The sequence below is a fragment of the Rhodoferax sp. RT5P35 genome (genome assembly GCF_056521385.1).
Map to the genome: position 1 here is coordinate 223,553 of NZ_JBWMAX010000005.1, position 113,874 is coordinate 337,426.

At 62.8% G+C, this 113,874-nt stretch carries 101 protein-coding genes, 2 tRNA genes and 2 pseudogenes (2 of these 105 only partly in view); 68 read left to right on the top strand and 37 right to left on the bottom strand.

What is annotated here, in order from left to right; genetic code table 11:
* Positions 1–536, bottom strand: partial view of an HD-GYP domain-containing protein gene (locus tag AC097L_RS09660; RefSeq protein ID WP_479586115.1) — the 5' end (the start) only. The gene continues 673 nt to the left of window position 1, outside the view; the window shows 536 of its 1,209 coding nt (coding positions 1–536); it begins with the start codon at positions 534–536; the stop codon falls past the left edge of the window.
* 89 nt (positions 537–625) lie between these two features.
* Between AC097L_RS09660 and AC097L_RS09665 the strand changes: the two genes are divergently transcribed.
* From AC097L_RS09665 to AC097L_RS09695, 7 genes are all read left to right on the top strand, one after another.
* The gene (locus tag AC097L_RS09665) at positions 626–1,927 is read left to right on the top strand and encodes a replication-associated recombination protein A (protein ID WP_479586116.1); all 1,302 of its coding nucleotides are present in this window, start codon (positions 626–628) and stop codon (positions 1,925–1,927) included.
* A 425-nt stretch (positions 1,928–2,352) separates the two neighbouring features.
* Positions 2,353–3,282, top strand: coding sequence for a branched-chain amino acid ABC transporter permease (locus AC097L_RS09670; protein ID WP_479586117.1), 930 nt, complete (start codon positions 2,353–2,355; stop codon positions 3,280–3,282).
* A gap of 13 nt (positions 3,283–3,295) precedes the next feature.
* Positions 3,296–4,369, top strand: a complete 1,074-nt coding sequence (locus AC097L_RS09675; RefSeq protein WP_479586118.1) for a branched-chain amino acid ABC transporter permease — start codon at positions 3,296–3,298, stop codon at positions 4,367–4,369.
* 9 nt (positions 4,370–4,378) lie between these two features.
* A complete protein-coding gene (locus AC097L_RS09680; protein WP_348008154.1) occupies positions 4,379–5,164 on the top strand; it encodes an ABC transporter ATP-binding protein in 786 nt (261 codons plus the stop codon).
* Between the two features lie 25 nt (positions 5,165–5,189).
* Positions 5,190–5,915: an ABC transporter ATP-binding protein gene (locus AC097L_RS09685; protein ID WP_479586119.1), complete on the top strand. Its 726-nt coding sequence runs from the start codon at positions 5,190–5,192 to the stop codon at positions 5,913–5,915.
* A 91-nt stretch (positions 5,916–6,006) separates the two neighbouring features.
* Positions 6,007–7,296, top strand: a complete 1,290-nt coding sequence (locus tag AC097L_RS09690; protein ID WP_479586120.1) for a metallophosphoesterase family protein — start codon at positions 6,007–6,009, stop codon at positions 7,294–7,296.
* Positions 7,293–10,754, top strand: coding sequence for an AAA family ATPase (locus AC097L_RS09695; RefSeq protein WP_479586121.1), 3,462 nt, complete (start codon positions 7,293–7,295; stop codon positions 10,752–10,754). The genes AC097L_RS09690 and AC097L_RS09695 overlap by 4 nt, the downstream gene beginning before the upstream one ends.
* Positions 10,755–10,943: 189 nt before the next feature.
* On the opposite strand, the gene bfr is transcribed toward AC097L_RS09695, so the two are convergent.
* On the bottom strand, positions 10,944–11,420 hold the full coding sequence (gene bfr / locus AC097L_RS09700; RefSeq protein WP_479586122.1) for a bacterioferritin: 477 nt from the start codon (positions 11,418–11,420) through the stop codon (positions 10,944–10,946).
* 215 nt (positions 11,421–11,635) lie between these two features.
* Between bfr and AC097L_RS09705 the strand changes: the two genes are divergently transcribed.
* Both AC097L_RS09705 and AC097L_RS09710 read left to right on the top strand, forming a co-directional pair.
* Entirely contained in the window at positions 11,636–12,145 is a 510-nt protein-coding gene (locus AC097L_RS09705; protein WP_479586123.1) for a 3'-5' exonuclease, read from the top strand.
* A gap of 69 nt (positions 12,146–12,214) precedes the next feature.
* A complete protein-coding gene (locus AC097L_RS09710; RefSeq protein WP_479586124.1) occupies positions 12,215–12,814 on the top strand; it encodes a hypothetical protein in 600 nt (199 codons plus the stop codon).
* Positions 12,815–12,991: 177 nt separating this feature from the next.
* Here the strand turns inward: AC097L_RS09710 and ahpF are convergent, their stop codons facing one another.
* A complete protein-coding gene (gene ahpF / locus AC097L_RS09715; protein ID WP_479586125.1) occupies positions 12,992–14,551 on the bottom strand; it encodes an alkyl hydroperoxide reductase subunit F in 1,560 nt (519 codons plus the stop codon).
* Between the two features lie 64 nt (positions 14,552–14,615).
* A complete protein-coding gene (gene ahpC / locus AC097L_RS09720) occupies positions 14,616–15,179 on the bottom strand; it encodes an alkyl hydroperoxide reductase subunit C (RefSeq protein WP_479586126.1) in 564 nt (187 codons plus the stop codon).
* A 478-nt stretch (positions 15,180–15,657) separates the two neighbouring features.
* Here ahpC and AC097L_RS09725 point away from each other — a divergent pair.
* From AC097L_RS09725 to AC097L_RS09760, 8 genes and pseudogenes are all read left to right on the top strand, one after another.
* A pseudogene (locus AC097L_RS09725) lies at positions 15,658–17,691 on the top strand (TonB-dependent hemoglobin/transferrin/lactoferrin family receptor).
* Positions 17,692–17,842: 151 nt separating this feature from the next.
* Positions 17,843–18,187, top strand: coding sequence for a hypothetical protein (locus AC097L_RS09730; RefSeq protein ID WP_479586127.1), 345 nt, complete (start codon positions 17,843–17,845; stop codon positions 18,185–18,187).
* Complete coding sequence (locus tag AC097L_RS09735; RefSeq protein WP_479586128.1) at positions 18,184–19,281, top strand: hemin-degrading factor; 1,098 nt, start codon at positions 18,184–18,186, stop codon at positions 19,279–19,281. The genes AC097L_RS09730 and AC097L_RS09735 overlap by 4 nt, the downstream gene beginning before the upstream one ends.
* Positions 19,278–20,141, top strand: a complete 864-nt coding sequence (locus AC097L_RS09740; RefSeq protein ID WP_479586129.1) for a heme/hemin ABC transporter substrate-binding protein — start codon at positions 19,278–19,280, stop codon at positions 20,139–20,141. Before AC097L_RS09735 ends, AC097L_RS09740 begins: the two co-directional genes overlap by 4 nt.
* Positions 20,138–21,184, top strand: coding sequence for a FecCD family ABC transporter permease (locus tag AC097L_RS09745; RefSeq protein WP_479586130.1), 1,047 nt, complete (start codon positions 20,138–20,140; stop codon positions 21,182–21,184). The genes AC097L_RS09740 and AC097L_RS09745 overlap by 4 nt, the downstream gene beginning before the upstream one ends.
* A 163-nt stretch (positions 21,185–21,347) precedes the next feature.
* Positions 21,348–22,136 carry a heme ABC transporter ATP-binding protein gene (locus tag AC097L_RS09750; RefSeq protein WP_479586131.1) on the top strand — a complete coding sequence of 263 codons (789 nt, stop codon included), beginning with the start codon at positions 21,348–21,350 and terminating at the stop codon, positions 22,134–22,136.
* A gap of 13 nt (positions 22,137–22,149) precedes the next feature.
* A complete protein-coding gene (locus tag AC097L_RS09755; protein WP_479586132.1) occupies positions 22,150–22,569 on the top strand; it encodes a hypothetical protein in 420 nt (139 codons plus the stop codon).
* Positions 22,570–23,171: 602 nt separating this feature from the next.
* On the top strand, positions 23,172–24,278 hold the full coding sequence (locus tag AC097L_RS09760) for a patatin-like phospholipase family protein (RefSeq protein ID WP_479586133.1): 1,107 nt from the start codon (positions 23,172–23,174) through the stop codon (positions 24,276–24,278).
* 112 nt (positions 24,279–24,390) lie between these two features.
* Here the strand turns inward: AC097L_RS09760 and AC097L_RS09765 are convergent, their stop codons facing one another.
* The 5 genes from AC097L_RS09765 to AC097L_RS09785 all read right to left on the bottom strand — a co-directional run bounded on the left by AC097L_RS09765 (position 24,391) and on the right by AC097L_RS09785 (position 30,283).
* On the bottom strand, positions 24,391–24,942 hold the full coding sequence (locus tag AC097L_RS09765) for a PEP-CTERM sorting domain-containing protein (RefSeq protein ID WP_479586134.1): 552 nt from the start codon (positions 24,940–24,942) through the stop codon (positions 24,391–24,393).
* A 217-nt stretch (positions 24,943–25,159) separates the two neighbouring features.
* On the bottom strand, positions 25,160–27,259 hold the full coding sequence (locus tag AC097L_RS09770; protein ID WP_479586135.1) for a hypothetical protein: 2,100 nt from the start codon (positions 27,257–27,259) through the stop codon (positions 25,160–25,162).
* Positions 27,260–27,394: 135 nt separating this feature from the next.
* Positions 27,395–28,129 (bottom strand): hypothetical protein, encoded by a 735-nt coding sequence (locus tag AC097L_RS09775; protein WP_479586136.1) that lies wholly within the window; start codon positions 28,127–28,129, stop codon positions 27,395–27,397.
* Between the two features lie 148 nt (positions 28,130–28,277).
* Positions 28,278–29,864 carry a gamma-glutamyltransferase family protein gene (locus tag AC097L_RS09780; protein ID WP_479586137.1) on the bottom strand — a complete coding sequence of 529 codons (1,587 nt, stop codon included), beginning with the start codon at positions 29,862–29,864 and terminating at the stop codon, positions 28,278–28,280.
* Positions 29,861–30,283: a nuclear transport factor 2-like protein gene (locus AC097L_RS09785; RefSeq protein WP_479586138.1), complete on the bottom strand. Its 423-nt coding sequence runs from the start codon at positions 30,281–30,283 to the stop codon at positions 29,861–29,863. Before AC097L_RS09785 ends, AC097L_RS09780 begins: the two co-directional genes overlap by 4 nt.
* 198 nt (positions 30,284–30,481) lie before the next feature.
* On the opposite strand from AC097L_RS09785, the gene AC097L_RS09790 reads away from it, so the two are divergent.
* On the top strand, positions 30,482–31,318 hold the full coding sequence (locus tag AC097L_RS09790; protein ID WP_479586139.1) for a Rossmann-like and DUF2520 domain-containing protein: 837 nt from the start codon (positions 30,482–30,484) through the stop codon (positions 31,316–31,318).
* Here AC097L_RS09790 and AC097L_RS09795 read toward each other — a convergent pair.
* Positions 31,315–31,539: a hypothetical protein gene (locus AC097L_RS09795; RefSeq protein WP_479586140.1), complete on the bottom strand. Its 225-nt coding sequence runs from the start codon at positions 31,537–31,539 to the stop codon at positions 31,315–31,317. The two genes, AC097L_RS09790 and AC097L_RS09795, sit on opposite strands and share 4 nt — an antisense overlap.
* 174 nt (positions 31,540–31,713) lie before the next feature.
* On the opposite strand from AC097L_RS09795, the gene AC097L_RS09800 reads away from it, so the two are divergent.
* The 4 genes from AC097L_RS09800 to AC097L_RS09815 all read left to right on the top strand — a co-directional run bounded on the left by AC097L_RS09800 (position 31,714) and on the right by AC097L_RS09815 (position 33,749).
* On the top strand, positions 31,714–32,295 hold the full coding sequence (locus tag AC097L_RS09800; RefSeq protein ID WP_479586141.1) for a hypothetical protein: 582 nt from the start codon (positions 31,714–31,716) through the stop codon (positions 32,293–32,295).
* Positions 32,296–32,426: 131 nt separating this feature from the next.
* A complete protein-coding gene (locus AC097L_RS09805) occupies positions 32,427–32,855 on the top strand; it encodes an HI0074 family nucleotidyltransferase substrate-binding subunit (protein ID WP_479586142.1) in 429 nt (142 codons plus the stop codon).
* 7 nt (positions 32,856–32,862) lie between these two features.
* Entirely contained in the window at positions 32,863–33,198 is a 336-nt protein-coding gene (locus AC097L_RS09810; protein WP_479586143.1) for a nucleotidyltransferase family protein, read from the top strand.
* Positions 33,189–33,749: a YceI family protein gene (locus AC097L_RS09815; protein WP_479586144.1), complete on the top strand. Its 561-nt coding sequence runs from the start codon at positions 33,189–33,191 to the stop codon at positions 33,747–33,749. The genes AC097L_RS09810 and AC097L_RS09815 overlap by 10 nt, the downstream gene beginning before the upstream one ends.
* A 66-nt stretch (positions 33,750–33,815) precedes the next feature.
* Here the strand turns inward: AC097L_RS09815 and AC097L_RS09820 are convergent, their stop codons facing one another.
* Positions 33,816–35,060: a D-arabinono-1,4-lactone oxidase gene (locus AC097L_RS09820; protein WP_479586145.1), complete on the bottom strand. Its 1,245-nt coding sequence runs from the start codon at positions 35,058–35,060 to the stop codon at positions 33,816–33,818.
* Between the two features lie 164 nt (positions 35,061–35,224).
* Here AC097L_RS09820 and urtA point away from each other — a divergent pair, with 164 nt between their 5' ends.
* From urtA to AC097L_RS09850, 6 genes are all read left to right on the top strand, one after another.
* Complete coding sequence (urtA, locus tag AC097L_RS09825; RefSeq protein ID WP_479586146.1) at positions 35,225–36,484, top strand: urea ABC transporter substrate-binding protein; 1,260 nt, start codon at positions 35,225–35,227, stop codon at positions 36,482–36,484.
* Positions 36,485–36,768: 284 nt separating this feature from the next.
* A complete protein-coding gene (urtB, locus tag AC097L_RS09830) occupies positions 36,769–38,343 on the top strand; it encodes an urea ABC transporter permease subunit UrtB (protein WP_479586147.1) in 1,575 nt (524 codons plus the stop codon).
* Positions 38,340–39,443, top strand: a complete 1,104-nt coding sequence (gene urtC, locus AC097L_RS09835) for an urea ABC transporter permease subunit UrtC (protein ID WP_479586148.1) — start codon at positions 38,340–38,342, stop codon at positions 39,441–39,443. Before urtB ends, urtC begins: the two co-directional genes overlap by 4 nt.
* Positions 39,440–40,315 (top strand): urea ABC transporter ATP-binding protein UrtD, encoded by an 876-nt coding sequence (gene urtD, locus AC097L_RS09840; RefSeq protein ID WP_479586149.1) that lies wholly within the window; start codon positions 39,440–39,442, stop codon positions 40,313–40,315. The genes urtC and urtD overlap by 4 nt, the downstream gene beginning before the upstream one ends.
* Before the next feature lie 150 nt (positions 40,316–40,465).
* A complete protein-coding gene (gene urtE / locus AC097L_RS09845; RefSeq protein ID WP_479586150.1) occupies positions 40,466–41,158 on the top strand; it encodes an urea ABC transporter ATP-binding subunit UrtE in 693 nt (230 codons plus the stop codon).
* 234 nt (positions 41,159–41,392) lie between these two features.
* A complete protein-coding gene (locus AC097L_RS09850; RefSeq protein WP_479586151.1) occupies positions 41,393–42,793 on the top strand; it encodes an HDOD domain-containing protein in 1,401 nt (466 codons plus the stop codon).
* A 67-nt stretch (positions 42,794–42,860) separates the two neighbouring features.
* Here AC097L_RS09850 and AC097L_RS09855 read toward each other — a convergent pair whose 3' ends face one another.
* Entirely contained in the window at positions 42,861–43,763 is a 903-nt protein-coding gene (locus AC097L_RS09855) for an EamA family transporter (protein WP_479586152.1), read from the bottom strand.
* A gap of 209 nt (positions 43,764–43,972) precedes the next feature.
* Here AC097L_RS09855 and AC097L_RS09860 point away from each other — a divergent pair, with 209 nt between their 5' ends.
* The 4 genes from AC097L_RS09860 to AC097L_RS09875 all read left to right on the top strand — a co-directional run bounded on the left by AC097L_RS09860 (position 43,973) and on the right by AC097L_RS09875 (position 47,185).
* Positions 43,973–44,179, top strand: a complete 207-nt coding sequence (locus tag AC097L_RS09860; protein ID WP_479586153.1) for a hypothetical protein — start codon at positions 43,973–43,975, stop codon at positions 44,177–44,179.
* 28 nt (positions 44,180–44,207) lie between these two features.
* Positions 44,208–44,582, top strand: coding sequence for a hypothetical protein (locus tag AC097L_RS09865; RefSeq protein ID WP_479586154.1), 375 nt, complete (start codon positions 44,208–44,210; stop codon positions 44,580–44,582).
* Positions 44,583–44,810: 228 nt separating this feature from the next.
* On the top strand, positions 44,811–46,022 hold the full coding sequence (gene alaC, locus AC097L_RS09870; protein WP_479586155.1) for an alanine transaminase: 1,212 nt from the start codon (positions 44,811–44,813) through the stop codon (positions 46,020–46,022).
* 83 nt (positions 46,023–46,105) lie between these two features.
* The gene (locus AC097L_RS09875; protein WP_479586156.1) at positions 46,106–47,185 is read left to right on the top strand and encodes an adenylate/guanylate cyclase domain-containing protein; all 1,080 of its coding nucleotides are present in this window, start codon (positions 46,106–46,108) and stop codon (positions 47,183–47,185) included.
* A gap of 223 nt (positions 47,186–47,408) precedes the next feature.
* Here AC097L_RS09875 and AC097L_RS09880 read toward each other — a convergent pair whose 3' ends face one another.
* The 12 genes from AC097L_RS09880 to AC097L_RS09935 form a co-directional block, all read right to left on the bottom strand.
* The gene (locus AC097L_RS09880) at positions 47,409–48,239 is read right to left on the bottom strand and encodes an urease accessory protein UreD (RefSeq protein WP_479586159.1); all 831 of its coding nucleotides are present in this window, start codon (positions 48,237–48,239) and stop codon (positions 47,409–47,411) included.
* Positions 48,240–48,251: 12 nt separating this feature from the next.
* The gene (locus AC097L_RS09885; protein WP_479586162.1) at positions 48,252–49,982 is read right to left on the bottom strand and encodes a response regulator; all 1,731 of its coding nucleotides are present in this window, start codon (positions 49,980–49,982) and stop codon (positions 48,252–48,254) included.
* 15 nt (positions 49,983–49,997) lie between these two features.
* Positions 49,998–50,318: a flagellar basal body protein gene (locus AC097L_RS09890; protein WP_479586166.1), complete on the bottom strand. Its 321-nt coding sequence runs from the start codon at positions 50,316–50,318 to the stop codon at positions 49,998–50,000.
* Positions 50,319–50,328: 10 nt separating this feature from the next.
* Entirely contained in the window at positions 50,329–50,475 is a 147-nt protein-coding gene (locus AC097L_RS09895; protein WP_479586169.1) for a hypothetical protein, read from the bottom strand.
* A gap of 52 nt (positions 50,476–50,527) precedes the next feature.
* Positions 50,528–50,773 carry a hypothetical protein gene (locus tag AC097L_RS09900; protein WP_479586171.1) on the bottom strand — a complete coding sequence of 82 codons (246 nt, stop codon included), beginning with the start codon at positions 50,771–50,773 and terminating at the stop codon, positions 50,528–50,530.
* Between the two features lie 243 nt (positions 50,774–51,016).
* Positions 51,017–51,343 (bottom strand): hypothetical protein, encoded by a 327-nt coding sequence (locus AC097L_RS09905; RefSeq protein WP_479586173.1) that lies wholly within the window; start codon positions 51,341–51,343, stop codon positions 51,017–51,019.
* Between the two features lie 268 nt (positions 51,344–51,611).
* Positions 51,612–52,646, bottom strand: coding sequence for an NADP-dependent oxidoreductase (locus tag AC097L_RS09910; protein WP_479586175.1), 1,035 nt, complete (start codon positions 52,644–52,646; stop codon positions 51,612–51,614).
* A 21-nt stretch (positions 52,647–52,667) separates the two neighbouring features.
* A complete protein-coding gene (locus AC097L_RS09915) occupies positions 52,668–53,243 on the bottom strand; it encodes an NADPH-dependent FMN reductase (protein WP_479586177.1) in 576 nt (191 codons plus the stop codon).
* A gap of 27 nt (positions 53,244–53,270) precedes the next feature.
* Positions 53,271–53,597 (bottom strand): chaperone modulator CbpM, encoded by a 327-nt coding sequence (locus tag AC097L_RS09920; protein ID WP_479586179.1) that lies wholly within the window; start codon positions 53,595–53,597, stop codon positions 53,271–53,273.
* Positions 53,594–54,523: a DnaJ C-terminal domain-containing protein gene (locus tag AC097L_RS09925; protein WP_479586181.1), complete on the bottom strand. Its 930-nt coding sequence runs from the start codon at positions 54,521–54,523 to the stop codon at positions 53,594–53,596. Before AC097L_RS09925 ends, AC097L_RS09920 begins: the two co-directional genes overlap by 4 nt.
* A gap of 538 nt (positions 54,524–55,061) precedes the next feature.
* Positions 55,062–56,834, bottom strand: a complete 1,773-nt coding sequence (locus tag AC097L_RS09930; RefSeq protein ID WP_479586336.1) for a methyl-accepting chemotaxis protein — start codon at positions 56,832–56,834, stop codon at positions 55,062–55,064.
* A gap of 346 nt (positions 56,835–57,180) precedes the next feature.
* A tRNA-Lys gene (locus AC097L_RS09935) sits at positions 57,181–57,256 on the bottom strand.
* A gap of 305 nt (positions 57,257–57,561) precedes the next feature.
* Here AC097L_RS09935 and AC097L_RS09940 point away from each other — a divergent pair.
* From AC097L_RS09940 to clsB, 4 genes are read left to right on the top strand one after another with little or no spacing between them, the layout of a single operon-like run.
* Positions 57,562–58,509 (top strand): PfkB family carbohydrate kinase, encoded by a 948-nt coding sequence (locus tag AC097L_RS09940; protein WP_479586183.1) that lies wholly within the window; start codon positions 57,562–57,564, stop codon positions 58,507–58,509.
* Complete coding sequence (gene nudB, locus AC097L_RS09945) at positions 58,506–58,952, top strand: dihydroneopterin triphosphate diphosphatase (protein WP_479586185.1); 447 nt, start codon at positions 58,506–58,508, stop codon at positions 58,950–58,952. The genes AC097L_RS09940 and nudB overlap by 4 nt, the downstream gene beginning before the upstream one ends.
* 13 nt (positions 58,953–58,965) lie before the next feature.
* On the top strand, positions 58,966–59,694 hold the full coding sequence (locus AC097L_RS09950; protein ID WP_479586187.1) for an endonuclease/exonuclease/phosphatase family protein: 729 nt from the start codon (positions 58,966–58,968) through the stop codon (positions 59,692–59,694).
* A 5-nt stretch (positions 59,695–59,699) separates the two neighbouring features.
* Positions 59,700–60,938 carry a cardiolipin synthase ClsB gene (gene clsB / locus AC097L_RS09955; protein WP_479586337.1) on the top strand — a complete coding sequence of 413 codons (1,239 nt, stop codon included), beginning with the start codon at positions 59,700–59,702 and terminating at the stop codon, positions 60,936–60,938.
* Here clsB and AC097L_RS09960 read toward each other — a convergent pair.
* A pseudogene (locus AC097L_RS09960) lies at positions 60,935–62,862 on the bottom strand (methyl-accepting chemotaxis protein). The gene clsB and the pseudogene AC097L_RS09960 sit on opposite strands and share 4 nt — an antisense overlap.
* A gap of 241 nt (positions 62,863–63,103) precedes the next feature.
* On the opposite strand from AC097L_RS09960, the gene AC097L_RS09965 reads away from it, so the two are divergent.
* Positions 63,104–64,705, top strand: coding sequence for an alkaline phosphatase D family protein (locus AC097L_RS09965; protein WP_479586190.1), 1,602 nt, complete (start codon positions 63,104–63,106; stop codon positions 64,703–64,705).
* Here the strand turns inward: AC097L_RS09965 and AC097L_RS09970 are convergent.
* Together AC097L_RS09970 and AC097L_RS09975 are read right to left on the bottom strand one after the other, a co-directional pair.
* Positions 64,677–65,591, bottom strand: coding sequence for a DMT family transporter (locus AC097L_RS09970; protein ID WP_479586193.1), 915 nt, complete (start codon positions 65,589–65,591; stop codon positions 64,677–64,679). The two genes, AC097L_RS09965 and AC097L_RS09970, sit on opposite strands and share 29 nt — an antisense overlap.
* A 54-nt stretch (positions 65,592–65,645) precedes the next feature.
* Entirely contained in the window at positions 65,646–66,287 is a 642-nt protein-coding gene (locus AC097L_RS09975) for a helix-turn-helix domain-containing protein (protein ID WP_479586196.1), read from the bottom strand.
* 183 nt (positions 66,288–66,470) lie between these two features.
* On the opposite strand from AC097L_RS09975, the gene AC097L_RS09980 reads away from it, so the two are divergent.
* Positions 66,471–68,633, top strand: a complete 2,163-nt coding sequence (locus AC097L_RS09980) for a sensor domain-containing diguanylate cyclase (protein WP_479586199.1) — start codon at positions 66,471–66,473, stop codon at positions 68,631–68,633.
* 107 nt (positions 68,634–68,740) lie between these two features.
* On the opposite strand, the gene xdhB is transcribed toward AC097L_RS09980, so the two are convergent.
* Both xdhB and xdhA read right to left on the bottom strand, forming a co-directional pair.
* Positions 68,741–71,089 (bottom strand): xanthine dehydrogenase molybdopterin binding subunit, encoded by a 2,349-nt coding sequence (gene xdhB, locus AC097L_RS09985; RefSeq protein ID WP_479586201.1) that lies wholly within the window; start codon positions 71,087–71,089, stop codon positions 68,741–68,743.
* The gene (xdhA, locus tag AC097L_RS09990) at positions 71,086–72,546 is read right to left on the bottom strand and encodes a xanthine dehydrogenase small subunit (protein WP_479586204.1); all 1,461 of its coding nucleotides are present in this window, start codon (positions 72,544–72,546) and stop codon (positions 71,086–71,088) included. Before xdhA ends, xdhB begins: the two co-directional genes overlap by 4 nt.
* A 286-nt stretch (positions 72,547–72,832) precedes the next feature.
* Here xdhA and AC097L_RS09995 point away from each other — a divergent pair, with 286 nt between their 5' ends.
* The 7 genes from AC097L_RS09995 (at position 72,833) to AC097L_RS10025 (ending at position 81,707) form a co-directional block, all read left to right on the top strand.
* On the top strand, positions 72,833–74,389 hold the full coding sequence (locus AC097L_RS09995) for an ABC transporter ATP-binding protein (protein ID WP_479586206.1): 1,557 nt from the start codon (positions 72,833–72,835) through the stop codon (positions 74,387–74,389).
* Positions 74,376–75,446 (top strand): ABC transporter permease, encoded by a 1,071-nt coding sequence (locus tag AC097L_RS10000; RefSeq protein WP_479586209.1) that lies wholly within the window; start codon positions 74,376–74,378, stop codon positions 75,444–75,446. The genes AC097L_RS09995 and AC097L_RS10000 overlap by 14 nt, the downstream gene beginning before the upstream one ends.
* Entirely contained in the window at positions 75,446–76,366 is a 921-nt protein-coding gene (locus AC097L_RS10005; protein WP_479586212.1) for an ABC transporter permease, read from the top strand. Before AC097L_RS10000 ends, AC097L_RS10005 begins: the two co-directional genes overlap by 1 nt.
* 58 nt (positions 76,367–76,424) lie before the next feature.
* Positions 76,425–77,579, top strand: coding sequence for a BMP family ABC transporter substrate-binding protein (locus AC097L_RS10010; RefSeq protein ID WP_479586214.1), 1,155 nt, complete (start codon positions 76,425–76,427; stop codon positions 77,577–77,579).
* A gap of 207 nt (positions 77,580–77,786) precedes the next feature.
* Positions 77,787–78,764 (top strand): aromatic ring-hydroxylating dioxygenase subunit alpha, encoded by a 978-nt coding sequence (locus tag AC097L_RS10015; RefSeq protein WP_479586216.1) that lies wholly within the window; start codon positions 77,787–77,789, stop codon positions 78,762–78,764.
* Positions 78,764–79,825: an adenosine deaminase gene (locus tag AC097L_RS10020; protein WP_479586218.1), complete on the top strand. Its 1,062-nt coding sequence runs from the start codon at positions 78,764–78,766 to the stop codon at positions 79,823–79,825. The genes AC097L_RS10015 and AC097L_RS10020 overlap by 1 nt, the downstream gene beginning before the upstream one ends.
* Before the next feature lie 175 nt (positions 79,826–80,000).
* Positions 80,001–81,707 carry an acid phosphatase gene (locus tag AC097L_RS10025; RefSeq protein WP_479586220.1) on the top strand — a complete coding sequence of 569 codons (1,707 nt, stop codon included), beginning with the start codon at positions 80,001–80,003 and terminating at the stop codon, positions 81,705–81,707.
* A gap of 82 nt (positions 81,708–81,789) precedes the next feature.
* On the opposite strand, the gene AC097L_RS10030 is transcribed toward AC097L_RS10025, so the two are convergent.
* Genes AC097L_RS10030 through AC097L_RS10055 form a run of 6 tightly spaced genes read right to left on the bottom strand, consistent with a single transcriptional unit; the run spans position 81,790 to position 88,420 of the window.
* A complete protein-coding gene (locus AC097L_RS10030; RefSeq protein WP_479586222.1) occupies positions 81,790–82,692 on the bottom strand; it encodes a hydroxymethylglutaryl-CoA lyase in 903 nt (300 codons plus the stop codon).
* Complete coding sequence (locus AC097L_RS10035) at positions 82,689–84,686, bottom strand: acetyl/propionyl/methylcrotonyl-CoA carboxylase subunit alpha (protein ID WP_479586224.1); 1,998 nt, start codon at positions 84,684–84,686, stop codon at positions 82,689–82,691. Before AC097L_RS10035 ends, AC097L_RS10030 begins: the two co-directional genes overlap by 4 nt.
* On the bottom strand, positions 84,679–84,807 hold the full coding sequence (locus tag AC097L_RS10040; protein ID WP_479586226.1) for a hypothetical protein: 129 nt from the start codon (positions 84,805–84,807) through the stop codon (positions 84,679–84,681). The genes AC097L_RS10035 and AC097L_RS10040 overlap by 8 nt, the downstream gene beginning before the upstream one ends.
* Positions 84,800–85,597, bottom strand: a complete 798-nt coding sequence (locus AC097L_RS10045; protein ID WP_479586228.1) for an enoyl-CoA hydratase/isomerase family protein — start codon at positions 85,595–85,597, stop codon at positions 84,800–84,802. The genes AC097L_RS10040 and AC097L_RS10045 overlap by 8 nt, the downstream gene beginning before the upstream one ends.
* 7 nt (positions 85,598–85,604) lie before the next feature.
* A complete protein-coding gene (locus tag AC097L_RS10050; protein WP_479586230.1) occupies positions 85,605–87,212 on the bottom strand; it encodes a carboxyl transferase domain-containing protein in 1,608 nt (535 codons plus the stop codon).
* Between the two features lie 11 nt (positions 87,213–87,223).
* Positions 87,224–88,420: an isovaleryl-CoA dehydrogenase gene (locus AC097L_RS10055; RefSeq protein ID WP_479586232.1), complete on the bottom strand. Its 1,197-nt coding sequence runs from the start codon at positions 88,418–88,420 to the stop codon at positions 87,224–87,226.
* Between the two features lie 94 nt (positions 88,421–88,514).
* Here AC097L_RS10055 and AC097L_RS10060 point away from each other — a divergent pair, with 94 nt between their 5' ends.
* Positions 88,515–89,525 (top strand): AraC family transcriptional regulator, encoded by a 1,011-nt coding sequence (locus AC097L_RS10060; protein WP_479586234.1) that lies wholly within the window; start codon positions 88,515–88,517, stop codon positions 89,523–89,525.
* A 1-nt stretch (position 89,526) separates the two neighbouring features.
* Here AC097L_RS10060 and AC097L_RS10065 read toward each other — a convergent pair whose 3' ends face one another.
* Positions 89,527–90,285: a tetratricopeptide repeat protein gene (locus AC097L_RS10065; protein ID WP_479586236.1), complete on the bottom strand. Its 759-nt coding sequence runs from the start codon at positions 90,283–90,285 to the stop codon at positions 89,527–89,529.
* Positions 90,286–90,334: 49 nt separating this feature from the next.
* On the opposite strand from AC097L_RS10065, the gene guaD reads away from it, so the two are divergent.
* From guaD to AC097L_RS10105, 8 genes are all read left to right on the top strand, one after another.
* On the top strand, positions 90,335–91,618 hold the full coding sequence (gene guaD / locus AC097L_RS10070) for a guanine deaminase (RefSeq protein WP_479586238.1): 1,284 nt from the start codon (positions 90,335–90,337) through the stop codon (positions 91,616–91,618).
* A gap of 97 nt (positions 91,619–91,715) precedes the next feature.
* Positions 91,716–92,282: a dCTP deaminase gene (dcd, locus tag AC097L_RS10075; protein WP_295956959.1), complete on the top strand. Its 567-nt coding sequence runs from the start codon at positions 91,716–91,718 to the stop codon at positions 92,280–92,282.
* 87 nt (positions 92,283–92,369) lie between these two features.
* A complete protein-coding gene (locus tag AC097L_RS10080) occupies positions 92,370–93,242 on the top strand; it encodes a class II glutamine amidotransferase (protein WP_479586239.1) in 873 nt (290 codons plus the stop codon).
* Positions 93,239–95,104, top strand: coding sequence for a dipeptide ABC transporter ATP-binding protein (locus AC097L_RS10085; RefSeq protein ID WP_479586240.1), 1,866 nt, complete (start codon positions 93,239–93,241; stop codon positions 95,102–95,104). Before AC097L_RS10080 ends, AC097L_RS10085 begins: the two co-directional genes overlap by 4 nt.
* A gap of 48 nt (positions 95,105–95,152) precedes the next feature.
* Positions 95,153–96,688, top strand: coding sequence for a glutathione ABC transporter substrate-binding protein GsiB (gsiB, locus tag AC097L_RS10090; RefSeq protein WP_479586241.1), 1,536 nt, complete (start codon positions 95,153–95,155; stop codon positions 96,686–96,688).
* A 159-nt stretch (positions 96,689–96,847) separates the two neighbouring features.
* Positions 96,848–97,768 carry a glutathione ABC transporter permease GsiC gene (gsiC, locus tag AC097L_RS10095; RefSeq protein ID WP_479586242.1) on the top strand — a complete coding sequence of 307 codons (921 nt, stop codon included), beginning with the start codon at positions 96,848–96,850 and terminating at the stop codon, positions 97,766–97,768.
* A 41-nt stretch (positions 97,769–97,809) separates the two neighbouring features.
* Positions 97,810–98,670, top strand: coding sequence for a glutathione ABC transporter permease GsiD (gene gsiD / locus AC097L_RS10100; protein ID WP_479586243.1), 861 nt, complete (start codon positions 97,810–97,812; stop codon positions 98,668–98,670).
* Between the two features lie 253 nt (positions 98,671–98,923).
* Positions 98,924–99,739 carry a M55 family metallopeptidase gene (locus AC097L_RS10105; protein WP_479586244.1) on the top strand — a complete coding sequence of 272 codons (816 nt, stop codon included), beginning with the start codon at positions 98,924–98,926 and terminating at the stop codon, positions 99,737–99,739.
* A 26-nt stretch (positions 99,740–99,765) separates the two neighbouring features.
* Here AC097L_RS10105 and AC097L_RS10110 read toward each other — a convergent pair whose 3' ends face one another.
* Entirely contained in the window at positions 99,766–100,977 is a 1,212-nt protein-coding gene (locus AC097L_RS10110; protein WP_479586245.1) for an adenylate/guanylate cyclase domain-containing protein, read from the bottom strand.
* Between the two features lie 127 nt (positions 100,978–101,104).
* On the opposite strand from AC097L_RS10110, the gene ypfJ reads away from it, so the two are divergent.
* The 14 genes from ypfJ to nuoG form a co-directional block, all read left to right on the top strand.
* Positions 101,105–101,989, top strand: a complete 885-nt coding sequence (gene ypfJ / locus AC097L_RS10115; protein ID WP_479586246.1) for a KPN_02809 family neutral zinc metallopeptidase — start codon at positions 101,105–101,107, stop codon at positions 101,987–101,989.
* A gap of 105 nt (positions 101,990–102,094) precedes the next feature.
* Complete coding sequence (gene rpsO, locus AC097L_RS10120; RefSeq protein ID WP_295956943.1) at positions 102,095–102,361, top strand: 30S ribosomal protein S15; 267 nt, start codon at positions 102,095–102,097, stop codon at positions 102,359–102,361.
* 218 nt (positions 102,362–102,579) lie between these two features.
* Positions 102,580–104,700 (top strand): polyribonucleotide nucleotidyltransferase, encoded by a 2,121-nt coding sequence (pnp, locus tag AC097L_RS10125; RefSeq protein WP_479586247.1) that lies wholly within the window; start codon positions 102,580–102,582, stop codon positions 104,698–104,700.
* Positions 104,701–104,756: 56 nt separating this feature from the next.
* On the top strand, positions 104,757–105,749 hold the full coding sequence (locus AC097L_RS10130) for an NAD(P)H-quinone oxidoreductase (RefSeq protein ID WP_479586248.1): 993 nt from the start codon (positions 104,757–104,759) through the stop codon (positions 105,747–105,749).
* A 4-nt stretch (positions 105,750–105,753) separates the two neighbouring features.
* Positions 105,754–106,497: a triose-phosphate isomerase gene (tpiA, locus tag AC097L_RS10135; RefSeq protein WP_479586249.1), complete on the top strand. Its 744-nt coding sequence runs from the start codon at positions 105,754–105,756 to the stop codon at positions 106,495–106,497.
* 51 nt (positions 106,498–106,548) lie between these two features.
* Positions 106,549–106,947 (top strand): preprotein translocase subunit SecG, encoded by a 399-nt coding sequence (gene secG / locus AC097L_RS10140; RefSeq protein WP_479586250.1) that lies wholly within the window; start codon positions 106,549–106,551, stop codon positions 106,945–106,947.
* A gap of 115 nt (positions 106,948–107,062) precedes the next feature.
* A tRNA-Leu gene (locus AC097L_RS10145) sits at positions 107,063–107,147 on the top strand.
* 59 nt (positions 107,148–107,206) lie between these two features.
* A complete protein-coding gene (locus tag AC097L_RS10150; RefSeq protein WP_479586251.1) occupies positions 107,207–107,566 on the top strand; it encodes an NADH-quinone oxidoreductase subunit A in 360 nt (119 codons plus the stop codon).
* A 4-nt stretch (positions 107,567–107,570) separates the two neighbouring features.
* Positions 107,571–108,047 carry a NuoB/complex I 20 kDa subunit family protein gene (locus AC097L_RS10155; RefSeq protein ID WP_295956930.1) on the top strand — a complete coding sequence of 159 codons (477 nt, stop codon included), beginning with the start codon at positions 107,571–107,573 and terminating at the stop codon, positions 108,045–108,047.
* Between the two features lies 1 nt (position 108,048).
* Complete coding sequence (locus tag AC097L_RS10160) at positions 108,049–108,657, top strand: NADH-quinone oxidoreductase subunit C (RefSeq protein WP_479586252.1); 609 nt, start codon at positions 108,049–108,051, stop codon at positions 108,655–108,657.
* Positions 108,658–108,671: 14 nt separating this feature from the next.
* Positions 108,672–109,925 carry an NADH-quinone oxidoreductase subunit D gene (locus tag AC097L_RS10165; protein WP_479586253.1) on the top strand — a complete coding sequence of 418 codons (1,254 nt, stop codon included), beginning with the start codon at positions 108,672–108,674 and terminating at the stop codon, positions 109,923–109,925.
* A 7-nt stretch (positions 109,926–109,932) separates the two neighbouring features.
* On the top strand, positions 109,933–110,436 hold the full coding sequence (gene nuoE / locus AC097L_RS10170; RefSeq protein WP_479586254.1) for an NADH-quinone oxidoreductase subunit NuoE: 504 nt from the start codon (positions 109,933–109,935) through the stop codon (positions 110,434–110,436).
* Positions 110,436–111,788: an NADH-quinone oxidoreductase subunit NuoF gene (nuoF, locus tag AC097L_RS10175; protein WP_315243843.1), complete on the top strand. Its 1,353-nt coding sequence runs from the start codon at positions 110,436–110,438 to the stop codon at positions 111,786–111,788. Before nuoE ends, nuoF begins: the two co-directional genes overlap by 1 nt.
* A gap of 15 nt (positions 111,789–111,803) precedes the next feature.
* Positions 111,804–113,874 carry the 5' portion of an NADH-quinone oxidoreductase subunit NuoG gene (nuoG, locus tag AC097L_RS10180; RefSeq protein ID WP_479586255.1) on the top strand. 77 nt of this gene lie beyond the right edge of the window, so only the first 2,071 of its 2,148 coding nucleotides appear in the window; the start codon lies at positions 111,804–111,806; its stop codon lies beyond the right edge, outside the window.

The window sequence follows — 113,874 nt, forward strand, 5'->3', positions numbered from 1 at the left end:
CGGGCCGTCAGCTCGCACACCACGGCGCACAGCAGCGCATGGGTGGCGCAGTAGCCCAGGGTTTTGTCGGCCAGCGCCTGGAACAGGCTGAACAGGCTGTCGTCCGGGTCTTTTTCCAGCAGTTCCATGGCGCGTTTTTGCACGCCGTCTAGTCGACCCAGCGGGTTTTTGGCGGCAGCACCAGTTTGCAGTACGGTGCCCCAGACGGCTTGCACATCGGTCCAGCCGCCGGTGATGTCTTCGCCCACCGTGTAGTCCAGCTCCAGGATGTCTTGCGGCATGGTGGCCTTGGCAATTTCCTGGATGCTGGCCCCATCGCGCAGCAGGGCGTAGATCAGCCGGTCGTAGCTGCTGACCCAGGCCTTGTAGTCGGGTTGGGTAGCGCAGGCGCCGTGGGCTTCCAGGTGTTCGCGGTGGTGCTCCGACAAAATCGACTGCCCTTTGCGCAGCAGCAGGTTGCCTTTGGCATCCCACACATTGATGGGCAGGGGGCGCAGGATCTCGATACGGGAAACGGGAACGGGAACATAAATCATGGTGCGCAGAGGATAAGGGATCGCCAGGCTATTGTTGGGTGCTGCCAGGGGCGCGTGGGAGAATCAGGTTTCACTTTGGCAAACCCTCCATGACCCGTACCGCCTTGTCTACCGATGCCCCTTTGGCTGAGCGCTTGCGCCCCAAAAACCTGGGCGAAGTGATTGGCCAGCAGCATCTGCTGGGCGAGGGCATGGCGTTGCGCATCGCGTTTGAGTCGGGCCAGCCGCACAGCTGCATCCTGTGGGGCCCGCCGGGCACTGGCAAGACCACCATCGCCCGGCTGATGGCCGATGCGTTTGACGCGCGCTTCATCACCATCAGCGCCGTGCTGGGTGGCGTGAAGGACATCCGCGACGCGGTCGAGCAGGCGCTGATTTCCCAGGCCCAGGGCCGCCGCACGATTGTGTTTGTGGACGAGGTGCACCGCTTCAACAAAAGCCAGCAAGACGCGTTTTTGCCGCATGTGGAAAGCGGGCTGTTCACCTTTGTGGGTGCCACTACCGAGAACCCGTCGTTCGAAGTCAATTCAGCGCTGCTGTCGCGTGCGGCGGTGTATGTGCTGCAGCCGCTCACCCCCGTAGATTTAGAGCAAATAGTGCTCCACGCACAGGCGATACATGCGGTTCCAGCTATTGAAAAAATAGCGGTTGATCGTTTGGTGGCCTACGCCGATGGCGATGCCCGGCGGCTGCTGAATACGCTGGAAACCCTGGCCGTGGCCGCCACGCAGGAGAAGCAGGCCGAGATCAGCGACGCCTGGCTGCTCAAGGTGCTGGGCGAACGCATGCGCCGCTACGACAAAGGCGGCGAGCAGTTCTACGACACCATCAGCGCGCTGCACAAATCGGTGCGCGGCTCCGACCCGGACGCGGCGCTGTACTGGTTTGTGCGCATGCTCGACGGCGGGGCCGACCCGCGCTACATGGCCCGCCGCCTGGTCCGCATGGCCAGCGAAGATATCGGCCTGGCCGACCCCCGGGCCTTGCGCCTGGCGTTGGACGCGGCCGATGTGTACGAACGCCTGGGCTCCCCCGAGGGCGAGCTGGCGCTGGCCGAATGCGTGGTCTACCTGGCCGTGGCGGCCAAATCCAACGCCGTCTACAAGGCCTTCAACGAGGTCAAAGCCTTCATCAAAAAAGACGGCACCCGCCCGGTGCCCATGCATTTGCGCAATGCCCCCACCAAGCTGATGAAAGAGCTGGACTATGGTAAGGACTACCGCTACGCCCATGACGAGGAGGGCGGTTTTGCCGCGGGCGAACAGTACCTGCCCGACGGCATGGCCGCCGCCAGCTTCTACCGGCCGGTGGAGCGGGGCCTGGAGATCCGCATTGCGGAAAAGCTGCGCACGCTCAAGCGGCTGAACGATGCCGAAGGCAAAACGCCCTGACCAGCCTGGTACGGGTTGCACACAGCCCGCTGCTACCGGATGCGGCGCAGAACAATGCCTGAATCGCTGCACTTGGCAAGCCGGTATGTCCGATAAGTTGGGCGCGTTGATGTATTTGCATAATCAGATTGGCTAATAGTTTTGCAAACCCGCTAATCCATGCACCTTCAAGGGTAAACACGCCCTAAACCCATTGTTTTGGCCCGTTTCGTGCTGGATACAATTCGCCACAGAACCCGCACCAAGTTGGACACGACTTGCGCGGCAACCGGGAGCCAGGCTTTAGGCCAGCTCTGTGGGTGCTGCACAAGTCCATCAAACTTGCCGGGTTTTTTGTTAAGTTGCGGGGCCCACAAGGCCGCCAGCCATCCTGGATGGTTGGCACCAGCAGCCTGTGGATGCACAACACACACGGAGAATTATTTATGGATATCTTGCTACAGCAGATCATCAACGGTCTGGTGCTGGGCAGCATGTATGCCTTGGTAGCCCTGGGCTACACGATGGTGTACGGCATCATTAACTTGATCAACTTTGCGCACGGCGAGGTGCTGATGGTCGGCGCGCTGACCAGTTGGACCATCATCGGACTCATGCAAGACTCCATGCCCGGCATTCCCGGCTGGCTGATGTTGCTGATTTCGCTGGTGATTGCTTGCATCGTCTCGGCCACACTCAACTTCGTGATTGAAAAAGTCGCTTACCGGCCGCTGCGCAACAGCCCCAAACTGGCCCCCTTGATCACCGCCATCGGCATGTCCATCCTGCTGCAAACCCTGGCCATGATCATCTGGAAGCCCAACTACAAACCCTATCCCACGCTGTTGCCCGCCACGCCGTACAACATCGGCGGTGCGGTGATTACCCCCACGCAGATCCTGATCCTAGGCCTGACCGCCGTGTCCCTGGCCGTGCTGATGTGGCTGGTCAACTACACCAAGCTGGGTCGCGCCATGCGCGCCACGGCAGAAAACCCCCGCGTTGCTGCCCTGATGGGCGTCAAGCCCGACATGGTGATTTCGGCGACCTTCGTCATCGGCGCGGTGCTGGCCGCCATTGCCGGTGTGATGTACGCATCCAACTACGGCACGGTACAGCACACCATGGGCTTCCTGCCCGGCCTGAAAGCCTTTACGGCGGCGGTGTTTGGCGGAATTGGCAACCTGGCCGGTGCGGTGGTCGGCGGCATTTTGCTGGGGCTGATCGAATCCATCGGCGCGGGCTACATCGGCGCGCTGACCGGTGGCGTGTTGGGTAGCAACTACTCCGACATCTTCGCCTTCATCGTGCTGATCGTTGTGCTCACGCTGCGTCCTTCGGGCCTGCTGGGTGAACGTGTGGCCGACCGGGCTTGATGGGAGCACCACTATGAAACTGAACAAAACAACTTTGATCGTCGGTGCCATCGCTGCACTGGTCCTGCCGCTGATTCTGCAAAACTTTGGCAACGCCTGGGTGCGGATTGCCGACATGGCGCTGATCTACGTGATGCTGGCCCTGGGCCTGAACGTGGTGGTCGGCTTTGCCGGCCTGCTCGATCTGGGCTACGTGGCCTTCTTTGCGGTGGGTGCTTATACCTATGGCCTGCTGGCTTCGCCCCAGTTGACCGACGCGTTCCCGGCCATTGCCGCCATGTTCCCAGAGGGCCTGCACATGCCGCTGTGGATGATTCTGCCGGTCGGGGCGGCCATTGCGGGCTTCTTCGGCATGCTGCTGGGCGCGCCCACGCTGAAGCTGCGCGGTGACTATCTGGCCATCGTGACCCTGGGTTTTGGAGAAATCATCCGGGTGTTTTTGAACAACCTGGACCACCCCATCAACATTACCAACGGCCCCAAAGGCCTGAACCAGATCGACTCGCTGAAGTTCTTCGGCATCGACCTAGGCAAGTCCCTGCACATCGGCAGCTACGAGATTCCCTCGGTCAGCCTGTACTACTACCTGTTTCTGGTGCTGGTGGTGATCAGCGTGGTGATCTGCCACCGCATGGAACTGTCGCGCGTGGGCCGCGCCTGGATGGCCATCCGCGAAGACGAGATCGCCGCCAAGGCCATGGGCATCAACACCCGCAATATGAAGCTGCTGGCCTTCGGCACCGGTGCCACGTTTGGCGGTGTGTCTGGCACGCTGTTCGCCGCGTTCCAGGGCTTTGTGTCGCCCGAATCCTTCAGCCTGATGGAGTCGGTGATGATTGTTGCCATGGTGGTGCTGGGCGGTATCGGTCACTTGCCAGGCGTGATTCTGGGTGCGGTGCTGCTGTCGGCCCTGCCCGAAGTGCTGCGCTACCTGGCAGGCCCATTGCAGGCCATGACCGGCGGACGGCTGGACTCGGCCATCCTGCGCCAGTTGCTGATTGCCCTGGCCATGATCGCCATCATGCTGTCGCGTCCGCGGGGTCTGTGGCCCTCGCCCGACCACGGAAAATCGCTCAAGGCCAAGTAAGGAACACCCATGACAGACAGCAAAAAATCCGAAGTGATCCTGCAGGTTGCGGGTATTTCCAAGCGTTTCGGCGGCCTGCAAGCCTTGAGCGACGTGGGCATCACCATCCAGCGTGGCCAGGTCTATGGCCTGATCGGCCCCAACGGTGCCGGTAAAACCACGTTCTTCAACGTGATCACCGGCCTGTACACCCCCGACAGCGGCACCTTCCAACTGGCAGGCAAGCCGTACTCGCCCACTGCGGTCCACGAAGTGGCCAAGGCCGGCATTGCGCGCACCTTCCAGAACATCCGCTTGTTCGCCGAAATGACCGCGCTGGAGAACGTCATGGTCGGCCGCCACATCCGCACCCATACCGGGCTGCTGGGCGCGATCTTCCGTACCAAGGGCTTTAAAACCGAAGAGCTGGCGATTGCCAAGCGCGCCCAGGAGTTGCTGGACTACGTCGGTATCGGCCAACTGGCCGACTACAAGGCCCGCACCCTGAGCTACGGTGACCAGCGCCGCCTGGAAATCGCCCGCGCCCTGGCCACCGATCCGCAACTCATTGCGCTGGACGAGCCCGCTGCGGGCATGAACATGACCGAAAAAGTCATGCTGCGCGAGCTGATCAACAAGATCCGCAACGACAACCGCACCATTTTGCTCATCGAGCACGACGTGAAGCTGATGATGGGCCTGTGCGACCGCCTTACCGTCCTCGACTACGGCAAGCAAATTGCCGAAGGCACCCCTGCCGAAGTGCAGAAAAATGAAAAAGTGATCGAGGCTTATCTCGGCACGGGAGGACATTGAGATGGCCAATACTGCGACTACCCCTATGAAACAACCCGGCGAAGTGCTGCTCAAAGTAAGCGGCCTGAAGGTCTCTTACGGTGGCATCCAGGCCGTCAAGGGCGTGGACTTTGAAGTCCGCGAAGGCGAACTGGTCAGCCTGATCGGCTCCAACGGTGCGGGCAAAACCACCACCATGAAGGCCATCACCGGCACGCTGCCATTCGTGGGTGGCGACATCCACTACCTGGGCAAAAGCATCAAGGGCCAGGGCGCGTGGGACTTGGTCAAGGCTGGCCTGGCCATGGTGCCCGAAGGCCGTGGCGTGTTCACCCGCATGACCATCACCGAAAACCTGCAAATGGGCGCGTACATCCGCGACGACAAGGCGGGCATTTTGGAAGACATCGAAAAGATGTTCACCATCTTCCCGCGCCTGCGCGAACGCAAGGACCAACTGGCCGGCACCATGTCGGGTGGTGAGCAGCAAATGCTGGCCATGGGCCGTGCGCTGATGAGCCGCCCCAAGGTGCTGCTGCTCGACGAGCCCTCCATGGGCCTGTCGCCCATCATGGTGGACAAGATCTTTGAAGTGGTGAAAGACGTGTACGCCCAGGGCGTGACCGTGCTGCTGGTCGAGCAAAACGCCAGCCGCGCACTCGGTATTGCCGACCGCGGCTACGTGATGGAGTCCGGCATCGTCACCATGAGCGGCGATGCCAAGCAGATGCTGAAGGATCCGAAAGTGCGCGCCGCGTACCTCGGCGAGTAAGCCATAAGACACCTTCTCCTGCGGCGCGGGAGAAGGTGTTAGATTTATAGAAAATCAGCCTCCGCCGCACATTCCACCTACACTAGGTGCTATGGATACTGTAGTACTTTCCGCCGTCGACATCCCCGGTACTTTCCGCTTCCTCCACGCCGCCGACCTGCACATCGACAGCCCCTTGCGCGGCCTGAGTCGCTATGCCGGTGCACCAGTGGAGCGGCTGCGCAACGCCACCCGCCGCGCCTTGGAAAACCTGGTCGATCTGGCCTTGGCTGAGCGCGTCCACTTCGTCTTGCTGGCAGGCGACCTATACGACCGCGACTGGCCTGACTTTCACACCGGTTTGTTCTTCCGCGCCCAAATGGTGCGCCTGGGCCGTGCCCACATCCAGGTTTTCTTCGTCCAGGGCAACCACGACGCGCAGGGCACCATCACCCGCGAGCTGGTGCTGCCGGATAACGTTAAAAAATTCTCTAGCCGCAGCGCCGAGACGGTGCACCTGCCCGCCCTGGGCGTGGCCATCCACGGCCAGAGCTTTCCCCAGCGCGAGGTGCCCGAAGACCTGGTGCCGCACTATCCCGTTGCGCTGCCCGGCCAGTTCAACGTCGGCCTGCTGCACACCAGCTTGACGGCGGGTGGCGGTATCCACGAAACCTACGCCCCCACCACCGTGGCCACGCTCAAAACCAAGGGCTACGACTACTGGGCGCTGGGCCATCTGCACACCCGCGCGGTGGTGTGCGAGTCGCCCCGCGTGGTTTTCCCCGGCAACCTGCAGGGCCGCCATGCCAATGAAACCGGGGCCAAGGGCTGCGAACTCGTTACCGTGACCGGCGGGCAGATGGAGACGCGGTTTATATCGCTCGACGTGGTGCGCTGGCACCAGCTCAGCGTGGCGCTGGACGGCGTGGACAACCTGGCCCAGGCCAGCCAGGCCATCACCGCGGCGTTGGAACAAGCCACCCTCGGCGCGGGCGACCGCCTGCACGCCCTGCGCGTCCACCTCACGGGCGGTACCGCCCTGCACACCACCGAGGCCGAGCAGCCCGGCACCCTGGAAGCCGCAGTGCACGCTAGCGCGCAAGACGTGGCCGGGGCCGAGCTGTGGATCGAGCAGGTGCAGTTGCAACTCAGCTCCCCCGTCAACCGCGCTGATCTGGCCCAGGGCGAGGATGCCGTGGCCGAGCTGCTGCGCCTGGTGGACGAGCTGGCTGCCGACCCCGCCGCGCTGGCCGCTTTGAGCACCAAAGCCTGTGGCGACGTGCTGCACAAACTGCCCGCCGAGGCCAAGGGCGACGGAAATTGGCTCGAGCCCGACACCCTGAAGGCCTTGCTGATGGATGCCGAATCGACCCTGCTGGCCCGGCTAGGAAGCGCAGCATGAAGCTGCAAAAACTCTACCTGTCGGCTTTCGGCCCGTTCACCGACAAGCTGTTGGATTTCACGGCCAGCCCAGCCCGCATCCACCTGGTCTTCGGCCCGAACGAAGCCGGTAAATCCTCCGCCCTGCGCGCCATGGCCGACCTGCGTTTTGGCATCCCGCCGCGCAGTGCAGACAACTTCGTGCACGACAGCCCCAAGCTACTGCTCACCGCGGTGCTGGAGGATGCCAGCGGCCAGCCGGTCGCCGTGGCCCGCCGCAAAAAGACCAAAGACCCGCTCACCGCCGCCGACCCCGCCACCGGCTTGCCGCTGGCCACGCCAGTGTCTGCCGCCGTGGCCCAGGCCCTCACCGGTGGCATGGACCGCGCCGCGTTCGAGCGCAGCTTCGGCCTGGACCACGCGCGCCTGCGCAAAGGCGGCGAAGAGCTGCTCAAAGGCGAGGGCGAACTCGGTGCCGCCCTGTTCGAGGCCAGTGCCGGACTGCAAGGCATCAAGGCCCTGCAGGCCAGCTTGCAGGACGATGCCCGCAAATTCCTGTTGCCCAGCGCGCAGGCCGTCATCCCCGAATCCAAGCGGCTGATCGACGAGTACAAATCCCTGTCCAAAGCCGCGCTGACCCGCCCCGCCGAATGGAAAGACCGCCAGCGCGCTGTGGATGCCGCCACCGACCACCTTTCGGCCCTGCAAGACCAATTGAAAGTCCAGCGCAAGCGCATCCACACCCTGACCGAGCTGCGCGCCGTGCTACCCTTATTGCAGCAGCTCGTGCAGGTGGAACATGCGCTAGAGGCACAAAACACTATAAATTTACTGCCCATTGATGCGCGCGAGCACCGCCTGGCCGCGCAGCACAACCTGCTTGCCGCCACCGAGCAGTTGGAAGCCGCCCAGGCCGAGCAAGCCGCCTGCGCCCAGGCCCGGCAGGCCCTGTTGCTAGAGCCTACGCTGGTCGCCCACGCCCCGGCCATCGAGCGCGTGGTGCAGGCCTGCGCACTGGCCCGCCAACAGCGCGGCGAGCAGCTGCAATTGCAAACCCAGGCGGGGCAGGGCGCTGCCGCACTGGCCGACATGGCCCGGCGCATCCACCCCGGTGCGGGCCTGGACACCGTGCTGGCCGCCGTGCCCGGCCCGGCCGACCGCGTGGCGCTGGACGAGCTGCTGGACACCGTGGCCCGCCACACCCAGGCGCTGGCCCAGCAACAGGAGCGCTTGGCCCAGCTGGACGCACAACGGGATCAGACCCCGGAAGACCGCAGCCCGGTGCCCCCGGCCTTGCTGGCCACCGTCGAGTCCGCCCTGCAACAGGCCCTGGCCCTGGGCGACACACCCCAGCGCCAGGCCGAGGCCCAGCGCGAGATCGATATCCTGGACCAGCGCATCCAGCATGCCTTGGCCGACCTGCGCTTGCCCAGCACCACCGTCCTGCAAGCCGCCCGACCGCTGCTGCTGGCCGACATCGCCCAGACCGAAAAGGCCCAACTGGATGCGGCCTTGCAAATCGAAGCCCTGCGCAGGGAAGATGCCGACCTGCAGCGCGAACGCAGCACCCAGCAGCGCCGCCAGCAGCAGCTCGCGGCCGTGGGCGAAATCGTCACCGCCCAGAGCCTGCAAGCCGCCCGCCAGCAGCGCGATGCCCGCTGGCTGGACGTGAAGCAAGCGTACGGGCACGACACCGCTTCGCCCGCCACCCTGGCCGCCTTCGAGCCCACCCAAACCGAGGCCGACCGCCAGGCCGACCTGCTGCGCGAAGGCGCAGCGCGCGCCACCCAGGCCGCAGAATGCGCGTTGCGTATCCATGAGGCCGATACCCGCCGCCACGCCATCGCCCAGCAGCTGGCCGATGGTGCTACGCAAGCGGCCCAACAACAACGCGATTGGCTCCAGACCCTGGACAACGCGAACCTACCCCCGCACCCGCCCGCCGCCTTGCGCGAATGGCAGGCCCAGCGTGCCACGGCTATCGAACTGTGCGAGCGCCAGCAACAGCTCCAGCGCGAGCAGGCCGATGCCGCCCAGGCCGTCCACACCCGTACCGAGGCACTGGTCCAGGCCCTGCAAGCCGCCGGATGTCCAGCTGCCGGGACCGGTTTGGTCACCCAGGCCAGCGCCTGGCTGCGCGCTGCCCAGGATGCCGGTGCCCAGGCCCGCGCCGAAGCCCTTCAGCGCGAGACCTTGCGCGCCGAGCACGCCACCGTCCAGCGCCACATCGCGGAACACCAAACCACCCTGGCTACCGCCCGGACCGCACAAACCGCCTGGACCACCCGCCTGTTCCTACCCGCCTCCAGCAGCTCCGCCGCAACCAAAGCCCGCCTAGCCGAACTGGCCGCGCTAGAAGCCGCCCACGCCGCCCAGACCCGCTGCATCCAGGCCATTGCCCAGCACCAGGCCCGCGCCGACGATATACAGGCCCAGGCCCAGGCCCAGGTGCTGGCGGCGCTGTTGGGCGAGCCGCCCGTGGCGCAGATGGACGACTTCGCCGACCGCCTCAGCGCCCGCCTGGCCCGCGCCCAGGCCCACGCCCTGCAAGCCAATGAGCTGGCCCGCCGTCTGGCGACGGCCCAGCAACAGCACGCCGCAGCCCAGCAGCGCATCACGGCCAGCCAGTCCAGCCTGCAAGCCTTGTGCACGGCAGCAGGCGTGGACAGCCCGGCCGCATTGCCCGAAGCCGAAGACCGCTCTGCCGCCCAGCGCGCCCTGCAGGGCAAACAGCGCGACCTCGACGCGCAACTGCGCCAGGCCACCGCCCGCCCGCTGGCAGATCTACACACCGAACTCGCCGGGCGCGATGCGGTGGACCTGGATGCAGAACGCGCCGCTCTGGACACCCAGGTGACGCAGCTGGAGGCCGATATTGCCACCGCCAGCGCCACCGTCCACACCACCCGCCAGGCGCTGGAGGCCATCGACACTTCTGCCGCCGCCGCCGAGGCCCGCGAACAGATGGAATCCGCCGTGGCCCGCCTGCGCGCCGCCGTGCCGCCCTGGATGCAACTGCGCCTGGCCGACAGCCTGCTGGAAGAAGCGTTGAGGCGCTTTCGCGAACGCGCCCAGGCCCCCATGGTGCGGCTGGCTTCCGAGTATTTTGGTTTGATAACCGGGGGCCGCTATCCCAAGCTGGTGGTGGACACCTCCGCCGAGCGCCCCGTGCTGCAGGCCGAAGGCACAGATGGTCGCCTGATCGGCATCGAAGCCATGAGCGAAGGCACGGCCGACCAGCTTTATCTGGCCTTGCGCTTGGCCGCACTGGAGCTGCAACGTGGTGATGGCCCGGCCATGCCTTTGGTGCTGGACGACGTGCTCATGACCAGCGACGACACCCGTGCCACCCACATCTTCCAGGCCCTGGCCCGCTTTGCCGAAGGCGGCCAGGTGCTGCTGTTCACCCACCACCAGCATCTGGTGCAAGTGGGGCAGGCCGCGTTGCCAAGTGGGGCACTGGTGGTGCACTATTTATAGAAAAAAGACTGTTTGCGCAGGTCCTACCTGCGCTGGTAGCTACCAAAAAAATAGCGACTGAAGTTGCCTTCAGTCGCTATTTTTTACAACCCAGCTTTCCGCTAGAACTTGCTTAGCCGGGCTGCTGGTGTTGCCCCCTGCAAGAGCGGCGGCGGAAACACGCAGTGTTTAGCCTGGGATGACCCAAAGTTACGCCAACTCGCCCATCTGGCTTTGCAGATAGTTTTGAATGCCGACCTTGCCGAGCAGGTCGATCTGGGTTTCCAGGAAGTCGATGTGCTCTTCGGTGTCGTCCAGGATACCTTGCAGCAGGTCGCGGGAGACGTAGTCGCGCACGGTTTCGCAATGGGCGATGCCGTCCTTGATGGTGGCTTGCGCGCCGTACTCGGCCTTCAGGTCGCAGTTCAGGCACTCTGGCACGTCTTCACCCACCAAAATCTTGGCCAGGTCTTGCAGGTTGGGCAGGCCGTCGAGCATGAAGATGCGGTCCATCAGTTTGTCGGCGTGCTTCATTTCGCCGATGGATTCCTCGTATTCTTTCTTTGCCAGCTTGTCCAGACCCCAGTGCTTGTACATGCGGTAGTGCAGGAAATACTGGTTGATGGCGGTGAGCTCGTTTTTAAGTTGCGCTTGCAGATGCGCGATGACTTGGATGTCGCCCTTCATGGTGGCCGTCCTTTTTTGAATGTGTGGTCGCGAAATACCGTCGTTTTGTATTGTCGGCGACGTAGCGCGGTAAATCAAAAAATCAGAGGCTATGCCCCCAGCTTTTCAGTCTGAGTACGAACACACGTGATAGGCATTCGCAAGGGGATAAAACAGCGCCTGTTTTTGATCCAAAACCATCGTCATTAGGCTCTTCGCCGTGTAAAGTGGATTACATGCTTGTTACCACCTTTGTTCCCGCTGTGCTCGATATCGAGGCCTCGGGCTTTGGCCGTCAGAGCTATCCGATCGAAGTGGGTTGCATCTTGCCGGATGGCAAAACCTTTTGCTCTCTGATCCGCCCTGAGCCCGAGTGGGTGCACTGGGACCCTGAAGCTGAAAAACTGCACCACATCAGCCGTGAACTGACCCAAAAGGTCGGCCGCTCCGCGCTGGATGTGGCCCATTTGCTCAACACCCATTTGCGCGGGCAAACGGTGTATTCCGATGGCTGGGCCAACGACTTCACCTGGATCGGTGCCTTGTTCGAGGCGGTGGACATGAGCCCGTACTTCAAGCTGGAAAACCTGCGCTCCTTACTGAGCGAGGACGAGGCCGCCCGCTGGCACGATGTCAAGAAGCAGGTGGCCGGCGAACTGGGTTTACAGCGCCACCGCGCCAGCAGCGATGCCCGGGTGCTGCAGCGAACTTTGCTGCGCCTCATGGAGCAGAGAGAAGCCCTGTGATTTAGCGGCTTTACAGCGCTTCGATAGACTGGCCGCTCAACTTTACCGAAGCGATTTTTCATGATCTTGATGACACGCCGCACTGCGGCCCTGGCCTTGTTTTTGGCGGCTAACATATGCGCCGCCCAGTCGGCAACTCCCACGCTGCGCTTGCGTGGCACGGTGCAAAGCGTGACCGCCGACACCCTGACCGTGCAGGTCCGCGGTGGCGAGGTAGTGGCGCTGGCACTGCCTGCGAATTTGGTGGTAGCCGAGGTGTATCCGATTGCGCTGGCGGACATCCAGCCCGGCAGCTTCATCGGTACCGCCGCCGTACCCCAGCCCGACGGTAGCGAGCGGGCGATTGCGGTCACCGTATTCCCCGAATCCGCACGCGGCGCAGGCGAAGGCCACCGCCCGTTTGACCTGCAGCCGCAAAGCACCATGACCAATGCCACGGTGGCCGATGTGGTGGCTTCGCCCACGGGCCGCACGCTGCAGCTGAAGTACAAGGACGGTGCGCGGGCCATCGTGGTGCCCACCGACGCGCCCATCGTCACCTTCCGCCCGGCCGACCGCAGCCTGCTGGTGGCCGGGGCCAGCGTGTCGCTGTCGGCCCAGGAGCTGGATGGCAAACCTACCGCCATCCGCATCAACGCCGGTCGCAACGGCTTTCAATTGCCGTATTGATTCCCCCACCGGTGGGACCTACGCCAAGCGTATAACCGCGAGCTGTCTGTTCCAGAAACACCGCGGAACTGGCTTTGCCAGGCCGCTGGTGTTGCCCCCTGCAAGGGGGGTGGCGCTGCTACCTGCGTTCTCGGCTTTGCAAGCCGATTCCGGGGCAGTGAGCAAGCCTGGGGGTGTTCAACCAGCGCTGCGAATCAGGTGATCGAAAGCGCCCAGCGCGGCCTTGGCCCCATCGCCTGCTGCGATGATGATCTGCTTGAACGGCACGGTGGTGGCGTCACCGGCGGCGAACACACCAGGCACCGAGGTTTGGCCGCGGTTGTCGACGATGATTTCGCCATGCTTGCTGAGCTCGATCGTGCCCTTGAGCCATTCGGTGTTGGGCACCAGGCCGATTTGCACGAAGCAGCCTTCCAGCTCCACATGGTGGCTCTGGCTGGTGGTGCGGTCGGTGTAGGTCAAGCCATTGAGCTTGCTGCCGTCGCCGGTCAACTCGGTGGTTTGGGCCGACACATGCACCGTCACGTTAGGCAGGCTGTGCAGCTTTTTGACTAGTACGGCATCGGCCCGCATCGCTTCGCCAAACTCGATCAGGGTCACATGCGCCACCAGCCCTGCCAGGTCGATCGCCGCCTCGACACCCGAGTTGCCGCCACCGATCACTGCCACGCGCTTGCCCTTGAACAGCGGACCATCGCAGTGCGGGCAATAGGCTACGCCCTTGTTTTTGTATTCTTGCTCGCCGGGCACGTTGACGTTGCGCCAGCGCGCGCCAGTGGTCACGATCACGGTTTTAGACTTCAGCGAGCCACCGTTGGCCAGTTGCACTTCGACCAGGCCACCGGGCGTAGCCGCCGGGATCAGCTTGTCGCCGCGTTGCAGGTTCATCACGTCCACACCGTAGGCTTTCACATGCGCGTCCAGGCCCATGGCGAACTTGGGGCCGTCGGTCTCCAGCACGGAGATGAAATTCTCGATGGCCATGGTGTCGTTCACCTGCCCGCCAAAGCGCTCGGCGGCGATGCCGGTGCGGATGCCCTTGCGGGCGGCGTACACCGCAGCGGCTGCGCCTGCGGGGCCACCGCCGACCACCAGCACGTCATACGGGTCTTTGGCCGAGAGCCGGGCGGCATCTTTATCGGCTGCGCCGGTGTCGAGCTTGGTGACGATTTCTTCTACCGTCATGCGGCCTGAGCCGAAATGGCTGCCGTTCAGGTAGATGCTGGGCACGGCCATCACTTCGCGGGCATTAACCTCGTCTTGGTAAAGCGCGCCATCCACAATGACGGTCTTGATCTTGGGATTGAGCACCGACATCAGCGTCAGCGCCTGCACCACGTCCGGGCAGTTGTGGCAGCTCAAGGACATATAGACCTCGAAATTGAACTCGCCATCCAGCGCCTTGATGCTGTCGATCACGCTGGACTCCACCTTGGGTGGGTGGCCGCCCGTCCACAGCAGGGCCAACACCAGCGAGGTAAATTCATGGCCCATGGGGATGGCTGCGAAACGCAGGCTCATGTCGCTGCCGATGCGGTTCAAGCTGAAAGAGGGCTTGCGCGCGTCTGTGCCGTCAGTCTTCAGGGTGATCTTGTCGGACAACGCGATGATGTCCTCGAGCAGGCCGCGCATTTCAACAGCGCCTTTGCTGTCATCCAGCGAAGCTGTGATCTCGAGCGGCTTTGTGACCCGTTCCAGGTAGCTTTTCAGTTGTGCTTTGAGGTTGTCGTCCAACATACTTTTCTTTCAGTCAATATTGCCGCCAGCCTCGTGAGCTAGCGGCGGTTTCAATTACGCAGACTTAGATTTTGCCGACCAGGTCCAAAGATGGGGTCAAGGTGGCAGCGCCTTCGTTCCACTTGGCAGGGCAAACTTCACCTGGGTGGGCGGCGGTGTACTGGGCAGCCTTCAGCTTGCGCACGGTTTCCTTGACATCGCGGGCGATTTCGTTGGAGTGGATTTCGGCCGTCTTGATCACCAGCTCGGGGTTGATGATGAAGGTGCCACGCAGTGCCAGGCCTTCTTCAGGGATGTGCACGCCGAAAGCGTTGGTCAAGGTGTGGGTTGGGTCGCCAACCAGGGGGAACTTGGCTTTGCCCACAGCAGGCGAAGTCTCGTGCCACACCTTGTGCGAGAAATGCGTGTCGGTGGTGACGATGTAGACCTCGGCACCCATCTTCTGGAACTCGCCGTAGTTGTCGGCTGCGTCTTCGATTTCGGTGGGGCAGTTGAAGGTAAAGGCGGCCGGCATAAAAATCAAAACGGACCACTTGCCCTTCAGCGTCTGGTCGCTGACTTCGACGAACTTGCCGTTGTGGAAGGCTTGGGTCTTGAAAGGCTGGACTTGGGTATTGATCAGGGACATGGTGGTTTCCTATAAAACATGAGTGGCTGGATGCGGTATGCATTGGCTACCAAGCTGGATGATAGGCTATTAAATACTGTCGTTTGATAGTTAATTTGTATTATTGCCATAGTTTCAGTAGCCATTGACTGGTGCACAAAGGGTCTAATTTTTTTACAAATGAGAATTATTCGCATATAATAAAAGCCTATTCCAGCTAGCCATTCCGGCCTGTGTAGCGCTTAAACCAGCCGCCTGCGCCCGCCACCAGCCAGCCGTTGACTTTTTTCAACTGTTGTCAGGTTCCACTGTGGCTTTTGCTTCCTCTGCTTCTTGTTCTTTTCCCTTCGCCCTGCGCGAACTCGTTTGGCTGATGGGTATCTCCATAGGCGCAGCCTTGTCGGCGCAAGCCCAATCTACACAGGTGGCAGCGGCCACCACACTGCGTGAGGTGGTGGTCAGCGGCTCGCGCAGCGCGCAAGACCCCGATGGGCTGCCCATGAGTATCGACGTGATCGGCCCGCAAGACCTGGAAAGCCAGCAGATCCACGACATCCGCGACCTGGCCAAAGACCTGCCCAATGTGTCGGTGAAGCGCGCTCCGGCCCGGTTCACCCTGGCCTCGGGCAATACCGGGCGCGATGGCAATGCGGGCTTCAACATCCGCGGGCTGGACGGCAACCGCGTGCTGCTGCTGGAGGACGGCATCCGCATGCCGCGCAGCTACGTGTTCAGTGCCAACGCCTTTGGCCGCGACTACTTCGACATCGGCCTGGTCAAACGGGTGGAGGTGGTGCGTGGCCCGGTGTCGGTGCTCTACGGGTCCGACGGCGTGGCTGGGTTGGTCAACTTCATCACCTACGAGCCATCCGACTTTTTGACCAACGGCAAAACCTTTGGCGGCCGGGCCGCGGTATCGGCCAGCAGCGATGACAACGGCCTGTCCGTCGGCACCACGCTAGCCGGCCGGGCCAGCGACACCGTGGAATGGCTCATCGGTGTCCATGCCAGCCGATCCGATGCGTTGAAGAATATGGGCAGCAACGACGCGGCCAACACCACCCGCACCACGCCCAACCCCGAGACGGACCGCGGCACCTCCTTGCTGGGCAAGCTGGTGGTGCGCCCCAACGCCGACCAAAAGCACGTGCTGACCTTTGAGCATGTGGAAAAAAAGGCCGACTACAACCTGCTGTCTGCCGTGGCCGTGGCCGCCACGGCATCCACCTCCACGCTCGGCTCTACCGCCAACACCACCCTGCAGCGCGACCGCCTGACGTGGGACGCACGCTACCAGCTGGGGGCCGCCTTGGCCGACAGCCTGCAAACGGTGCTCAGCTACCAGTCCGCAGGTTCCCGAGAAATCGCCACCGAGGACCGCAACACCGCCGCAGACCGGGTGCGCAACACCACCTACGACGAAGACACCTGGCAGCTGGGCTTGCAGGCCAACAAAATCTTGCGTCTGGGCGGTGACACCGCGCACAAGCTGACCTACGGCGTGGACACCACCCGCGCCAGTATCCAGACCCTGGGCACCGGGGTGACCCCGCCCGCAGGCGAAACCTTTCCACTCAAGCGCTTCCCCGACACCATCGAATCCAGCGTCGCGCTGTACCTGCAAGACGAAGCCATGCTGGGCGACTGGAGCGTCACCCCCGGCCTGCGGCTGGACCGCTTCAAGATCGACGCCAGCCAGGCGGGCTTTGGTGCGACGGCGGTATCGCTGTCCGATTCGGCGGTATCGCCCAAGCTGGGCGTGTTGTACCGCGCCACGCCGCAGTGGAGCGTGTTTGGCAACGTCGCCTCGGGCTTCAAAGCGCCCAACGCAGGCCAGGTGAATGCATTTTTTGAGAACGTCACCCAGTTCTACAAAACCATTCCCAACCCCAACCTCAAGCCCGAGAAGAGCCAGAACTTCGAAATCGGTGCCCGCGGCCGCCTGGACGCTCTCACGCTGGACCTGGCCGCCTTCACCGGCCGGTTCAAGGACTTGATCTAAGACTCGGTGCAGGTGGGCGGTGCAGGCACGGCGGCCAACCCCACGGTGTTCCAGTCCATCAACGTGGGCAATGCCCGCATCAGCGGCTTCGAGGTCAAGGGCAGTTGGGACTGGGGCCGGGTCGCAGGCGGGCAGCTCACCACGCTGTTCAACTACGGCTATGCGCGCGGCAAAGACAGCGACACCGGCAAGCCGCTGGACTCCATCGACCCCGCCAAGATCCGCGCCGGCCTGCAGTACGCCACTGGCCCCTGGGATCTGCGGCTGGACCTGGCCCACCACGCTGCCAAAAAGCAGAGTGACACCAATGCCGCCCTGTTCGTCACCCCGGCCACCACCACGCTGGACGTGGGCGGCCAGTGGCGCATCCGCAAAGACCTGCGCCTGAACGTCACCGTGGCCAACCTCACCAACAAAAAGTACTGGAACTGGAGCGACGTGCGCAACGCCACCGCCGCCCAGGTGCGGGTGATCGACGCATTCAGCCAACCTGGCCGCAGCCTGCAAGTGTCCTTAGTCGCTGAGTTTTGAATACCCCCAGGCTGCAGTGCTACGCATCTTTCGCCAACCCCCTTGCAGGGGGCAACACCAGCAGCCTGGCAAAGCCAGTTCTGCGGTGTTCCAGGATCGCACCGGTCCTCACTTTTGCATTCTTTGCACCATTTAAAAGGAGATGACAGCTATGACCCGCACCACCCGCCCCACCGACCCCACAAACCACACCGGCGCCGACGAGGAATACGCCATGCCCTGTGCAGAGGCTCTGCTGGCCAGCTCGCTGGCGCTGATGACCGGCTACGTGCAAGGCTGCTGCGACGACCACCGCACCCAGATGGCGCAAAAAGTCGTGCAGAACTTGCTCCACCTGTCCGAGCACCCCATGCTTTCGCCCGACTTCAAAACCCTGCTCTGGAACCTGCACACCCGCTGGCTGCAGCAAACCCATCCGGCACGTACCGTTTCCGAGCACATTGACCTGCCCGCTGCCACCCCGCTGTGGCACACCACCCCTGAGACCGTCCAATGACCCTTTTATTCGCCACCCCCGAAGACCTGCGCGCCGCCTTTGCCGCCGCCCGCGCCAGCGGAAAACGCGCCAAAGAAGCCGCAGAGTCCATCGGCAGCAGCGAAGGTGCTGCCGTGGCCGCCCACTGCGGTGCACACGCCTACCCGCCCAAAGCCATTGCATTGACCGGCCCGTGGATCGACGTGCTCAAGGCCCTGGAGCCCTGCGGCCCGCTGATGGGCCTGACCCGCAACGAGAGCACCGTGCACGAGAAAACCGGCATCTACACCAATCTGTCGGCGATGGGCCCCAGCGGTGCGATGGGCCTGGCCCTGGGCGAAGACATCGACCTGCGCCTGTTTTTCGGCCAGTGGCACGCGGGCTTCGCCGTGACCGAGCTGGCCGCCAACCCGCAGAACCGCCCGAATGTGAGCCTGCAGTTCTTCGATGCCCACGGTCTCGCCGTGCACAAGATTTTCCAGCGCGATGCCACCGACCGCGCCGCGTTCGAAGCCGTGGTGCAGCGCTTTACGGCAACCACCAGCCCTGCCGCCTTCACCCCCGCCGTACCCGCACCAGCGCCCCAGCCCGATGCCGCGATCGACGTGGCGGGCCTGGGGGATGCCTGGGCTGCGCTGCAAGACACGCACGAATTCTTTGGGCTGCTGAAGAAGTTCGGTGCCGAGCGCCAGCAAAGCCTGCGCCTGGTGCAGGGCCGGTTTACCCACAGCCTGTCCACCCTGGCACCGCGCGAGCTGCTGCAATCTGCTGCGTTCGACGGGCTGCCCATCATGGTCTTCGTCGGTAGCCGGGGTTGTATCCAGATCCACACCGGCCCGGTCAAACGCATCGAACCCATGGACATTCGTGGAGTCCAATGGCTCAACGTCATCGACCCTACCTTCAACCTGCACCTGCGCGAGGACTCCATCGCCCATGTCTGGCGCGTCGAGAAGCCCACGGCAGACGGTGTGGTCACCTCGGTCGAAGTGTTCGACCACGCAGGTGAATTAATGGCCATGTTCTTCGGCGCGCGCAAGCCCGGCCAGCCCGAGCTGCCAAGCTGGCGCGACCTGGTGGCCGGGCTGCCCACACTGGAGGCCGTGCCCGCATGAGCAAAACACTAGCCTTGCGCCGCCGCGCTGTGTTGGGGTGGGCCGCGCTTGCGCCGGTGCTCGTCCAGGCGCAGACGGCTAAACTGCCGAGGCTGGTGACGGTCGGCGGCGCACTTACCGAATGCGTCTACGCCCTGGGCGCTGAGGCGCAACTGGTCGGCACCGACACCACCAGCCTGTACCCGCTGGCGGCGCAAAGCACGCCCAAGGTCGGCTACATGCGCACCCTGTCGGCCGAGGGCCTTCTGGCGCTCAAGCCCGACGCGGTGATCGCTACCACCGAGGCCGGGCCGCCCGTGGTGCTGGACCAGTTGCGCAGTGCTGGGGTCAAGGTCGAGGTGATCGACTCCGACCACAGCTGGGCCGAAGTGCAGCGCAAGCTGCAGGCCGTGGGGCGCGGTGCCGGGCGCGAGACCCAGGCCCGCGCCTTGCAGGCCACGCTGGATGCGGACTGGGTCCGCGTGCAGCAGCATGTGGCCCAATTCAAAGGCCGCAAGCCGCGTGTGCTCTTCATTCTGTCGCATAGCGCCACCGTGCAGGTGGCGGGCGAAAAAACCGCGGCCCATGCCATGCTGCAGCTGGTGGGCGCGCAGAACGTAATGGGTGGATTCAACGGCTACCGCCCCATGACGGCAGAGGCCATGGCCGCCGCCGCGCCCGATCTGATCCTCACCACCACCCAGGGCATCGAAGCCCAGGGCGGGCTGGATAAATTCTGGAGCCGCCCCGAGCTGGCGTTGACCCCGGCCTTCAAAACCAAGGCCCTGCTGCACCTGGACGCGCTGGAGCTGTTGGGCTTTGGCCCGCGCCTGCCCGCCACGGTGCGCAGCCTGCACCAGAAGCTGGTATTGAAGGCATGAGCCTGCACACCCGCCGCATGTCGGGCCAGCACGTGCTGCTGCTGGGCAGCGCCCTGGTACTGCTCAGCCTGCTCAACGCCAGCGCGCGCGGGGCCTATGGCATCAGCGTGGCTGACATCGCCAGGACGCTGTGGGCCTTGGTCAGCGGCGGGCTGGACGGTTCGCCCGAGCAGCTCGTGTTTCTCAACATCCGCCTGCCGCGCCTGTTCCTGGGGCTGGCGGCGGGCGCGGGGCTGGGGCTGTCGGGCGCGTTGATGCAAGGCCTGTTTCGCAACCCACTGGCCGACCCCGGTTTGATTGGCGTGAGCAGCGGCGCGGCGCTGGCGGCGGGCATCACCATCGTGCTGGGCAGCCGCTACTTCCCGGATTTGCCGCGCAGCCTGGGCAGTTGGACGCTGGTAGCGACGGCGTTTGCAGGCAGCCTGTCGGTCACAGCGCTGATTTACATGCTGGCCCAGTCGGATGGCGGCACCCGCGTGGGGCTGATGCTGCTGGCCGGTGTGGCCATCAACGCGCTGGCCGGGGCCGGGCTGGGCGGGTTGAGCTTTCTGGCCAGCGATGAGCAGTTGCGCAGCCTGCAGTTCTGGCTGCTGGGCAGCCTGGGCGGTGCACGCTGGAGCGCCGTGATTTTGGTCTGTACTATCGTTTTAATAGCTGCTTGCGCAGGCGCTACCTGCGCTAGACCCTTAAATGCCATCGCATTGGGCGAAGCGCAGGCGGTGCTGCTGGGCGTGGACGTGGAGCGCACCAAGCGCCTGGCCATTGGTGTCACCGCACTGGCCGTGGGTGCTGTCACCGCCACCACCGGGATGATCGGCTTCGTCGGCCTGCTGGCCCCGCAATGCGTGCGCCTGGTCGCCGGGCCGGACCACCGCGTGGTGCTGCCCGGCTCCGCCATGCTGGGCGCGGCCCTGGTGCTGCTGGCCGACAGCGTGGCCCGCACCGCGGTGCAACCGGCTGAATTGCCGCTGGGCGTGCTGACCGCACTGGTCGGCGTGCCTTTCTTTTTGGTGCTGCTGCGCCAGTTCAAAGAAAGAGTCTGATGCACACCCCCAGGCTTCGCGCACTGTGTGTCGCTGCGCCCACCCCCTTGCAGGGGGCAACACCTTCGGCCCGGCAAAGCCGGTTCCGTGGTGTTCTTGGCGACCGACATCCTTGGTGTTCCGTACGTGGTGGTTTGCGTTTTAACGCGATGGAGTTATTGCCATGACTTATTACTTAGAGGCGCAGGCCGTGTCCTGCGTGGTCGGCGGGGCCACGCTGTTGCACGCCCTCACGGCACGGTTTGCCACGGGGGCGTTCACCGCCATTCTGGGGCCCAACGGCGCGGGCAAGTCCACGCTGCTTTCGCTGCTGTGCGGCCAACGCAAGGCCAGCCAGGGCAAGGTGTTTTTGCAGAACCAGGCGTTGGACAGCTACCCCGCCCAGGCCCTGGCCCGCCGCCGCGCGCTGCTGCCGCAAGACCTGTCGATTGCCTTCGACTACACCGTGCAAGACGTGGTGGAACTGGGCCGCTATCCGCACCGCCAGCAGCCCAGCAGCGGTGAGACCGACATCGTGCAGCGCGCCATGCAGGCCACCGGCGTGCTGGCCCTGGCCCACCGCGTGCTCAACACCCTGAGCGGCGGTGAACGCGCCCGTGCCCAGTTGGCCCGCGTGCTGGCACAAATCTGGGAGCCCGCCGCTGAGGGCGATAGCCGCTGGCTACTGCTGGACGAACCCACCGCCGCGCTGGATGTGCACCACCAGCACGCTGTGCTGCGCCTAGCGCGCCGCTGGGCGCACGAGCACGATGTGGGTGTGGTTGCCGTGCTGCACGACCTGAACCTGGCCTTGCGTTACGCCGACCAGGCGCTGCTGCTGCAAGACGGCCAGGTCCAGGCCGACGGCCCGCCCGCCCAGGTGCTGAGTGCCGACACCGTCAGCCGCATCTGGCAGGTGGACGTGCACCCGGTGCACGACGCGGATGGCAGTCTGCAACTATTGATGGCTTGAAGAGGAGATGTTGATGGTGATCCATGAAGCCCGCGTCCATGTTTTTCAACGCAAACCCGCCCTGTCCGATGTGGCCTGCGAGCACGCCGCCTTGGTGCGCATGCTGGCCAGCGCCCAGGCCCGTGTGAGCGCGGTGGTGGTGGACCATGTACAGCAAATCGCCGCGCTGCAAGCCCAGATCGTCCGCCTGCGCGCCCGCGCCATCGTGCGCGACACGCTGGTGGCCTGGCTGCGCGAAAGCCTGGCGCAGCTGGAGCCCGAAGCGGCGGAAGATTTGCAAGTCCACGCCGACGCCGCCGACCGCGTGATCTGCCAAACCGGCTGCATCAGCCACGGTGGCTACTGGCGCGAACAAGACCAGTGCCGCCGCACCGGCAAGGGCTGCGTGCTGGCGGAGGAGGGTATTGCCGGGCCGGCGGGACAGGTTCCCTGAAGTTCTCAAGTTTTTAGGCCATTTTTAGGTATCGAAATGGCTGCCTGTGCTTATGAATTGGGCGCAAGCAGCTCCTATTTTTCACTATCAAAATTGAAGTAATTTGTTTCGATGGCTCGGGTTGTAGCCATGGGGGTCGAATCATCCCCGCGCACCGAAAAGTGGATGTCGACCCTCCCGCCCAACCGCGTGTGTGCTCTAACCTGATTGGTGGGTTGGCGTTGACATTTTCTGGGTGCCTGCCAGCGTCCCCGGCCGAGCGCATCACCCGGCCGACGATTCCGATGGAACCTAGCACCTCCATCTACGCCAACCCGCCACAGGGGTCGGAGCACGAATGCGGGCAAGCAGACGGCATGGCAACAGGCAATTCAGCACGCAATCGTGATCCGACCCCTCTGGCTACCGCCCGTGCAACCGGAAAGATAGCTAATTTGTGTCAAAAAGATAAGAGCACCTCACGCTTATTCAACCGGCAGGTAGCGGATTTTTGGCATCCAAAAATAGGCCTAAAAACTGTAGCATCCCTAGCGCGCCCCTTCCTCCGCCAGCGTAGCCAGCAGGTCAGGGGCGAACACAGCAGCGTCGGTTATCGTCCCCGCATGCACCTCACACCCCCTAAAGACCACGTTAAATACCAACGCTGCATGGTCTTTGCGGGCGGCGGCTTCCGCTTTGGCATCTACCTGGGGATGTATGCCGCCGCGCGCGATGCGGGCCGTGCGCCCGATCTGCTGCTGGCCACCTGTGGCGGGGCGATTGCGGCGGCCATCATCCAGGCGCTGCCCGACGACGCGCAGCGCTTGGCTTGGCTTAGCTCGCCGCAGATGTACCGGTTCTGGGGCAGCCTGCAGCCCGCGCCGCAGGCCAGCATCGTGCGTACGTTGGCCGGGGTGGCCCGGCGCAAGCTGTCGCACCAGCCCGCACCCCAGGTGCCGGACCTGTTCACCGATTACCTGTTTGACGTACCCCCCGTTTTGCCCCTGCCGCCGCCTGCGGCCCAGTCCGACGTCACCGTAGCCACCATCGGCGGCCAACTGCTGTTTGGCCCGGCCAACGTAGGCCAGGCCAGGGGTGATCGCAAGCTGTTTGCGCAAACCGTCTTTGGGCCACCGCGTGTAGCGGCCCTGGTGCAGGGCATGGCATCGCCGTTTGCCGACCCGCGCTGGGGTGACCACGCTGTTGCCCACGGGGTGCGGGCCGACACCAGCCTGCCGCTGGATGCCGCCGCGCGCATGGCCATTACCGACTTCTACTACTTCCCCACTTACCGCCATGGGGCAGACCACTACATCGGCGGGGTGGTGGACCTGTTCCCCATGGAGCTGGCGCACCGGCTGGCTGACATGGTGATGCTGGAGTTCAAGGAATCGTTCAACCAGCATTTCGAAATTCCCGCCTGGCGCGCCGTGCTGGGGCTGGACGGCAACCAGCGCCTGCGCCATGTCAACGCCCAAGCAGCCGACGTGTGGTTTGACACCTCGGACGTGGCCACCGCGCTGCCAGTGCAGCCGGTGCAAAGGCAGCTGCAGTGGTGGCGCAACCGTATCGTGCTGGCCCAACCCACCGACTACGCGGCCTACGTGCAGGCCATGAACGCGCAATGGCAGTACGGCTACCAACGCGGGCAAGAGGCCCTGCAGCGGGCCGTGCCCGGTGATGCGTCGGGCATGCGCAAGGTGGACCGATACAACCGGGGTAAGGAGTGAGTTACAAGCTTTTTAGGCCTCTGGCGCATGTTCTATATACGCTAGTTGCTATATAAATAATAGCAATTGATGTTTGACTGACACAGCCCCTTCGCCGCCCAACCTTCAAGAGCTACCTGCGCCGATAAACCGTTCCAAGGGCCGCTAGGCCTATCAGCACTAGCGCCAGGCTTGCAGGTTCTGGTATGGGGGTTGGATCACTGACGCCGATCGTGTTGGTGAATGAGAAGCTGAGATCGTTGTAGTTGTAGGGGCCGAAAAGCAAATCCTCGAAACTCACCAAGGTTGTGCCCGGCACAAGCCAGTCCGATTCAACCCGGGCATGCGCAGTGAGATCGGCATTGCGCGAAGCGTCTCCGCTGTAAAAAAGCTGGCCTGTATTGTTCACCCCGAGCTGAAAAATCAACTCTGTGCCAGCCGCAAAGCTACCCAGATTCACCATGCTGTCCACGGCGGAGGACAGGCTATTGAAAATCTTCAGGCCATTCAAGTACAAATCGTCGCTGTAAGACGCCGTGCTTCCTCTGAAGGTTGCGATGATGTCGCCCGTGTTGGCAGCCACCACGCTGTAGCCCTCAGTACCAGGGCTGGCGATGGGGATGGCGTTTGCTGACAGGCACAGGGAAGCCAAAATGCAGCTCCCTAATTTCGGTAAAAGTTTCATAGATGGCTCCGTGGTGATAGGTAGGCAATAGTGCTTTACAGCACCGAAATGCGCTGTAAGAACAAGCCTACAAATGCCCGTTTAACGCTGGTTTTTGCCAGCTAATTTGTTTTAAATTGCAACCTCTTGCGTGTGGTTTCCAACTGGTATCTACGCATATGTGTTTCGCACTCGCCAACACCCGCTTGGCGTAATGCCCAGGGCATGCAACGTCCTGTCAATACAGCCGCACCGCCATGTCGAAGTGCCAGCTGCGGCGGATTTCGACCACGTCGAATTCGCGTGCCAGGGCGGGCTGGAAGGCCTGGTAATTGGCCTGGCTGTGCACCAGGCCGCGTATCGCTTCGTCCAGGGCCGGCACGCCGCTGGAACGCACGAAGCTGACCGATTCCACCGAACCATCGCTGCGCACCGCCACCATTACCAGGGGATCGGTGTGGGGCTGCTTCGCGGCTTCGCGGACTGCGTCAAAGGTCATGTTGAGCTCGATCTTGCGGCTCCAGGCTTCGGCGTACTGGACGAGTTCCGCGTTGGTATCGCTGCGCCCGAAGATGCGGCCTCGGCGTGCGCTGCTCCATGATGAGGGCAGTGTCGATAGAGGTGGGCGCGCCGCAGCCGCAGCGGCATCCCGGCGGTCCGCCTCGGCGTTCAGTTGCCGTCCTATCGCCTTCAGCCTTTCCTCCCGTTGGTCCGCCGCCGCGCGCGCCGCCTCTTGGCGTGCGGCGTCCGCCCGTGCCGCTTCCAGGCGGACGGCATCTTTTTGGGCGGCTTCTTGTCGCGCAGCAGCCTGCCGTTCGGCCTCCTGGCGGTCGGTTTCTGACCTTGCCGCTTCGGTCCGTGCCGTTTCTTGGCGGCTGGCCTCAGCCCGCGCCGCCTCCTGGCGGGCAGCGTCCTTCTGGGCGGCTTGCTGTTTCGCTGTCGCCTGCGTTGCGGCTTCCTGGCGCGCGGCCTCTGCCCGTGCTGCTTCCTGGCGCTCGGTTTCTGCGCGCGCGGTCTTTGCTGTTTCCTGCCTCTCGGTGGCTTGCCGGTCGGCCTCCAACCGCGCCGCTTCGGCCCGTGCAGCTTCGACCCGCGCCGCCGTCTCTGCGCGTACCGCTTCTAGCCGCGCTGCCACCTGCTTCGTTGCATCCTGCCGTTCGGCTTCGGCGCGTGCGGCCTTTGCGGCCTCCTGTTGCGTTGCCTCCTGTCGCGCAGTGGCCTGCTGCGCGGCTTCCTGGCGGGCAGCTTCCAAACGCGCAGCTTCGGCCAGTGCAATGTCTTGGCGGACGGCCTCTTGCCGTGCTGCCTCCAGCCGAGTTGCTTCAGCCCGTGTTGCTTCCTGGCGCGCGGCGTTCTGACGGGATGCTTCCAGGCGTTCGGCCTCGGCGCGCGCGGCCTTGGCTGCCTCTTGTTGCACCGCGGCCTGCCGCGTGGCCTCCAAGCGTTCGGCCTCCAACTGTGCGGCTTCGGCACGCGCCGATTCAATACGCGCGGCTTCCTGGCGGGCAGCGTCTGTGCGTTGGGCCTGTAGCCTCGCAGCTTCGACCAGGACCACTGCCTGGCGCGCGCTCTCCTGGCGGTCGGCCTCTTGGTGCAAAGCTTCCAGACGTTCGGCCTCGGCCCGCGCTGCGTTGGCCGCTTCCTGGCGTGCTTGCGTCTGCCGCGTAGCCTGCTGGCGCTCGACCTCCAGTTGCGCCGCTTCGACCTGTGCGGCTGTTCGGAGCGCTGCAGCTCGGCGCTCGGCGTCTAGCCGGGCGGTTTCGGTCCGCTCTGCTTCCTGGAGTGCGGTGGCTAACTGTGCGGCTTCCTGCCGCGCGGTCTTGCGTTGCGCGGCAGCCTCCTGTCGTGCGACAGCCTGCCGGCGTTTGGTTTCCGTCGGCGTGGCCTCGGCGGAGGGCATGGGTACCGGGGGACGGGAAGGCACGATCCACGTGGCTCCCTCGGTGCGGTCAGTGGCCGCCACGTTAGGTTCGAGGGCGCTGGGCAGCGCGGTCTGGCTGGTTGGGTCGGTAGGTGAATCGGTAGGTGAATTGGTGTGTAAAGGGTTTGTCGTTGCCGCCACGGCGACCGTGGCGGCTGTGGCAGTGGTGGGTGCCGGGCTAGCCGCTACGGGCCGGGCATCGCCCGTGCTCTGTGGCGGCTTTGAGGAGGGGACCGGTGCCGGATCAAGCACCACATGCAACTGCGGCCGTTCAGGCACCTCGCCCCGCCGGTCCTGCCAGGGGAAACCGAAGCCTGGCAGCCCGGTGTCCTGGCCACCGTAGGTCAGGCTCAGCAGCAGCGCGTGGATCAGCACAGACAGCAGCAGCCCCAGCGACAGCCGCGCGCGCGGGGACATGCGTTGGGTCTGCCACGGGCTGTCGGTGGGAGCGGGTACTGTTTCTGTGGACACGTGCTGGATAAAGGCTGGCGGGGAATAATGTTCAGAGACGAATGTAGCCGTTGGGGGCTGCACCGCGGTCTGGCCTGGCGCTCAATCCGCCTGGCACCACCGACCAGACTGCGGGCACACGCTGGCCGCTGCGCCGTTCAGCCAGACTTGCTCTGCATCCAACCGCAATGCGGTCGCAGGGTCGGTGTCAAAGGCAATCTGCAGTGCGGCTCCCAAATCGGCGTTTTCGATGGGCAACTCCCAGGTCAGGAAGACCTGGGTGCAATCTCGCTCGGGTGGGAAGTCGGCCAGGTTGAAGCCCGTGCTGCCGCGCTGGATAACGGCGTGGGGCTGGCCCGTATCGAACAGCAGCACGGTGCCCCGGGCCAGGGGAATGCGGTGGCCTGTGGCCGGGAAGTGCACGTCCAGCCCCTTGTCTTCGCCCAGGAAGAGATTGCAAAAGGCGGCACTGCCGTACTGCGCACCATCATGGTGGAAGCGCGCGCCGCGGCAGGCCATCAGGGCCACATCGCTGGCGGCCAGCACGCCATGCAGACCGTGTGTTTGCGTCCAGTCGGAAACTGCCTGTACGCAGTGTTTGTAGTCTGGCCAGCGCATTCGCGCCCTTGGCAGCGACAGGGCCTCAACGTCTCCTGGCTCCAGGGCTAAAGAAGTTTCCCTTTCCCAATCCGCCACCAGCCGTGCCGGGGGCGCAGGCACCTCGACCGTGCCATGCCGCACGACGCTGCTGACACAGCGGCTGCGCAAGGTGTCGCCGCTCCAGAAATAGGAGGTGGGGTGGTTTGGTCGGTGCGGCGGTAGTGGAGGGGGAGTCATTGAGCGCAGTGTAGTGAGGCTAGGCGTCTCGCTTGGCGTTGGTGCTCCGCAGCTACCCAGGCCGAGGTCAATATGCTTTTTATGGCTCTAGCGCATATAGAGCCTGCGCTGTTAGCTATCAAAAAGATAAAAACCTGCGAGCCTGCACCTAATCTGCCAACCCCATCGCTCGCCCATCGCTGCGTGGGTCGTGCGCCCCGGTCATCACGCCGGTGGCGGGATCAATGCGGATCGCCCCTGGGTGCCCCATCAGCGGGCTGTGGGCGGGCAGGGGGCTGAGGGCGTGGCCGCGGCGGGCCAGGTCGGCGAAGACTTCGGCGGGTACATCGTCTTCCAGTTTGAGGGAGTCGCGCGCGTCGGAGAAGGTTTTGCCCAGCAGAAAGCGCGGGCGGGCCAGGGCGGTGTAAGGGTCTAGACGGTAGTCAATCATGCGGGTGAGGATGGCGGCCAGGGTTTGCGGCTGGCCGTCGGCACCCTGGGTGCCGTACAGGATGGTTGGCTTGCCTTGTTGCAGATACATGCCGGGGTTCAGCGTGTGGAACGGGCGTTTGCCGGGGGCCAGGCAGTTGGGGTGCTGCGGGTCCAGCGAGAAGGCCGCGCCCCGGTTGTGCCACAGCATGCCGGTATCGCCCGCCACCACACCGCTGCCCCAGTCGAAGTAGGTGGTGGCCAGCATGGACACGGCGTTGCCATGGCGGTCGGCGGCGGCCAGGAAGACGGTGTCGCCGGTCTGGAAGGTATGCGGCCAGGGCAGGGCCTGGTCCATGCGGATGGAGGCGGCGAGCTGGTCCAGGTGGGCGGGGGATAGCAGGCGCTCAACGGGCACCGGGGTGTGGTCTGGGTCGGCAATGAGGCGGTTGCGGTCTATGAAGGCGCGCTTCACGGCTTCGACCAGCAGGTGGTAGTAGTCGGCGCTGCCCTCGGGGATGCTGCGCAGGTCAAACCGGTCCAGGATGCCCATGATCTCCAGCGTGGTGATGCCTTGGGTGGGCGGGCGGTGGGCCACCAGGGTGCCGTCGCGGTAGGGCAGCTGCAGCGGGACTTCGGCGCGGGCGCGGGTCTGTGCCAGGTCGGCTGCGGTCAGGGGGGAACCGGCCTGGGCCAGGCCCCGGGCGATGGTGGCGGCCAGCTGGCCCTCGTAGAAGTCTCGCGGGCCGCGCAATGCCAGGGTCTCCAGCGTGGCGGCCAGGGCGTGCTGGTGGCGCAACTGTTGCGGTGCGGGCACGGCACCATCGACCAAGAAGTGGGCGAAAACATCGGGCAGCGCGCTGGCTTCGGGCTGGCGGAACTGCAGCCAGAAGCGCTCGGACTCCGAGATGGCAAAGCCGTCGCGGGCCAGGGTGATGGCAGGGGTGAGCAGCCCGGCCCAGCTCTCTTGGCCCGCCCACTGCTCGCGGCTGATGGCAAAGGCCTGGGCCCACACGTCCACCGCCGCTGCACTGGTCAGCATGGCCTGCGGGCCGCGCGTGGGGATGCTGCCATGGTAGGCGGGCAATGTCTGGGCGGCCTGGCCGATGCCCGAGAGGCTGCGTACCTGGCCGTGCGCGTCGGCAACCAGCATGAAGGCATCGCCGCCCAGGCCGCAAAAATGCGGGTAGGTGACGCACAGGCTGGCCGCCGTGGCAATCACCGCCTCGATGGCGTTGCCGCCCTGGGCCAGCACGGCCAGACCGGCTTCGGTGGCCGGGCCGTGGGGGCTGGTGACCATGCCCCGGGTGGAGGTGGCCAGGCTCATGGCACCAGGCCTGCGCGCTGCAGCAGCCATTCGGCGCTGTCGTTCCACACATCCATCTGCACGATCAGGCCGTGGCGCACCACGTAGCGGTCTACATAGCGGTTGCCCTCGAACAGGGTGCCGTCGGGCCAGGCGCCATACAGCGTGCCGATGTTGTAGACGATGGCCTCGGCCTCGGTGGCACCGGCCACCACGTCGGTCTGCTCGAAGCGCTTTTTCACCCAGGCGTAGCGGCTGGCGTTGAAGCGGCTGCATTCGGCCGGGTCGCGCATGGCACGGCCCCCGGTGAAGCGGATGCGCAGGTCGGGCGCGGTGAAGGCGCGGGCGCCTTCGGGGTCGGGCACCATGATGGTTTGCAGAAAGTGCTCAACCACAGCTTTCGCTTGCAGGCCGTGGTCGGGTGGGGTGTGGGTAGGCATGGCGTTGGAGTGTTGGCAGTGTCAACAGTGTTGGTGCAACGACTATGCCAGTTCTGCGCGGGCCGGTATTTTTAAGGAAAATAGGCCGCTAGCGCAGGTTGCATCTGCGCGGGTAGCTATCAAAAGTAGAGTGCGCGGCGGGTGGCGGTATCTTTGGCACAATGAATTGTGACCGTTCAATTACAGAAAGCGACTCCTTTGAAAACACTCAACCTGGTAGGCGCTGGCCGTGTGGGCCAAACGCTGGCGCGGCTGTGGCAGCAGCAGGGCACGTTTGCGGTGCAAGACGTGTTGACCGGCAGCCTCGCCAGCGCGCGGGCCGCCTGTGTCGCCATCGGCGCGGGCCGTCCGGTGGACGCACTGCAGGCTATGCGACCGGCCGACGTGTGGATGCTGGCCGTGCCCGATACGCAGTTGCCCCAGGTGGTGCAAGGGTTGGCCACCGCGTTTGCTGCATCGTCCGCCATGGGTGCGCAAACCGTGGCTTTCCACTGCAGCGGGGCGCTGGGCAGTGCGCAACTGGCACCGCTGGTGACCCTGGGCTGGCAGACGGCCAGCGCACATTGCATTTTGAGTTTTGCCTCGGTAGAGGCCGCCCTGGCCCAGTTCCCCGGCACGGCCTGCGCGCTGGAGGGCCATACCCGCGCCTGCGGCCTGCTGCGGGCCGCCTACACCGACATCGGCGCGCGCTGCTTCAGCGTGGCCTCGGAACAGAAACTGCTCTACCACGCAGCGGCCGTATTTGCCACCAACTTCATGCCGGTGCTGCAAAGCGTGGCGGAAGACGCGTGGCGCAGCGTGGGTGTGCCCGCCGAGCTGATCCCCGATCTGCGCGCCAGCTTATTGGCCCACGCGGTGCACAACATCACTGCGCTGGGCCCGGCTGCGGCCTTGACCGGACCGGCCGCCCGGGGCGACACGGCAGCCATAGCCCGCCAAGCGGAGGCGGTGAAAGCCTGGAATGCCGAAGCGGGAACGGCTTACGACGCATTGAGCGTACTGGCCCTGCGTTTGGCGGGCCAGTCGAAAAATTAGTGGACGGTCTGCGCCAGCACCTCGCGCAGGTACACAGCGCAGGCTTGCAGCGCGGCGCAACCAGAGCGCTGGGCGCATTGCAGGCAGGTGTCGGCATAGGCGGGGTCGTGCAGCAGGCGTTGCGGGTCCACGGTATAGCCTTGGCCCGCCATCAGCCACTTGAAGTCCACCCCTAGCAGCAAATGGCTGCCTGGGTCGTTGTGGATGTTGATCGTGTGCATATGCGCCCCTTGTGCTCTGTAGATTGGTACGCCGCCCTTGGAATCAATATAGGCAGTGGCGCACCGGGATAGGCCTGGAAGTGGCGTGTGAAACCCCTGTCTCTGCGCTCTTAGACCTTGAACATGTTCCAACGCGCCAGGCGCTGTTTGCGATGGCGTGGAACAATGTGCGGCATGCCCAACACTGCATTCACGCTCTTTGCCACGGCCGCTCTGGGGCTGCTGTCCACGCTACCCGCACAGGCCCAGCTACCCCCACGCGACTTGGTGGTGGAGCTGCGGCAGATCAGCGAACCCGATGCCCACACCCTCAGCACCCAGCCCGCCGCCGCGCCGCTGACTTTCCAGCGCATCCAGGTGCGTAATGGCGAAAAGGCCACGCTGGCCATGGGCCAGAACCTGCCGATGCGCTTTGTGCAGTCGGTGGGCTCGGGCCGTGACGGCAGCGGTGTCAGCTACGGCATGGTGTGGATGCAGGCGGGCCAGAGCATGGCCGTGCAGCCGCGCTGGCCTGGTGCCCGCCAGCCGGTGCGCATCACCATCGCCGTGGAGTCTTCCAGCCTGCAGGCCCCCACCGGCAATGCCGAACTCCCCAGCCAGGCCCGCAGCCAGCTGGCCACCACCGTCAGCGCGCCCCTGGGCCAGTGGGTTACGGTGGCGGCCACCGGGGGCGGGCAAGCCCAGCCCGGCAGCTACAGCAGCGAGGCCGCCGCCGACATCCGGCAGCTGGTGCAGATCCGCGTGCTGGCGCCCTGAGAAGCTGCGAACGACAGCAGGCCGTAGCACAATCCATGAGGACTTGCGCAAGACCCCCAGTGCGCCCAGAGGGCGACACAGGGGGCGCTGCGTAAGTCCTATCCATCTCAGATTTCCCTGAAAGCCCAGCCATGCGTCTTGACTACAGCCCCTTGTCCAACGCCATTGCGCAGCTTGAAAAAAGCCTGGCCTATGCCTTCTCGCCCGCGTCCTTGGCCGACCCGGGCTTGCGAGAGCAATTGCGCAATTCCGTCATCCAGTGCTTTGAATTTACGTACGAACTGAGCTGGAAAATGCTCAAGCGCTATCTGGAGGCGACCGAGGCCAGCCCTGCAGATTTGGACACGGGTAGTTTTCAAAACCTCGTCCGGCTGGGCAACGAGCGCGGGCTTTTGCGTTCGGATTGGCTCCGCTGGAAAATCTTCCGACAAGCCCGCACCGACAGTAGCCACACCTACGACGCCGCCAAAGCCGAGGCGGTGTTTGCCTTGGCCCCGGATTTTTTGGCAGAAGCCCAGGCTCTGCTGGCCGAGCTGGGTCGCCGCAGTGCGCTGGAATAGCCCCGCCGTGCCCAACTCCAGCCTGACCGCCGTCCCGCCGCCGATCGACCTGCCTCCTGGCGACTGGGCTGAGGTGCAGCGCATTTTGCGGGAGCAAGTGCCCGACACCGAAGTTTGGGCATTTGGTTCGCGTGCCCGGCACACGGCCAAACCGTATTCGGATCTTGACCTGGCGTTGATCAGCCCGCAGCCGCTGACGCTGGCACAGATGGCCGACATCGCCGAGGCTTTCGAGTCATCGGACTTGCCCATACGGGTCGATGTGGTGGATTGGGCATCCACCAGTGAAGCGTTTCGCGCCACCATCGCGCAGCACAAAGTGGTGGTGCAGCGGTGCGAATAAACACGGCGTGTGTGCTGCTGGTCTGGTGGTGCGCAGCCTCGGCCAGTGCCCAGGCGGCCACCTACAGCATCGACCCGGTGCGCACCAGCACCACCTACGAGTTGGGCAGCATCAGCAGCGGGCGGTTTGAACGGCACACCGGCAGCATCCAGCTGGACATGGCGGCCAAAACCGGGCGGGCCGATGTCAGCATCGAGGCTGCATCGGTCCGCTCGGGCGTGGCTTTCATCGACTCCATTCTGGTCAGCACCGAGCTGTTCAACGCCAGCCAGTACCCTCGCATCCACTTTCTGGGCGACCAATTTCTGTTCAGCGGCGAGAACCTGGCCGGGGTGCTGGGCAACCTCACCCTGCTGGGCAAGACCCTGCCGGTGCTGCTGCAGGTGAACCACTTTGCCTGCCGCACGCCGCCTGCGCCGGAGCCCGAAGTGTGCAGCGGCAGTTTCGAGACCACCATCGACCGCACCGACTACGGCATGGACCTGGGTGTCAGCCTGGGCCTACCCAAGAATGTGCGTTTGGTGGTGCAGGTGGAAGCGGTGCGGCAGTAATGTGAACGCTATTAAATAAGTAGCTAATGGTGTAGGTGGTACATGCGCTAGAGGCCTATTTTTTGCTTAACCCAGCAATGCCCGTACATGGTCGTTCAGAAAGCGTCCTTGCGGGTCCAGCTTGCGCCGCAGGGCGCGGAAATCGGCGGCGCGCGGGTACAGCGCGGTCACGTCGTCGGTGTCCAGAAAATGCATCTTGCCCCAGTGCGGACGCGAGCCAAACCGGCGCAAGATGGCATCTACATCGCGTAAATAATCCCAATAGTCCACGCCCGGCTGGCCGGACACCGACAGCGTGATGCTGTCCTGCTGGTGGAACGGGCTGATCCACGCCGGGTCGCCCGCGGTGAAGCGGTATTCGATGGGGAAGATGCAGTTGGTGTGCTTGGTGAGCATCAACTCGCGCACGGCGCGCACTGCCTCTTTGCCGTGCTGTACCGGCACGGCGTACTCCAACTCGTGGAAGTTGGGCACGTACTCGATGGGGTAGATCTCGGACGAGTAGGCGATTTTTTCAAACGGCTTGTCCAGCGCGGGGCGGTCGGAGATGTCGATCATCTTCATCTCGCACACGTCGGCGGTTTTCGATGTCGTGGTCAGGGGCGCATCGGCCGTATCGGCCAGGCAGTACAACTGGCGGCTGTGCGGCGTGGGGCACCAGAAAAAGCCGAAATGCCGGTGCGTGGCGGCCAGCTCGTCGTGGCGGGCCATGCAGGTTTCGAAGTCGTCGCGCCACACGTGTTCATGCAGGTGGTAGGCATCGGTGACCTGCAGCGTCAGTTCGGAAATCACCCCCAGCGTGCCCACCGACACCTGGGCGGCGTGCAGCAGATCCTGGTCCGACCCGTTCACCACCAGCACGCTGCCATCGGGCTGCACCAGCCGCAGCCCGGCAATCGACGTGGCCAGACAGCCCAGCGTGCTCCCGGTGCCGTGGGTGCCGGTGGTGAACGCGCCCGCCACCGCCTGCGAGTCGATATCGCCCTGGTTCACCAGCGAAAAGCCGTGTGCTTTGAGCGCTATCGCCAAGTCGTGGATGCGCGTGCCCGCGGCCACCGTGACCTGCTTTTTTGCACCGTCAAAGCGGCGCACGCCCTGCATCTGCGCCAGCGACAGCAGCAGCCCGCCGGTGCCCACCACCGGGGTAAAGCTATGGCCCGAGCCCGCCACGCGCAGGTTCAAATCGCGCCGGTCGGCCTCGGCCACCATCTCGCACAACTGCGCCTCGGACGTGGGCGCACCCTTGTAGCGCGCGATGCACGACTGGTTGCCGACCCAATTGCGCCAAAGACCGCCTTTTTCGAATTGCATGGGGATTCCGGTTGAGAACTGAACTTGCCAGAGATCATGCCCCATACGCCACCCGGCGTATTCCCGATCCTTCCGTGCATCCCTAAAGTCCACCCATCGCCGCACAAAGCCTGCACCGGCACACCGCGGCGAGCCGGGTTCATTTACTTTACGGAGAAGCACACATGCAACGTCGATTTACTCTCAAGGCAATTACCGCCGCCGTGGCTCTGAGCAGCCTGTCCATCGTCCCTGCCTTTGCGGCCGACACCATCAAGGTCGGTGTGCTGCACAGCCTGTCGGGCACCATGGCCATCTCGGAAACCGTGTTGAAAGACACCGTGCTGATGGCAATTGACGAAATCAATGCCAAGGGTGGTTTGCTGGGCAAGAAGCTCGAACCTGTAGTGGTGGACCCCGCGTCCAACTGGCCGCTGTTCGCTGAAAAGACCAAGCAGCTGCTGGGCCAGGACAAGGTTTCCGTGATCTTCGGCTGCTGGACCTCGGTGTCGCGCAAGTCGGTGCTGCCGGTTGTGGAAGAGATGAACGGCCTGCTGTTCTACCCCGTGCAGTACGAGGGTGAAGAGCTGTCCAAGAACGTGTTCTACACGGGTGCTGCGCCTAACCAACAAGCCATCCCCGCGGTGGATTATTTGATGAGCAAGGCCGGTGGTGGTGCCAAGCGCTGGGTCCTGCTGGGCACCGACTATGTGTACCCCCGCACCACCAACAAGATTTTGCGCGCCTACCTGATCAGCAAGGGCGTGAAAGAGACCGACATCGACGAGAAGTACACCCCGTTTGGCCATAGCGATTACCAAACCATCGTAGCTGACATCAAGAAGTTCTCTGCCGGTGGCAAGACCGCCGTGGTGTCCACCATCAACGGTGACTCCAACGTGCCGTTCTACAAAGAACTGGGCAACGCCGGCCTGAAGGCCAAGGACGTGCCCGTGGTGGCTTTCTCGGTGGGCGAAGAAGAGCTGCGCGGTGTGGACACCAAGCCGCTGGTGGGCCACCTGGCCGCCTGGAACTACTTCATGACGATCAAGAGCCCCGCCAACACCGAGTTCATCAAGAAGTGGTCTGCCTACGCCAAGGCCAAGAACCTGCCCGGTGCCGACAAGCCTTTGACCAACGACCCGATGGAAGCCACCTACATCGGCATCAACATGTGGGCCCAGGCTGTGAAGAAGGCCAACAGCACCGACACCGACAAGGTGATCGCGGCCATGGCCGGCCAGAAGTTCAACGCACCCTCGGGCATCGTGTCCGAAATGGATGCCAAAAACCACCACCTGCACAAGTCGGTGTTCATCGGCGAAATCAAGGCCGACGGCCAGTTCAACGTGGTGTGGAAGACACCCGGCCCGGTCAAGGCCGTGCCATGGAGCCCGTTCATCGAAGGCAACGCTGGCAAGCCCGACGAACCCGTCAAAAAATAACACCCCCAGGCTGCAGAGCTTCGCTTCTTTCGCCAACCCCCTTGCAGGGGGCGATACCAGCAGCCCGGCATAGCCGGTTCTGCGGTATCCCTGGAAAAAGAGGGTGCGTTCTTGGCTTGAGGGTGCGGTGCTTCGTTTGACGTTCAACGGGCACCTCCTGTTTTTTCTCCGGGCGCCTCTTGCTTTGGGTGAGAGGCGCCTTTTTTTCGGCGGGCGGGGCCTGTTGGAACACTATTTGCATTCAGATCTGGTATCGCTTCCATGCCCAACCAACAGGCCGCTCCATGTTGATTCGACAACTACTCTTTGCTGCTACGCTTTTAGTAGCTGGTCACGCTTATGCACTGAGCGCTGACGAGGTAAAAGGCTTGGCTATTGGCGAAACCGAAACGCGTATCGAGGCCTTGAACAAGGCCGTTGTCAGCGCCGACGACAAGACCGTCGCCTTCATCCAAGCCCTCTCCGATGACCAGGTCAAGACCCTGGGCGACAAGGTTTTTGTGCTGCAGGGTGATAAGGCGGTAGACCCGATCACGGGTGCCATTGTTGCGCTGCCTGCGGACGCCGAAGACATCATCAACAACAACCAAATGCGCGGCGAGCTGGACAATGCGCTGGCCGCCGTCAAGCTATTCTCCAAAGACGACAAGCTGCGCGCCGCCGCGGTCAAGACCCTGCTGGCCGAGCCCGACGAGAACAAGCTGGCGTTGGTGGAAAAGGCCTTTGCCGCCGAGACGGTGCCCGCCATCAAAGACCAGCTCGGCCTGCTGCGCGGTGCCCTGCTGCTCAACAGCACTGACAAGGCCCGCCGCCTGGAGGCCGCCAAAACCCTGGCCGACAGCGGCAACCCCAGCACCAAGACCGTGCTGCTGGCGCGCCTGACCACGGAGGCAGATGCCGACGTAAAGGTAGCCCTGAACGCTGCCCTGGCCAAGGTCGAGGCCTCGCTGGCCTGGGGCGACAAGCTGGGCGCGATTTTTAGCGGCATCAGCCTGGGCTCCATCCTGCTACTGGTGGCCCTGGGCCTGGCCATCACCTACGGGCTGATGGGCGTGATCAACATGGCCCACGGCGAGCTGATGATGATCGGCGCCTACGCCACCTACCTGGTGCAAACCGTTTTTCTCAAGTATTTGCCGGGCGCGTTTGACTGGTATCTGCTGGCCGCCGTGCCGGTGTCGTTCCTGGCATCGGCCCTGGTGGGCGCGGCGCTGGAACGCAGTGTGCTGCGCTTTCTGTATGGCCGCCCGCTGGAGACGCTGCTGGCCACCTGGGGTATCAGCCTGATGCTGCAGCAGGGCGTGCGCAGCCTGTTTGGTGCGCAAAACGTGGGCGTGGAAAACCCGGTGTGGATGAGCGGCGGCCTGCAGGTCATGGCGAATCTGTCGCTGCCCTACAACCGCATCGTCATTATTGCGTTTGCCGTGGCCGTGCTGCTGGGCGTGGGCTGGTTGATCGGTAAAACCCGCCTGGGCCTGTTTGTGCGCGGCGTCACGCAAAACCGCCCCATCGCCTCGTGCATGGGGGTCAACACCGCGCGCATCGACACCTACGCTTTTGCACTGGGCTCGGGCATTGCCGGGCTGGCCGGATGTGCCCTGAGCCAGGTCGGCAATGTCGGCCCCGACCTGGGCCAGGGTTACATCGTGGACGCGTTCATGGTGGTGGTGCTGGGTGGCGTGGGCCAACTGGCGGGCACCGTCTACGCCGCCATGGGCCTGGGCATTTTGAACAAGTTTCTGGAGGGCTTGACCGGCGCGGTGCTGGCCAAGATTGCCGTGCTGGTGCTGATCATCATTTTCATCCAGAAGCGCCCCCAAGGAATTTTCGCCATGAAGGGCCGGAGTGCAGAAGCATGAGCAAAGTTAATTTACCAACCAAAGACCCGCTGTTGACCCGCAGCGGCTGGAGCAGTTTTATCGTGGCGCTGATCGTGGTTTGCGCCGTGGCACCGCTGCTGAACCTGTTGGTGCCCGCCGACAGCGTTTGGCACATGAGCGACTACGCCATCGGCCTGGTCGGCAAGATCATGTGCTACGCCATCGCCGCCCTGGCCATGGACCTGATCTGGGGCTACACCGGCATCTTGAGCCTGGGCCACGGCATGTTCTTCGCGCTGGGCGGCTATGCCATGGGCATGTACCTGATGCGCCAGATCGGCCACGACGGCAACTACAAAAGCGACCTGCCGGACTTCATGGTCTTCCTGTCGTGGAAAGAGCTGCCCTGGCACTGGGCGCTGAGTGGCAGCTTTGGTGCCACGCTGTTTCTGGTGGTGTTTGCCCCCGGCCTGGTGGCGCTGATTTTTGGCTTCTTTGCTTTTCGCTCGCGCATCAAGGGCGTGTACTTTTCCATCATCACCCAGGCCATGACTTTTGCGGCCATGCTGCTGTTCTTTCGCAATGAGACCGGCTTTGGCGGCAACAACGGCTTTACCGACTTCAAACGCATCCTGGGCGTGCCCATGGCCACTACCTCGATGCGCATGGCCTTGTTTGTGCTGACGGGGTTGACGCTGCTGGGCTTCTTCTTGTTTGCCAAATGGCTGGTGGGCAGCAAATATGGCCGCGTGCTGCAGGCCATCCGCGACGCAGAAACCCGGGTCATGTTCTCAGGCTATTCGCCGTTGGGCTACAAGCTCAGCATCTGGGTGATCTCTGCCGTGATGTGCGGTGTGGCCGGGGCGCTGTACGTGACCCAGGTGGGCATCATCAACCCCAGTGAAATGAGCCCGGCGAACTCCATCGAGATCGCCGTGTGGGCGGCGGTGGGCGGACGTGCCACGCTGATCGGGCCGATTCTGGGGGCCTTCATTGTCAACGGGGCCAAGAGCTGGCTTACCGTGGCCTATCCTGAGTTCTGGCTGTACTTTTTGGGCGCCTTGTTTATTGCCGTCACGTTGTTCCTCCCCGATGGCGTGGTCGGTTTGGTGAAGAAGTTGAAGGGAGCGAAGGCATGACCCCCGATCTGATGGAAGAGGGCGCGCGTCGCTTGGAAGCCAAGGACCCGGCCTATGTGTCCGGCAACACCGAATCCGGTGGCCGCGAAGCCGGTTTCTCTCGGGTGCATACGCCCGGCGAGGTGGATGTGTCCCATGGCCGCATTCTGTACCTGGAAGACGTGCATGTGAGCTTTGACGGCTTCAAGGCCATCAACGGCCTGTCGCTGGACATTGCGCCCGGCGAGCTGCGCTGCATCATCGGTCCTAACGGTGCGGGCAAGACCACCATGATGGACATCATCACCGGCAAGACCCGGCCGAATGCGGGCACGGTGTTTTTCGGCAGCACCATCGACTTGCTGCGCCACAACGAGCCGCAAATCGCCCAGTTGGGCATTGGCCGCAAGTTCCAAAAGCCCACGGTGTTCGAGCAGCTCAGCGTGTTCGAGAACCTGGAGCTGGCGCTGAAAATGGACAAAAGCGTCAAGTCGTCCATGCTGTTCAAGCTGGATTCAGCGCAGAGCGACAAGCTGGCCGAGATGCTGGTCACCATCCATTTGGCCGACAGCGTGACGCGCCAGGCCGGCAACCTCAGCCACGGGCAAAAGCAGTGGCTGGAGATCGGCATGCTGTTGATGCAAGACCCCAAGCTGCTGCTGCTGGACGAGCCCGTGGCCGGCATGACCGACGAGGAAACCGCCCGCACCGCCGAGCTGTTTTTGACGCTGAAAGGCAAGCATTCGCTGATGGTGGTGGAGCACGATATGAGTTTCATCCGCACCATCAGCGAGATCGTCACCGTGCTGTGCGACGGCTCTGTGCTCGCGCAGGGCACGCTGGACCAGGTGCAGGCGGATGAGCGGGTGATCGAGGTATACCTTGGCCGGTGAAGCTGTCCCTCTAGCCAATAGGGGTCAGATCCCAATTGCGCACAGTCTGCTGGCGGGTAGAGAACGATGCCTCCCGCATTTGGGCTCTGACCCCTATTGGCGGATAGACGTTAACGGCCTGCACCCCTAACCCAACCAGACCCATCCACCATGCTGAACGTCAAAAACATCAACCAATACTACGGCGGCTCGCACATCCTGCGCGATGTCAGCCTGCAATGCAGCCTGGGCAAGGTCACCGTGCTGCTGGGCCGCAACGGCGTGGGCAAGACCACACTGCTCAAGTCGCTGATGGGCCTGGTGGCCATCAAAACCGGCAGCATTGAACTCGACGGCAAACCCATCCAGGGCTTCACGCCCTACGAGCGCGCCCGCGCTGGCGTGGGCTTTGTGCCGCAGGGCCGCGAAATCTTCGCCCGCCTCACGGTGGAAGAAAACATGCGCATGGGCCTGGCCTACAAGAGCGCCAGCACGCCGATTCCGGCCGAACTGTTCACGCTGTTCCCGGTGCTCAAGCAGATGATTAACCGGCGTGGCGGCGACTTGTCGGGCGGGCAGCAGCAGCAGCTGGCCATTGCCCGCGCGCTGGCGGCAGGGCCGAAGCTGCTGATCCTGGACGAGCCCACCGAAGGCATCCAGCCCAGCATCATCAAAGATATCGGCCGCGTCATCCGCATGCTGGCCGACCGGGGCGATATGGCGATTTTGCTGGTGGAGCAGTACTATGATTTTGCGCAAGAGTTGGCCGACGACTACCTAGTGATGGAGCGCGGCGAGTTCATCGCCCGCGGCCTGGGCAAGGACATGGAAGCCAACGGCGTGCGCAATCTGGTGGCAATTTAGGCACCCCCCAGGCTACAGAGCTGCGCTTCTTTCGCAAGCCCGGTGTGGCATGCAGGGAGCAACACCCGCAGCCTGGCATAGCCTGTTTTGTGGTGTTTCTGGAAGGTGTGCGTTCTGCATGGTCGCTGGTGGCGGAGTCGTTTCGATGTAACAAAATCCTTCAAACTGGGGCAGAAGGCGATAAAGTGGAGGCCATTGCACACCTGATTCCTCACCGGACAAAGTTCTAAGCCCATGACCTCCTTTTTCCAACGTGTGCTCTCCAAGCTGTTTGGGGGTACCCCGGCTCCCGCCCCCCAGCCCAGCGTCCGCAGCACCCGTCCCTTGCCAGTCACCAGCCCGCCGCCCGCTGCGGTGGCTCCAGCACCAATAGCGCCTCTATCCCGCCCAAAACCTGTCGCTCTGGCGGCGCGGCGGCCCTTGATGGGGGCCAATGGGCAGGTGGCGGGTTTTGAGTTCCGTATTGACGATGCGGCGCTGCGGGTGCTGGCCATGGGGGCCGACCCGGTCGCGCAGGCGGCCCACGTGGCAGCGGTGCTGGTTGCGGCGCGGCTGGTGGCCATGGACGGGCGCATCGGCTTTGCGCGCCTGCCTGCCGCCTGGCTGGCGCTGGCAGGGGTGCCCAAAAATGACGCGGGCACAGTGATTGGGGTGGAGTTTGATGCGTCGGCTGCACCCTTGTCGTCCGAGGTGATGTTCGGCGTGGCGGCCAAGGTGGCCGAGTTTCGCGCGGTGGGGGCCAAGCTGGCTTGGGGGGCCGGGCAGTCCATGGGCTCCAACCCCGACTTTCTGCTGGTCCGGCCTGGCACGCCCGAGGCGGTGACTGGGCTCATCGCGGCCGTGAAGGCCCCGCCTGCGGGCCTGGCGAATATTCCTTTTATCGCCACTGACATGGCCAATGTGGAAGACCTGGAGCGCGCCCTGCAAGGCGGCGTGCGCCTGGCCAGCGGCAGCCTGACAGCGTCGGACATGGCTACCACCCTGGCCAAGGCCGGGCCGCTGGCACCGGAAGTGGGCCGCGTGGCGCTGTTGATCAGCAAGCTGGCTGCGGGGGCCGACACGGCGGTCATCGTGGGCGACATCAAGGGCGATATCGGCGTGTCGGTGCGGCTGCTGCAGCGCATGAACAGCGCCAGCTACGCCCACCTGGGCGGCATCTCCAGCATCGACCAGGCGGTAATGCTGCTGGGCCGCAACGACCTGCACCGCTGGCTGTCGCTGATGCTGATGCAGTTTGCGGGCAGCCGCAAGCTGTCTTCGGCCTTGCAAGAGGTGGCGCTGTGGCGCGCGCGGCTGGTCGAGCTGCTGGCCACGGAGCGTGGCGAATCCGAGCCGGGCCGCTTCTTCACCCTGGGTTTGGCCTCGATGCTGGGCCTGATTCTGAAAATGGCCCCGGCTGAAGTGGTGACCACCCTGAGCCTGCCACCCGAAGGCGCGCAGGCCCTGCTGTCGCAATCCGGCCCCTGGTTTGTCTATCTGCGCACCGCGGTGGAGGTAGAAAACCAGACCGCCAGCGAAGCCAGCGCCGCCGCTGACGGTTTCACCAGCGCCGCCCGCGTGCTGGAGCTGTCCAGCGAAGCCTGGGCCTGGGCGGCAGAAAACACGCTGCGCACAGCCGCTTCAGCAACTCAATAAGATTGCTATATATTTAATAGCTATTTGTGTATGTATAACATGCGCTAAAGCCTGTTTTTATGTATCTTTACCGGGGCTGCAGGCGGAGCCGCAGTCTGGACCGTAGCAGCGGCCACAGCAGGTTCAGCGCCAGGCCCAGCATCACCAAGCCGGCGGCGACCAGCTTCCAGGTGGGCAGAGGCTCGTTTAGCCACCAGGCCGCCGTACCCATGCCGAAGACCGGCACCATCAAGGCCGTGGGACTGATGGTGCTGGCCGGGTAGCGCGCCAGCAACCAGGCCCAGACACCGTAGCCAAACAGGCTATTGCCCCAGGCTTGCCAGACCACCGCCAGCCAGCTGGCCAGGTCGGCCTGCTGCACGCTGGTTTGCCAGGCCGCAGTGCCTTCAAACACCAACGACAGCAGCAGCAAGGGCGGTGCCGCAAACAGGCTGGACCACACCACGTAGGCCAGCATGTTCACCTTGCCCGCCTGGCGCGATGCCGTGTTGCCGCCGCCCCAGCACAGGGCCGCGAGCAACGTCATTGCCAGGCCCAGGGGTGTGGTGCTGCCGTCGGTGTGCAGCACGATGACAACAATCCCGGCCACTGCCAGCAGCAAGGCCAGCCACTGGAAGGGCTGCAGGCGTTCGCGCGTGGTGCGCATGGCCAGCGCAATGGTGAAGAACACCTGGGTCTGCACCACCAGCGATGCCAGCCCCGGCGAGATATGCCCCTGCATCGCCACAAACAGCACGCCAAACTGCCCTACGCCAATCAGCAGCCCGTAGGCCGCCAGGTTGCCCCAGGATACCGCCGGGCGCGGCAGAAAGAACACCGCAGGCAGCAGCGCCAAGGTAAACCGCAAGGCCGCAAAGAACAGCGGGGGGAAGTGCAGCAGCGCCACCTTGATCACCACAAAATTGCTCCCCCACACCGCCACCACGGCCAGGGCTAACAAAAAGTGGCGCAGCGGCAGAGTGGTCGGCATGGGGAGGTCGCAAGAGTAAAAAGAGCGCTATTGTCAGCGCAGCGCGTGCTGCTGCGCAAGCTATTACTTTTGTAGCTAAATGTGTAGGCAATATATGCGCTGAAGGCCTATTTTTTATAAATTTCTTTCACAGCCACCACACTGCCAGGTAGCCATTGCATACCAGCCTGTACGCTCCTAAAATCAAGAGCCCACACCAGGAGTCCGCCATGGATGTTTCTTCCGTTTATCGGCAGCCCGCCGCGTCCACCCAGCCCGCCAAGCGCAGCGAAGAAGCCCAGCAAGCCCAACGCGTGGCCCGGCAAGCCGATGCCGATTCCCAAAAGGCGGCCGAGGTAAAGCCCGCACCACCGCCCAAGCCGGTGGTCAACAGCCAGGGCCAAACCACCGGGCGCATCATCAACACCACCGCCTGAACGGGCGCAGCGCGCGTAGCGTTCCGCCATGGTTGGTTTAGCCGCCATCAGCAATGCCACACCGTCCCCTGCGGCCACGGTGGATAAAACGCGGGTGGTCCAGGCCCGGCGCGATGCCGAGCAAGCGCAGGCCAACGCCGACGATCTGCGCAGGCAAGCCGATAACGCCGACCGCACCGCCAAGGTCAGCCAAGACAACGCCAGCAGCCTGGCCGAGCGCAGCAACCAACTGGTCGCCAATTACGTGCAAACCCAGCGCGGAGCCAGCACCGAGCCCCGGGTGCTAGGCTCGGGTGCGGTGTCCCGGATGTATGCCAGCCCGCCGTCCGCATCGCTGCAGCTGCCGCCCGTGGTGAATGCCCAGGGGCAGGCTACGGGCGAGTTAGTCAACCTCAGCGCATAGGCCAATGGCTCACCCCCAGGCTGCAGTGCTGCGCATCTTCCGCCAACCCCCTTGCAGGGGGCACCACCAGCAGCCTGGCAGAGCCAGTTCTGCGGTGGTTCTTGTGGGCGTGGGTTCTGCATGAAATGGGTGGTTCGCTAGCTGTCTGATAAGATTTCAACGGGCTAGTCCACATCGGCAGGCCACGTCGCTCGGACGGTTCCGGGCGCTTACGTGAGATTTTTACACATGGCTGCATCTTCCGCAGGCAAGCGCCGTTTTGCGCGCATTGACCGCCTTCCTCCCTACGTTTTCAACATCACGGCCGAACTCAAGCTGGCCGCGCGCCGCCGCGGCGAGGACATCATCGACATGAGCATGGGCAACCCCGATGGGGCCACCCCGGCCCATATCGTCGCCAAGCTCACCGAGGTCGCGCAGCGGCCCGACACCCACGGCTATTCGGCCAGCAAGGGCATTCCGCGCCTGCGCCGGGCAATTTCGCAATGGTACAAAACCCGCTATGCGGTAGATATCGACCCCGACAGCGAGGCCATCGTCACCATCGGCTCCAAGGAAGGCCTGGCCCACCTGATGCTGGCCACGCTGGACCGCGGCGACACCGTGCTGGTGCCCGACCCCAGCTACCCCATCCACATCTACGGCGCGGTGATTGCCGGTGCCGATATCCGCAGCGTGCCGCTGACCGAGGGCGTGGACTTCTTCGCCGAGCTGGAAAAAGCCATCCGCGGCAGCTACCCCAAGCCGAAGATGATGGTGCTGGGCTTCCCCAGCAACCCCACGGCGCAGTGCGTGGAGCTGCCCTTCTTCGAGAAGGTGGTGGCCCTGGCCAAGAAGCACGACATCTTTGTGGTGCACGACCTGGCCTACGCCGACATCACCTTCGACGGCTGGAAGGCCCCCAGCATCATGCAGGTGCCGGGCGCCAAAGACATTGCGGTGGAATTCTTCACCCTGAGCAAAAGCTACAACATGGCGGGTTGGCGCATCGGCTTCATGGTGGGCAATCCTGACCTGGTAGCGGCCTTGGCACGCATCAAGAGCTACCACGATTACGGCACCTTCACCCCGCTGCAGGTAGCCGCCATCGCTGCGCTGGAGGGCGACCAGAGCTGCGTGGCCGAAATCGCCGCCACCTACCAAAGCCGCCGCGACGTGCTCTACAAAGGCCTGATGGAGGCTGGCTGGCAGGTCGATTGCCCCAAGGCCAGCATGTACATCTGGGCGCGTATCCCTGAGCACTACGCGGCGTTGGGCTCGCTGGAGTTTGCGACCCAGCTGCTGGCCAAGGCCAAGGTGTCGGTATCGCCTGGCATCGGTTTTGGCGACCACGGCGACGGCCATGTGCGCTTTGCCCTGATCGAAAACGAGGCCCGTATCCGGCAAGCCGTGCGCGGTATCAAGGCCATGTTCAAGGCCGATGGTGTCGCCGGGAACTGAGCGCGTTACAGGGTGTTGCATCTTGACCATAATCGGACGCAGCCCTATTCTGACTTTGCTTACACACATGGGACATTTACCGCATGAAAACTGATCTGAGGACGGAGGCGCACAGTCGCCTACAGGCGCTGCTGGCGCGAGAAACCGGTGCGCCGGTGTCGTCTGCCGTAGAGGCCGAGCTGGCGGCGATTGTCGAAGCCGCCCTGGGTGGCCCGGCCACGGCCGATGTGCCGGTGGTGAGCCGCGAGGTCACCATCCTGGTGGCCGACCTGCGCGGCTTCATCGCACTCACCGCCACCCAGCCCGCGGGCACCATCGTGACCATGCTCAACCTGTGCCTGGAGCGCATGAGTGCGGTGATCTACCGCTACCAGGGCGTGATCGACAAATTCACCGGCGACTCCATGACCGTGCTGTTTGGCGCGCCCGTGGAGCGGCCCGACGATGTGATGCGTGCCATGGCCTGTGCGGTAGAGATGCAATTGGCCATGCGCCTGCTGAACGACCAGTACCAGCGTGGCCGCATGCCCGAGCTGTTCATGGGCATTGGTCTGAACACCGGCACGGTGATCGCGGGCCGGTTTGGCTCGGAAGCGTTTTCGCAGTACACGGTGATTGGCAACCAGGTCAGCCTGGCCTCGCGCATCGAATCCTTCAGCCTGCGCGGCCAGGTGCTGATCAGTGAAACCACCTACCAGCGCTGCAATGGCACGGTGTCGGCCACCGAGCCGGTGGAGGTGTTTGTGGCGGGCAAGCTGGTGCCGGTGAAGGTGCGCGAGCTGATCGCCATCCCCAGCATGCACCTGAAGGTGCCGCGCCAGGAGTTCCGCCGCAGCCACCGGGCCGAGGTGCGCATTCCGTGCAGCCTGCAGATTCTGGAAGGCACCACCGTGCTGCCCAGCCCCATCAAGGCCCACATTCTCGACATTGGCTACCACGGTGTGCTGCTGGAGCTGGACCTGCCGATCGAGGTGGGTTTCGACGTAAAGCTGAACTTCGACATGACCCTGGTCGAATACCCGGTAACCGACATCTTCGCCCGCGTGATGAAGACCAAACACGAGGACGGCCATTTGCTGGCCGGTCTGGAGTTCACTGCCTTGGGCTCCGAGACCAACACCAAGCTGCAAATGTTCGTGCAAATGCTGGTGGGTGGTAACTAGGCTTACCCCCAGGCTTGCCCACTGCGTGTGGCAGCGCCAACCCCCTTGCAGGGGGCAACACCAGCGGCCTGGCGGAGCCAGTTCCGCGGTGTTTCACGCATAAGGCAGGCTCGTTTCTTGAGCTTGTTTTCAGCTCTGTCGAGTTGGGTTCGTCTTGTACCCATTTACTATCTTTTATGTAGCTGCCAGCGCAGGCGCTACATGCGCTAGAGGCACTTTTAACCTACATGGCCCAGATGCGGGGGCGGTTTGCCGACAAGCCCCAGAAGTGTGCCCTCCAGGCTGCCCACACCTGTTTCACCAGGTCCATCGCGGGCTCGACCAGCGGGGCCAGCACCCGCACCACCACGACCTGGCCATCCGGGCTGGTGGCTCCTGCGGTGTTATGCAGGCTATGGCTGTCGATGACTTGCCGGGCCACATCCAGCGCCACCGACTGCCGGTGCTTGTCCAGCTTGCTGCCCGCCAGAAAAAAGAGGGAGGCCATGCACCTATTGCCGGCCAGCCCCAGCGGACTGTCCATCAGCCGTGTGTCCAAGGCATTGATGCGACCGCGCTCCAGCCACACGCCGGGCAGTTCCAGGTGCTGCACAAACTGGCCCTGGGCAAACGGCTGGTTGGCTTGCGGCAGGCCGAATGCGGTGACATCCCAACCTATCAATTCCGCCCCCGGCTCCAGCGCAAAGCGCACGCGGTTTTCGGCATGGCACTGGTGGTAGCAAATCGCCTCGGTAGGCAGCCATTCCAGCCGTCCGCCTGCGGCGACTTTAATGTGGGTGTTTTGCAGCGCCAACTCGCCCGCTGAGCGATAAAACCGTGTGGCACCGGGCGTGGTGATCAGGCCGTGGGCACCGGGTTCCACCTGCACTCTGATGTCCAGCGTGTCGCCGCCGACCAGCCCGCCGGGCGGGTGCACCAGCACGTTGTGGCAGATGGCATCGCCTTCGGGGTATAGGCTTTGCAGAATGCGCAGCGGGCCCTGGTGTTGGTGGCGGGCCACGCTGCGGGCGGCTTCAAGGCGGTAGTTCAGGTCAAGTTGGGCGTGCCAGGACATCGTCAAAAAAAATCAAAGTGGATCGGAAGGCAAGAGGCCCGGGGGCAAAAATGCGTGGCGCGGCACCGGCGGCTCTGCGGGCTGCCAGCCGGGCAGGGCGCGCGCCTTGGTGCCGCCCCCGGTGCGCAGCATCAGCGCGCCTGCGGGCCGTTTGAGGTCGCCCAGCACCGAACGGCTGTGGGCCGGGGCAAAGCGGGTGCGCAGATCTTGCACGCGGGCCCGCAGGCTGGCACCGTCGTCCATGCTGTCGCCGTAGCGCTGCAGCACCAGAAAAGCGGTGTCGATGAGCCGGGCGTTCAGCGTGCTTTGGCCGGGGGTCAGCAGGTTGTCTACCGCACCCCGCGGGTTGCCGTGCAGGCTCAGCGACATCGCACTTTCGGTGATCTGGGTGATGTGGGTGTTGCAGGCGCGGATGCGTTCGGCATAGGCCGGGTGGGCGGCGGCCGAGATGGTCAGCAGCTCGCTCAAGGGCCGGGTGGTGCAAAAGCGCATGCCCAGGGTATCGACCACGGCCTCGATCTTGTCGATGAACACCCGCCGCTGCGCCAGCGCGCAGGCCAGGGTCAGCAGGTTGGCGGCGGCCTCAAAGTCAAATTCGGGGGCTGTGAGCTGTTCGGCGAGTGCTTTGACCACCTCGACCGCCGCAGGGAACTGCTGCTCTTGCAGCATCACCAGCGCGCCAATGGTGGCAGCCTGGCGCTCGGTACGCAGCGTGTCAGTGCTGCGGGCCGCGACTTTTTTGAAATCCTCTTGGCAGCGCAGCAGGGCCTTTTTGTCGCCGGACTCCAGCCGCAAAAACGCCAGCAGCACCAGGGCCTGGCAGTCCAGCATTTTGGAGTCCAGGCCTATGCGCACCGTGCGCTCCAGCAGCTGTTCGGCCTGTTTGCGGTCGCCCACGTAGGCCATCAGCAGGCCGAAGTTTTGCGCCCGGGTGATAGAGTGGGGCGAGAGCTGCGCGGCGGTTTGGTAGGCCTCCAGGGCCAGCGGGTACTTGCCGAGCTCAAACTGGGCCCGGCCCAGCATGTCGTAGGCATCGGCGTAGTCCGGGTGCTCGACCAGCAGCTTTTCCAGTGCGCTGGTGGCTTTGGCGGTCTGGCCGCTTTCTAGCAGTGTGCGGGCGATGCCCAGTTGGGCCCAGAGCATGGGTTTGGTGGCAATCACGGCGTTGAAGAGGGTTTGGGCCCGCTCAAACTGGCCGGTGCGCAGCAGCAGGTCGGCGGCCATGCGCGCCGCATACAGCCAGAACGGGCCCTTGGTCGCAAAGCGCTGCAGGCACAGGCGGGCGGCGTGGTCAAAGTCGCCGTTGTCGATGGCTTCAAAGATTTCGCGCAGCGACAGCTTGCGTGTGCGGGCTTGGTAGAGTCGTTCACCCAGGCTGTTGGCGCTGTGCGGCTTGAGCAAATAGCCGTCCAGTGCCGATTCGGCAGCATCGGCCACCTTGGCATAGGTGGCCTCGGCCGTGACCATGATGAAAACGGTAGAAAACGGCAGCAGCTGGTTGCGCCGCAGGTCGTCCACCAGGTCTTGCCCGGAGTAGCCCCGGCTTTCAAACGCGTGCTCGCACAGCACTACGTCGAAGCGCTCTTGTTCCAGCAATTTGCGCGCGGTGGTGGTGTTGATGCACTGCACCACCTTGCCCACACCAAATTCCCGCAACTGTGCCACCAGGATGGAGCGGGAGGTGGCATGGCTGTCGATGACCAGCGCCTGGCTGGTAGAGAGGTCGTCGGGGCGGGGTTCCACGGGGTTTGGGGAGCTTCAGGCCTGTGCGTTCAGCAGCGTTCCCAGCATTGCATCGTTGGTTTTGAATACGCTCAGGTTGGCAAGGAATGCGTTTTTGGCCTGCAACTGGGCGACCACATCGTCTTCCAGCCCCGGGCTGGGCTGGCTGGAGCGTTCCACCTGGGTGCGGACACCGCCGCCCGACTGGGTGCTTTGTTCCACCTGCAATGGGCGAAACCCCTCGGTTTGGCTATTGGCTATGTTGTGGGCAGAGGCCTGCAGCCGGGTTTCTGCGGCCTGCAGGCCAGAGAAGGCAATTGCGGAGGTGGCGGATGACGTGGAGGAGGTGATGTTCATGGGGTGCCGATCAGGGCCCGCAGCAGTCCAGCAGGTAGGTGCCCGCAAACCACACCAGCCCACCACAAAACAGCACGGCGATGACGCACGCGCTCAGCAGCCGGCCAAAGCGGGGCTTGATTTCTTTGTAGGCAGGGGCGGGGTTCTCGTCGGCCATGGGGGTATTTTTCAAAGATTACAAAACACTTTTAGTATGCACCTGAAAGGGATCAATTCCACTTTAGATAGAGCCAGCCGCTCAGCGCCGCACCCACCAGCCACAGCAACCAAGTTTGCGGCACCGCATAGGGGTAGAGCATGAGCGCAACGCCGGTCCAGGTAAGCACGCTGCGCCGGCTGCTACGCCCGCGGCGGTAGGCTGCGTAGCCGATAAGGCTGAATAGAAGCATGCCCACCAGATAAGCTGGACTGGGTAGCTCCAGGCCGAGAGTCGACAAGCTTTGTAAATCGTTCATGGGGCAGGGGCGGAGGGCGGGTTTTCAGAAGTATCTATTTTGAAGCAGTCTTTTGAAAACCCTTGCGACGGCGCACCCCATCGCGCCCAACGCTGGGCATGCGGAACCACATGTTTGATTTCAAAAATATGTGCTTTTTAAGCTTCCAGCCTATATTTCTCTTGTGCTAGTAGCTATTTTTTAGATAGCAAATGGGATGGGCATGGGTAAGCTTCTTGCCTCGGTTGTGCCCCACAACGGTTATCACCACCACTTCAACGCAGGCTGGGGCTCTGTTTTGCGAAACTTGAGTGAGGGAAACTTTCGGCGGTGCAAGCCCAATACTTCGCGCCATAGCGACGGTTTGCGCCGGGGCTGCATGCCCAGGGCGGCGTAGCCCTTGGCCGTCAGGCCACGTGCAATGGCGTACATCGGAGGGCGGCTGGGGTATTGGGTGAGTGCGGGCGGCCCAATATCGGCATCGACCAAACCCTTGTTTTTAAGCACGACCAGCCACCCGACCTCCATCGGATTGTTGACATAGATATCACCCTCGTAAGACGACAGCTCTTTCAGAAAATGTAAGGACATAGATGGCTCCTAAAGCAAGACTCTATTGCACGCCAAATGCCGCGGAAACCCTGTAGGACAAAAGCGCCGAGAAAGCTTCGCGGCTGCCCCGTATGGATGTATGCCGGTGCCGCCTACAAGACGGCGGCCTGCAGCTTGGTTCAAAAATACCAAGCTTTTTAGGCATCTGGCGCATGTTCTATCTAGCTGGGATGCTATCTTTATGCAAGTGACGCGCATTCTGTGACAGTGGTTTGCGCCACCAGCAGCACCTGCGCTTGCGGTGGGCTTAATCGCCAGCGACGCGGATGACCAGCTTGCCGAAGTTCTTGCCCTCCAGCAGCCCGATGAAGGCTTGCGGGGCGTTCTCCAGCCCGTCCACTATGTCTTCGCGAAACTTCACCTGCCCGGCTTGGAGCCAGGTGTTCATTTGCTGGAAAAATTCACCGTAGCGGGGACCGTAGTCGTCAAAGATGATGAAGCCCTGCATCTTGATCCGCTTGCTCAGCAGTGTGCGCGCCAGCAGCCCCAGACGGTCTGGGCCAGGCGGTAGCGCGGTGGCGTTGTATTGGGCGATGATGCCGCACAGGGGCACGCGGGCGTGCACGTTGAGCAGCGGCAACACGGCATCAAACACTGCACCACCGACATTCTCGAAGTACACGTCAATGCCCTGGGGGCAGGCGGCCGCCAGTTGCACGTCCAGATCGGCGCTGTGGCGGTCGATACAGGCATCAAAGCCCAGCTCTTCCACCACATACCGGCATTTGTCGGCCCCGCCGGCAATGCCCACCGCGCGGCAGCCTTTGATCTTGGCGATTTGCCCCACTACCGAGCCCACGGCACCGCTGGCGGCCGCCACCACCACGGTTTCACCGGCTTTAGGTTGGCCAATATCGAGCAAACCCATAGTGGCGGTAAAACCGGGCATGCCCAGTGCGCCCAGTGGCAAGGATGGGCTTGCCAACGGGGTTTCGATCTTGGTCAGCCCCAGCCCGTCGGACAGGGCGTAGTCTTGCCAGCCGCTGTAGCCCAGCACCAGATCCCCCACCTGGAAGGCAGGGTTTTCAGAGGCTTGTACGCGCGACACCGTGCCGCCCACCATGACCGCGCCGATCGCCACCGGTGGTGCGTACGACTTGGCATCGCTCATGCGGCCGCGCATGTACGGGTCGAGCGACAGGTACAGGGTGCGCAACAGCACCTGGCCCGCAGCGGGGGTGGGGATCAGAATTTCTTCCAGGCGCAGGTTGGCTTCGGTAGGGGCGCCGACCGGACGCGAAGCCAGCACGATCCGGCGATTTACTAGGTTGTTTTGGGGCATGGGAGCTCCGTAGTTGGGAGGTTATTTGGTTGCCATGGTGGCGATGGTGTTGGTCTGCTTTTGCACCCAGGCCACAAAGCGGTCCATCCAGCCTTGCAAAAATTCCTGGCTGCCCGCGCCGATGTTGCCATGTGCATCAAACAAGCCTTGCTGGGCGTGGATGAAGGCCTCGGGTTGGTCCATGGTGGGCGCGTCCAGGTAGGCCAGAATATTGCGCAGATGTTGCTGTGCCAGTGCTGTGCCGATGGCCCCCACCGACACGCCCAGCACCCCTGTAGGCTTACCGGCCCAGGCGTTGTGGCCGTAGGGGCGGGAGGCGTGGTCAATGGCGTTTTTGAGTACGCCAGGGATGGAGCGGTTGTACTCGGGCGTGACAAACAGCAGGCCTTGCGATGCCGCAATGTCTTGCTTCAAACGGATCACCGGTTCGGCCTGGTGGGTATCGTCGTCCTGGTTGTACAACGGCAGGTCGCCAATCTGCAGCAGCTTGAACGAGAAGTTGCTTGGTGCCAGCCGGATGATGGCCGCCGCCAGTTGGTGGTTGAGCGAGTCTTTGCGCAGGCTGCCGACGACAACCGCAATTTGGAAATGTTGCATGGGGCTCTCCAGGGGTGTCAGGTAGGTTTAGGCGAAGTGGGCGGGGACCAAGGCCTGGAGCGACTTCACCTGGCGCTCCAGGGTTTCGATGCGGTTCAGGTGGCCCAGCAGCAGGGCCACGGTGAAGAGTTCGAGGTCAAAGTCGCTGCGCAACTTGCCTGCGGTGCGCAGCGGGGTAACCCATTCGGCGCTGAAGCTGGGTGGCTGTGTGGCGGGTTGTAGCGGCACCAAAGCGCTGTACTCCACCAGCTCTTGCAGATCGTCCGTGTCCATGCCGCAGCAGCTGGACAGTTCAGCCAGCGTCATGGTTTCGCTGGCATCCAGCCAGACCCATTCAATCAGGGTAAGGTTCATGGCGTTTCCTTGGCGGCCTTGGCTGCATGTGGGGTGTGGGGGCGGGGATTGAAATTCGAGATGCGCGATAGCTCAAGGTACATCGCCTGTTCCTGCTCGGACGGCTTGGCGGCCACGTCGATATGCACTAGCGCATACAGGTCGCCGTGCCCGGCTTTGCCTTGGGCCAGGCCCCGGCCGCGCAGCCGCAGCTTGCGCCCGGCGCGGGTGCCTGCGGGCACAGTCAGCAGCACCGGGCCGTCCAGTGTGGGTACTTCGATGTCGGCACCCAGGCTGGCCTCCCACGGGGCCAGTGCCAGGTCAAAGTACAGGTCGTGGTGGTCGGCGCGGAACAGCGGGTGCGGGGCCAGCGTGATGTGCAGGTAGATGTCGCCATCGGGCCCGCCGTGGCGGCCTTTGCCGCCTTTGCCGCGCAGCCGCAGCTTTTGGCCCTCGCGGGTGCCGGGCGGGATGGTCACCTCCAGCGTGCGCGTGCCGCCTGCATCGGCCAGGTCCAGGTTGAGTGTGGTGCCAAGGTGCGCGTCTTCCAGCTGCAGTGATACGGTGTTTTCATAGTCGCGGCCCGGGGTAGCGACCGGGCCGTGGCCAGCCCCGCGGTGGCCCCGGCCCAGCGCGGCCAGCAGATCGGCCAGGTCCAGGTTGTCGAACGCAGCGGCATCGGCGGCGTGCTCGTGCCGCCACTGCGGCGGCGGGGCAAATTCTTCGCCGACTGGGGGGCGGCCCAGCGCGTCGTAGGCGGCGCGCTTTTCGGGGTCTTTCAGGGTGGCGTAGGCCTCGGCGGCTTCTTTGAAGCGGGCCTCGGCATCGGCCGCTTTGGACACGTCGGGATGGGTTTGGCGCGCCAGCTTGCGGTAGGCCTTCTTGACCTGGTCCAGGCTGGCGTCTCGCGGCAGGTCCAGCGTTGCGTAGTAATCCTTGTATTGCATAACGAATGGCCTTTGGTTCAATTGCGCGGCCTCCCAAAGAGCGGGCAGAGGCTCTGGTGGGGCAGGGGAGCTACCGTACGGTGGTGTGGGGCCTGGGTCTGTGCGCTGCAGCACATAGGGTGGTGTCGGCCCCATCATGTCTGGATGCGCGTAGCACGGGCTGATCCATATCAAGGTTTGGGTTAAACCTGGAAACGGAAATTGGACACTCGGTTAGCTGTGCTGCGAGGGCTGTAATAGGCCCCATGCCGGGCCCCTGCCAAGCCGGAGGCATCGGCATGCGGCACTTTGCGGGCCTGGCCTACTGGCTATTGGGTCGGCTGCGGCACCGCCACGGCTACGTTTGGGAATAGCCGAAGTTGCTAGTGGCGAGAAAAGGCGAAGGGCGGCGGCAAACCTTGGTGTGCGAGCGCTAGCTCAAACCGCGCATCTTGGAGCAGCAGCGAAACCAGAACCAACCCGTCTCGCATGCCATTCAAGGCGCAAACAAGGGCTAGGAGTTGCTCGGCCGGTACTTCGCCGGGCACACCGCCGTCCATCAGAAGCTGCTCCATCCATCGTCTTTGTCGGCCACCGCAGTGGCTGCAGATTTTGGTTTTCCGGGTGTAAGAAGCGTCGCGGGTTTGGATGTGAAGGTGGCACTTTGGACAGGCTTTTTCGGCGCAATGTTGGCCTGGTGCTGTGCCCTGTTGCCCACAACAGAGTGGGACACGAACCTCGACGCCATCGCAGGTGTGGGCTGGCCGGGTGCCCCAGCACCACCGCCTGGGGCCAGTTTGAATACCGCGACAGCCCCCACCATTTCTTGCGCTTGCGTGTTCAGGCTGCTGGCAGCCGCCGCCATTTCTTCGACCAGTGCGGCGTTCTGTTGCGTGGCTTGGTCCATTTGGGTGACGGCTTCACCAACCTGGCTGACACCGGCGGATTGCTCCGCGCTGGCTGCGCTGATCTCGCCCATGATGTCGGTCACGCGCCGGATCGAGGTCACCACTTCCTGCATCGTCACGCCTGCCTGGTCCACCAGCACCGTACCTTGTTCCACCCGGTCCACGCTGGCAGAGATCAAGGCCTTGATTTCCTTGGCCGCCTCGGCCGAGCGACCGGCCAGGCTGCGCACTTCGCTTGCCACCACCGCAAAGCCGCGGCCCTGTTCGCCGGCCCGCGCAGCTTCCACCGCTGCGTTGAGTGCCAGGATATTGGTCTGGAAGGCGATGCCGTCGATCACACTGATGATGTCCGAGATTTTTTTCGAGCTGTCGTTGATGCCCTTCATGGTCTCGACCACCTGGCCCACCACGCCGCCGCCGCGCACGGCCACGGTCGATGCGCTCTGCGCCAGTTGGTTGGCTTGGCGCGCGTTGTCGGCGTTTTGCTTCACGGTGGAGCTGAGTTCCTCCATAGAGGCGGCGGTTTCCTCGAGTGCGCTGGCCTGTTGCTCGGTGCGGGCCGATAAGTCGTTGTTACCCTGCGAAATCTGCACACTGGCCGTGGCTACACCTTCGGCGTTCTGGCGCACATTGCCAACCACCTGGGACAGGCTGGCCTGCATGCTCTTCAATGCAATCAGCAGTTGCGCGGTTTCATTTTTGCCTGAGGCTTCAAACTGCAAGCTCAAATCGCCTGCTGCCACGGCGCGGGATACTTCCACGGCTTGGTTCAAAGGACGGGTGATTGAACGTACGAGAAGCCAGCCCAGAAGTCCCAAAAGGGCAATGGCACCCAATCCCAGGCATACCAGCAAGGTGTAGGCAGCCACATACTCCCCCTGCGCGCGCTCTTGTGCCAGCTGCCCCTCATCGGTTTGGCTTTTTACGAAATCGGCGGCGGCGGCCAGGGCTGTAGCTTGGAGTGGAGCTACATCGCTCAACAGCAGCTTGGTTGCCTCCGCATTGTCATTGACGATACCGAGCTCCACCACCTTGTTGACAAGTACAGTCATCGCATCGATCGATGCTTCCATTCTTCCAAGGCTGGCCTTGCCAGCCGGACTTGTCACCGAGTCACGCAGTTGCTTGTCCAGATTGATATAGTCACTTCTATTCTGGGCCAACTGCTGGGTCATTTGCTGGATGCTTGGCGCATCTTCTAGCAGCACGATATTGCGCGTTATGACGGCGCGTTGATACAGATTGTCTTTGACATCATGACCTAGCGCAATTTTTGGCATCCGGTCCGTAGTGATCAGACTCAATTCAGCCTTGATCGAGTCCATGCTCCTAAGCCCGGTGACCACGAGGATGGCGAGCAGCAGTGCCGCCAAGACAATACCCGCGGTAAGACGGATGCCGATTTTGAGATCTTTGAAGTTCATAGGTAGCTTTCGGTGCTGCGGAAACAATCTACTGAAGTCATTTAGCGCCACAATCAGATTGCAATCAAGTGTTTCAGATTGTAAATATTTGCGAACCACCCAAATCACCAAATTCAACGCCTATCACCCTTTAATAGGGGCATAGTGCAGATTGGTTTGGCAAGATGTTTGATCTGGGGCTATGGTTTGGCTGCACCTACTGTGAAGACGGTTGGCGTGCATATTGAAATGGAGTCCATCCGCCATCGGACGGTGCAGGTCACATGTAGCCAGAAACGAAAAAGCCTCCACAAAGGAGGCTTTTAAAATTAAGTAATTACATGCTTAGCTTTATCTTACTTAAAAGTGGTGGGTCCTGACAGATTCGAACTGTCGACCTACGGATTAAGAGTCCGCTGCTCTACCAACTGAGCTAAGAACCCACTTTTAAAAATGGTGCCAATCTAGTGGGCTAATTCACTGTGGCAAGCCCACTATTATGCACTAAATCGTGGTGATTTAAGGGTGATCGCCTGGCTTGTGGTTTGGGAGTGGATAAAATTTTTGTGGATGCTCTCAATTTAGTAGCGGTATGTGTATTTCCTGTATGCGCAAGAGGCCATTTCATTAAATTTCTTATCAACCCTGCACGATAGACCACTTTGGGTGTGGTGGTGCTTGCGCCACAATGCACTGACAGCGTGGGCCAGGTGTGGGCGCACGAAGCGGTGGACCACAGAGAGGCGCTATGGGTGAGATATTGGGTGTGCACAGCAGCACGGATGCTTCTGCGTTGGGTCCGCGTATCAGCACGGTCGGGCACGCGGCCCTGGACCATTGTTTTGACATTGCGGCGTTTCCGCACCAGCCCACCAAAACACCAGCCCAGCAATACCGCATGGTGTCGGGTGGCATGGCGGCCAATGCGGCGATTGCAGCCACCCGGTTGGGCGCGCGGGTCGGGTTGTTTGGTGCGGTGGGCGATGACGAAGCCGGCCAATTTTTGGCGCGGCGGGTGCAGAGTCTGGGCGTGGACTGCGCGGGCTTGCAGCGGGTGCCGGGGGCGACCTCGTCGATCTCGGCCGTGGTGATTGATGCGAATGGCGAGCGGCAAATCTTCAACTGCCGGGGGGATGCTTTGCGCAAGGCGCTGCCGATGGAGGTGTCGGGTTTGCAGGGGTCGAACGTGGTGATGGTCGATCCGCGCTGGATGCCCGGTTCGTTGGCGGCCTTGCATTGGACGCGTGCAAACGGGGTGCTGAGCGTGCTGGATGGCGATTTGTCCCCCCAGGAAGATTTGCAAACCCTGAGCGCGTTGGCCGACTGGTCGGTGTTTTCAGAATCTGGCCTGGCTGCGTTTGCGCCGGGGCTGTTGATTTCAGTGGCGCTGCAATCCGCGCTGGACGCAGGGACCCAGGTAGCGGTGGTCACCCTGGGTCCGCGCGGCGTGCGCTGGATGCGGCACGGCGGTGTAATGCACAGCATCGACGCATTTCCGGTGAGGGCAATGGACACCAACGGCGCGGGCGATGTGTTCCATGCGGCCCTTGCGCTGGCCTTGGCGCAGGGCCAGAACGATTTTGCGGCGATTCGCTTTGCGGCCGCCGCAGCGGCGCTGAAATGCCAGCGTACGGGTGGCGTCGGCAACGGACCTGACCGCAGCGAGGTAGACCAGTTTTTGGCCGCGCACAGTTGAGTACGTTCAAAATCCCTCAGTCTGTGCTGGTGGTGATCCATACCGCGGCACTGGATGTATTGCTGATCCGGCGGGCCGATGCCGAAGACTTCTGGCAATCGGTCACCGGCAGCAAAGACACGCCGCTTGAGGATTTCCGGGCTACCGCCGCCCGCGAGGTGGCGGAAGAAACAGGCATCCACGTGCCGCCTAGCCAGTTGCGCGACTGGCAGCTGGAAAATATCTACACCATTTACCCCCAGTGGCGGCACCGCTACGCGCCCGGCGTGCTGCAGAACCGAGAGCATCTGTTCAGCCTGCAGGTGCCCGCCCACACGCCCGTGGTGCTGAGTCCACGTGAACACACGGCCTGCCAATGGTTGCCGTACCATGCGGCGGCGCTTGCCTGCTTTTCACCTTCCAACGCCGAGGCGATACTGATGCTGCCCCGCTTTATGCCATGACCCTTCTCCCGCTATGACGATCCTCCGCGTAGCCACCTACAACATCCACAAAGGCGTTCAAGGTCTGGGGCCGACCCGGCGGCTGGAAATCCACAATCTGGGCCACGCGGTGGAGCAGCTGGATGCCGACATCATCTGCCTGCAAGAGGTGCGCAAGCTCAACCGCAGCGAACAAAAATACTTCACCCACTGGCCCGACCTGCCGCAGGCCGACTACCTGGCCCCCGAAGGTTACGAGGCGGTGTACCAAACCAATGCCATCACCCGCCACGGCGAGCACGGCAACGCCTTGCTGTCGCGCTGGCCGGTGGTCTGGCACAAGCACGAGGACATGTCGGACCACCGCTTCGAGCAGCGCGGCCTGCTGCATGTGCATGTGGTGGTGGACGGCGTGCCCGTCCATGTGATCGTGGTGCACCTGGGGCTGATCCCGGCCAGCCGCGCGCGCCAGGTGCAGCAGCTGGCTACCTACATAGCCCGCGACGTGCCACCCGATGCGCCCGTGATCGTGGCGGGCGACTTCAACGATTGGGGCAGCCAGATGCGCCACGCGCTGAACCGCATCCACTTGCACGCCTTTGACAAGCCCGGTGTGCGCACCTACCCGTCGCGCCTGCCGCTGGCGCAACTGGACTACGTCTACGCGCGCGGCCTCAAGCCGGTGGGGCTGGAGGTGCCACGCGGGCGCATCTGGTGGCGCATGTCGGACCACCTGCCGCTGCTGGCAGAGTTTGAAATGTGAGCCGCATGCCGCGCTCCCGTCCCCGCCTGCATACCCGTCTAAGAAAGGGCCATGGCATCGACCTGCTGGAGGGCAGCCGCGCTTTCTTCCCCGCCCTGGTCGCCGCCATGGACGCAGCCCAGCATGCGGTACGGCTGGAAACCTATATTTTTGACTGCACCGGCGCGGGTGCCGAGGTGGCCGAAGCGCTGCTGCGCGCCGCCCAACGCGGAGTGCAGACCTGCGTGGTGGTGGATGGCCTGGGCACCGGCGCACTGCCCCAGGCCTGGCGCGAGCGTTTTGCGGCTGCGGGCGTGCAGTGGCGGGTGTATTCGCCGGTGAACATGCTGGCCTTGCTGCTGCCCACGCGCTGGCGGCGGCTGCACCGCAAGCTGTGCGTGGTCGATAGCGGGTGGGATGGTGCAGTGGCGTTTTGCGGCGGCATCAATATCCTGGACGACTTCCACGACCCCAACTTTGGGACACTCAAAGCCCCGCGCTTTGATTTTGCGGTGCGCATCACCGGCCCCATCGTGGCGTACACCGACACCACCATGCAGGTGCTGTGGCGGCGGCTGCAGGCCGTGCGCGACCTGCGCCAGCACAAGCTGCAAGAGGCTGTGCAGACCTTTTTATCTGCCAAGTCCCGCAGCGCTCATGCTCCTGAAACCATAGCGAATGATGCAGAATCCACCAGCGCTGCACTGGTTTTACGCGACAATTTACGCAGCCGCACCCGGATCGAGCGCGCCTACCTGCGGGCCATCGCCGGGGCCCGGCACGAGATCATCATTGCCAACGCCTACTTTGTGCCCGGCTTTCGCCTGCGCCAGGCGCTGGTGGCGGCGGCCGAACGCGGCGTGCGGGTGCAGTTGCTGCTGCAGGGCAAGTACGAATACTTTATGCAGTTTTACGCGGCGCGGCCGGTGTACGGCGTGTTGCTGGGCGCGGGCGTGGAGATCCATGAATACGCGCCCAGTTTTTTGCATGCCAAGGTGGCGGTGGTGGATGGCCACTGGGCCACGGTGGGCTCCAGCAACCTGGACCCCCTGAGCCTGCTGCTGGCCCGCGAAGCCAATGTGGTGGTGGACGATGCCGCCTTTGCCCAGGCCCTGCGCGAGCGCCTGCTGCAGGCGATGGCCGAGGGCGGCCAGGTGATGGACCCCGCCACCTACGCCGCCCGCCCGCTGCGCCAGCGCGCCCTGGAATACGTGGCCATGCTGGTGATGCGGCTGGCGCTATTGGTGACGGGTAAGCGTTACTAAACCAGCTTGAACACGGCCACCGCCTGCGCCAGCCGCTCGGCCTGGTCGCGCAGGCTCTCGGCGGCAGCGGCAGACTGTTCGACCAACGCAGCGTTTTGCTGGGTCATCTGGTCCAGCTGGCCCACGGTGCTGTTGACCTGGCCGATGCCGTCCGACTGCTCGGCGGCGGCGGCGGTGATCTCGCCGATGGTGTCGCTGACCCGCTTCACCGAGCTGACGATTTCATTCATGGTGGTGCCCGCGTTCTGCACCAGCCGCGAACCGGACTCCACCTTTTCTACCGACGCACCGATCAGCGTCTTGATCTCTTTGGCAGCTTCTGCGCTGCGCTGGGCCAGGCTGCGCACTTCCGATGCCACCACCGCAAAGCCGCGCCCCTGTTCGCCCGCACGGGCGGCTTCGACGGCGGCGTTCAGCGCCAAGATATTGGTCTGGAAGGCAATGCCGTCGATCACGCCGATGATGTCGGCAATCTTTTTCGAGCTGTGGTTGATGTCAGTCATGGTGGCTACCACTTCGCCTACCACCGCACCGCCACGGGCGGCCACAGCGGCAGCGGACGCGGCCAGCTGGTTGGCCTGGCGCGCCGAGTCGGCGGACTGCTGCACCGTGCTGGTGAGCTGCTCCATGCTGCTGGCGGTGCGCTGCAGGTTACTGGCGGTTTGCTCGGTGCGCACGCTCAAGTCCTGGTTGCCGCTGGCGATTTCGGCACTGGCCGTACCTATACTTTCCACGGCGGAGCGCACCTGCGACAGGGCTTGCAGATAGCGCTGGCGCATGCCTTCCACCTCGTTCACCAGTGCGCCGATTTCGTCCTGGCGCTGGGTGCTGAAAGCCCGGGTCAGATCGCCGTGGGCTACGCGGTGACGGCCACCGTCAGCTCAGCCAGGGGCAGGCTTACGGTGCGCCGCACCAACACATACAGGCCCACGCCCAGCAACACGGTAGTGGCAGCCAGCAGGCTCCAGACCACGGCCATGTTGCGCCAGTACTCGGCCATGGCCTCGCTCTCGGGCACCTCGGCCACCAGCCAGTTGGTGCCCGCCGCGGTCTTGCGCATCACCGCCCAGGTGTCGGTGGGTGTGCTGCCCAGCAGCGTGGCGGCCTTGCGCACATAGCCGTCGGGTGCGGTGGACAGGGCGGTCAGGAACGGTTCGGCTTGGGGAAAGGCTTCCAGCACTTTTTTTCCTTTGGCCGTGGGGTGGATGCTGAACTTGGCATCGGCCAGCGGGCCGCGCGCGTCCAGCAGATAGATGCCGCCTGTGGCAAAAAACTTGGATTCGGCTACCTGCTTGTCCAGCGCCGCCTGTTGCAGGGTGATGTCGCTGCCCACAAAAAAGATGCCAATGGTGGCCCCAGCCGCGTCCTTGATAGGCTCGTAGCGTGTCATGTACGGCGTGCCAAACAATACCGCCGGGCCGGTGTAGCTTTGGCCGGCCTGGATCAGCGCATAGGCCGGGTGGCTGCGGTCCAGCAACGTGCCCATGGCGCGCGCGCCGTCCTGCTTTTTCAGCGAGGTGGTGATGCGCAGGAAATCCTCGCCCTTTTTAGCAAACACCGTGGCCACGCCGCCGGTGTCGTGGTTGAAGTCATCCACGGCCTGAAAGTCGTCGTTGAGCACTTTGCCAGCATTGCTTAATTGGCCGGTGGCCGGGTCCAGGCTGAGCGTGGGGCCAAAGTTGTTGCGAAAGCTGCGAAACGCACGCTGCACCAGTTCGCGGTTGATGCGGTCATAGGCATCGGCCACCGTCACCATGCTTTGCACCCGCTCGGTCACGGTACTGACGAGCTGTGCGTGGGTGGTGCGCTGTTCGATCACGCCAATCGCCACCGCCAGGGCCAGCAGCACCGCCGCCAAACCGACCAGCGAGAGCAAGGCCAGCTTGCGGGCAACCGATGCGCGGGGAGCATGAATGGGGGCCATCAGGTCTCCGTTGTGTACTTTTGTAACGTTGTGAACCAATCGCATGTTAATGCGCGGAAACGGTGTGCGATAGCCCAGCACCAGGGGATTTTGTTTTTGCTCTGTTTTATGTAGCTATAGGTTTATGTGGCGTATGCGCTAGAGGCCTATTTTTTATAAAAAATTGTGCCCGCGTCACACGCATGACATTTGGCTTTTTCACAATGCGGCCACCCCCTTGATCTACTACCAGAGACTTGCCATGGACCGCCGCACATTCCTGAACGCCACCACCGCCCTCACTGGCGCCACCGTGGTTGCCCCGCTGCACAGCTTTGCCCAAACCCCGCCAGTGGCCCCGGCCATCATCACCCGCGACAGCATGCGCCCGCAAATGGCCCAGGGTGTGCAAAGCGGCGACCCGAAATCCGACGCTGCCATGGTCTGGACCCGCAGCGACCGCCCGGCCCGCATGTGGGTCGATTGGTCTACCAGCGCCAGCTTTGCCAACCCCACGCGCGTGCGCGGCCCCTACCTGATGGAGGGCAGCGACTTCACCGGCCGCCTGGACCTGGCCAGCCTGCCCGCCGGGCAAGAGATTTTTTACCGCGTCGTGCTGCAAGACCTGCACAACGAGCGCGTGCTGTCCGAGCCGGTGCGCGGCCACCTGCGCCTGCCCGCAGCGGCGGGTAGCAAAGCGCTGCGCGACGTGCGCTTCACCTGGAGCGGCGATACCGCGGGCCAGGGCTGGGGCATCAACGAAGCCTGGGGCGGCATGTCGATCTACGAGCAGATGCGCAAGGTCAACCCCGACTTCTTTTTGCACAGCGGCGACACCATCTACGCCGATGGCCCCATCAGCGCCCAGGTCACGCTGCCCGACGGCACGCTGTGGAACAACATCGTCACCGAAGAAGTCAGCAAGGTCGCCGAGACCCTGAACGACTACCGGGGCCGCCATCGCTACAACCTGCTGGATGCCAACATCCGCCGCATGGCCGCCGACGTGCCGCAGATCTGGCAATGGGACGACCACGAGGTGACCAACAACTGGTCAGACTCCAAAGACCTGCGCGGCGACGCCCGCTATACGCAGAAAAACATGCCCCTGCTCACTGCCTACGGTGCCCAGGCCTTCCACGAATACGCTCCCCTGCGCCGCACCGCCGATGTGGAGAGCCAGCGCGTCTACCGCTACCTGCCGCAGGGCCCGCTGCTCGACATGTTTGTGGTGGATATGCGCAGCTACCGCGGTGCCAACAGCGCCAACCTGCAAACCACCGAGACCGCCGACAGCGCCTTCATGGGCCGCCCGCAGGTGGACTGGCTGTTGGACGGCCTGAAGCAGTCCAAAGCCGTGTGGAAGGTGATTGCCGCCGACATGCCCATCAGCCTGCACGTGCCCGACGGCAAGGATGCCGAAGGCCGCGACAAATGGGAGGCGATCGCCAATGGCGACGATGGCCAGCCTCTGGGCCGCGAGATCGAAATCGCCCGCCTGCTGCGCGAGATCAAACGCGCTGGCATCCAGAACGTAGTGTGGCTAACGGCCGACGTGCACTACACCGCCGCCCACTACTTCGACCCCAACAAGGCCCAGTTCAGCGACTTTGCGCCGTTTTGGGAGTTCGTCTCAGGTCCGCTGAATTCGGGCAGCTTTGGCCCCTGCAAGGTGGATGGCACCTTTGGCATGCAAGTGGCCTACCAAAAAGCCCCACCGGTGCAAAACACCGCTCCCAACGGCGGCTTCCAGTTCTTCGGCCAGGTGGACATCGATGCCAAAACCCGCGCCATGACCGTCACCTTGAAAGACCTGACCGGGGCCTCGCTGTACGTCAAGATGCTGGAGCCGCAGCAGGCTTAGACCCCCGCACCTCGGCGGCCATCACCACGGCCAATCCGGCTAAGACACCGCCCAGGCCGATCCACGCGCCCAGCGTGGTCTGCTCGTGCAGCACGGCTACCGCCAGGCCAAAGGCCACCAGCGGCTCGGCCAGCGCCAGCGTCACTGCGGTGGCGCTGGCTACCCAGCGTAGCGCGTAGCTGAACAGCAAATACGCCAGCCCGGTGGCCACCACGCCTAGGTAGCCGACCGCCAGCACGTCGGCGGCCGTGGCGCTGAACGCCCCAGACACCGCCAGTGCCACCGGTACCGCCACCAGCGCTGCTGCGCCAAACACGCACAGCGTCACCGTGGCAGGCGGCGCGGCCCGCACCAGCCCCTGGTTCAGCACGGCGTAGGCCGCGTAGCTCAAACCCGCCGCCAGGCACAGCAGCGTGCCGTGCAAGCTGACGGCATGTTCGGCCCCGCCACCCAGTACCATCAGCGTGCCCCCAGCCACCGCTAGCAGCGTACCCAGCCACCAGGCCGGGCGTGGAATCTGCCGGGTAAACAGCCACTGCAACACGCCCGCCCAAACCGGCCCGCTGCCCAGCGCCACCGCCGTGCCGATGGCCACGCCGTTGGCCTTGACCCCTGCAAAAAACGCCAGGTTGTAGCCCGCCACGCAGATGCCCGCCAGCAGCACCCGGCCCCAGGGCAGCGCCCGCAGGTCGCCCGCCCAACGGCTGCGCGGTACGGTCAAAAATCCATACGTGGCAAAGAAGCCCGAGGCCACCACCAGCCGTAGCGCGCCTATCCAGTAGGCGGATAAATGGGGCGGAGCCAGGCTTTGGGCGGTGCCGGTCGTGCCCCATAAAACGGCGGCGGCCAGCACCATCAGGCTACCGAGAAGGGTTTTGTTGTGCATGCGCCGATGGTGGGGCAGGGCGCGCTACGGAATGTCGAGAGACTCTCGTGCTATTCAGCTGCGCAGACTTTTAGCCCCCACACCCTGGTCGCGCTTCAACGCGTAGGCCAGGGCGCTGGCAGTCCGGTAGCCCACCTGCAGGGCGGCGGTGTCCAGCAGTATGCCGGCCTGCACCAGGGCCATCGCCCGCTGCAGCCGTCGGGCGCGCAGATAGCTTTGCGGCGGGCTGCCGGTCAGCTCCAGCAGGCGGGCGTGGAAGCGCTGGGGGCTCAGGTGAAACAGGGCGGCCATACGGGCTGTGGTCCAGGGGGCGTGCAGCTCGGCATCCAGCGCGGCATCCAGGGCGGCGCGGGTCACGCTGCGGCGTTGCAGGATCTGCGGGGCTTGCAGCAGGTCGGCCAGTACCAGGTCAGGCCGTAGCGGCGGCACGGCAAAGCGTTTTATCCGGTCCATGCCAGCCTGCGCGGGCGCGTCTATCACCCACATGCGGGTGTGGGCCGTGGCCACAAAACCGTGCGCCACCCCGGCGGGCACGATCACCCCGCAGGCTGTATCGGCAAAGCTGGCGCGGCCACCAATCTCCAGCTCCATGCGGCCCTGCAGGGCAAACATGATCTGGGCGTGGTCGTGCGCGTGGGCCTGGTGCTCACCGCTATAACGGCGCACCTCCCATTGGGCTTTAAGAAAAGAAGCCATAACCCACTATAAATGCAAGTTTAAAAGACATGCCAGTCTGCAACGTGGTGGCATAAATGTGTATTTATGCCGGTTCTGCATTATTTTGCTAGACAGCATGGGGTCCTGCGGTAAAAATCAATTGGTTACAAACAACGAGGGGGATGGTTCCTTGGATTTTGTAGTTATCCACAAAAACAAGATATGACCCGACTATCCGACCCCCTCGAGCCCCCAGTGACACCGGCGCCATCCGCGCCCCCCCGGCGATTTTCTCTGCGCTGGTGCTGGCAGGCGATGGGCACGCTTAAGGGGCGGATACTGTTGGTGGCGGTGGGGTCGGCCTTGCTGTCGGGGGCGGCCTCCAGCTATTTCATGGCGCGCGAGAGCGAGCAGGTGGTGCGCAATAGCTTCAGCCAACAGCAGCAGGATTCGGTCTACCTGGTGGCCGATCTGGTGGACACCCGGCTGCGGCGCATGCAGTCCAACCTGCGCTTGTTGGCTGCCGACATCCCTTTCGCACAGCTGGCCCACCCGGCAGCGCTGGCGCAGTTGCTGCGCAACCATCCGCTGGCGCCGGACCAGTTTTTGGCGGTGCAAGTGGTGCTTCCCGACGGCAGCGTACTGGCATCGGCCAGCCATGCCCCGCAAGATGTACCCGACCCTGATTTCAGCCACCAGGCGGTGTTCCAAACCACCTTGGCTACCGGGGCCATCGGCATTTCCGAGCCGGTACTGAGCCTGCAGACCCGCGAGCCGGTGGTGGTGGTCACCGTGCCCGTACGCCGCCCGGACGGCCAGACCATGGCCGTGCTGGCAGGCGCGGTGTCGCTGCGCGCGGCCGACTTGCTGCCTGCGGCCGTATCCACGCTGGGCGACTTTTCGACCGTGCTGGTTATTTACAGCCGGGCCGGTGTCATCCTGTCACACCCCGATGCCCAGCACCGCATGCTGCGCGCGGCCGATGAGCCGGGCCTGGGGGCCATGCTGGCCCAGCGGCGGGGTGGTGGCTCGGTGGACCTGCCGCACTATCTGGTGGCCACGGCCGACGTGCCCGCCGCCGGTTGGACAGTGGCCCGCGTCACCGCCATCGACTACGCCTTGGCACCGCTGCGCCAGGTGCATGCCCGCTCCTGGCTGGTGGTGCTGGGCATCATGGGCATCTGCGCGGCCTTGTCCACACTGCTGATTGCCAACATCACCCGGCCCATCACCCAGCTGCGCGACCGGGCACAGCTGCTGCTGGGCGTGGGGCGCGCCGTGTCCGACGACTGGCCCCGCGCGCGCGGCGAAATCGGCCAACTGGTGCAGGTGTTTCGCCACGTCACACTGGAGCGCGGCCGGGCCCAGGCGGCCCAGAGCGCCATGGTCGAGCAGCTGATGGCGATTTTGAAGAACTCGCCGGTGGGCATCGTCATCACCCGCGACAGCCGGTTCGAGCTGGTAGGCAGCCATGCCAACTACCTGTTTGGCTACCCCGAGGGCGAGCTGCTGGGAATGGATGCGGGGGTGATTTACCCTTCGCCCGAGGCCTATCTGGCGGTGGGCGAACGCTACCGCGCCGCCTTCAAAACCCAGGGCTCGTTCGACGGCGACGTGCAAATGCGGCGCAAGGACGGCAGCAGCCTGCTGGTGCGTATGCGGGGCCGTGGCGTGATCGACGGTGACCCCAGCGCAGGGGTGATCTGGATTCTGAACGACGTCACCGCCGCCCGCGCCCGCATTGACGAGCTGGCCTGGTCGGCCGCTCACGACAGTCTGACCCAGCTGGTCAACCGCCGCGACTTCGAAGCCCGGCTGGCCCACGCGGTAGAGCGGGTCCAGCAGCCACTGTCGCGCCAGACCGACCACTTGGGCTGCTGCGCCATGTTCATCGACCTGGACTACTTCAAGGCCATCAACGACGCGGCCGGGCATGCGGCGGGCGATGAAGTGCTGCGCCAAATCGCCCGCCTGCTGGAGTCGCTGGTGCGCCAGAGCGACACCGTGGCCCGCCTGGGTGGCGATGAATTTGCCATCCTGCTGCCCGGATGCACCCTGAAGCGGGCCCAGAAAATCGCCGAACAGGTACGCGCCGGGGTGTTTGCCTGGCGCATGGACTGGCGCGAGCATTCGTTCCGCCTGGGTGCAAGCATCGGCGTGGTCCAGCTCAACCCCGACTTGCCCCAGGTCGCCGCTGTGCTGGAAGCCGCCGACAGCGCCTGCTACGAGGCCAAACGCAGCGGCCGCAACCGGGTAGTGACCTATGGTGGCAGCCTGGCGGGGTCAGATCCCCATTGCGCGATGGATGCAGACGGAAAAGACAGCGAATATGGCCCGCAATGGGGCTCTGACCCCTCCTGGCGGTTCTCCACAACGGACGGTTAAGAAAACGCCAACGCCAACCCGCCAACCGGGGTCAGAGCACGCACGCGGCTAGGCCGCAGGCTTGGCATCCACTTTGCGGTGCGCGTGGATGATCTGGCCCCGATTGGCTACGCCCCGCGTTTCTTTCCTGCCCCCAGCGCCCACAGCACGTTCTCCGCCGTTGCCGGTGCCGCCAGCTGCACCACCTCGCCATCCCCACGCGCCGAGGCAATGGCCTCCTTCAGTGCCTCGAACACGCTGATCGCCAGCATGAATGGCGGTTCGCCTACGGCTTTGCTGTTGAACACGGTGTCCTCGCGGTTGGGCTGCTCCCACAGCGCCACTTTGAAGTGCACGGGGATGTCGCCGGTGGCGGGGATTTTGTAGGTGCTGGGGGCGTGGGTGCTCAGGTAACCCTTGGCGTTCCAGACCAGTTGCTCGGTGGTCAGCCAGCCCATGCCCTGGATGAAGCCGCCTTCGACCTGGCCGATGTCAATGGCGGGGTTGATGCTGGTGCCCGCGTCGTACAGCACGTCGATTTTCAACACGCGGCTCTCGCCGGTAAGGGTGTCGATGGCTACCTCGGTGCAGGCCGCGCCGTAGGCAAAGTAGTAGAACGGGCGGCCTGTCAGCGTGGTTTTGTCGTAGTGGATTTTGGGCGTGCGGTAAAAGCCGTCGCTCCACAGCTGGATGCGGTTGGCGTAGGCCTGCTGCACCAGGCTGGCAAACGGGCGGCTGGTGTGGGGGGTGATGACCTGGCCGCCCTTGAACTGCACGGCCCCGGCACCGCAGTTGTCCAGCCCGGCGGCAAATTGCGCCAGGTTGTCGCGCACGTTGCGGGCGGCGTACTGGGCGGCACGGCCATTCAAGTCGGTGCCGCTGGATGCGGCGGTGGCCGAAGCGTTGGGCACCTTGCTGGTGTCGGCCGCCGTGGCCAGTACGCTGGTGAAAGGCACGCCCAGCTCATCGGCCACGATTTGCGCTACCTTGGTGTTCAGGCCCTGGCCCATCTCGGTGCCGCCGTGGTTCACCTGCACGCTGCCGTCGGTGTAGACGTGCACCAGCGCACCGGCCTGGTTAAACAGGGTGGCGGTGAACGAGATGCCGAACTTCACCGGCGTGATGCTGATGCCGCGCTTTATCACCGGGCTGTTGGTGTTCCAAGCCGAAATGGCCTCTCGCCTAGATAAATACTGCGCTGTTTGCTCTATTTTCGAGAGCATGGGGTGCAGAATGTTGTCTTCTACCTGCATGCCGTAGTGGGTGAAGTTGCGTGCCGCGTTGGGCGTGTCGGCAGCGTCGTACAGGTTGTGGCGGCGCACGGCCAGCGGGTCCAGTTTGAGCTGCCGAGCGATTTCGCTGAGGATGGTTTCGATCACGATCACGCCCTGTGGCCCGCCGAAACCGCGAAACGCGGTGTGGCTCTGGGTGTGGGTCTTGACGCGGTACGAGGCGATGTCCACATCGGCCAGAAAGTAGGCGTTGTCTACGTGGAAGACGGCGCGGTCGGCCACCGGGCCGCTCAGGTCGGCGCTGAAGCCGCAGTTGGCCAGCATGGTGAGCTGCAGGCCGCAAATCAGGCCTGCGTCGTCATAGCCCACGGTGTAGTCGTAGGCGAAGGGATGGCGCTTGCCGGTGACCATAAAGTCGTCGTCCCGGTCGAAGCGCAGCTTGACGGGGCGCTGCAGCGTGTGGGCTGCCACGGCGGCCCATACGGCCAGGTGCCCGGCCTGGGTTTCCTTGCCGCCAAAGCCACCCCCCATGCGGCGGCACTCCACCTTGACAGCGTGGTTGGCGATGCCTAAGGCATGTGCCACCCAGTGCTGCACTTCGCCGGGGTGCTGCGTGCTGGAGTGCACTGTCCACTGGCCTTGCTCTTGCGGCAGTGCGTAGGCGACCTGGCCCTCCAGGTAGAAATGCTCTTGCCCGCCCACTTCGAGCTGGCCGCGCAGGGTGTGCGGGGCGCTGGCCAAAGCCTGTGCGGCATCGCCGCGGCGCACAAACACGGGTGGCAGCACATAGCTTTGCGCGGCGTGGGCGGCGCGCACGTCCAGCAGGGCGGGCAGGGATTCGATGTCCAATTTCACGGCGCGGGCGGCCTCGCGGGCTTGCATCACCGTATCGGCCACCACCAGGCCGATCACCTGGCCGATGTGCAGCACGGTGTCGATGGCGAACACCGGTTCGTCGTGGGCAAAGGCAGCCAGCATCTTGTCGCCGGGAATGTCCTGGCTGAGGATGACGGCCTGCACGCCGGGCATGGCGCGTGCGGCCCGGCTGTCCACACCCAGCAGCTTGCCGTGGGCCACGGTAGACAAGATAGGCGCGGCATGCAGGGTGCCACGCAGCTCGGGCAGGTCGTCGATGTAGTGGGCCGCGCCTGCCACTTGAGCGCGGGCGCTTTCGTGCGGCTGGCGGGTGCCTGCCGAGGCGGTGTTGACAGGGTTGGACAGTGTGTGCTTGTCGGGGGCGTTCATGCGCAGGCCTCCACCTCGAAAGTGGCCAGGTCGATCTGGGTCTGGCCCTGGCTTTCCAGCCAGAAGCGTTGCAACAAATTGCCCATCACCTCACTGCGGTAGGCGGCGCTGGCCCGCATGTCGGAGATGGGCTGGAACTCGGCGCGCAGCGCGGCCGCGGCTGCGTGGGCGGTTGCCAGGGTCCAGGGCTGGCCGACCAGGGCAGCCTGGGTCTGCACAGCGCGCACCGGGGTGGCGGCGACCCCGCCTACGCCGATGGAAGCGGCAGTGACTAAGCCATCCACTACCGTCAAACTCAGCGCCAAACAGATTGCCGAAATATCGTCGTCGAACCGTTTGGAGATTTTGTAGACGCGCATGAATTCGGCACCCGCATGCGGCACCTTGATCCACGCCAGCACCTCGTCTGTCGCCATCACGTTTTGCCGGTAGCCGGTGTACAAACTCTCCAGCGGCAGCGCGCGCTCTCCGCGCTCGCTGGCCAGCACCACGCTGGCCCCCAGGGCAATCAGCAGCGGCATCGAGTCGCCAATCGGCGAGCCGTTGGCCACGTTGCCACCCAGGGTGCCCGAGTTACGCACCGGCAGCCCGGCGAAGCGCGAAGCAAAGCTGTGCAGCTGTGGGCGGGTGGCGACCAAGGCGGTGTACGCATCAGCCAGGGTGACGGCAGCGCCGATCTGCAAGCCGTCTGCCTGGTGGATGGTCTGGCGCAACTCGTCCACCTGGGTCACGTCGAGCACGCTGTCGAAGTGCTTGTGCATTTTGGTGATCCACAGGCCTACGTCGGTACACCCGGCCACGATCTGGGCCTGGGGGTGGGCGGCGCGGGCGGCGGTCAGCTCGGCCAGGGTCCGCGGTGATTTATAAGCAAAATCTACCTCTGGCGCAGGCACTATCAGCGCAAGCTGCTCTAGATGTTGTAGCAAAGCAACCTCGTCGATACGCACGGCGGGCAGGTGCTCCATGGCCTGGGCGGCATCCAAAATCGGCCGGTAGCCGGTGCAGCGGCACAGGTTGCCCGACAAGGCTTCTTGCGCGCCCGTGCGGCTGATGGCCTGGCCGTGGCAGGTGCTGTTCTGGTACATGCCAAACAGGCTCATCACAAAGCCGGGCGTGCAAAACCCGCATTGCGAGCCGTGGCACTGCACCATGGCTTCTTGCGCGGGGTGCAGGCTGCCGTCGGCCTGGGCGATGTCTTCCACCGTCCACAGCGCCATCCCGGCGATAGAGTGGGCCAGGCGGATGCAGCTATTGATGGCGCGGTAGCGTAGGGCACCGTTTTCAGGTTCTGCCAGCACCACCGTGCAGGCACCGCAGTCGCCTTCGCCGCAGCCTTCCTTGGTGCCGGTGGCACCCAGGTCTTCGCGCAGCACCTGCAGCAGGGTGCGGTCGGGCGGCACGTTGTGCAGGGTGATGGTCTGGCCGCGCCGGATGAAGCGCAGGGGTTGGGTCGTCATGGCGGGTCGGTCCTTGTCAGCAATTCTTGTGGGGCACAGCATGCAATAGTCGCACCACCCATCTTGGTGCATTGCAGCACGGTCAGCGTGCTGTTGCGGGTTAGGATACGCGGCGTTTGCCGACTGCGTACCGCCATTGTTCGCAATTTTTGTGCGGTTGGCACTGAGCTTGCTGGGGTATTGCAGCCGCAGCCAGGGTCTTGTGAGAGATTACTATTAAATATGTAGCTACTTGCGCAGGAGCTGTAAGCGCTAGAGGCATTATTCTTATAAATTTGAGCACCGCATGGCCACACCCCTCCCGCCACCCAGACTGCAACTGACGAACATCACCAAGCGCTACCCGGCGGTGGTGGCCAACAGCAACGTCTCGCTGACGGTGCAGCCCGGCGAGGCGCACGCGGTGCTGGGCGAAAACGGCGCAGGCAAGTCCACGCTGATGAAAATCATCTACGGATCGGTCAAGCCCGACGAGGGTACGGTGCTATTCAACGGGCAGCCGGTGCACATCCGCAACCCGCAGGAGGCGCGCGCTTTAGGCATCAGCATGGTGTTCCAGCACTTCAGCCTGTTCGACACCCTGACGGTGGCCGAAAACGTCTGGCTGGGCCTGGACAAGAGCCTGAGCCTGGCCGAGGTCACCCAGCGCATCACCGCCAAGGCCAGCGCCTACGGCCTGGACATCGACCCCGGCCGCCCGGTGCACACCCTGGCCGTGGGCGAGATGCAGCGTGTGGAAATCATCCGCGCGCTGCTGACCAACCCCAAGCTCCTGATTCTGGACGAGCCCACCTCGGTGCTGACCCCGCAGGCGGTGGAAAAGCTGTTTGTGGTGCTGAACCAACTGGTGTCCGAGGGCTGCAGCATTCTGTACATCAGCCACAAGCTGCACGAGATTCGGGCGCTGTGCACGGCCTGTACGGTGCTGCGCGGCGGCACGGTCACCGGGGTGTGCAACCCGGCCGAGGAAACCAACGCCTCGCTGAGCCGTTTGATGATCGGCGCCGAGCCACCCGCGCTGGAGCACCGGGTGGTCAAAACCGGGGCCACGGTGCTGCAGGTGCAGGCCTTGCAACTGGCGCGTGAAGACCAGTTTGGCGTGGAACTCGATGGGATTTCCCTGCAGGTCCAGGCGGGCGAGGTGGTGGGCATTGCTGGCGTGTCAGGCAACGGCCAGCGCGAGCTGCTGTACGCGCTGTCGGGCGAAGACACCCGCTGTGCGGCGAACATGGTGCAGGTGATGGGCCAGCCGGTCGGCAAGCTGGGGCCACAGCAGCGGCGCATGCTGGGCCTGCATTTTGTGCCCGAGGAGCGGCTGGGCCGGGGCGCCGTGCCCACGCTGGGCCTGGCGCACAACCTGATGTTGACGCGCTCGGATGCCATTACCTCCAGCGGCTGGATCAAGCTGGGCGTGCTGCAAACCCAGGCGCAAAGCATCATCGACCGCTTCAAGGTCAAAACCGGCGGGCCGAACGCGGCCGCCAAGTCGCTCTCAGGCGGCAATTTGCAAAAATTCATTGTGGGCCGCGAGATCGATGCCAAGCCGAAGTTGCTGATCGTGTCGCAGCCCACTTGGGGGGTGGACGTGGGCGCGTCGGCGCAGATCCGCGGCGAGATTCTGGCCCTGCGCGATGCCGGGTGCGCGGTGCTGGTGGTCAGCGAAGAACTGGACGAGTTGTTTGAAATATGCGACCGGCTGCACGTTATTGCCAAGGGGCGGCTGTCGCCCTCGGTGGCGCGCGCCGATGCCACGGTGGCGCAGATTGGAGAGTGGATGAGCGGTTTGTGGAATGCCTCTGCAGTAACTTCGAAAACTGCGGAGGTGGCCCATGCTCAAGCTTGAAGCCCGCCCCCAGCCGTCCAAATTCTGGGGCTATGCCTCGCCCCTCCTGGCGCTGCTGGTCACGGTGGTGATCGGTGTGGCGCTGTTCATGGCGCTGGGCAAAGATCCGGTGAAGGGTTTGCAGGTGTTCTTTTGGGAGCCCATCAAATCGCAGTATGCGCTAGGCGAGTTGATGGTCAAGGCCACACCGCTGCTAATCATTGCGCTGGGGTTGGCGGTGTGCTTTCGCTCCAACGTGTGGAACATTGGGGCCGAGGGCCAGTACCTGATCGGGGCCATCTTTGCCAGCGGTGTGGCGCTGCTGGCCGACAAGGACACCACCGGCTGGATCGTGGTGCCGATCTTGCTGGCCGGGGTGCTGGGCGGCATGGTCTGGGGCGGCATCACGGCGCTGCTGCGCGACAAGTTCAATGCCAGCGAAATCCTGGTCAGCCTGATGCTGGTTTACGTGGCCGTGCTGGTGCTGAGTTACATGGTGGACGGCCCCTGGAAAGACCCGCTGGGGCATAACTTTCCGCAAACCAAAAACTTCGAGGCCATTACCCGCATTCCCCGGCTGTTCAAGGGTTCGCGGGTCAGCATCGGGCTGCTGATTGCGCTTGTGGGCGTGGCCGGGCTGTGGGTATTCCTGTTCCGCACCCGGGCGGGCTTTGCCCAGCAGGTCGGCGGGCTGGCACCGGCCGCTGCGCGTTACGCCGGGTTTTCTTCGCGCAAGGCGCTGTGGATTGCGCTGCTGACCTCTGGTGGCGCTGCCGGGCTGGCCGGTGCGCTGGAAGTGGCCGGGCCGCTGGGCCAGCTCACGCCGTATGTGCCTGCGGGCTACGGCTTTGCGGCCATCATCGTGGCCTTTGTGGGGCGGCTGCACCCGGTGGGCATGGTGTTCTCTGCCGTGCTGATGAGCATGTTCTACATCGGCGGCGAGCTGGCGCAGTCGCGCTTGGGTCTGCCGAAATCATTGACCGGGGTGTTCCAGGGGCTGCTGCTGTTCAGCTTGCTGGCCTGCGACACCTTGATTGCGTACAGCGTGCGGTTCAAAGTTCGCAAAGGAAGCATCTGATGGAATCGCATTTTTTGCTCTTCGGGGCCATGCTGAATGCTGGCACCGTGCTGGCGCTGGCGGCCTTAGGTTTGCTGATCAACGAGAAGGCGGGCGTGGTCAACCTGGGGGCCGAGGGCATGATGCTGTGCGCCGCCATTGCCGGGTTTGCCACCGTGGTCAACACCGGCAGCGACTGGCTGGGCTTTGCCGCCGGTGCCGGTGCCGGTGCCTTGCTGGCGGCGATTTTTGGCGTGCTGGTGATCTGGCTCAACACCAACCAGTACGCCACCGGCCTGGCGCTGAGCCTGTTTGGCGCGGGCTTCTCGGCCTTTGCGGGTATCCAGTATGTGCAGGCCAAACTGCCCGAGCGGGTGCAGTTCAAGGTGCCGGTGCTGGGCGATATTCCGCTGATTGGCCCAGCCCTGTTCCACCAGCATCCGCTGGTCTACGTGACCATGGCGCTGGTGGGTGGCATGGTCTGGTTTTTGTACCGTACGCGGGCCGGGCTGGTGCTGCGCGCCGTGGGCGAGTCGCCCGAATCGGCGCATGCGCTGGGTTATCCGGTGCGTCGTATCCGCTTCATGGCGGTGCTGGCCGGTGGGGCGATGTGTGGCCTGGCCGGGGCTTTTATCTCGCTGGCTTATACGCCGCTGTGGGTGGAGGGCATGGTGGCCGGGCGCGGCTGGATCGCCCTGGCCCTGACCACCTTCGCCACCTGGCGGCCCGCCCGCGTGCTGCTGGGGGCCTACCTGTTTGGCGGCGTGACCATGCTGGCGTTTGCCATGCAGGGCGCGGGGGTGGACATCCCCACCCAGTTCCTGAGCATGCTGCCTTACATTGCGCCCATCGTGGTGCTGGCCATCATCTCGCGCAACCCGGTGTGGATTCGCATCAACATGCCCGCGTCCCTTGGTAAACCGTTCTACCCCGGTTCATAATCATTTTGTTACATAGTTCCAACCTGTCTCCTTTTTTCAACCCGTCGAAAGAGCTTCCATGAAGAAACGTACCTTGATCCAACTCGCTGCCGCATCCGCGGTGGCTGCGGCCCTGGTGGGCTGTGGCAAGAAGGAAGAGCCCGCGCCTGCGCCCGCTGCCGCCCCTGCGTCTGCCCCGGTGGCCGAGGCACCCCCACCCAAGCCCGAGCCACTCAAGATTGCGTTTGCCTACCTTGGCCCGGTGGGCGACGGTGGCTGGACCTATGCGCACGACCGGGGCCGCCTGGCGCTGGAAAAAGAACTGGGCGACAAGATCGTCACCAGCTATGTGGAAAACGTGCCTGAATCGGCCGATGCCGAGCGCGTGTTCCGCGACATGGTGGGCCAGGGCAACAAGCTGATCTTTGGCACCACCTTTGGCTACATGGAGCCCATGCTCAAGGTGGCCGCTGACTCCAAAGACATCAAGTTCGAAAACGCCACCAGCTACAAAACCGCTGAGAACGTGCGCACTTTCGACAGCCGTACCTATGAGGGCGCGTACATGGCCGGTGTGATCGCCGGTTCGATGACCAAGACCAATGTGCTGGGCATCGTCGGCTCGGTGCCGATTCCCGAAGTGATCCGCAACATCGACAGCTTCACCCTGGGCGCGCAAAGCGTGAACCCGAAGATCAAGACCAAGGTGGTCTGGGTCAACGAGTGGTTCAGCCCGCCCAAGGAAACCGAAGCCGCCACCTCGCTGATCAACGGCGGTGCCGACATCCTGTTCCAGAACACCGATTCCTCGGCCGTGCTGAAGACGGCCGAAAGCAAGGGCAAGCGCGCCTTCGGTTGGGATTCCGACATGTCGGCCTACGGTCCCAAGGCACACTTAGCCTCCAGCATCATCAACTGGGGCCCGTACTACATCAAGGCCACCAAGGACGCGCTAGACGGCAAGTGGGCCACCGGCCAAAGCTGGTACGGCGTGAAGGAAGGTGCCATCGACGTGGTGTCTATCGCCGAAGACGTGCCTGCCGCCACCAAAGCCAAGATCGACGAGATCAAAAAGGGCCTGGCCGACGGCAGCTTCTCCATCTGGAAGGGCCCCATCATCGGTCAGAACGGCAAGGAAGTGGTCGCCAAGGACGTGGTGGCCGACGATGCCTTCCTGCAAGGCATCAACTTTTACGTCAAGGGCGTTGAAGGCAAAGTCCCAGGCGAGAAGTAGGTACACCCCCAGGCTACAGCGCAAGCGCTTTCCGCCCACCCCCTTGCAGGGGGCAACTGCAGCAGTCTGGCGGAGCCAGTCCTGCGCTGTTCTGGAGGGGGCGTTGCTTCGCTCGCCTGGTAAAAGAACGGGAGTTTTGTCCTTTGAAAGCCGCTCTTTGGAGCGGCTTTTTCGTTTGGGCATGGTCTTTGCTGATACCTTCGCAAGATGATTGAAAACACCCTTTGGCACCCGGTCGCGGCCAGCGCAGATCTGGTGGACACGCCGGTGGCCGTGGTGCTGCTGGAGCAGGCGGTGGTGCTGTGGCGCGACGCGGCTGGGGTGGCGCATGCCTGGGCCGACCAGTGCCCGCACCGGGGAGCGCGGCTGTCCTTGGGGCGGGTGTGCGGCGACCGGCTGGAGTGCCCCTACCACGGATGGCAGTTTGCGGCCTCGGGGCAGTGCGTGCTGGTCCCGGCCTTGCCCGCGTTCACGCCGCCTGCCACGCACACCGCGCGCAGCTTTGCAGCCTGCGAACGCTATGGGCTGGTATGGGTGCAGCTGGAGGCATCCGATGTGCCGGTGGTGGGCTTTGTCGCCGAGGACGAAAGCCGCCTGCGTAAGCTGATTTGCGGACCGTATGACGTGGCCACCAGCGCGCCGCGGCTGGTGGAGAACTTTCTGGACATGGCGCACTTTGCCTTTGTGCACGAGGGCTGGCTGGGCACGCGCGGCGCATCCAGTATCGACGACTACCGGGTTGAAACGACCGACACCGGCCTACTAGCCACGCAGTGCAAGGCCTGGCAGCCGCAGTCCAGCGTGCATGCCACCGGCGCTGCGCAAGTCGAATACACCTACGCGGTCGATGCGCCGTACACGGCGGTGCTGACCAAGCTGCCCGACCCGGCCAGCGTGGCCCTGGCCGACTACCGCGAGGCGATCGGCCTGTTCATCTGCCCGGCGGGGCCAGAGCGCAGCCGGGTCTGGTTTAGACTGGCCTGCAGCGACTGGCTATCTACCGATGCCACGCTGCGGGCCTTCCAGCACACCATATTCGAACAAGACCAGCCGGTGCTGGAGTCGCAAACCCCCCGGCGCCTGCCGCTGGACCCGCGCGCCGAGCTGCACACGGTGGCCGACAAGGCCTCTGCCGCTTACCGCCGCTATCTGAAACATCTGGGTATTACTTTTGGAGTCTGTTAGTGACCAAATTCTTGACCACCCCCTTCACCGTACCCGCCATTGCGCCTGAGCGCCTGCCCGACCTGCTGCGGGGCATGCCCAAGGCCGAGTTGCACATCCACATCGAAGGCTCGCTGGAGCCCGAGCTGATCTTCGCCCTGGCCCAGCGCAACCAGGTCGCCATCCCCTACGCCAGCGTGGACGAGTTGCGCAGCGCCTACGCCTTTACCAACCTGCAAAGCTTTCTGGATATCTACTACGCTGGTGCCAGTGTGCTGCTGACAGAGCAAGACTTCTACGACATGGCGCACGCCTACCTGGCGCGGGCCGCTGCCGACAACATCGCCCACACTGAGATATTCTTCGATCCACAAACCCACACTGCGCGCGGCGTGGCCATGGAGACGGTCATCCACGGCCTGCACCGCGCCTGCGTGGATGCGCAAAAAATGTGGGGCCTGAGCGCCGTGCTGATCCTGTGCTTTCTGCGCCATCTCAGCGAAGAAGACGCGTTTGCCACCCTGGAGCTGGCCCTGCCGCTGCGCGACAAGTTCATTGGCATCGGCCTGGACTCCAGCGAGCTGGGCCACCCGCCCGAGAAGTTCGCCAAGGTGTTTGCCCGCTGCCGCGAGCTGGGTTTCCGCTTGGTCGCCCACGCGGGCGAGGAGGGACCCCCGGCCTACATCTGGAGCGCGCTGGACGTGTTGAAAGTGGAGCGTATCGACCACGGCGTGCAGTCCACCCAAGACCCGCTGCTGATGCAGCGCCTGGCCCGCGACCGCATCCCGCTCACCGTTTGCCCGCTGTCCAACCAGAAGCTCTGCGTGTTCCCCAACCTGGCCCAGCACAACCTGGGCGCGTTGCTCGACGCAGGCCTGGTGGCGATGGTCAATTCCGACGATCCGGCTTATTTCGGTGGCTACCTGAACGAGAACTTCACCCAAACCTTCGCCGCCACCGGCCTCACCGCCCAACACGCCTACCAGCTCGCCGCCAACAGCTTCGAGGCCAGTTTCATCCCCGCAGAGCAGAAGCAGGCGCTGGTGGGGCAGTTGCAAGCGTATTTTGAAAAATTTAAATGAAATGGGTTACTAGCCAAGATTCAGCATACGCTAGTAGCTATTGAAAATGTAGCGTTTTATCCTTCTTGGATGCACTGTATCCCACTACTTTTCTTTACAAGTTCCTGCATGCGTTTGTCACAAAAGTGACGCTACGATGTTTGGCTGCAAACCCAAACAACCACAAAGGCACGCTATGACGGACCGCAAAGACCCGGTAGACAAGTCCTCTTTCGAACCCACTTCTGACGCAAGCCCGCAGCCCGAGCTCAGCCGCCGCTTCTTTCTAGGCGGCATGGCGACGCTGGGTGTGGGGGCTACGGCATCGCTGGCCGCCTGCGCTACCCCAGGAGGAGGTGGGTCCGCACCGCTGGACGCAGCGGCACTGGACCGGGCGCTGCAGAAAAATGTCAAGACCGTGGTGGTGATCTACGCCGAAAACCGCAGCTTCAACAACCTGTTTGCCAATTTCCCGGGTCTGGAAAAACCGCTGTCGTCGCTAAAGCCCGCCGACTACCAGCAGCGCGACCGCGACGGCTCGCTGCTGCCCGGTTTGCCCGCGGTATGGGGCGGCCTGAACCAGGTGGGCCCGCAGTCGGTGGAAGGGGTGGCGTACGCATCCGGCACGCAGTACCAGACGAATTTGCCCAACGCGCCGTTTGTGCTCAAAGGCCCGCAGGGTGAGGCGCTGCCGCTGGGCCTGGTCACCCGAGATCTGGTGCACGCCTTCTACCATAACCAGATGCAAATCAACGGCGGCAAGAACGACGGCTTTGCCGCCTGGGGCGACAGCGGCGGGCTGACCATGGGCCACTACGCCGACACCGCCTACCACCTGCGGCTGTGGGATGTGGCGCGCGAATTCGTGCTGTGCGACAACTTGTTCCAGGGGGCGTTTGGCGGCTCGTTTCTGAACCACCAGTACCTGGTCACCGGCACCGTGCCGTTCTACCCGAACGCGGCCACATCGGTGGCTAAAACCCAGATCGCCCAGGTGGAGGGTGGCGATCCGCAGGGCATCCGGCTGGTGCCCCAGGCCAGCAGCCCAGCCAGTGCCCTGGATGGCCCACCCAAGTATGGCCCGAACGCGCTCACCCCCGACGGCTACGCGGTCAACACCATGGCTCCGCCGTACTGGCCCTCTTGGTCGCGCGACAAGGCCCGGCCCGACTATGCCGATGCCAGCCAGCCCAGCACCCTGGTGCCGCAGGTACACCACCACATCGGCGACAAGCTGAGCCAGAAGGGCGTGGACTGGGCCTGGTACGGCGGCGCCTGGCAGGCCACGCTGGACGAGTACAAAGACTCCCAGGGCATCCCCAAGATTCCCAACTTCCAGTACCACCACCAGCCCTTCAACTACTTCAAAAACCTCGGCCCCGAATTCCCGGTAGAGCGCAAAAAGCGCCTGCGCGATGGCGGCTTGGGCGACGAGAGCCGCACCAACCACTTTCTGGCCGATGCCGAGGCGGGCCGCCTGCCCGCTGTGACGTTCTACAAGCCCCAGGGCAACCTGAACATGCACGCGGGCTATGCCGACATCGCCTCTGGCGACCGCCATATCGCCCACGCCATCAAGCTGTTGCGCGCCAGCCCGCAGTGGAACAATATGGTGGTGGTTATCACGGTGGATGAAAACGGTGGCTGGTGGGACCACGTGGCCCCGCCGCAAGGCGACCGCTGGGGCCCCGGCACGCGGTTGCCCGCGCTGGTGGTGTCGCCGTTTGCCCGCAAAGGCACGGTAGACCACACCATCTACGACACCGGCTCCATCCTGCGCCTGGTCACCCGGGTGTTCGGGTTGGAAAAGCTCGACGGCCTGAAGCAGCGCGACGATGCCATGCAGGCACGCGGGCAGCAGCCCATGGGCGATATGACCAACGCGCTGACATTCAGCGCCTGAAGCCGATGTTGGCGGGTAGCTACAGTAAATGTAGCTATCCGCCAAGTAGCTGTATAGGCTAGAAGCCTAAAACGTATGAATTTTAAGCTGTGCCGCGTTTGGCCAGCAGCGCCCGCCCCACACGTGAAGCCGAGGCGCGGCCCAGTTGGGCGTTGATCCAGTCGCCGCAGTCCACCAGCAGGTCCAGGTCAATGCCGGTGTCTGCCCCCAGGTGGTGCAGCAAATACACCACGTCCTCGGTGGCCACATTGCCGGTGGCACCCTTGGCATAGGGGCAGCCGCCCAGTCCGCCGACCGAGCTGTCGAAGGCGCGCAGGCCGAACTGGTACGAGGCATAGACGTTGGCAATCGCCATGCCATAGGTGTCGTGGTAGTGCCCCGCCAATTGGGCCACGGGCACCTGCTGCGCCACGGCCTCCAGCATGCGCAGCACAGAGTGGGGCGTGCCCACGCCAATCGTGTCGCCCAGCGATACCTCGTAGCAGCCCAGGGCCAGCAGTTGCCCCGCCACATCGGCCACGCGCTGGGGGGCTACGTCGCCTTCGTACGGGCAGCCCAGCACGCAGGATACGTAGCCGCGCACCCGCACGCCCTGGGCCTGGGCGGCGGCCATCAGCGGGGCGAAGCGGGCCAGGGATTCGGTGATGGAGCAGTTGATGTTCTTTTGCGAAAACGCCTCGGAGGCGGCGGCGAACACCGCGACGTGGTCAGCCCCTGCCGCTACCGCTGCTTCAAAACCTTGCAGGTTAGGGGTCAGCACCGGGTAGCTCACGCCGGGGTGACGCTCCAGGCCGCGCATCACTTCGGCGGAGTCGCCCATCTGCGGCACCCATTTGGGCGACACGAAGGAGGTCGCCTCGATCTCGCGCAGCCCGGCATTGGCCAGGCGCTGGATCAGCTCCAGCTTGGTGGCGGTGGGGACGGGCTGTTTTTCGTTTTGCAGGCCGTCGCGTGGGCCCATTTCGATAATGCGGACGTGGGTCATTCGGTCACCTCGAAATCCACCAAATCTACCCCATCGCCCACCTGTTCCCCGGCGCTGAAATGGAAGGCCTTGACGGTGCCCTTGGCGGGTGCGTGGATGGTGTGCTCCATTTTCATGGCTTCCAGTACCAGCAGGGGCGTGCCTTTTTCTACCGTCGCGCCCACCGCCGCCAGCAGGGCGATCACCTTGCCGGGCATGGGGGACTGCACACCACCGTGGGCATCGTCGCTGCTTTCGCGGTGCAGCAGTTCCACCTTGGCTACCGTCCAGCTCTGGCCGTGGCAGAACACGTGGAGATGCTCGGCCTGCGCCACCACCGTGGCGGTGAGGCGGCGGTCGTCCAACTGCACTTGCTGCACTTGCTGCACTTGGGATGGGCCGGTGCGGCGGGCCAGCACGGGGTCACCACCTAGGCCCAGCAGCACGCCGTCGGCCACCACTTCGGCGGTGACCAGTTGCTCGGTATCGCCACAGCGCAGGGGAATGGTTTGCTGCGATGTGCCGTTGAGCCGCCAGCCGTCCAGCACGCACCAGGGTGAGTCGGGTTCCATGGCGGTCAGGGCGGCGGCATCGGTTTGGCTTTGCAGCACGCTGAGCGCGGCCAGCATCCACACATCGGTGGGCATTGCCTCGGCCAGGGCGGGGAACAGATGCGCCTGCTCGCGCTCGATCAGTGCGGTGTCCAGTTGCGCCTGTGCAAACGACGGGGTGGCCACCAGGCGCTGCAAGAACGCCACATTGTTGGCCACGCCCACAATCTGGTAGTCGGCCAGCGCCTGGCGCATGCGGGCAAGGGCCTGGGTGCGGTCGGCATCCCAGACGATGAGCTTGGCGATCATCGGGTCGTAGTGCGGGGTGATCTCGTCGCCTTGTTCCACCCCGGTATCGACGCGCACATGGGCGGACGCTGTGGGGGGCTGCAGGTGGCTGAGGCGGCCGGTGGAGGGCAGAAAGCCCTTGTCCGGGTCTTCGGCGTAGATGCGGGCCTCGATGGCGTGGCCGGTCAGCACCAGTTGCTCTTGCGCCAGCGGCAGGGGCTCGCCCGAGGCCACGCGCAGTTGCCATTCCACCAGGTCCAGCCCGGTGACCATCTCGGTCACCGGGTGCTCTACCTGCAGCCGGGTGTTCATTTCCATGAAGTAGAAAGTACCGTCCTGGTGGGCAATGAACTCCACCGTGCCTGCGCCCACATAGCCCACGGCCAGGGCTGCGTTGACGGCAGCCGTGCCCATGGCGGCGCGGCGCTCGGGGGTCATGCCGGGGGCGGGGGCTTCTTCCAGCACCTTTTGGTGGCGACGTTGCACCGAGCAGTCGCGTTCAAACAGGTAGACGCAGTGGCCCAGGCTGTCGCCAAACACCTGGATTTCGATGTGGCGGGGCTGCAGCACGTACTTTTCGATCAGCACGTGGCCGTTGTCGAATGCGTTGATGGCTTCGCGCTGGCACGACACGAGAGATGCCGCAAAATCGGCCGCCGTATCCACCCGGCGCATGCCCTTGCCGCCGCCGCCCGCGCTGGCTTTGATCAGTACCGGGTAGCCGATTTTCTCGGCCTGCGCGGCCAGAAAGCCGGGGTCCTGGTTGTCGCCGTGGTAGCCGGGGGTCAGGGGCACACCGGCTTTTTCCATCAAGGTCTTGGCCGCAGACTTGCTGCCCATGGCGCGGATGGCCGAGGCAGGCGGGCCGATAAAGACCACACCGGCCTGGGCGCAGGCATCGGCAAAGTCGGCGTTTTCGGACAAAAAGCCGTAGCCGGGGTGCACGGCCTGGGCACCGGTTTGCAGCGCGGCGGCCAGGATTTTGTCTGCCACCAGATACGATTCGCGGGCTGCTGCCGGGCCGATGCAGACGGCCTCGTCGGCCAGGCGCACATGGCGGGCGTTGGCATCGGCTTCGGAGTACACCGCCACGGTGCGGATGCCCATGCGGCGGGCGGTTTGGATCACCCGGCAGGCGATTTCACCCCGATTTGCAATAAGGATTTTGTTAAACACGTGCCTTCTCCATCGGGGTGAAACCGCCTGCGTGCGCTGCGCGCACCATGCAATTTAGCTTCGCTGCTGCGCCGCTTTGCGGCTGGTCACCCCGGTTGGCGATGAGAATTTTGTTAAACATGTTTGGCTCCTGCCCAGTGCGGCGCGCGCTTTTCCAGAAATGCCGCCAGGCCTTCGCGGGCCTCGGGCGTGGCGCGCAGGCGGGCGATGCGCTGGGCGGTGTCTTCCACCAGGGCATCGTCTACTGCGTGGTTGGCAACCGCGCGGATCAGGTCGGTGGCGGCGGCTTGCGCACCGGCCCCACCGGCCTGCAAGGCCTCCAGCAGGGTTTGCACGGTGGTATCCAGCGCATCGGGCGCGGCGACCTCGTGGGCCAAGCCTAGGGCCAGGGCGCGTTCGGCGCTGATGCGCTCTGCGGTTTGGAAGTAGCGGTAAGCCTGGCGTTCGCCGATGGCGCGCAGCACGTAGGGGCTGATGGCGGCGGGGATGATGCCAAAGCGCACTTCCGAGGTGGCGAACTGCGCCTTGCTGGAGGCCACGCAGATGTCGCAGGCGGCAGCCAGGCCCATGCCGCCACCCAGTGCCGCACCGTGCACGCGGGCGACGGTGGGCGTGGCCATGCAGGACAGGGTGCGGAACAGGTTAGCCAGTTGGCGCGCATCGTCCACGTTCTTCTCCAGCGTGGCCGCGCCCTGGCGCTGCATCCAGCCCAGGTCGGCCCCGGCCGAAAAGCTCTTGCCCCGGCCCGCCAGCACCACGGCGCGCACGGCGGGGGCGGCATCCAGTTCCCGCAGGGCCTGGGTCAACTCGGTGATGAGGGTTTCGTCAAAGGCGTTGTGCACCTCGGGCTTGTTCATCCACAGCCAGGCAGCGCTGCCGTGGTGTTCGATTTCTAGGGTGGTGTAGGACATGGTGGCCTCACATGCGGAAGATGCCAAACTGCGTGGGCTGGATGGGCGCATTCAGTGCGGCCGCCAGCGACAGGCCGAGCACGCGCCGGGTCTGCGCCGGGTCCACCACACCGTCGTCCCACAGCCGGGCGGTGGCGTAGTAGGGGTGGCCTTGCAGCTCGTACTGGGCGCGGATCGGGTCTTTGAAAGCGGCTTCGTCCTCATTCGACCACTGGCCCCCCTTGGCTTCAATGCCTTCGCGCTTCACGGTGGCCAGCACGCCTGCAGCCTGCTCGCCGCCCATCACACTGATGCGCGCGTTGGGCCACATCCACAGGAAGCGGGGCGAAAAGGCCCGGCCACACATGCCGTAGTTGCCTGCGCCAAAGCTGCCGCCGATCAGCATGGTGATTTTGGGCACATTGGCGGTGGCCACGGCGGTGACCATCTTGGCCCCGTCTTTGGCGATGCCGCCGTTCTCCACCTTGCGGCCAATCATGAAGCCGGTGATGTTTTGCAGGAACACCAGTGGGATGCCGCGCTGCGTGCACAGCTCGATAAAGTGCGCGCCTTTCTGGGCCGACTCGCCAAACAAAATGCCGTTGTTGGCGATGATGCCCACCGGCATGCCATACAGCCGGGCAAAGCCGGTGACCAAGGTTTGCCCATAGCGGGCCTTGAATTCGTCAAAGCGCGAGCCGTCCACGGTGCGGGCGATGATTTCGCGCACGTCGTAGGGCTTGCGCGCATCCAGCGGCACCACGCCGTAGATTTCCGCAGGGTCGTACAGCGGCTCTTCGCTGGACTCCAGCTTGACCGTGGTGGGCTTTTGCCGGTTCAGGTTGGCGACGATGTTACGGGCGATCAGCAGCGCGTGCGGGTCGTTGTCGGCCAGGTGGTCGGCCACGCCGGAGATGCGGGTGTGCACGTCGCCCCCGCCCAGGTCTTCGGCAGTCACCACTTCGCCGGTGGCGGCTTTCACCAGCGGCGGGCCGCCCAGGAAGATGGTGCCCTGGTTTTTCACGATGATGGTTTCATCGCTCATGGCGGGCATGTAGGCCCCGCCGGCGGTGCACGAGCCCATCACCACGGCGATTTGCGCAATGCCCATGGCGCTCATCTGGGCCTGGTTGTAGAAGATGCGGCCAAAGTGGTCCCGGTCGGGAAAGACCTCGTCCTGGCGCGGCAAAAAGGCCCCGCCCGAATCCACCAGGTAGATGCAGGGCAGGTGGTTTTGCATGGCAATTTCTTGCGCGCGCAGGTGTTTTTTGACGGTCAGCGGATAGTAGGTGCCGCCTTTGACGGTGGCATCGTTGGCCACCACCATGCATTCCACGCCATTCACCCGGCCCACGCCGGTGATCAGCCCGGCCGCGGGGGCTTCACCGTCGTACATGCCGTAGGCCGCGAGTTGCCCGACCTCGAGGAAGGGCGTGCCGGCGTCGAGCAGCTGGGCTACGCGGTCGCGTGGCAGCAGCTTGCCGCGGGAGGTGTGGCGCTGGCGGGCGACCTCACCGCCACCCAGGGCGGCAACGGCTGCTTTTTCGCGCAGGTCTTGCACCAGGGTGCGCATGGCATCCGCGTTGGCACGGAAAGCCGGGTCGCGGGGTTGGAGCTGGGATTTCAGGACTTGCATGGCGCTTTAGCTCACATGGTTTCTGCAAACAGCTCACGGCCAATCAGCATGCGGCGGATTTCGCTGGTACCCGCACCGATTTCATACAGCTTGGCATCGCGCCACAGGCGGGGTGTGGGGTATTCGTTGATGTAGCCGTTGCCGCCCAGGATCTGGATAGCCTCGCCTGCCATCCAGGTGGCTTTTTCGGCCAGGTACAGGATGGCCCCTGCGGCATCCTTGCGCAGCGTGCGTGCGTGTTCAGGGGTATGGGCCCGGTCGCAAGCGGCTGCCACCGCGTAGCCGTAAGCGCGGCAGGCTTGCCAGGTGGTGTACATGTCGGCCAGCTTGCCCTGCATCAGCTGGAATTCGCCAATGCTCTGGCCAAATTGCTTGCGGTCGTGCACATAGGGCAGCACCACATCCATGCAGGCCGCCATGATGCCTAGTGGACCGCCGCACAGCACGGTGCGTTCATAGTCCAGGCCCGACATCAGCACTTTGACACCCTGGCCCACGCCGCCCAGCACGTTCTCGGCGGGCACTTCGCAGTCTTCGAAAAACACCGGGTAGGTGTTGGAGCCGCGCATGCCCATTTTGTCCAGCTTGGTGCCAAAGCCCAGGCCTTTGAAGCTTTTCTCGATGATGAAGGCGGTCATGCCCTTGGCACCGGCGTGGATGTCGGTCTTGGCATAGACGATCAGGGTGTCGGCATCGCCGCCGTTGGTGATCCACATCTTGGAGCCGTTAAGCACATAGCGGTCGCCCCGCTCTCCATTAACTAAATCTGCGCGTAGCTGCATGCTGACCACATCGGAGCCCGCGTTGGGCTCGCTCATGGCCAGGGCTCCCACGTGGTCGCCGCTGACCAGTTGGGGCAGGTAGTGGTCTTTTTGGGCTTTTGTGCCGTTGCGGTGCAGCTGGTTGACGCACAGGTTGGAGTGCGCGCCGTAGCTCAGGCCCACCGAGGCGCTGGCGCGCGAGACTTCTTCCATCGCCACCATGTGGGCCAGGTAGCCCATTGCGGTGCCGCCGTATTCTTCCGACACCGTCATGCCGTGCAGGCCCAGGCTGCCCAGTTTTTTCCACAGGTCGGCCGGGAACAGGTTGTCGTGGTCGATGGCGGCGGCGCGCGGGGCAATCTCGGCGGCGGCAAAGCTCTGCACCGTGTCGCGCAGCATATCTATGGTGTCGCCAAGGTGGAATGAAAGCGAAGGCAGGTGGGCCATGGGTTGTCTCCTTTTGCGCCAGTGTGGCCGTGCCGCGCGGGCAAAGTGTGCCAATTTAGTTGCAAATCGTGCCAAAAGTCTCTAGTCTTTGCCTATGGCCTCACCCACGTTGACACCTCCCCGTGCCGCCACCCCCATCGCCTTTGTGCAGGCGGTGCTGCTGGCTTACGATCGCTACGGCCAAGACCCCAGCCCGGCTTTGCAGGCTGCACAAATTACGCCAGCCCTTTTGGCCGATCCACAGGCCTGCATCACGGCAGCGCAAATGGAGACGCTGTGCAATGCCGCCATGCGGGCGCTGGACGACGAGGCCCTGGGCTGGTTTTCCCGCAAGCTGCCCTGGGGCAGTTACGGCATGCTGTGCCGGGCCTCCTTGGGTGCGCCCAGCCTGGAGGTGGCCATCAAACGCTGGTGCCGCCACCACCGTTTGCTGACCGGCGACCTGGAGCTGGCGCTGCGCATCGAGGGCGATGAGGCTGTGGTGACGTTGATCGAGCAGCGGGTGTTTGGTGCACTGCGCGAGTTCTGCCTGGTCACCAGCCTGCGCTACCTGCACGGCTACGCCTGCTGGGCCATCGACTCGCGCATTCCGCTGCGCGGGGTGGCGTTTCCGTTCCCCGAGCCTACGCATGGGCAGGTGTATCCGCTGATTTTTCCGGGGCCTGCGGTGTTCAACGCGCCGCAGGCGGGCTTTCGCTTCGATGCACGCTACCTGGGCCTGGCCCTGCGCCGCGACGAGTCCGCCCTGCAGACCATGCTGCAGCGGGCGCTGCCTTTGACGGTGCTGCAGTACCGGCACGACCGGCTGTTGCAGCAAAGCGTGCGGGCACTGCTGCGTACCCGCTCGGGTGAGCTGCGCAATGCCGAGGCCCTGGCCATGGCGCTGGGCGTGTCGACCCGCAGCCTGCACCGGCAACTGCAGTTAGAGGGCGCGTCGTTGCAGGCACTGCGCGACGAGGTGCGCAGCGAAGTCGCGCTGGACCTGCTGCGCCGCACCGACTGGCCGGTGAAGCAGATTGCGCACACGGTGGGTTTTCTGAACGAAAAAAGTTTTTCGCGGGCTTTTAAAACCTGGACGGGGCACGCACCCAGCGAGATGCGTTGATTTAGGCGGCTTTGGCCAGCATTCGCACGCCCACCGCCGTAAATTCGGGTACGCCCGAGTCCCGCAGCACCGCGCCCACCTTCTGCAGATACGCCGGGGTGGCGGTCAGCGGCACTTTCTCCAGCCACTGCAGCGCTTCCGGCAGCCGCCCGCGCGCGGCCAGCATGCCCGCATAGTTGAACTGGCCGCGAAAGTCGCCGCCCTGCGCGGCTTCCTGGTAGCAGAAAAAGGCGGCTTCCAGGTCTTTTTCCACCACCCGCCCGTCCTCGTAGTAACGACCAATCTTGGTCATCGACTTGGCGTGGCCCAGGTCGGCGGCTTGGCGGTAGAGCTGCAAGGCAGCAGCGTGGTCTTGCGGCACGCTTTTGCCCTCGGCATGCTGGTTGGCCAGGTTGTACAGCCCGGCATCCAGGCCCAGGCTGGCGGCTTTTTTGTACCAAGCCACGGCAGCAAACAGGTCGATGGGTGCGCCCCAGCCGTTTTCCAGGCAGCGCCCGGCCATGTTGGAGCCGATGGCGTGGCCTTGTTCTGCTGCCTGGAGAAACCAGTGCAGGGCCTGGGCCGGGTTGCGTTCAACACCGTGGCCGTCTAAATACCATTGGCCCAGTACGGCTTGGGCGTTGGCACGGCCCAGGGTGGCGGCAGCGGTGATCCAGGGGGCAGCTTGTTCGGCCGGGCCGGCGAGTACGGCGGTCCATTCGGCAGGGCTGACACGGGCCAGGGCTTCGGCGCTGGTGGGGATGGGGGGCAGGGCGGTCATGGTCAGAGTTCGTCAGAAATGGTCCGAATTATGCGTAAGCTATCAACCTATGAAAGCTTACCGCGCCTCCATTCTCCGTTTTGCTCCCGACCATTCCGCTCTGTATGACGAAGATGGTTTGCTGGTGGTCGGACCCGATCCTGCAGGTATCCAGCGGGTGCAGGCCGTTGGGCCGTACCGCACGCTCAGCGCCCAGTACCCCGGCCTGCCGGTCGAACACCTGCCGGGCCGTATTCTGGTGCCGGGTTTTGTGGACATGCACATCCACTACCCGCAGACCGACATCATCGGTTCGCCCGCCGACGGCCTGCTGCCCTGGCTGGAAAATTACACATTTCCCGCAGAAAAACAGTTCGCAGCGCATACGCATGCTACGGAAGTAGCTGCGTTTTTTATAGCGGAGCTATTACGCAACGGTGTGACCACGGCGCTGGCCTTTGCCACCTCGCACCCAACTTCGGTAAACGCCTTGTTTGCCGAGGCACAAAGAAACCACATGCGCCTGATCACCGGCAAGGTGCTGCAAGACCAAAACTCACCCGACGGCGTGCGCGATGACACCGAGCAAAGCCTGCTCGACACCGAGGCGCTGATCCAGCGCTGGCACGGCGTGGACCGCCTGGGCTACGCCATCACCCCGCGCTTTGTGCCGACCAGCACGCCCGCCCAGTTACGCGGCGCGGGTGCGCTGGCGGCGAAGTATCCCGATGTGTGGGTGCAGTCCCACGTGGCCGAAAACCTGGGCGAGATCGCCTGGGTGCGTGATCTTTACCCCGACGCGCGCAGCTACCTCAGCGTGTACGAAGACTTTGGCCTGCTGCGCCTGCGTGCCGTGTACGCCCACTGCATCCACTTCGACGATGCCGACCGCGCCCTGATGCGCGACAGTGGCACTGTGGCCGCCATCAGCCCGACCAGCAACCTGTTTCTGGGCAGCGGTTTTTTTGACTATGAGGGCGCAGACCGCATCGGCTTCGGCTACGGTCTGGCCAGCGATGTGGGCGGCGGCACCAGCTTCAGCCCCTTCCACACCATGCGTGCGGCCTACTACGTGGGGCGTGAGGGCCAGACCAAACCCGGCCTGTCGCTGAATCCACAAAGCCTGTGGTGGCAGCACACAGCGGGCGCAGCGCAGGCGCTGGGCCTGGGCGGCGTGGTGGGCAACCTGGCGGTGGGCTGCGAGGCCGACTTCCTGGTGCTCAACCCCCAGGCCACGCCCTTGCTGGCGCGCAAGACGGCGCGGGCGCAGAGCCTGGACGAGCTGCTGTTTAGCCTGATCATCCTGGCCGACGACCGGGCGGTGGAGCGTACGGTAATTTCTCAAGCCAAATAGAGCTTTAGCGCATGTAACGCATGTGCATATAGCTATTACTTTGGTAGCGATGGGGTGTCTGCGCGGTACAATCGCGGCCAACCTCAGAGACTGCCTAATGACTATCAAAAGCGACAAGTGGATTCGCCGCATGGCCGAGCAAACCGGGATGATCGAGCCGTTTGAGCCCGGCCAGATCCGCGAGCGCGACGGCAACAAAATCATCAGCTACGGCACCAGCAGCTACGGCTACGACATCCGTTGTGCGCCCGAATTCAAGGTCTTCACCAACATCCATAGCACCGTGGTCGATCCCAAGAACTTCGACGAAAAAAGCTTTGTTGATTTCTCGGGCGACAGCTGCATCATCCCGCCCAACAGCTTTGCGCTGGCCCGCACGGTCGAATACTTCCGTATTCCGCGCAATGTGCTGACCATCTGCCTGGGCAAAAGCACCTACGCCCGCTGCGGCATCATCGTCAACGTGACCCCGTTCGAGCCCGAGTGGGAAGGCTACGTCACCCTGGAATTCAGCAACACGACGCCGCTACCCGCCAAAATTTACGCCGGCGAAGGTTGCGCCCAGGTGCTGTTCTTTGAAAGCGACGAGGTCTGCGAGGTCAGCTACAAAGACCGTGGCGGCAAATACCAAGGCCAGGTGGGTGTGACCCTGCCCAGAGCCTAGCCGTCACCATTGCACTCGCCATTACCGTGACCAGGGCCTGATTCTTGCTGCGACATTCGGCGACACCTTAAGGAAAAAGACTTCACCATGTGCCAAATGCTCGCCATGAATTGCAACAGCACTGCCAGCATCAACTTCTCGTTCACCGGGTTTTCGGCCCGCGGTGGGCAGACCGGCGAACATGCCGACGGCTGGGGGATTGCATTTCATGAGCGTACCGGTTGCCGGGTGTTTATCGACGATGGGCGGGCCAGCGATTCGGCCCTGGCCGACTTTGTCCGCAGCTACCCGATCAAGTCCAAGTCGGTGTTGGCGCACATCCGCAAGGCCACCCAGGGCGCGGTCACTCTGTCTAATTGCCACCCGTTCCAGCGCGAATGGCTGGGCCAGCACTGGGTGTTTTGCCACAACGGTGACCTGAAGAATTACCACCCCAACCTGCGCGGCAACTACCTGCCGGTGGGTACCACCGACAGCGAAAAAGCTTTTTGCTGGATGCTGCAAGAGCTGCGCAGCGCGTTCAAAGGGGCCTGCCCGCCCAGCTGGAAGCAGGTGGCACCCGTGCTGGCCGAACTGTCGCGCCGCATCGCCAGCCACGGCACATTCAACTTTTTGCTGTCCAACGGTGAGGCCATGTACGCACATTGCTCCACCAATTTGAGCTGGGTATCGCGCCAGCACCCGTTCCAGACCGCCCGTTTGATCGACTGTGACATGACCCTGGACTTGCGCCAAGCCAATAGCGAAACCGACCGCATGGTGCTGGTGGCCACCGAGCCGCTGACCGCTGATGAACCCTGGAACAGTTTTGCTCCGGGTGAACTGAAGGTGTTTGTCGAAGGTGCCCAGGTCTGGAGCAGCACCAGCTTGCCGCCCAAGCCCACTAAACCGGTGAAGCCTGCCCGGGCCATGCCGCCCAAGCCGCTCGCCTTGCGCGCCAGCCTGGGAGCGCCCGCGTGAGGGATTCCGCGGGGGAGGGCAGCCGTCGGGTGCTGGATGTTCAAAACCTGAGCGTCAGGTTTGAAACCAAGGAGCGCGTGGTGGATGCCGTGCGCGACCTGTCTTTTTACGTCAACGCGGGCGAAACGCTGGCGATTGTGGGCGAGTCTGGCTCGGGTAAATCGGTATCGTCCCTGGCGCTGATGCGGCTGGTGGAAAACGGCGGCGGGCGCATCACCAGCGGCAGCATGCAGTTCCACCGGCGCGACGGCAGCACGCTGGACCTGGCCCAGGCCAGCCCGGCCACGATGCGCGGCATCCGCGGGGCTGAAATGGCCATGGTGTTCCAGGAGCCCATGACCTCGCTGAACCCGGTGTTTACTGTGGGCGAGCAGATTGCCGAATCCATCCGCCTGCACCAGCATCTGGGCCGCGCCGCTGCCCTGGCCGAGGCCCTGCGCATGCTGGACCTGGTGCGCATCCCCGAGGCCAAGAATGTGCTAGGCCGCTTTCCGCACCAGCTGTCTGGCGGCATGCGCCAGCGGGTGATGATTGCCATGGCCTTGGCCTGCAAACCCCGTTTGCTGATTGCCGACGAGCCCACCACGGCGCTGGACGTAACCATCCAGGCCCAGGTGCTGTCGCTGATTCGGCTGCTGCAAGACGAGATGCAGATGGGCGTGGTCTTTATCACCCACGACATGGGCGTGGTGGCTGAGATGGCCGACCGTGTGCTGGTGATGCTGCGCGGCGACAAGGTCGAAGAAGACGACTGCGCCCGGCTGTTTGCCGCCCCGCAGCACGCGTATACCCAGGCGCTGCTGGCGGCCGTACCCACGCTGGGGGCCATGCGGGGTACCGACAGTCCGGCCAAATTTCCGCTGCTGGACGCGGCCAATCCGTCGGACAGCGTGGCTTGGCCGGTGCGTGATACCGTCAAGCACACCATGCTGCCCGTGCTCAAGGTGCAGAACCTCACCACCCGTTTCCCGGTACGCACCGGGCTGTTGGGCCGCATCACCCGCCAGGTTTGCGCGGTGGAGCAGGTCAGTTTCAGCTTACAGCCGGGTGAGACGCTGGCGTTGGTGGGCGAGTCGGGCTGTGGCAAGTCCACCACCGGGCGCTCCCTGGCGCGGCTGGTGCAGTTTGAGTCGGGTTCGGTGGATGTGGCGGGGCGGGCGATTGCGCCGCTGGCCGGGCGGGCGCTGCAAAGCCTGCGCCGTGATGTGCAGTTTATTTTCCAAGACCCGTTTGCCTCGCTGGACCCGCGTTTGACGGTGGGCTTTGCCATCATGGAGCCGCTGCTGGTGCATGGTGTGGCCAAAGGCTCAGAAGCCGGCAAGCGGGTCAGTGATCTGCTGTACCGCGTGGGTCTGCCTGCCAGTGCTGCACAGCGTTATCCGCATGAATTTTCTGGTGGTCAGCGCCAGCGGATTGCGATTGCCCGTGCCCTGGCGCTGAACCCCAAGGTGGTGATTGCCGACGAGGCCGTGTCGGCACTGGACGTGTCCATCCGCGCGCAAATCGTCAATCTGATGCTGGACCTGCAGCGCGAATTCGGTATTGCCTTTTTATTCATCTCGCACGACATGGCGGTGGTGGAACGCATCAGCCACCGGGTGGCGGTGATGTACCTGGGCCAGATTGTCGAAATTGGCCCGCGCCGCGCGGTGTTCGAGAACCCGCAGCACGCCTACACCCGCCGCCTGATGGCCGCCGTACCAGTGGCCGACCCGGCACGCCGCCACAACCGGCGCGAACTGCTGACCGGCGACATCCCCAGCCCGATCCGCGCCCTGGACGACCTGCCGCAGGTGGCCCCGCTGGTCGAGGTAGGCCCCGGCCACTTTGTAGCACGCCATGCGGTGGGTGGTATTTACTAGTTTGCCGATTCCGCACAACGGAAATTTTTGTAACCCTGGAGCTTTTGCATGAAACACGCTTTGACCAAATTGTCTGCCGCGCTGGCCTTGACCGCCGCGTTTGCGCCCCACGCTTTTGCCGCCAAAGACGTGGTGGTGGCGGTGCAGTCCAACTTCACCTCGATGGACCCGTATGACGCGAACGACACCCTGTCGCAAGCCGTAGCCAAGTCCTTCTACCAAGGCTTGATGGGCTTTGACAAAAACATGAAGATGGCACCGGTGCTGGCCGAGAGCTTTACCGCAGCCAAGGATGGCCTGAGCTACACCTTCAAACTGAAAAAAGGCATCAAGTTCCAGGACGGTACCGACTTCAACGCCGAAGCCGTCAAGGCCAACTTCGACCGCGTCACCAACCCCGAGAACAAGCTCAAGCGCTACACCCTGTACAAGAACATCGCCAAGACCGAGGCGCTGGATGCCAATACGGTGAAATTTACCCTGGCCGAGCCTTTCTCGGCGTTCGTGAACACCCTGGCGCACCCTTCGGCTGTGATCATTTCGCCCGCCGCATTGCAAAAATACGGTAAGGCTATTGCCCAAAACCCGGTGGGTACCGGCCCGTTTAAGTTCATCGAATGGAAGCAGACCGACTACATGAAGGTCGAGAAGTTCGCGGGCTACTGGCGCAAGGGCTACCCCAAGGTGGACAGCATCACCTGGCGTCCGGTGGTCGACAACAACTCGCGTAGCGCCATCATGCAGACCGGCGAGGCCAACTTCACCTATCCGCTGCCCTACGAGCAAGCCGAGTTGCTCAAGACCAAGCCCAACTTAGAAATCACCGCTGCCCCCAGCATCGTGCACCGTTATATTTCGCTGAATACCCAGCAAAAGCCTTTCGATAACCCCAAGGTACGCGAAGCCCTGAACTACGCCATCAACAAAGAAGCGCTGGTGAAGGTTGTGTTTGGTGGGTATGCGATTCCGGCCGAAGGTGTGGTGCCCAAAGATGTGGCGTTTTCCACCAAGCTTGGCCCCTGGCCCTACAACCCCCTCAAAGCGCGTGAGCTGTTGAAAGAAGCAGGTTATCCGAACGGCTTTGAGACCACTCTGTGGTCGGCCTACAACTACACCACCGCGCAAAAACTGATCCAGTTCGTGCAGCAGCAGTTGAGCGTGGTGGGCATCAAAGCCCAGGTGTTGGCCTTGGAAGCAGGACAGCGGGTAGAGAAGGTAGAGAGCTGGCAAGACCCAGCCACTGCGCCGGTGCGCATGTACTACGTGGGCTGGTCCTCGTCCACCGGCGAGGCCGACTGGGCCATGCGTCCGCTGCTGGCATCGGAATCCTTCCCGCCCAAGTCGTTCAATACCGCGTACTACAAGAACGATGCCGTCGATGCCGACATCCAGGCGGCGCTGAAGACTGTCGACACCGCCGAGAAGACCAAGCTCTACGCCGATGCCCAGCAACGCATCTGGAAAGACGCGCCCTGGATCTTCCTGGCCACCGAGCAACTGCTGTCGGCCCGCAGCAAGAACCTCACCGGCTTCTACATGATGCCGGATGCGTCCTTCAATTTCGACGAAATTGAACTCAAGTAGACATGCCAGCAGCAAGCCAGCCGCCTGTGATGGTCATGACTGTCTTTAACAGGGATACCGTGAAACCGGCTTTGCCGGTCCGCTGGTATCGCCCCCTGCGTGTCGCATCGGCTTTTGCAAACCGATGCGAGGGAGGTTGGCGCAGCCTGGGGGTGAGCCTTGATTAATTACATCCTCAAGCGCCTGCTGGGCCTGCTGCCTACATTGCTGATCGTGGCGGGGCTGGTGTTTTTGTTCGTACACATGCTGCCGGGCGACCCTGCGCGCCTGGCCGCAGGGCCGGAAGCCGATGCGGAAACGGTGCAAATTATTCGCCAAGACCTGGGGCTGGACCGTCCATTGCACGAGCAGTTCTGGCGCTTCATCAGCCACGCGGTGCAGGGCGATTTCGGCACTTCGCTGCGCAGCAAGCGCCCGGTCTCCACCGAGATCGCCGAGCGCTTCATGCCCACCTTTTGGCTCACCGTGGCGGCGATGGGCTGGTCGGTGCTGCTGGGCCTGGTGATTGGCACCGTGTCAGCCGTGTGGCGCAACCGATGGCCAGACCGGCTGGGCATGACCTTGGCCATCACCGGCATCTCTTTCCCCTCGTTTGCTTTGGGAATGGTGTTGATGGAGGTGTTTTCGGTGCAGTTGGGCTGGTTGCCCACCGTAGGTGCCGACACCTGGAAGCACTACGTGTTGCCCTCGCTCACCCTGGGCGCGGGCGTGGCGGCGGTGATGGCGCGGTTTACCCGCTCGTCGTTCATCGATATCTTGAAAGAAGACTACGTGCGCACCGCCCGAGCCAAAGGGCTGAACGAGTTTGTGGTGGTGGTCAAGCACAGCTTGCGCAATGCGCTGATTCCGGTGGTCACCATGATGGGCCTACAGTTTGGCTTTTTGCTGGGCGGCTCCATCGTGGTGGAGAAGGTGTTCAACTGGCCGGGCATGGGCCGCCTCCTGGTGGATGCGGTGGAAATGCGCGACTTCCCGGTGATCCAGGCCGAGGTGCTGCTGTTTTCGCTGGAATTCATCCTGATCAACCTGGCAGTTGATGTGCTGTACGCCGTCATCAACCCCACCATTCGCTACAAATAAAGTAGCTGCTTATGCATACAAAACCTGCGCTAGAGCCTCATTTGACTATGGAAAAGGTGCGCACGCCCTGGAGCGAGTTCTGGCGCAAGTTCAAAAGCCAGCACGTCGCCCTGGTGGCCGGATTCTTCGTGCTGCTGCTGGTCGTGGTGGCGGTGGTGGCCCCGTGGCTGGTGCCTTTCGATGCCGAGAACTTCTTTGATTACGACGCACTGAATGCCACGCCTTCACGCCTGCACTGGTTCGGCGTGGATTCGCTGGGCCGCGACATCTTCAGTCGCATCCTGATGGGGGCGCGCATCTCACTGGCCGCGGGCTTTATCTCGGTGGCGGTGGGCGCAGTGATCGGTACCGCGCTGGGCCTGCTGGCTGGCTATTACGAAGGCTGGTGGGACCGCATCGTGATGCGCATTTCGGACGTGCTGTTCGCCTTTCCCGGCATTTTGCTGGCTATCGGCATCGTGGCCATTCTGGGCAACGGTATGGTCAACGTGATTTTTGCGGTGGCGGTGTTCAGCGTGCCCGCTTTTGCGCGGCTGGTTCGCGGCAACACCCTGGTGGTGAAGAACCTCACCTACATCGAAGCCGTGCGCTCCATCGGCGCGTCCGATTGGACCATCATCACCCGGCACATCTTTCCGGCCACGATCTCGTCGGTGGTGGTGTACTTCACCATGCGTATAGGTACCTCCATCATCACCGCTGCCAGCCTGTCCTTTCTGGGTCTGGGCGCGCAGCCGCCGACCCCCGAATGGGGTGCGATGCTGAACGAAGCCCGTGCCGACATGATGAGCGCGCCGCACATCGCGCTGTTCCCCAGCCTGGCCATCTTTTTCACCGTGTTGGCATTCAACCTGCTAGGCGACGGCCTGCGCGATGCGCTGGACCCCAAACTAGATAGCTAGCGCAATACCTCCCGGCTGCGCTACGCTGCGCGAACCCCCCTCGCATCGGTTTGCAAAAACCGATGCGACACGCAGGGGGCGATTCCAGTGGCCTGGCAAAGCCAGTTCCACGGAATCCTTGGAAGCGCTGCCATTGGGATAAATTTATACTTTTTAGGCTGTTAGCGCATATTTCATAAGCGCGAGTAGCTATTTATTTAATAGCATCCGCTGGCGGGTGCTGATGGGTTTCCAGCACAGGACTTTGCACTCCATGAGAATTTTGATTTCGGTAGACATAGAAGGCGTGGCCGGGGTGTTCCATGCTGAGCAGACCCGTGCCGGTAACCCCGAGTACGAACGCGCACGCCGGCTGATGACGGCCGAGGCGAATGCGGCGATCCGTGGCGCTTTCGACGGTGGCGCGACCCGCGTGCTGGTGAACGATTCGCATGGCGGCTTTCGCAACCTGCTGCCCGATGTGCTGGACCCCCGCGCCGAGGCGGTGCTGGGCAAGCCACGCGTTTTGGGTATGGTGGGCGGGCTGGAGCAGGGCGTTGATGGCGTGTTCATGGTGGGCTACCACGCGCGCTCCCAAAGCCGCGGTGTGCTGGCCCACACCATCAACAGCTTTGCGTTTGCCCGGGTCTGGCTCAACGATCAGGAACTGGGCGAGGCCGGGCTATACGGCGCGCTAGCGGCCGAACTGGGCGTGCCGGTGTTGCTGGCCAGTGGGGACGATGTGTTTCAGTTTGAGACCGCACCGCTGTTTCCCAAGGCGCGCTTTGTGGTCACCAAGACCGCGCAGGGCCATGCCAGTGGGGTGTCGCTGTCGCCGGGTGCGGCCTGTGCGGCTATCGAAGCGGCTGCGCGGGCGGTGCTGACAGCACCTCTGCCCGTTATGCGCCGTACGCTGGTGCCTGCCCACTGCCGTTTGCAGACCCAGAGCCCGGGCCTGGCCGATCTGTTTGCCATCCTGCCTGGCGTGGAGCGGCTGGACGGCGTGACACTGGGCTTTACCGGCCAGTCGGTGCAGGACGTGGTGCGCACGTTGAACAGTCTGTCGGCCATGTCCGCGATGCTGCGCTGAGCCTGGATCAGCCTGGCTAAGTTTGGCTATGGCTGGGCTTTGATGCTGTCGATGACCTTTTGCAGGTCGTTGACGGCGCGTTCCCGGCCCTCCACGCTGAGCTTGTCCAGGTCTACCGACAGGCGCAGGCCGGGGTAGCGCTGGTTGAGGGCGGCGGCTGCGGCATCGGGCGCGTGTATGTCGCGCAGCACAAAACAGCGGATCTCTCGCGACACGCCCTTGGCCATCAGGGGCTCGCGCTCGTGGGCATCAAATTCGTCTTTTACCAGCGCGTAGGTTTCGTACGACATGATGATGCCGTCGGGTTCGCCGTTTTGCTCCAGCCGGGCGGCCAGGTTCACTTCGCTGCCGATCACGGTGTAGTCCATGCGCTGGTCGCTGCCAAAGTTGCCCACGTGGCAAAACCCGGTGTTGATGCCGATACGGATCTGGAAAGGCTGGCGGTCACCCTTGTCGCGCCAGATTTCGCGCAGGGCGTGCATGCGCCGCTGCATCGCGACGGCCATGCGCACGCACTGCAAGGCATCTTCCTGTACGCCGCGGGTCTCGGGATCGCCAAAAAACACCAGAATGGCATCGCCTACAAATTTGTCGATGGTGGCGCCAAATTCCAGCGCAATCTTTGACATTTCCGAGAAATAGCTGTTCAAAAAGTAGGTCAAATCCTCGGGCTGCATGCCTTCCGCAGTCTTGGTGAAGTCCTTGATGTCCGAGAAGAAAATGGTCAGCTTCTTGCGCACCGCCTGGATAGACACGTCTTGGTCGCTCTCAAAAATGGTTTTGTAGACTTGTGGCGACAGGTAGCGTGACAGTTTGTTAGATAGCGAATGCAGCATGGCCGTACGCACATTCAGGGCAATGTGGTTGTGTACCCGGGCCAGCAGGATGGGGGGGCAAATCGGCTTGGTGATGTAGTCCACCGCACCCAGCTCAAAGCCTTTTTCTTCGGCCTCGTTATCGGACTTGGCCGTTAGAAAGATGACCGGAATGTCGCGTGTGGCCGGATTGGCTTTGAGGCGACGGCAGACCTCGTAGCCGTCGATCTGCGGCATCATGATGTCGAGCAGAATCAGATCCGGCGGCGTGCTGGAGGCGGCCACCGCCAGCCCTTTTTCGCCATGGTTGGCCACCTTGACGCGGTAGGTGTCCTTGAGCAGCGCTGCCATCAGGGTGAGGTTGTCGGCAGTGTCGTCCACCACCAGCACGGTGGGTTTTTCGGCGAAGCCCAACATTTTCATACAGTGTCTCCCAAGGCCTGCGGTCTAAACGTACTACACGCTCGCCTGGCGGTGTACCGGAATCGTACACCGCATAGACCTTCATCGGCGCTGTACCATGCCGGTCTAAATCATTGGGAGTGTGGCTATGAAATGGGAAGGCAATCGCGAATCCAGCAATGTGGAAGACCGGCGGGATGGCGACGGCGGCGGGTCGTCGGGTGGCGGCATCATGGGCGGGCGCAGCATTGGCATCGGCACCATCGTGATCGCTTTGGTGGGCGGCTGGATATTTGGTATCAACCCTATGACCATCATCAGCCTGATGAGCGGCGGCAGCGCACCCCAGGTTCAGCAACAGCAGGCACCTGCGCACCGGCCGCCTAAAGACGACCAACTGGCCAAGTTTGTGTCTACCGTGCTGGCCGATACCGAAGACGTCTGGAAGGATGTGTTCGCCAAAGCCGGTGGTACCTACAAAGATCCGACCCTGGTGCTGTTTCGCGGCGCTACCCGTACGGCTTGTGGCCAAGGCCAGGCGGCAATGGGGCCGTTTTACTGCCCGGGTGATCAGAAGGTCTATATCGACCTGGGTTTTTATGAGACCCTTAAAAACCAGTTGGGTGCCCCAGGTGAGTTTGCCCAAGCCTATGTGATTGCCCATGAAGTCGGCCACCACGTGCAAAACCTGATGGGTATCAGCGAGAAAGTCGATGCCATGCGCAGCCGCGCCAGCAAAGCCCAGTCCAACGCTCTGAGCGTGCGCCTGGAGCTGCAGGCCGACTGTTTTGCGGGTCTGTGGGCCCACCATGCGCAAGATGCCCGCAAAATTTTGGAAAGCGGCGATATCGAGTCGGCCATGAATGCCGCCGCCAAAATTGGCGACGACGCTTTACAACGTGCCAGTGGCGGGGAAGTGGTGCCTGACAGCTTCACCCACGGCACCAGCGCCCAGCGCCAACGCTGGTTCAACATGGGCTACCAGACCGGCGTGGTCAAGTCGTGCGACACCTTCAGCGCACGCCAACTCTGAGCTCCGCGCCGTTCCGGGCTATAATTTCAAGGCTTTGCACATTGCAAAGCGCACGTTGGTGGGTATTTCCCCTGCCAACGCAAGTCATATTTAACGGATAAACACATGATCGCATCCTCTATCAAGGCCGAAGTCGTCAAGGACAACGCGCGCAGCGCCACCGACACCGGCAGCCCAGAAGTGCAAGTTGCACTGCTGACCGCCCGTATCAATGAACTCACCCCCCACTTCAAGCTGCATGCCAAAGACCACCACGGTCGCCGCGGTCTGCTGCGTATGGTGAGCCGTCGCCGCAAGCTGTTGGACTACCTGAACTCCAAGGACCACGAGCGTTATGTCGCTCTGATCGCGAAACTCGGCCTGCGTAAGTAATCCCAGTTCCCAATGCACAAGCGCCTGAGTTAGTTCACTAGCTCAGGCGTTTTTGTTTGTTTTCCCGTTGAGAGGCGATTTACCCCGTACGCGCTGTGTCATTCCATAAGCCACCCAAGGATGATTTATGGAATGGCATCGTATGGCCGAACCCTCTTTGTTCCTCGCCAGTCCCACCGTGATTAATCCGGACTGCAAACCCTCTCAGGAGACCCCAAATGACTATGTTCAATAAAGTAAGCAAGACCTTCCAGTGGGGTGCCAACACCGTCACCATGGAAACCGGCGAAATGGCCCGCCAATCCACCGGCGCAGTGCTGTTGGATATGGACGGCACCGTGGTGCTAGCCACTGTAGTTGCCAAAACCGTCGGCAAGCCCGGCCAGGACTTTTTCCCGCTGACTGTCGATTACCTGGAAAAAACCTACGCTGCGGGCAAGATCCCCGGCAGCTTTTTCAAGCGCGAAGGCCGTCCCAGTGAATTTGAAACCCTGACCAGCCGTTTGATCGACCGCCCGATCCGTCCGCTGTTTCCCGAAGGTTTCTTCAACGAAGTGCATGTGGTTATCCACACCCTGTCGCTGAACCCTGAAGTCGATGCCGACATCGCCGCCCTGATCGCCACCAGCGCCGCCTTGTCGGTCAGCGGCATTCCCTTCAGCGGCCCCATCGGTGCAGCCCGCGTGGGTTACGTCAACGGCGAATACGTGTTGAACCCTGGCCAGACCGCCCGCAAAGACTCCATCATGGACTTGGTAGTGGCCGGTACCGAAACCGCCGTGCTGATGGTGGAGTCGGAAGCCCAGCAACTTTCCGAAGAAATCATGCTGGGTGGTGTCATGTTTGGCCACGAGCAGGGCGTGATTGCGATCAACGCCATCCATGAACTGGTGCGTGATGCTGGCAAGCCCTTGTGGGACTGGACTGCACCCGCCAAAGACGAAGTGCTGATCGCCAAAGTGGTGGCTCTGGCCGAAGAAAAGCTGGTTGCCGCCTACCAGAACCGCAACAAGCAAGCGCGTACGCATGCCACCCGTGAAGCTTACACCTGGGTGAAGGCTGGCCTGAAGGCCGAAGGTGTGGAATTCGACCCTGTAGCGGTCGAAGGCATGCTGTTTGACATCGAAGCCAAGATCGTGCGCAGCCAGATTCTGGCCGGTGAGCCCCGTATCGACGGCCGCGACACCCGCACCGTGCGCGCCATCGAAATCCGCAACAGCGTGCTGCCCCGTACCCACGGCTCAGCCCTGTTCACCCGCGGCGAGACCCAGGCTTTAGTGGTCACCACCCTGGGCACCGAGCGCGATGCCCAGCGCATTGACGCGTTGGCTGGCGAGTACGAAGACCGCTTCATGCTGCACTACAACATGCCTCCGTTCGCCACCGGCGAAACCGGCCGCGTGGGCACGCCCAAGCGCCGCGAAATCGGCCACGGCCGTCTGGCCAAGCGCGCACTGGTCGCTGTTTTGCCTAGCAAGGAAGATTTCCCCTACACCATGCGTGTGGTGTCGGAAATCACCGAATCGAATGGTTCGTCGTCGATGGCTTCGGTTTGTGGCGGCTGCCTGTCGCTGATGGACGCTGGGGTGCCTATGAAAGCCCACGTGGCGGGTATCGCCATGGGCCTGATCAAAGACGGCAGCCGCTTCGCCGTGCTCACCGACATCCTGGGTGATGAAGACCACCTGGGTGACATGGACTTCAAGGTAGCCGGTACCACCAACGGTATTACCGCGTTGCAAATGGACATCAAAATCCAGGGCATCACCAAAGAGATCATGCAGGTTGCCCTGGCCCAGGCCAAGGAAGCCCGCTTGCACATCCTCGACAAGATGATGGAAGCCATGTCTGAAGCCAAGACAGAAGTGTCTACCTTCGCGCCCCGCCTGTTCACCATGAAGATCAATCCGGACAAAATCCGTGACGTGATTGGCAAGGGCGGCGCGGTCATCCGTGCGCTGACCGAAGAAACCGGCACGCAGATCAACATCGAAGAAGATGGCACCATCACCATCGCTTCGAGTGACCCCGCCAAGGCCGAAGAAGCCAAGCGCCGTATCGAGCAGATCACCGCAGAAGTTGAAATCGGCAAGGTCTACGAAGGCGCCATTACCAAGATTCTGGACTTCGGTGCACTGGTCAACCTGCTGCCCGGCAAGGACGGTTTGCTGCACATCAGCCAGATCGCCCACGAGCGTGTCGAAAAGGTCACCGACTACCTGTCCGAAGGCCAGATCGTTAAGGTCAAGGTCATGGAGACGGATGAAAAAGGCCGTATCAAATTGTCTATGAAGGCCTTGCTGGACCGCCCAGCTTACAACCCGGAAGCCCAGCGCTAAATTCAGCGTTCAGCGGCTGTGGCATCACAGCCGCGCGCATGGAATACCGCCCTCCTATGAAAGCTATCGAAATCACCGCGTACGGCGCGCCGGATGTACTGCGTGTTGTAGAGCGTCCTGTGCCTGTGCCGGGCGTGGGCGAGTTGCTGATTCGCGTGTCCGCCAGCGGTGTGAACCGGCCTGACGTGCTGCAGCGAACGGGCAACTATCCCGTGCCTGCGGGGGCTTCGGATATTCCGGGCTTAGAGGTGGCCGGTGTGGTGGTGTCGGGCGACAGCAATGCGATGGCGCAAGCAGGTTTGCAGATCGGCGACCGCGTCTGTGCGCTGGTGGCCGGTGGTGGGTATGCGCAAATGTGCGTCGCTCCGGTGACACAGTGCCTGCCCGTTCCGCAAGGCTTGAGCGATATCGAGGCGGCATCTCTGCCCGAGACCTTCTTCACCGTGTGGAGCAATGTGTTCGACCGGGCTCGTTTGCAAAAAGGCGAAACCCTGTTGGTGCAAGGGGGTTCCAGCGGCATTGGTATGACTGCCATCCAGCTCGCCAAAGCCATGGGAGCCACGGTGTTGGTGACGGCGGGTAGCGATGCAAAATGCGCCGCCTGTCTTGCACTGGGTGCGGACTATGCCATCAACTACAAAACCCACGACTTCGTGGAAGAGGTGCAGCGCATCACCCAAGGCACAGGTGTGGACGTGGTGCTCGACATGGTGGCGGGCGGCTATGTGGTCCGCGAGCTTCAGTGTCTGGCAGAAGATGGCCGTCTGGTCATCATCGCGGTGCAAGGCGGGGCCCAGAGCGAAATTCACGCCGGTCTGGTCATGCGCAAGCGCCTGACCATCACTGGATCGACTTTGCGTGTGCGTCCGGTGGCGTTTAAGGCTGCGATTGCGCAGGCTTTGCGTCAACAGGTTTGGCCCATGTTGGCTGATGCCCGTATCAAGCCGATGGTCTACCAGGTACTTGTCGCCGAAGAGGATGGGGCACCCCAAGCACATGCGCTGATGGAATCGGGTGCGAACATTGGAAAAATCGTTTTGACATGGTAATGCTATGAAGAAAAAACTGATTGTTGGTAATTGGAAGATGAACGGTAGCCTGGCTGCCAACCAGGCTTTGCTGCAGGCATTGCTGGCGGGAGTGGGGCACTCGGCATGTGGTGTGGCGGTTTGTATTCCTGCGCCATATTGGGCGCAAGCGCAGGTATTAATTGCGTCTAGTGCTATTGATTTGGGAGCGCAGGACGTTTCGCAGCATGCGGTTGGGGCATTCACCGGCGAAGTTTCCGCGGCCATGCTGAAGGAGTTCGGCGTGCGCTATGCCATCGTCGGCCATTCAGAGCGCCGCCAATACAATGGCGAAACCGATGCCGTGGTGGCCCTGAAGACCCAGAGCGTCTTGGCGGCAGGCATCACGCCCATCGTTTGCGTGGGCGAGACGCTAGCAGAGCGCGAAGCGGGCAAAACCGAAGAAGTGGTGAAGCGCCAGTTGGCCGCGGTAGTGCATACCAATGGCCACTGCATCAGCGAAATTGTGCTGGCGTACGAGCCGGTGTGGGCGATTGGCACAGGCCTGACGGCGACTCCCGAGCAAGCCCAGCAAGTGCACGCTCTGTTGCGCGCCCAGCTCCATGCGGCGACCAACCAGGCTGATCGGATCCAGATTTTGTATGGCGGCAGCATGAACGCGGCAAATGCCGCGCAATTACTGGCCCAGGCGGATATTGACGGAGGCTTGGTCGGCGGCGCATCGCTCAAGGCGGCAGACTTTTTGGCGATTGTGGCAGCGGCCCAGTAGGCCGGACACATCGCATTCACATATTTTCGAGTTTGATTTAGGAGTATCGAGATGAATATTTTGTTGACCATTCTGCTGGCGGTCCAGATGCTGGCCGCGATAGGCATGATTGGCCTGATACTGGTCCAGCACGGCAAGGGTGCTGACATGGGTGCAGCATTTGGTAGCGGTAGCTCGGGCAGCTTGTTCGGTGCCAGCGGAAGTGCCAATTTCTTGTCGCGCACTACCGGCATTTTGGCCGCGGTGTTTTTTGCCTGTACTCTGGCATTGGCTTACTTCAATGGCGCGCGTACTGTCAGCTCTGGCAGCGTTTTGGAGCGTGCTGCCGTAACTGCACCTGAAGTTGCTGCCTCGGGTGCGGCTGGGCAGATTCCTAGTTCCGTACCCGGAGCGGTGCCTGCTGCACCTGCAGTAGCAGCCTCCGGTGCGGGGCAAATTCCGACTAAATAATATGGGTTGAATTTCTCTGTCACCCTAAGATCGTCAGGGTAATCGAGTAAAATTCATAGCTGTGCAGAAAGCCACAAACCGCAAGGTTCCTCATGCCATCTGTACAGAAAAAACCGCCGTCGTGGTGAAATTGGTAGACACGCTATCTTGAGGGGGTAGTGGCGAAAGCTGTGCGAGTTCGAGTCTCGCCGACGGCACCAACAAAAAGACTTGCTGAACCTGCGTTCGGCAAGTCACAAGCGGTGATCAGAACCTCAAGATGAACTTAGATCAGTACCTCCCAGTCCTTTTGTTCATCTTAGTCGGCATTGGTGTCGGCGTAGCGCCTCAGGTGCTTGGTCATATATTTGGCCCCAACCGGCCCGATGCGGCCAAAAACTCCCCTTACGAATGTGGCTTTGAAGCATTTGAAGACGCGCGCATGAAATTTGACGTGCGTTACTACTTGGTAGCCATTCTTTTCATCTTGTTTGACCTGGAAATTGCGTTCCTTTTTCCTTGGGCGGTAGCGCTCAAAGAGGTGGGCGTCGTGGGTTTCTGGGCAGTCATTATTTTTCTGGGAATTCTGGTTGTGGGCTTTGTCTACGAGTGGAAAAAAGGGGCCCTTGACTGGGAGTAGCACGATGATTGAAGGTGTCATGAAAGAAGGGTTTGTCACCACGTCTTACGACTCGGTGGTGAACTGGGCAAAAACGGGGTCGCTGTGGCCTATGACGTTTGGCTTGGCCTGCTGTGCGGTCGAAATGATGCATGCCGGTGCTGCGCGCTACGACATGGACCGTTTCGGCATGCTGTTTCGCCCAAGCCCACGCCAAAGCGATTTGATGATTGTGGCCGGTACCTTGTGTAACAAGATGGCACCTGCTTTGCGCAAGGTGTACGACCAGATGCCCGAGCCTCGATGGGTTTTGTCCATGGGTTCATGTGCTAACGGGGGTGGGTACTATCACTACAGTTATTCGGTGGTGCGCGGCTGTGATCGCATCGTTCCGGTGGATGTGTACGTCCCTGGCTGCCCGCCGACCGCAGAAGCCTTGCTGTATGGCGTGATCCAGTTGCAGCAGAAGATCCGTCGCACCAACACGATTGCGAGAGTCTGAGATGACTGTATTTGCTGTTCAGCCCGAGGCTTTGAAAGATACTTTGGTTCAGATCCTCGGTGCCCAGGCGAGCCGTGTCGCCGTGGCTTTGGGTGAAGTGGAAGTGGTGGTGCGTGCGTCAGACTACATGGCGGTCGCAACGCTCTTGCGCGACGCACCTGGCTGCAAGTTCGAGCAGTTGATCGACTTGTGTGGCATGGACTATTCGTCGTTTCGGGACGGAGCTTACGAAGGCCCGCGCTACGGCGTTGTGCTGCAGTTGTTGTCGGTTAGCCTGAACCAGCGGGTGCGGATCAAGGTGCTGTGCCCTGACGACGATTTTCCGGTGGTGGACTCCATCAACAGCGTCTGGAACTCCGCTAACTGGTTTGAGCGCGAAGCCTTTGACCTGTTCGGCATCATCTTTGAAGGCCACAACGATTTGCGCCGCATCCTCACGGATTACGGCTTCATCGGCCATCCGTTTCGCAAAGATTTCCCGACATCGGGACATGTCGAAATGCGCTATGACCCCGAGCAAAAACGTGTCGTCTACCAGCCTGTATCGATTGAACCGCGCGAAATTACACCCCGCATTATTCGGGAAGACAATTACGGGGGCCTGCATTAAGCGCAGGACGTCTCATGGCTGAAATCAAAAATTACACGCTCAATTTTGGGCCGCAGCACCCGGCTGCACACGGCGTTTTGCGCCTGGTATTGGAACTGGACGGCGAAGTGATCCAGCGTGCCGACCCGCACATCGGTCTGTTGCACCGTGCCACCGAAAAGCTGGCTGAAACCAAGACCTTCATCCAGTCGTTGCCCTACATGGACCGCCTGGACTACGTGTCGATGATGGCCAATGAGCAGGCCTATTGCCTCGCCATTGAAAAGATGATGGGTATCGAGGTGCCCATTCGTGCCCAGTACATCCGCGTTATGTTTGCGGAAATCACCCGGTTGCTAAACCACTTGCTATGGTTGGGCGCGCACGGGCTCGATTGTGGTGCCATGAATGTGCTGATCTATTGCTTCCGTGAGCGTGAAGATCTGTTTGACATGTACGAGGCGGTGAGTGGTGCGCGTATGCACGCCGCGTATTTCCGTCCTGGCGGCGTGTACCGCGACCTGCCCGATGCGATGCCCCAGTACAAGGTCAGTCGCATCAAGAATGCCAAGGCCATGGCGCAGTTGAATGAAAACCGCCAAGGTAGTCTGCTCGATTTCATCGATGACTTCTCTACGCGCTTTCCGAAGTGTGTCGACGAATATGAAACCTTGCTGACGGAAAACCGCATCTGGAAACAGCGTACGGTAGGGATAGCCGTGGTCACGCCCGAGCGGGCGCTTAATCTGGGGTTCACTGGGCCCATGCTGCGTGGCTCGGGTATTGCCTGGGACTTGCGCAAGAAGCAACCCTACGATGCCTACGACAAGATGGACTTCGATATTCCAGTGGGTAAAACCGGTGATTGCTACGATCGCTATCTGGTGCGTGTGCAAGAAATGCGCGAGTCCAATCGAATCATCAAGCAGTGCGTGGACTGGCTACGCGTGAATCCAGGCCCCGTGATTACCGATAACCACAAAGTGGCTGCTCCCGCACGCGAATCAATGAAGGCCAACATGGAGGAGCTAATCCACCATTTCAAGCTATTCACGGAAGGCTTCCATGTGCCGCTGGGCGAGGCTTATGCGGCGGTTGAGCACCCCAAAGGTGAGTTTGGAATCTATCTCGTCAGCGACGGTGCCAACAAACCTTATCGTTTGAAAATTCGGGCTCCGGGGTTTGCGCATTTGGCTGCGATGGACGAGTTGTCTCGCGGTCACATGATCGCGGATGCTGTGGCGGTGATCGGCACGATGGACATCGTGTTTGGCGAAATTGACAGGTAATGCCCGCATGATTTCTGAATCGACCAAAACCCGTTTCGCCCGCGAAGTGGCCAAATTCCCCTCTGACCAAAAGCAATCTGCCGTGATGGCCTGCCTGTCCATCGTCCAGCAGGAGCTGGGTTACGTGAGCGCGGAAAATGAGAATGTCGTTGCGGAGTATCTGGGCATGCCGCCCATCGCAGTGCATGAGGTGACGACCTTCTACAACATGTACAACCAGGCTCCGGTGGGGCGTTTCAAATTGAACGTTTGCACCAATTTGCCATGCCAGCTGCGTGACGGCGCCAAAGCATTGAAGCATTTGGAGCACAAGCTGGGCATTTCCATGAATGAGACCACGGCCGATGGCTTGTTCACCCTGCAGCAGAGCGAGTGCCTGGGTGCCTGCGCGGATTCCCCGGTGATGTTGGTTAATGACCGCACCATGTGCAGCTTTATGAGCAATGACAAGTTGGACCAGTTGGTGGACGGATTGCGTGCGTCTGGTACATCTCCTGCGGAGGCTAAGTAATGTCAGCAGAACAGATTCTTTCCCAATTCAAGGCAACTGGGGTTCAAACTAGTTTCCACGGTCGCCACATAAATCCGCAAATCATGGCGGATCTGGATGGCACGAACTGGCATCTCAAGGACTACGAGGCTCGCGGTGGCTACCAGGCCTTGCGCAAGATTTTGGGTAAAGACGGCGGCGAAGGCCTCACCCAAGACCAAGTCATTGCAACCGTCAAAGAGTCGGCATTGCGTGGCCGGGGCGGTGCGGGCTTTCCCACAGGTTTGAAGTGGAGCTTTATGCCTCGCCAATTCCCGGGTCAAAAATACCTGGTTTGCAATTCGGACGAGGGTGAGCCGGGTACGTGCAAAGACCGCGACATCATGCAGTACAACCCGCATATCGTCATCGAAGGCATGGCGATTGCGGCGTATGCCATGGGTATTTCAGTGGGCTACAACTACATCCACGGTGAGATTTTCGGCACTTACGAGCGCTTCGAAGAGGCGCTGGAAGAAGCCCGTGCAGCAGGATTGTTGGGCAATAATATTTTGGGCAGCAATTATTCGTTCCAACTGCACGCATCCCATGGTTTTGGGGCCTACATCTGCGGCGAAGAAACGGCCTTGCTGGAATCGTTGGAGGGCAAAAAAGGCCAGCCACGCTTCAAGCCACCATTCCCGGCCAGCTTTGGTCTGTATGGCAAGCCCACCACCATCAACAATACCGAAACTTTCGCGGCTGTGCCGTGGATCATCCGCAATGGCGGCCTGGCGTATCTGGAGTGCGGCAAGCCCAACAACGGCGGCACCAAGATCTATTCGGTCAGCGGAGATGTGGAGCGTCCCGGTAATTACGAGATTCCGATGGGAACCCCGTTTTCCAAATTGCTTGAATTGGCTGGTGGCGTACGTACTGGGCGCACCCTCAAGGCGGTGATTCCTGGAGGCTCTTCCGCACCGGTTCTTCCAGCAGACACCATGATGCAATGCACCATGGACTATGACTCGATTGCCAAGGCTGGTTCCATGCTGGGTTCCGGAGCGGTGATCGTCATGGACGATTCACGCAATATGGTTGAGAGCCTGCTGCGCTTGTCTTACTTCTATTCGCACGAGTCGTGCGGGCAATGCACGCCTTGCCGTGAAGGTACGGGCTGGATGTGGCGGGTGATTGATCGCATCTGGCGCGGTGAAGGCCGTGCGACAGATCTGGATTTGCTCAACTCGGTTGCAGACAATATACAAGGCCGCACGATCTGCGCGCTGGGTGATGCAGCGGCAATGCCAGTGCGCGCCATGATCAAGCATTTCCGCCCTGAATTCGAGGCGTTGATCCAGAACAAAAAACCCCAGGCTGCGGCGCACGCCTGATTGAGGTAATAGCACATGGTAGAAATCGAACTCGACGGTAAGAAGGTAGACATCCTTGAAGGCAGCATGATCATGCATGCGGCTGAAAAGGCGGGAACCTATATTCCCCATTTTTGTTACCACAAGAAGCTCAGTATTGCGGCCAACTGCCGCATGTGTTTGGTGGATGTGGAAAAGGCACCCAAGCCCATGCCTGCATGTGCTACGCCGGTTACGCAGGGCATGATTGTTCGCACCAAGAGCGAAAAAGCCATCAAGGCCCAGCAGTCGGTGATGGAGTTTTTACTCATCAACCATCCGCTGGATTGTCCTATCTGCGACCAGGGCGGCGAATGCCAGTTGCAGGATCTGGCTGTGGGCTACGGTGGGGGTTCATCACGGTACGAGGAAGAAAAGCGGGTAGTTTTCCACAAAGATGTTGGTCCGCTGGTGTCCATGGAAGAAATGAGCCGTTGCATACATTGCACGCGCTGTGTGCGCTTTGGCCAAGAGGTGGCTGGCGTGATGGAGCTTGGCATGATCCACCGCGGTGAGCATTCCGAAATCACCACTGTATTGGGCGAAACGATTGATTCCGAGCTCTCGGGCAATATGATCGATATCTGCCCTGTAGGTGCTTTGACGAGTAAGCCTTTCCGTTACAGCGCCCGTACCTGGGAGCTGTCGCGCCGCAAATCGGTTAGTCCCCATGACTCGACTGGCGCAAATTTGGTTGTCCAGGTCAAAAACAACAAGGTGATGCGCGTGGTGCCGCTCGAAAACGAAGCGGTGAATGAATGCTGGATTGCCGACCGAGATCGGTTTTCTTATGAAGCGCTGAACAGCCCTGAACGCTTGACCAGTCCTATGCTCAAGCAAGGCGGCGAATGGAAAACTGTTGATTGGCAGACTGCGCTTGAGTACATTGCCAATGGTCTGAAACAAATCAAAACCCAGCATGGTGCCGCAAGTATTGGTGCCTTGGTTAGTCCGCATAGTACCCTCGAAGAGCTGGTTCTGGCGGGAGCGCTGATGCGTGGTCTGGGCAGTGAAAACATTGACTACCGGCTGCGCAATGCGGAGTTCCCGCAAGCTGAGGGCATACGTTATCTGGGGTTGTCTATCGCTTCCTTGAGCCAATTGCAGCGCGTGCTAGTGGTCGGCTCGAATCTGCGCAAAGACCATCCTTTGTTTGCACAACGTATCCGGCAGGCTGCGCGCAAGGGCTGTGCGATGAGTGCTATTAATTCTGCAGTGGAATTGGCAAAGGCCGATGCATGGGCCATTCCTGTTGCAAACTTTGTACAAAGCCCGGCTGGCGATTGGTTACAGGCATTAGCAGATGTGGCCGCTGCGATTGCGGAAACCAAGTCCTCGGCTGCGCCGGTTGCTGGTTCTGCTACGGATTCGGCAAAAGCCATTGCCAAGTCTTTAATAGGCGGTGAACGCAAGGCGATTTTGTTGGGTAATGCGGCTGCGCACCATGCCCAGGCTTCCAGCCTGCTGGCATTGGCTACCTGGATTGGCGAGCAAACGGGTGCCACGGTTGGTTACCTGACCGAGGCTGCCAATACGGTAGGTGCCCAACTGGCACATGCCCAGCCATCCCAAGGCGGTTTGAATGCCGGGCAGATGCTGGCCGGTGGACTCAAGGCCGTTTTACTGCTGAACAATGAGCCGGAGTTTGATTCGGTAGCAGGCGCTGCTCACAACGTTGGGCGCGCTGAGATGGTGGTGACTATGAGCCCATTCAAGTCCAACATGGCTTTCAGCGATGTGCTTTTGCCAATTGCACCGTTCTCGGAGACTTCCGGCAGTTTCGTGAATGCCGAAGGGCGTGTGCAAGGCTTCCATGCGGTTGTGAAGCCTTTGGGCGATACCCGTCCCGCGTGGAAGGTGTTGCGCGTTTTGGCGAATGTGCTGGGTCTGCCGGGTTTCGACTTTGAATCTTCACAAGACGTGCTGGCGACTTTGAAGGCCGATTTGTCCGAAGGAACGACACACGTGGTGGCCGACAAATTGAGCAACAAGACACAAGCAAGCATTGACATGACAGCACGTGCTTCTGCGGTGCCCGTAGTCGCAAGCCTGTACCAGTTGGATGGCA

Coding starts and splice junctions, on each gene's coding strand:
- AC097L_RS09665 (WP_479586116.1), top strand. CDS start 626: ATGACCCGTACCGCCTTGTCTACCGATGCCCCTTTGGCTGAGCGCTTG.
- AC097L_RS09670 (WP_479586117.1), top strand. CDS start 2,353: ATGGATATCTTGCTACAGCAGATCATCAACGGTCTGGTGCTGGGCAGC.
- AC097L_RS09675 (WP_479586118.1), top strand. CDS start 3,296: ATGAAACTGAACAAAACAACTTTGATCGTCGGTGCCATCGCTGCACTG.
- AC097L_RS09680 (WP_348008154.1), top strand. CDS start 4,379: ATGACAGACAGCAAAAAATCCGAAGTGATCCTGCAGGTTGCGGGTATT.
- AC097L_RS09685 (WP_479586119.1), top strand. CDS start 5,190: ATGAAACAACCCGGCGAAGTGCTGCTCAAAGTAAGCGGCCTGAAGGTC.
- AC097L_RS09690 (WP_479586120.1), top strand. CDS start 6,007: ATGGATACTGTAGTACTTTCCGCCGTCGACATCCCCGGTACTTTCCGC.
- AC097L_RS09695 (WP_479586121.1), top strand. CDS start 7,293: ATGAAGCTGCAAAAACTCTACCTGTCGGCTTTCGGCCCGTTCACCGAC.
- bfr (WP_479586122.1), bottom strand. CDS start 11,420: ATGAAGGGCGACATCCAAGTCATCGCGCATCTGCAAGCGCAACTTAAA.
- AC097L_RS09705 (WP_479586123.1), top strand. CDS start 11,636: ATGCTTGTTACCACCTTTGTTCCCGCTGTGCTCGATATCGAGGCCTCG.
- AC097L_RS09710 (WP_479586124.1), top strand. CDS start 12,215: ATGACACGCCGCACTGCGGCCCTGGCCTTGTTTTTGGCGGCTAACATA.
- ahpF (WP_479586125.1), bottom strand. CDS start 14,551: ATGTTGGACGACAACCTCAAAGCACAACTGAAAAGCTACCTGGAACGG.
- ahpC (WP_479586126.1), bottom strand. CDS start 15,179: ATGTCCCTGATCAATACCCAAGTCCAGCCTTTCAAGACCCAAGCCTTC.
- AC097L_RS09730 (WP_479586127.1), top strand. CDS start 17,843: ATGACCCGCACCACCCGCCCCACCGACCCCACAAACCACACCGGCGCC.
- AC097L_RS09735 (WP_479586128.1), top strand. CDS start 18,184: ATGACCCTTTTATTCGCCACCCCCGAAGACCTGCGCGCCGCCTTTGCC.
- AC097L_RS09740 (WP_479586129.1), top strand. CDS start 19,278: ATGAGCAAAACACTAGCCTTGCGCCGCCGCGCTGTGTTGGGGTGGGCC.
- AC097L_RS09745 (WP_479586130.1), top strand. CDS start 20,138: ATGAGCCTGCACACCCGCCGCATGTCGGGCCAGCACGTGCTGCTGCTG.
- AC097L_RS09750 (WP_479586131.1), top strand. CDS start 21,348: ATGACTTATTACTTAGAGGCGCAGGCCGTGTCCTGCGTGGTCGGCGGG.
- AC097L_RS09755 (WP_479586132.1), top strand. CDS start 22,150: ATGGTGATCCATGAAGCCCGCGTCCATGTTTTTCAACGCAAACCCGCC.
- AC097L_RS09760 (WP_479586133.1), top strand. CDS start 23,172: ATGCACCTCACACCCCCTAAAGACCACGTTAAATACCAACGCTGCATG.
- AC097L_RS09765 (WP_479586134.1), bottom strand. CDS start 24,942: ATGAAACTTTTACCGAAATTAGGGAGCTGCATTTTGGCTTCCCTGTGC.
- AC097L_RS09770 (WP_479586135.1), bottom strand. CDS start 27,259: ATGTCCCCGCGCGCGCGGCTGTCGCTGGGGCTGCTGCTGTCTGTGCTG.
- AC097L_RS09775 (WP_479586136.1), bottom strand. CDS start 28,129: ATGACTCCCCCTCCACTACCGCCGCACCGACCAAACCACCCCACCTCC.
- AC097L_RS09780 (WP_479586137.1), bottom strand. CDS start 29,864: ATGAGCCTGGCCACCTCCACCCGGGGCATGGTCACCAGCCCCCACGGC.
- AC097L_RS09785 (WP_479586138.1), bottom strand. CDS start 30,283: ATGCCTACCCACACCCCACCCGACCACGGCCTGCAAGCGAAAGCTGTG.
- AC097L_RS09795 (WP_479586140.1), bottom strand. CDS start 31,539: ATGCACACGATCAACATCCACAACGACCCAGGCAGCCATTTGCTGCTA.
- AC097L_RS09800 (WP_479586141.1), top strand. CDS start 31,714: ATGCCCAACACTGCATTCACGCTCTTTGCCACGGCCGCTCTGGGGCTG.
- AC097L_RS09805 (WP_479586142.1), top strand. CDS start 32,427: ATGCGTCTTGACTACAGCCCCTTGTCCAACGCCATTGCGCAGCTTGAA.
- AC097L_RS09820 (WP_479586145.1), bottom strand. CDS start 35,060: ATGCAATTCGAAAAAGGCGGTCTTTGGCGCAATTGGGTCGGCAACCAG.
- urtA (WP_479586146.1), top strand. CDS start 35,225: ATGCAACGTCGATTTACTCTCAAGGCAATTACCGCCGCCGTGGCTCTG.
- urtB (WP_479586147.1), top strand. CDS start 36,769: ATGTTGATTCGACAACTACTCTTTGCTGCTACGCTTTTAGTAGCTGGT.
- urtC (WP_479586148.1), top strand. CDS start 38,340: ATGAGCAAAGTTAATTTACCAACCAAAGACCCGCTGTTGACCCGCAGC.
- urtD (WP_479586149.1), top strand. CDS start 39,440: ATGACCCCCGATCTGATGGAAGAGGGCGCGCGTCGCTTGGAAGCCAAG.
- urtE (WP_479586150.1), top strand. CDS start 40,466: ATGCTGAACGTCAAAAACATCAACCAATACTACGGCGGCTCGCACATC.
- AC097L_RS09850 (WP_479586151.1), top strand. CDS start 41,393: ATGACCTCCTTTTTCCAACGTGTGCTCTCCAAGCTGTTTGGGGGTACC.
- AC097L_RS09855 (WP_479586152.1), bottom strand. CDS start 43,763: ATGCCGACCACTCTGCCGCTGCGCCACTTTTTGTTAGCCCTGGCCGTG.
- AC097L_RS09860 (WP_479586153.1), top strand. CDS start 43,973: ATGGATGTTTCTTCCGTTTATCGGCAGCCCGCCGCGTCCACCCAGCCC.
- AC097L_RS09865 (WP_479586154.1), top strand. CDS start 44,208: ATGGTTGGTTTAGCCGCCATCAGCAATGCCACACCGTCCCCTGCGGCC.
- alaC (WP_479586155.1), top strand. CDS start 44,811: ATGGCTGCATCTTCCGCAGGCAAGCGCCGTTTTGCGCGCATTGACCGC.
- AC097L_RS09875 (WP_479586156.1), top strand. CDS start 46,106: ATGAAAACTGATCTGAGGACGGAGGCGCACAGTCGCCTACAGGCGCTG.
- AC097L_RS09880 (WP_479586159.1), bottom strand. CDS start 48,239: ATGTCCTGGCACGCCCAACTTGACCTGAACTACCGCCTTGAAGCCGCC.
- AC097L_RS09890 (WP_479586166.1), bottom strand. CDS start 50,318: ATGAACATCACCTCCTCCACGTCATCCGCCACCTCCGCAATTGCCTTC.
- AC097L_RS09895 (WP_479586169.1), bottom strand. CDS start 50,475: ATGGCCGACGAGAACCCCGCCCCTGCCTACAAAGAAATCAAGCCCCGC.
- AC097L_RS09900 (WP_479586171.1), bottom strand. CDS start 50,773: ATGAACGATTTACAAAGCTTGTCGACTCTCGGCCTGGAGCTACCCAGT.
- AC097L_RS09905 (WP_479586173.1), bottom strand. CDS start 51,343: ATGTCCTTACATTTTCTGAAAGAGCTGTCGTCTTACGAGGGTGATATC.
- AC097L_RS09910 (WP_479586175.1), bottom strand. CDS start 52,646: ATGCCCCAAAACAACCTAGTAAATCGCCGGATCGTGCTGGCTTCGCGT.
- AC097L_RS09915 (WP_479586177.1), bottom strand. CDS start 53,243: ATGCAACATTTCCAAATTGCGGTTGTCGTCGGCAGCCTGCGCAAAGAC.
- AC097L_RS09920 (WP_479586179.1), bottom strand. CDS start 53,597: ATGAACCTTACCCTGATTGAATGGGTCTGGCTGGATGCCAGCGAAACC.
- AC097L_RS09925 (WP_479586181.1), bottom strand. CDS start 54,523: ATGCAATACAAGGATTACTACGCAACGCTGGACCTGCCGCGAGACGCC.
- AC097L_RS09930 (WP_479586336.1), bottom strand. CDS start 56,834: ATGAACTTCAAAGATCTCAAAATCGGCATCCGTCTTACCGCGGGTATT.
- AC097L_RS09940 (WP_479586183.1), top strand. CDS start 57,562: ATGGGTGAGATATTGGGTGTGCACAGCAGCACGGATGCTTCTGCGTTG.
- AC097L_RS09950 (WP_479586187.1), top strand. CDS start 58,966: ATGACGATCCTCCGCGTAGCCACCTACAACATCCACAAAGGCGTTCAA.
- clsB (WP_479586337.1), top strand. CDS start 59,700: ATGCCGCGCTCCCGTCCCCGCCTGCATACCCGTCTAAGAAAGGGCCAT.
- AC097L_RS09965 (WP_479586190.1), top strand. CDS start 63,104: ATGGACCGCCGCACATTCCTGAACGCCACCACCGCCCTCACTGGCGCC.
- AC097L_RS09970 (WP_479586193.1), bottom strand. CDS start 65,591: ATGCACAACAAAACCCTTCTCGGTAGCCTGATGGTGCTGGCCGCCGCC.
- AC097L_RS09975 (WP_479586196.1), bottom strand. CDS start 66,287: ATGGCTTCTTTTCTTAAAGCCCAATGGGAGGTGCGCCGTTATAGCGGT.
- AC097L_RS09980 (WP_479586199.1), top strand. CDS start 66,471: ATGACCCGACTATCCGACCCCCTCGAGCCCCCAGTGACACCGGCGCCA.
- xdhB (WP_479586201.1), bottom strand. CDS start 71,089: ATGAACGCCCCCGACAAGCACACACTGTCCAACCCTGTCAACACCGCC.
- xdhA (WP_479586204.1), bottom strand. CDS start 72,546: ATGACGACCCAACCCCTGCGCTTCATCCGGCGCGGCCAGACCATCACC.
- AC097L_RS09995 (WP_479586206.1), top strand. CDS start 72,833: ATGGCCACACCCCTCCCGCCACCCAGACTGCAACTGACGAACATCACC.
- AC097L_RS10000 (WP_479586209.1), top strand. CDS start 74,376: ATGCTCAAGCTTGAAGCCCGCCCCCAGCCGTCCAAATTCTGGGGCTAT.
- AC097L_RS10005 (WP_479586212.1), top strand. CDS start 75,446: ATGGAATCGCATTTTTTGCTCTTCGGGGCCATGCTGAATGCTGGCACC.
- AC097L_RS10010 (WP_479586214.1), top strand. CDS start 76,425: ATGAAGAAACGTACCTTGATCCAACTCGCTGCCGCATCCGCGGTGGCT.
- AC097L_RS10015 (WP_479586216.1), top strand. CDS start 77,787: ATGATTGAAAACACCCTTTGGCACCCGGTCGCGGCCAGCGCAGATCTG.
- AC097L_RS10025 (WP_479586220.1), top strand. CDS start 80,001: ATGACGGACCGCAAAGACCCGGTAGACAAGTCCTCTTTCGAACCCACT.
- AC097L_RS10030 (WP_479586222.1), bottom strand. CDS start 82,692: ATGACCCACGTCCGCATTATCGAAATGGGCCCACGCGACGGCCTGCAA.
- AC097L_RS10040 (WP_479586226.1), bottom strand. CDS start 84,807: ATGTTTAACAAAATTCTCATCGCCAACCGGGGTGACCAGCCGCAAAGC.
- AC097L_RS10045 (WP_479586228.1), bottom strand. CDS start 85,597: ATGTCCTACACCACCCTAGAAATCGAACACCACGGCAGCGCTGCCTGG.
- AC097L_RS10050 (WP_479586230.1), bottom strand. CDS start 87,212: ATGCAAGTCCTGAAATCCCAGCTCCAACCCCGCGACCCGGCTTTCCGT.
- AC097L_RS10055 (WP_479586232.1), bottom strand. CDS start 88,420: ATGGCCCACCTGCCTTCGCTTTCATTCCACCTTGGCGACACCATAGAT.
- AC097L_RS10060 (WP_479586234.1), top strand. CDS start 88,515: ATGGCCTCACCCACGTTGACACCTCCCCGTGCCGCCACCCCCATCGCC.
- AC097L_RS10065 (WP_479586236.1), bottom strand. CDS start 90,285: ATGACCGCCCTGCCCCCCATCCCCACCAGCGCCGAAGCCCTGGCCCGT.
- guaD (WP_479586238.1), top strand. CDS start 90,335: ATGAAAGCTTACCGCGCCTCCATTCTCCGTTTTGCTCCCGACCATTCC.
- dcd (WP_295956959.1), top strand. CDS start 91,716: ATGACTATCAAAAGCGACAAGTGGATTCGCCGCATGGCCGAGCAAACC.
- AC097L_RS10080 (WP_479586239.1), top strand. CDS start 92,370: ATGTGCCAAATGCTCGCCATGAATTGCAACAGCACTGCCAGCATCAAC.
- gsiB (WP_479586241.1), top strand. CDS start 95,153: ATGAAACACGCTTTGACCAAATTGTCTGCCGCGCTGGCCTTGACCGCC.
- AC097L_RS10105 (WP_479586244.1), top strand. CDS start 98,924: ATGAGAATTTTGATTTCGGTAGACATAGAAGGCGTGGCCGGGGTGTTC.
- AC097L_RS10110 (WP_479586245.1), bottom strand. CDS start 100,977: ATGAAAATGTTGGGCTTCGCCGAAAAACCCACCGTGCTGGTGGTGGAC.
- ypfJ (WP_479586246.1), top strand. CDS start 101,105: ATGAAATGGGAAGGCAATCGCGAATCCAGCAATGTGGAAGACCGGCGG.
- rpsO (WP_295956943.1), top strand. CDS start 102,095: ATGATCGCATCCTCTATCAAGGCCGAAGTCGTCAAGGACAACGCGCGC.
- pnp (WP_479586247.1), top strand. CDS start 102,580: ATGACTATGTTCAATAAAGTAAGCAAGACCTTCCAGTGGGGTGCCAAC.
- AC097L_RS10130 (WP_479586248.1), top strand. CDS start 104,757: ATGAAAGCTATCGAAATCACCGCGTACGGCGCGCCGGATGTACTGCGT.
- tpiA (WP_479586249.1), top strand. CDS start 105,754: ATGAAGAAAAAACTGATTGTTGGTAATTGGAAGATGAACGGTAGCCTG.
- secG (WP_479586250.1), top strand. CDS start 106,549: ATGAATATTTTGTTGACCATTCTGCTGGCGGTCCAGATGCTGGCCGCG.
- AC097L_RS10150 (WP_479586251.1), top strand. CDS start 107,207: ATGAACTTAGATCAGTACCTCCCAGTCCTTTTGTTCATCTTAGTCGGC.
- AC097L_RS10155 (WP_295956930.1), top strand. CDS start 107,571: ATGATTGAAGGTGTCATGAAAGAAGGGTTTGTCACCACGTCTTACGAC.
- AC097L_RS10160 (WP_479586252.1), top strand. CDS start 108,049: ATGACTGTATTTGCTGTTCAGCCCGAGGCTTTGAAAGATACTTTGGTT.
- AC097L_RS10165 (WP_479586253.1), top strand. CDS start 108,672: ATGGCTGAAATCAAAAATTACACGCTCAATTTTGGGCCGCAGCACCCG.
- nuoE (WP_479586254.1), top strand. CDS start 109,933: ATGATTTCTGAATCGACCAAAACCCGTTTCGCCCGCGAAGTGGCCAAA.
- nuoF (WP_315243843.1), top strand. CDS start 110,436: ATGTCAGCAGAACAGATTCTTTCCCAATTCAAGGCAACTGGGGTTCAA.